The organism is Blautia sp. AM47-4 (assembly GCF_003479865.1).
GTDB classification, from domain to species: domain Bacteria; phylum Bacillota; class Clostridia; order Lachnospirales; family Lachnospiraceae; genus Fusicatenibacter; species Fusicatenibacter saccharivorans.
Map to the genome: position 1 here is coordinate 1 of NZ_QUHY01000005.1, position 115,343 is coordinate 115,343.

The following is a 115,343-nucleotide window of genomic DNA, read 5'->3' on the forward strand; positions in this document are numbered from 1 at the left end:
AGGAAAAGGGATGGTTTTCCTTAATTTTTGAAAGTAAGGACAAAGTTTATGCATAAAATTTGCGCCAGGGAGGTGAAAACAACAGGGATGGAAACGGCGGGAAATCAGTGGGGCGGAACAAATTTTAGAAAAAGATTCATAAATTTCAAAAAAATGCTTGCAATTTCAAAAAAATACGGTATAATAATGATTGTGTCATTCAGGAAATGAATGTCACAGGCCGAAATAGCTCAGCCGGTAGAGCACTTCACTCGTAATGAAGGGGTCGTCAGTTCGAATCTGATTTTCGGCTTATTCTTTAGAAACCCGCAGGACGTAAGGTTCTGCGGGTTTTCTGGTATCATGAGAAATGTGACAGAAATACGAACGCCTTTGCAGGAAAAAGATCTGCTGCAAAGGGCGTTTACTGTTACAAGTTTCAGGAAAATCAGTTCGTACAGCATATCCTGACGGAGCTTTTGGCCGGACACTTCAAAGAGCACATCAGCTGTTGCCATTTTCCTGTGCTGCCACCCGTGCGTCGCGTTCCCGGCGGGAAAAGACGCAGCCGCAGTAGTCCTGGCGGTAAAGGCCGTATTCATGGGAAAGTTCGATGGAACGCTGGTAGCCGCCCCGTTTCTTGAAATCTGAATTGAGATATGGGATCCCGTATTCGGCGGCAAGCCGTTCTCCGATTTCATTCAGCTTTTCCGCGTTTTTCAGCGGGCTGATGGAGAGGGTTGTTGTAAAATAGTCGAGTTTGAGCTGCTTTGCCATTTCGGCCGCTTCGCGGAGCCGCATTTCATAGCAGACAAAACAGCGCTCGCCGCCCTCCGGCACATTTTCCATCCCACGTGTCAGTTTATAGAACCGGTCAGAATCGTACGGGCCGGGGCAGAAGGAAATCGGATGCACCGCGGGAAGAGAGTGGATCAGACGCTGCTGTTCCTCCACGCGGTGCTCGTACTCCGTCGGCGGATAGATGTTGGGATTATAGTAAAAGAGCGTAATGGAAAAATACTGCGACAGATATTCCAGCACGTAACTGCTGCACGGCGCACAGCAGCTGTGCAGCAGCAAGGTCGGAACTTCACCGTGAAGTCCTGCAATCTTCGCATCCAGCTCCTTCTGGTAATTTCTTTTATTGGCCATAATGTATCTTCAAACCTCCTGGTATCTTTCAATCCTTTCTATTATAGCCTCAGCGCGGCTGGGATGCAAGCTGCATATGATATCTTATAGATAGAGGAGGATGCAAAAAAATGGATGATCAAATCCTGTCATTAGAGCATATATCACTGTCCTATCACACCATGAAAGGAGAAACACCGGCGCTGTGCGATCTGACCTTTTCGGTAAAACCGGGGGAATTTGTTGCTCTTGTCGGACCGAGCGGCTGCGGAAAGAGCACGATCCTGAACTTGATTTCCGGTCTTTTAAAGCCGGAGGCGGGAACTCTGCTGAGCCGCGGACGGCCGATCACGGAGGCGGATCTCCATATCGGCTACATGCTGCAGAGAGACCACCTGTTTGAATGGCGGACCATCTACAGCAACGTTCTGCTGGGCCTTGAGATTTCGCGCACGCTGACACCCGAGCGGAAAGAAAAAGTTGGGGAGATGATGGAGACATACGGCCTGAAATCCTTTTCCAATGCCCGTCCGTCCGAACTTTCCGGCGGTATGCGGCAGAGGGCGGCACTGATCCGTACACTGGCGATGGAGCCGGATCTTCTGCTGCTTGACGAGCCGTTCTCCGCTCTCGACTACCAGACGAGGCTGAACGTCTGTGATGATATCGGAAAGATCATCAAAAAAGAGGGAAAGACAGCAATTCTCGTGACACACGATATTTCGGAGGCCATCAGCATGGCGGACCGTGTGATTGTTCTGGCGGCACGGCCGGCATATGTGAAAAAAAAGATTCCGATCCGGTTTGCGATGGAGGAGCGCACGCCGATGAAAGCGCGCAGTGCGCCGGAATTTAAAACGTATTTCAATGCCATCTGGAAGGAGCTGAATGAAAATGCGTGAGCAGGCAAAAACGCCGGAGAGCAGCTTTCAGAGGGCGTATCTCCGGCAGAAAAAAAGAGAACGGGAGCAGGTGCGGGTGTTTCGGGCTTTGCTTCTCGTCAGTTTTCTGGTATTATGGGAGGTGGCGGCGGATCTGAGATGGATCGATCCGTTTATCTTTTCCAGCCCTGTGCGGGTGGGAAAAACGTTCGTGACCCTGCTGACGGAGCAGAACCTTCTGCGCCATATCGGGATCACGGTGTATGAGACGGGAATCAGCTTTCTGCTCGTCTCGGCACTTGGCATGGCGTTCGCTGTGCTTTTGTGGCTCTTTCCGCGCTTTTCTGCGGTGATGGAGCCGTACCTGGTAGTCCTGAACAGCCTGCCGAAATCGGCGCTCGCCCCGCTTCTCATTGTGTGGATGGGGGCAAACGTGAAAACGATCATCACGGCCGGCATTTCCGTTGCGATATTCGGCTCGGTGATCAGCATTTACAGCAGCTTTCAGGGTGTGGAGCCGGATATGCTCCGCCTGATTGCAACACTCGGCGGAACGAAGAAGGATATGCTGTTCCGCGTCGTGCTGCCGTGGTCGCTTCCGGGGCTGCTCGCCGTGTGGAAGGTCAACATCGGCCTGTGCCTCGTCGGTGTTGTAATCGGAGAGTTTATCGGGGCAAGAGAGGGGCTTGGCTATCTGATTATCTACGGCAGTCAGGTGTTCAGATATGCACACGCAAGAGAAGGGAGGATGACAGATGATTGGAATCGTATGTCTGGAAGAACGAAGAGGAATGCAGTTTGGCGGACGACGCGTTTCGCGGGACCGCGTGGTAACGGAAAAAATCTGCGAACTGTGTGAGGGGAAAACGCTCTGGATGAATCCGGCTTCGGAAAAGCTGTTCGCGGAGCAGAAGGAGAGTGGGAAGGTAACACTTCAGGCGGCGGCAGATTTTCTGGAGCAGGCAGGCGAAGGAGAATACTGCTTTGTGGAGAATACGGGACTGCAGGCTGTGGAAGCGAAGATAGAGAAAATCATCGTTTTCTGGTGGAACCGGCATTATCCGTCTGACCGGAAATTCGACCTGGATCTTTCCAAATGGAATAAAGTGTCCGAGGAGGAGTTTGCAGGCTATTCCCATGAGAAAATAACGAAAGAGGTATATGAGAAATGAAAAAACTAAGAAAACAGCTTCTGCTGCTGGCGGCGCTTCTTGCTCTGACACTGACCGGCTGTGAGGCGCAGGATCTTCTCTCGACGGAGAGAGCAGATTCCGGTTCGGAGGTTACGGCCGCTTATACGATGACGGAATCCCAGATTACCGATCAGGCACCGACGGCCGTTTCAGTTCTTGATGTTCCGGAGTTTTCCGGTGAACCGTATGTCGTTTTAAACGGAAATGAGCCGGATTTTACCGATGAGGAAAAGACGACCGAGTCGTACGAGCATTACAGCGATCTGGACAGCCTGGGACGGTGCGGCGTGGCAGAGGCGAATATTGGCCAGGATCTGATGCCGACGGAGAAGCGCGGCGCGATCGGCCAGGTAAAGCCGACGGGCTGGCATACGGTAAAATACGATCAGGTGGAAGGTAAATATCTGTACAACCGCTGCCATCTGATCGGATACCAGCTGACCGGTGAGAATGCAAACGAGAAGAATCTGATCACTGGAACACGTTATCTGAACGTCGAGGGCATGCTGCCGTTTGAAAACATGGTTGCCGACTACGTCAAAGAGACCGGAAACCATGTGCTGTACCGCGTTACACCAATTTTTACCGGGGACGACCTTGTAGCGGACGGTGTGGAGATGGAGGCACTTTCCATGGAAGATGACGGCGAGGGCATTTCCTTCCATATCTTCGCATACAACAATCAGCCGGGCATCTCGATTAATTATGCAACGGGAGACAGCACGTTAAGCGAAAGCAGCGGAACGATGACGGATCAGCAGGAATATGTCATGAACACATCCAGCATGAAATTCCACCTGCCGTCATGCTCCAGCGTCAGCTCGATTAAGGATGAAAACAAGGCGACATATCAGGGACCGCGCGAGGACCTGATCGCCGAAGGCTATGAGCCGTGCGGACGGTGCAATCCGTAAAAGAAATTACAAAAAGAGGGTCGGAACTTTCCGGTCCTTTTTTCTATATAGTAAAGAGAAGCATCTGGAAAGTGAGACAGGAGATGGAAGAGGAGAAGCTGCGTGCGGTTTATTATGCAAGGTGCAGCACCGAGGAGGAAAATCAGAAGGATGCGCTGGTAAGACAGGCGGCGGAGGCGGAAGAGGCAATCCGGGCAAGAGGATGGAGGCTTGTGGATGCCTACGTGGAGAGCCGCTCCGGTACGAGCCGGAAGGGCAGACGGGAATATAACCGCCTGTACGAGGATCTCGAGCAGAACCGGTTTGATGTCGTCGTAATCAAGTCGCAGGACCGCCTGATGCGGAACACGCGGGACTGGTATCTGTTCGCAGACCGCTTAAACTGCGCCGGAAAGCGGCTGTATTTTTATCTGGAAAACACATTCTATTCGCCGGAAGACGCGCTTCTGACCGGCATTAAGGCGATTCTGGCGGAGGAGTACAGCCGGGAGCTGAGCAAGAAGATGAATCTGGCGCACCAGAAACGGCAGCAGAATAATGGAAAGCCGGTGCTGACCTCAAAAAGTTATGGTTACCGGCGGACGGCAGGCGGAGCGATTGAGATCATCCCGGAGGAGGCCGCAGTGAAGCACCGTATGTACGAACTCTGTGCAGACGGTCTCGGCGGACGGAAAATTGCGGCGGTTCTGGCAGCGGAGGGCGTCCGCAGCCGCGCCGGAAAACCATTCTCTGGAACAGACATTATCCGCATGGTGCGGAATCCCATGAATAAAGGCACCGTAGTCATGAACAAGAAGCATTACGATTTTAACACCGGAAAAACGCTCCCTACACCGCCGGGCGGGCAGTACGTCTATGCGGGGAAAATTCCTGCTATCGTCTCTGAAGAGCTCTGGATAGCGGCAAATCGGGCGGCTGACGAGCGTCTCTGCCGCAAAAAGGTGGGCAAATCTGTTCAGACTTGACTGGGTAATCCTGTCCATCCTGATCCTCTGCCTCGTTGCGGCAGGATTGTACGGCATCTTGGGCTGGCTGGAAAAAAACTACACAAAACGCCGAAATTCGGGAAAGTAGGTGATTTGACTTGCAAAGGAAGGTTGGATGCTTGTATAATAATGCATGATAATTTAAAAAACTTACAGGAAAAGAGGAATGAAAATGGCACAGTTATGGGGCGGACGGTTCACAAAAGAGACCGACAAGTTAGTGTATAATTTTAATGCATCCATCAGCTTTGATCAGAAATTCTATAAACAGGACATCAAAGGCAGCATGGCACATGTAAAGATGCTGGCAAAACAGGGCATCCTGACAGAAGAGGAGAGAGACCAGATTCTTGCAGGACTGGAGGGGATTCTTGCCGATGTAGAGAGCGGAAAACTGGAAATCACCAGCGAATATGAGGATATCCACAGCTTCGTGGAGGCAAACCTGATCGACCGCATCGGAGACGCCGGAAAGAAGCTGCACACCGGAAGAAGCCGCAATGACCAGGTAGCCCTCGATATGAAACTTTATGTCCGCGATGAGATCACCGAGATTGATGCACTCGTCAAAGAGGTGCTGGTAACACTCGAAAAAATCATGGAAGAGAACATTCACACCTATATGCCGGGATTCACCCATCTGCAGAAAGCACAGCCGATCACACTGGCACATCACATGGGCGCATATTTTGAAATGTTCCGCCGCGACAGAGGCCGCCTTGCAGACATCTACAAGAGAATGAATTACTGTCCGCTCGGTTCCGGTGCGCTGGCTGGAACGACGTATCCGTTGGACCGCGCTTACACAGCAGAGCTGCTCGGCTTTGACGGCCCGACCTTAAACAGCATGGATTCCGTATCCGACCGTGACTATGTCATTGAGCTCCTCAGTGCTCTTTCTACGATTATGATGCATCTTTCCCGCTTCTCCGAGGAGATCATCATCTGGAATACCAATGAGTATCAGTTTGTGGACATCGACGACGCATACAGCACCGGAAGCAGTATCATGCCGCAGAAAAAGAATCCGGATATCGCAGAGCTTGTTCGAGGAAAAACAGGCCGCGTTTACGCAGCTCTGATGTCAATGCTCACCACTATGAAGGGAATCCCGCTGGCGTACAACAAAGATATGCAGGAGGATAAAGAGCTGACCTTCGATGCCATCGACACCGTAAAAGGATGCCTGGCTCTGTTCAATGGCATGCTTTCTACCATGCACTTCAAAAAAGACCGCATGGAGAACAGTGCAAAGAACGGTTTCACGAATGCAACGGACGCAGCTGATTACCTTGTTGGAAAAGGCGTTCCGTTCCGCGATGCACATGGCATTGTCGGCCGTCTCGTTCTGTACTGCATTGACAAAGGAATCTCCCTTGATGATATGAAACTCGAAGAGTACAAAGCGATCAGCCCGGTCTTCGAGGATGATATTTATGATGCCATCAGTATGAAGAACTGCGTAGAACGACGCAACACGATCGGCGCGCCGGGAGCAGATGCGATGCAGGCTGTCATCGAGCAGAATAAAAAATATTTACAGGAAAATTGAAAAAACAGTTGCAATTTTGAAAAAATTGGTATAGTATGACATGAGACGCACAAATGTACGCCACAGAAGAACAAGGAGATGAAACCAATGGAGCAGAAATTGAGAGTAGGAATTTTAGGAGCAACCGGTATGGTAGGACAGAGATTTATTTCTCTGCTGGAGAACCATCCGTGGTTTGAAGTTGTGACCCTGGCAGCAAGTCCGAGAAGTGCCGGAAAAACATATGAGGAAGCAGTCGGCGGACGCTGGAAAATGGATACTCCAATGCCGGAAGCAGTGAAAAAGCTCGTTGTGATGAATGTAAATGATGTAGAGCATGTGGCATCTACCGTAGATTTTGTATTTTCCGCTGTTGATATGTCGAAAGATGAGATCAAAGCGATTGAAGAAGCATATGCAAAGACCGAGACACCGGTTGTTTCCAACAACAGCGCACACCGCTGGACACCGGATGTTCCGATGGTAGTTCCGGAAATCAACCCGGAGCACTTCGATGTTATCGAGTTTCAGAAAAAACGTCTGGGAACCAAGAGAGGCTTTATCGCTGTAAAACCGAACTGCTCAATCCAGAGCTATGCACCGGTATTAACGGCATGGAAAGAGTTCGAGCCATATGAAGTGGTTGCAACCACATACCAGGCAATTTCCGGAGCAGGAAAAACCTTCAAAGACTGGCCGGAGATGGAAGGAAACATCATCCCGTTCATCGGCGGAGAAGAAGAGAAGAGCGAGCAGGAGCCGCTTCGTATCTGGGGTAAAATTGAAAACGGCGTGATCGTAAAAGCAACTGAGCCGAAGATCACCTGTCAGTGTATCCGTGTTCCGGTATTAAACGGACACACCGCAGCTGTTTTCGTAAAATTCCGCAAGAAACCGACGAAAGAGCAGCTGATCGAAAAACTGGAGAACTTCAAAGGCCTTCCGCAGGAACTGAACCTCCCAAGCGCACCGAAACAGTTCATCCGTTACATGACAGAAGATAACCGTCCGCAGGTAACACTGGATGTCAACTACGAGAACGGTATGGGAATCAACGTAGGCCGTTTAAGAGAGGATTCCATCTACGACTGGAAATTCGTAGGTCTGTCCCACAACACGGTCCGCGGCGCAGCAGGCGGAGCAGTACTTTGTGCAGAGACACTGGTTGCAAAGAAGTTTATCGCTGCAAAATAATGCTTAGAATGATATAAAAAACGCCTCTGAAACGTTTTGGGTTCAGAGGCGTTTTTTGTGCATGGATCAAAAGAATATAGCATGTGTTTGAAACATCGTTCCTGCAATCTGCACGCCCAACTTTGCAGGATATCGAAAGCAGCAAAAAAGAAGCGCCATACGGGAAAATTCCCGCGGCGCTTCTTTTTTGCTCAAATAATTTTATTTACGCAAAGTTTGGCTAATCTTAGAATTTGCCAGCTTTTGCTGCCTCTTCAACAGCAACAGCTACAGCAACAGTCATACCAACCATTGGGTTGTTTCCTGCGCCGATCAGACCCATCATTTCTACGTGAGCCGGTACAGAAGAAGAACCTGCAAACTGAGCGTCAGAATGCATACGTCCCATAGTATCGGTCATACCGTAGGAAGCAGGACCTGCTGCCATGTTGTCCGGGTGAAGAGTACGTCCTGTACCACCGCCGGAAGCAACGGAGAAGTATTTTTTACCAGCTTCGATACGCTCTTTTTTGTAGGTACCTGCAACTGGATGCTGGAAACGAGTCGGGTTGGTGGAGTTTCCGGTGATGGAAACGTCAACGTTCTCTTTCCACATGATAGCAACGCCTTCGCGAACGTCGTTAGCGCCGTAGCAGTTAACTTTCGCACGCGGTCCATCGGAGTATGCTTTTCTGAATACTTCTTTCAGTTCTCCGGTGTAGTAGTCATACTCAGTCTCTACATAAGTAAAGCCGTTGATACGAGCGATGATCTGAGCAGCGTCTTTTCCAAGACCGTTCAGGATAACACGCAGAGGTTTCTGACGTACTTTGTTTGCTTTTTCAGCGATACCGATAGCACCCTCAGCAGCTGCGAAGGACTCATGTCCAGCCAGGAATGCGAAGCACTCGGTGTCCTCTTCCAGAAGCATTTTACCAAGGTTACCATGGCCAAGACCAACTTTACGCTGATCTGCTACAGAACCCGGGATACAGAAGGACTGAAGTCCCTCACCGATTGCTGCAGCAGCTTCAGAAGCTTTGCGGCATCCTTTTTTGATTGCGATTGCTGCGCCTACAGTGTAAGCCCATTTTGCATTCTCGAAGCAGATTGGCTGAATGCCTTCGATCATTTTGTATACATCAAGGCCAGCAGCTTTTGTAACTTCTGCAGCTTCTTCGATGGAGTTGATTCCGTACTCAGCAAGCTTAGCCAGAATCTGTTTCTCTCTTCTTTCATATGATTCAAATAAAGCCATTTTCCTATCCTCCTAAATTATCTGATTACTCTTTTCTCGGGTCAACGATCTTAACAGCATCAGCAACACGTCCGTACTGTCCGCTTGCTTTTTCGAAAGCTGTGTTTGCATCATCGCCGGCTTTGATGAAGTCCATCATCTTTCCGAAGTTGATGAATTTGTAACCGATAATCTCATCATCTGCATCCAGAGCGATACCTGTTACATAACCGTCGGTCATCTCCAGATAACGAGGTCCTTTTGCAAGAGTTCCGTACATGGTACCAACCTGGGAACGAAGTCCTTTACCAAGGTCTTCCAGGCCTGCGCCTACAACCAGTCCGTCCTCGGAGAATGCACTCTGGCTTCTTCCGTAAACGATCTGCAGGAAGAGCTCTCTCATAGCAGTATTGATAGCATCACACACAAGGTCAGTATTCAGTGCCTCAAGGATGGTAAGTCCTGGCAGAATCTCAGATGCCATAGCTGCAGAATGAGTCATTCCTGAACATCCGATGGTCTCAACGAGAGCTTCCTGGATAACGCCCTCTTTTACGTTCAGAGTCAGTTTGCAGGTACCCTGCTGCGGTGCGCACCAGCCAATACCGTGAGTGAATCCGGAAATGTCTTTGATTTCTTTTGCTTTTACCCATTTTGCTTCCTCCGGAATCGGAGCTGCACCGTGATGCACGCCCTGGGCAACCGGACACATCATTCTACTTCGTGTGAATAAGTCATTGTTAAACTCCTTTCAAATATGTACTTATTTGAGCTTTTGTCTTTCGAACGGACTGTTTCCAGCCTGTTCACAGACCTATGGTTATTGTCTCACAAAATTGGTCATTCGTCCAGCATATTTTGATAAAAAATTGCAAAGACCACCGGAAAACGATAAAATTTCCGGCGGTCTTTTAAATCAATCGGTTTGGTTTTCTCTCGATAAAAGAGAATTTTTTTAATTATCAGATTTTTTTGACAATTTCTTTCGCATTCTTAAAAATATGACCTGACGGGATCACACCGCGAATACAGGAGAGTGGATAAATGTTGGAATTTCTTCCGACAACCGTTCCCGGGTTCAATACGCTGTTACAGCCGACCTCGACTTCATCGCCGAGCATCGCACCGAATTTTTTCAGTCCGGTTTCGATCTGTTCATCTGCGCCTTTGACAACAACGAGCTTCTTATCGGATTTTACATTGGAAGTAATGGAACCGGCACCCATATGGGCTTTGTATCCAAGAACAGAGTCGCCGACATAGTTGTAATGCGGAACCTGTACTTTATTAAAGAGAATGACATTTTTCAGTTCGGTGGAGTTTCCAACGACAGCGCCTTCGCCGACGATGGCGTTTCCGCGGATAAAGGCACACTGACGGATCTCAGCGCCTTTTCCAATGATGCATGGGCCGTTAATGGAAGCGGTCGGTGCGATCACGGCATCTTTTGCGATCCAGACATTTTCACCGCGTTTTTCGTATTCTGCCGGATCGAGTGTTTCGCCGAGTTCAAGAATAAAATCTTTAATGAGCGGAAGCACTTCCCATGGATACGTTTTGCCTTCAAAGATTTTTGCGGCAATGGTCTGGGTTAAATCATAAAGTTCAGAAATGGTTGCATCTTTCATGCGTGATTCATCCTTTCTTGTTTTAGTTCCTGTTTATCTTACCACATTTCAGGAGTTCTGTGCGCCCTTTTTTCCGGCGGTGGAATAGGACTTTGCAGAGGAGTCTTCTGCAGCGGTACGTTTCCCGGTACGGGAGCGCGTGGAGGAGGCTTTTTTGTAATACGGCGCGGACGCATCAAAGCTGCTCTTTAGCTGGAACTGATTCCGCAGCTGCTTCACATTTACCGTGTGGCGTGTCACAAAGTTTTCCAGTTTTCCCATATATTCCTCGGAGGTAATGGAGCCTTCCGCTACATAGGTAAGTCCCTTTTCCCAGCTTGCTGTCAGCTCCGGATTCAGAAGCGGGCGGATCGACTGGTGTACGACGTCGTAGATCATTTCGCCAAGCTGTGTCGGGGTGATAACCTGCGTCTTTTTGTTCAGAGCAAGATATTTGATAAAGACAAGCTTTTTCAGAATCTCAGCACGCGTCGCACTCGTTCCGATGCCGCTTCCCTTAATCTGTTCGCGCAGCTCCTCGTCTTCAATGAGCTGTCCGGCATTTTCCATTGCAAGGATCATCGAACCGGAGGTGTAGCGTTTTGGCGGAGAGGTTTCTCCTTCCTTGATAGAAAGGCCGAGAAGATTCAGCTCGCTGCCTTTCTGCAGCTGGGACAGCGCTGCAAGAAAAGAGGGATCGCAAGTCGTCTCGTCCTCCTTTCTGCCCTCGTCGTCCTCCTCTTTCTTACGGAAGAAAGAATACTGCATGGCTTTTAAATAGCCCTCCTGCACGAGAACGCGGAAGTTGGAGAAAAACTGCTCGCCGCCGATTTCGGTGACAAGAGCAACTTTCTGATAGACCGCCGGCGGATAGAAGATACCGAGAAAACGGCGGACAATTGTCTCATAAACTTTTGCGGAGAGTTCCGAGAGGTTCCGCAGATTGTTAAGGCCCTGTCCGGTCGGAATGATCGCATAGTGATCGGTAATCTGTTTATCGTTTGTATAGCGGGTGGAACCAATCTTTTTCCAGCTTTCACCCTGCGAAATTTCATTTGCAAGGCCGCTGCAGATACCGTACTGCTGCAGGCCGCGCAGGTTTTTGCTGATTTCCCTGGCAACGGCAGAAGAAAGCACACGGGCATCGGTTCGCGGATAGGTAACCAGCTTTTTCTCGTAAAGCTCCTGAACAACTTTCAGCGTTTCATCCGGACTGATTTTGAAAAAGCGGGCACAGTCGTTTTGCAGCTCCGCAAGGTTGTAAAGCAGTGGCGCATTTTTATTTTCCTTTTTTCGCTCCATTTTCAGGACATGCGGGATCAGAGGATTCTGCATGCTTAATTCCTCAATCAGTTTCTGTGCGTCCTCTTTTTTCTGGAAGCCGTTCTCCTTATAGAGAAGCGGAGAGTTGAAGTAGCGGCTGCCTTTTACGGCGCGCCATTCCCCCTCAAAATTGCGTCCATTTAAGGAAAGACCGGCGATGACACGGTAGAATGGTGTTTTCACAAAGCTACGGATTTCGCGCTCCCGGCGTACGACCATGCCGAGCACACATGTCATAACACGGCCGACGGAAATAGACTGATATTTAGTGCCGAGATACGATGCGACAGCGCTTCCGTATTTGAGCGAGAGAAGACGGGAAAAGTTAATGCCCATCAGGTAATCTTCTTTGGCGCGGAGATAAGCGGATGCCGAAAGATTGTCGTATTCACTTTCGTCCTTCGCTTCGCGGATACCGCGCAGGATTTCTTCTTCTGTCTGCGAGTCGATCCAGACACGCTTCTGTTTCTTGTCTTTGATACCGGCCATCTGCGCGACGAGACGATAGATGTATTCTCCCTCACGCCCGGAGTCGGTACAGACATAAATGGTTTCAATATCCTCCCGGTGGAGCAGGTTACTCACAATGGTGAACTGCTTTTTTACTTCCGGGATAATTTCATATTTGAAGTTTTCAGGCAAAAAAGGCAGGGTCTCGAGACTCCACCTTTTTAACGCAGGATCATATTTTTCCGGATAGCTCATCGTAACCAGGTGACCGACGCACCAGGTTACGACGGACTGATCCGACTCTAAGTATCCATCCCTGCGCTGCATATTCTGTTTTAACGCTTTTGCGAACTCCTGAGCAACGCTCGGTTTTTCCGCAATGTATAAAGATTTTGTCATTTATCTGCACTCATCATTCGAAGCGGCCAGGCAAGGAGCACACCGCCTCCTATTGCGTTTCCTATAGTTACAATGACCATACTTTTCAATGCGGCAGTCAGAGAAATGCCGCCTGGGACCAGAAGTGCAGCGGTAACAAAGGTGGCCATATTGGCAACGCAGTGTTCAAAACCGGCAACAACGAATCCGGTGATGCAAAGTATAATCATGAAAAATTTGGCAACTTCATTTTTGCATTTCATGCCGCAGGCAACGGCAAGGCAGACGAAGAAGTTGCAGAGAATGGCACGGAAAAACATTTCTCCGGCAGGAATGGAAAGTTTATTTCCAATAAATCCTGCGTAATAATCGGCAGTACCGGAAGCACCTGCCAGTACGAAAATTACGGAGAGAATCAGGCATCCGACAAAGTTTCCGATGTAGCTTACCAGCCATACTTTTCCAACCTGTGCCCAGGAGACTTTTTTGTCATAGGCCCCAAAAGCCATAACAAGATTGTTTCCGGTGAAAAGCTCTGCACCGATAAAAACGATCAGCAGAACCGCAATGGCAAACACAATACCGCCAAGCAGTTTTCCCCAGGCAGGATCTGTACTCTGGAACGTATTGCCTACCACGTTGGAGAAAATCATGGCAACCACGATAAAGAAACCGGCCATGACTGCACGGAGAAAGTATTTCCCCGGGTGTTCTTTCAGCAGCTTTGCTTTGTTTACGGCTGCCTCTGAAAATTTTTGTACGTCATCATAAGGCATAGAATAACTCCTTTCTTATGTCCCGTAGGATGGACATATCCCCTCTCTTTTTGTCCGGGGGATGGTCTTTTTTTCCGGAGCAGCTTGCAAATGCTTCGGATTTCGCGCTTTCAACTTTGGCTATTATAGCATTTCCCGGAAAGATTCGCAATGAAGGAGGAAGAAAAAAGTATATTTCCACAGAAATGTCAGAAAATAAGGGGTAAAACGACAGATTGTATGATGAACTCAGAGGGGTTGAAACAAGGATTGAAAGCTTTTTTTATGTTCTGTTTTACAAAGATCTCGGACACAGTGAAATTGTAAACCATGATGATCCGGCGTTTGTGAAACTGGTTTATCATCTGCACTGATGTTCATTCTTAGCAAAAACCTCATCTGCTGTTTTCATACAAAAGATAAAACGGCAGGTGAGTTTTTTGTAATGGGCCTCTGGAAAGGATAAACTAAAGCCGTATAGTATCCATTACACCGGATTTTTTCCGATATTCTAAAGGAGTCATATGATACTGTTTTTTGAATAAACTCTGAAAATGAGGCTGGCTGGAAAAGCAGAGATAACTGCTGATTTCAGCCAGACTTTTTGTACTGTAGGTTAAAAGCATTTTAGCTTCTTCTAATTTACATCTTGTAATGAAAGCACCTATGGTAAAGCCGAGCTCAGTTTTGAATTTTTTCATCGTGTAGGAAGTACTTTTCTGAATGGAATCCGAGACATCATTCACAGAGATGGATTCATTTGTATGTGTACGGATAAAATTCATACAGGTATAAACTTCTCTTGAGATTCCAGCAGGGATTTTGGTTTCACCTGCCTGCTGACAAAAATCCAGAATCATGGAGTATTGCAGTGCCTGGATTTTTTCCAGTGACTGCAGTGCCTCGCATTCCTGAATATAAAGATCCAGAAGCTGATATGTTTTTTCAATATCTACTCCTCCCGGAATGGCACCAAGAACAGCGGTTTTGATTGCTGTCACGATAAAAAGATTTTTGGCATGGCGAATCGGGGTTTTTGCAAGTCTGCCTTCTTCTAATTGTAATGTATTATTCTTCAAAAAATTCTGCAAAGCATTTACATTTCCGTTTTGAACAAACTGAAAAAGTTCGCATTCAAACTGGTAAGTGTTATGCATCTTTTTATTTTCCATATTTTCTGTAATGGATTTCAAATGCTGCTGGCTCTGCCGCAATTGCTTGGGTGCACGCTGTCCCAATAATTTCAACACACTGATTTCCTTGTGGTTCACACATTGATGCAGGAAAACAAGATGCTGACAAAATTGGATATGTGATAACCGGGGAATGGAGGCGAGAGCCTCAGCGATTACTTCCTTGTACTTCAGGGGCGTGGCAGAGTCATGCATATAACTGCGGACGAGCTCATCTGTCACAGGAACGGAAAAAACCGGGCCTAAGATGATATATTCACCAGTAGTTTCAATTTGGACAGAGCCATATACAATGTCGGGAGATGCAAAACGAAATTCGGGATTATAATCGGATGGATAAAGCGGATAAGGGCTCTCGGTTGAGATGTGGAGCTGTTCTGATAAAGCAGAGTAAATAGCTCCTGCTTCAGTAATTAGATTCGTAGGAATTCCTGTAACGGCATAGTAATTTTTACAAAAAGTAACATAATTCATATGATATTCTCCTGGTATCTGTGGGATGCAGTGGATCAAATTTTCGTTTGAAAGTTTCTGCAAAGCAATTCACGATTCCTTCACTTCCAAATTTAAAGTATAAAATGGAAAAAGAAAAATAACAATACGAAAACATATAATTTTGTATGTTTTTATGTAATATCTTTCCTTTCATTTTTGATAAAGTGCGATTAGAAAAAAGGAAAGGCGGATCATACGTATGAGACAACCGATTAAAATTAATAAAACGAATCCAAATAAAGGTGTTCTCGATTATTCTTATCTTTTGGATGCACCAGCTGGAAAACATGGATTTGTAACGACAAGGAATGGCCATTTTTATTTTGAAGATGGTGTAAGGGCAAAATTTCTTGGGTTTAATGTGGCTGCAAGATCAAATACCCCGGATCATGAAACCGCAGAGAAACTGGCGGAACGTTTTGCGAGCCTGGGCGTGAATGTGATTCGGCTCCATGCAGCAGATGCCCCAATCAGCGAAGAACCACGCAGCTGGTCCAGCTGTAAAGAAGCTCCACTTTTAGATTATGAAAAAGGAAACGGGAGAGAATTTCATCCGGAAGGTCTGGATCGATTTGACTATTTTGTCGCAAAATTGAAAGAGCGGGGTATTTACCTTCACATTGATCTTATCGTTGCAAGAGATTTTGTAGAAGGAGATGGACTGGACTACCCAGGAAATGCGGGAAGCTGCATCAAACGTTTTCCCATGTACAATAAACGGATGATAGAGCTGCAAAAAGAATATGCCAGAAAGATTCTCTGTCATGTGAATCCTTATACAGGTCTTGCGCTGATTGACGATCCGGCGGTGATCACGGTTCAGATCAATAATGAAGATTCTGCGATTAAAGGAACGATGGAAACGGATCAGCGGGAAGAGATGCAGCCATATCGGGATGAGGTACAAAATCGTTTTAACAGCTTCCTCTTGATGAAATATGGAACAAGAGAGCGTCTGAAAGAAGCATGGACATTTGAAGGAAAATGTGCGCTTGGCGAGGAAGAAGATCCTGAGAAAGGAACTGTGCAGGGAACCGCAGGTAATTTCTATCAGCCGGAATGCGACCCTTTGGGAAAATGGGAAGAAAATGAAAGTCCGGCCCGCTATGCTGATTTTATGGAATTTGGCATTACGATGAATCGTAATTTTTATCAGGATATGAAAGATTATCTTCATTCCCTTGGAGTAAAAGTTCCGATCGTGACAAGCAATCTGGTTGCCGGTGCAGCGGATGTATATGGCCATACCGACGGGGATTTTATGGAAAATAACAGCTATTTTAATCACCCGCTGCTTCCGATCCAGGAGGCAAATACCTATCTGGTTGCAGGGCCGGCCGAATATGTGTCAACGAACCCGCTGACCATGCAGACAGGAGTTGGTTCTATGGCAACAACACTTTTAAATCTTGCTTCCGTTGCCATTGTAAAAGGAAAGCCTTTCATGCTCAGTGAGTGGAACGAATATGGGGAACATCCTTTCCATTCGACAGCATATGTGCACACGGTTGCCTATGCATGCTTGAACGACTGGGACGGACTGATTTTATACAATTATCATACGTCGGAAAAGGCGGACGATCAGCCGGACGATGAAATCTGGAGTGTTTTTGATGTATATAATGATCCGGCGGTTATCTGTCAGTGGGGATTTATGGCATCTGTATTTCTCAAAGGGCTGGTATCGGCGGCTAAAAGCCGTGTAGATGTCGTATATACACAGAACGATTTGAAAACACTGCCGAAAATGCACGCAATGCCAACTACTTTTTTACCTTACATCACATGTATGCGAAATGTATTCCTGGACGGAGGGGATACCTATCAGGGAGACGCGGCTGTTGCAGTGAACGCAGGATTTTTGAATGGGGCAGATCTCTCGGGGGCAGAACACGGTGTGTATTATGCATGGTCACCGTATCGTGACGCATGGCGGAAATATAAAGACCACAACAGGCTGAAACAGGCAGCAAAGAATGCAGAAGAGATACGAGAAGGCGTGTATCTGGGAGCACAGGCACTTGTCTTTGATGAAATTCAGAAAATCGCAGGCACAGGAGATTATCGTGAATTTGCTGCAATTCTTGACCGGGCAATGAAAGAATGGAAGATACTTTCGGAGGAATGTGGTCTGGTAGATGGAAAACTGATTTCTGATACAAAAGAGCTGGTGTTTGATCCGGCACATGCCCGGTTCGCAATTCATACACCGTATTGCGGATATTTCAGTGGAAGCCCAGCAGAAAGTCTGCGGCTGTCTGAAAAAATTGAGATCCAGTCAGAAAATGAGCGGATTACGCTGGCACTTCTTCCAGTGGGAAAGGAAAAACTGGAGCAGGCAGAGGAATTTGTGATCACTGCGATGGGAACAACGGGAATGGACAAGACAACGTATCAGGAAGGTGCACAGATGATGGGCTTTCCGTTTACAGCAGTACACTTTCAGGGAAAATTATATGCCGAAACGCTGGAAGGAAGAATCTACGTAAAAGCTAAGGAGGCCGTTCTTACAGCATTAGATCCGACGGGAAATGAAATTGGAAGAATAGAAGGAAAAGAGACAGAAAAAGGAGTATGTTTTCTTTTGTCAGGCAATCTTCCAAGTGTTCAATATAATTTAAAAATAAAAAAAGAATGCCCAAATATATAATATTAAATTGCTATATGTAATAAAAGAAACAAAATACTTGATAGAATACAAGTATAAAACAGCGGCTGTAAAAAACGATGGGAGAAAAAGATATGGGAAAAAAGAAACAAAAAGTCCTCTATGATGCAGACGGGGCAAGAAGAGTTATGAGAAAAACAGATTATATGGCTGATATGGGAGGTCAGTTAGCATTAGGCGTGATGGCCAATCTGGTTGGCCAGCTTACTTACTTTTATACAGATAAAGTCGGCATGGCGGTAGGCGGAGTCGGAATTGCGATGATGATCGCTAAGATTATAGATGCACTGACGGACGTTCTGGTGGGAAATATGATTGACCACTCCAAAGGTGGGAATAAGAAATATTACTCCTGGATGCTGAAAATGGCGATTCCTGCAGCAGTCATCATCATTATGATGTTTACGGTCCCGATTCAGGCAGGACAGACAGCGGCATTGATTTATGTACTGGTTACCAATCTTCTTTTAACAGCAGTTATTTATACTATGATTGCCACACCGTTTTCAGCGGTTATGATTGTGCGTACCCACAGCCAGAGTGAGCGAAGCAATATGGGGCTGTTCCGTGCAGTCGGAAACTACGGTGCCGGAACAATCATTGCTATTATCACAATTCCGGTAACCAATATGCTGGGTGGCACACAGAGTGCATGGATCAAATATGGTGTTGCGCTTGCACTTGGCGTTTTATTACTTTTCCTGATCTGCTACAACAATGGAAGAAAAGCAAAATTTGCTTCGGATTATGAAAGCGAATCGGAAAACGCATCAGAAACAGCACCGGCAGAAACAGAAGAAGAGGAAGCAGTTCCATTTAAAGATGCTATAAAAATGTTATTGCAGAATAAATACTGGGTGATCGTCCTTCTGTTCAATTTGATTACCAATATTACCGCTGCAGTGGCAGCAGCCTCGGGTACATACTATGCAAAATGGATTTTTGGCAACGATAATCTTGTTGCAGTCATAGGAGCGGCAGGTATGCTGGCAACGGTAATCGGATTTGTGGTTTCCAAGCCGATCATTTCGAAGCTGGGTGTTACAAAAACAATTCAGCTTGGGTTAATGGGAGCTGCCATTCCATCCCTGATCCGCTGCTTTATTCCGGAAAACTTTATGGTTTATGCAGCAACCAGCCTTGTGGCGAGCTTTATCCAGATTCCACTGATGTGTCTGTACGGCGTATTAACAGCAATGACGGTAGATTATAACGAATGGAAATATGGAAAGAAATTAGTTGCAATGTCGGGCGGAGCCATAGGATTTGGAAGTAAAGTGGGAAGCGGCCTTGGATCTGTTATCTTATCCGCATTTCTTGCCATTGGCGGATATCAGGCATCGCTGGAAAGTGCAACTGCTTCCATGCGATATTCGATTTATGGATTTTCCAACTATCTTCCGCTGGTTGTAAACCTGGCTATGTTCCTGATTTTTACCAGATTTGATCTGGAAGAAAAATTACCAAAGATGCGGGAAGAAGTACTTGCGAGAAAAGAGAAAAAATAAACGGAGAAACTACAAGGTCGGTACAGGAAAGACTGTACCGACTTTGCAGTTGTCATTCAATTTACAGAAACTGCCAGTGGCAGGCTCTGTAGGTTAAAAGTAAGGAGAATTGAAAATGAGCGATACATTATGCAATGAAAAAAAGAAACCTTATACATTTTCAGAAGATGGAAATTCCTGCATTATAACAGAAACCAGAACACCAAGATACTGGTATAATTATCTGTGGAATGAAAATCATTACTGTGCGCAGATTTCCCAGACAGGACATGGGCGCAGCTATTACCTCAGTGAAAAAGCAGATATGTGTATGATGAATCAGGACGATGCAAGATATATCTATCTAAGAGACGAGAAAAGCAAAGAATGCTGGAATATTGGCGAAGGTCCATTAAATACGGAAGTAGAAAATTATCAGTGCGTACACAGCATTGGATCTTCCAGAATCCAGTCTTCTTATCAGAATATTGCAAGTTCCTGGCAGCTGTTTGTACCGGAAGAAGGATACCAGGAAGTGTGGACTTTGAAAATAAAAAATACAGGGGAAAGACAGCGCCATCTCAGCATATTTTCAGCAGTCAGCTTTTATCTGGAGGGCTTTTCTTATCCGCGATATTATGAAATGTATCGTTGTATAGAAACAGATTATGATGAAAAGTTAAAGGGTGTATATTGCAGATCCGCACATCCTTTCGCACCGCACAAAAGATACAACGCATTTCTGGCAGCATCAGAGCCGGCATACGCATATGATGGAAATCTGGAAGCATTTTGCGGGACAACCAGTACCATAACAAGGCTGGATGCATCAGCAAGCGCGCTCTTCCAGAGACCGGACATTGTCGTAAAGGGAAAAGACTGTACAAATTCCAAAGCGGCCCTTTTTATTCTGGGCGGTGTGCTGCAGCATAAAATTGTGCTACAGCCAGGAGAAGAAAAAGAATTACAGTTTGTATTTGGAATCAGTGAATCACTTGAAGAGGCAAGGGCGGTATCGGAAAAGTTTTCCAATTCTGCAGTTGTGGAAAAGGAACTTGAAAAAGCAGAAACGCATTATCTGGAAAAATATCGTTCGCTGACCGTGGAAACGCCGGATGAAAAAATCAATCACATGATGAATAACTGGGTGAAAAAACAGGTAGATTTTTGCATTGTCGGGAAAAAAGGAGTCCGCGATAATCTTCAGATTGCAGTTGGCCTGTTAAACTATCGGCAGGAAACAGCAAAAAAAGAGATTCTGGAATGTCTTCGCCATCAGTTTCGGGATGGTCATGGAGTTCTTACGTGGTATCCTTATGATGATACCCGGTATTCCGATCAGCCGTTCTGGATCATATGGGCTGTCTGCCAGCTGATAAAAGAAACGGGAGACTTTTCTATCCTGGATCTGGAGATTGAATGGCAGGATGGAGGGAAGGCGGCTGTTCTGGATCATGTGAAAGCGGCTGTGAATCGATTGCTGCAGGATAAAGGAAAGCATGGACTGGTGCGGATTTATTTTGCAGACTGGAATGATGCACTCAATGTTACAACGGATGAATATGCGGAATCCGTAATGCTTTCCCATCAGTCTGCCTAGCACTGAAGGAATTAGAAGCATTACTGAAGAAAAAAGGCGATCAGGTATATGCCGGAAAAATAGCAGAGGAATATCGTATCTTACGAAACAGCATTAATGCATATGCATGGGATGGAGCGTGGTACATGCGGGCGTTAAGTGATGTGGAGAATATTGGTTCCAAAAACAGCGAAGGAAGCAAAATTTATCTGAACGCGCAGACATGGGCTGTTTTAGGAGATGTTGCAGATGCAGAGAAATTACCAAAGATATTAAAAGCAGTGGATTCCATGGAGCATGATTTTGGATTTCCGTTAAATCTTCCGCCGTATCAGAAGTATTCGCCCAATGTAGGGAGAATGTCCGGCATGCTGCCAGGATTGTTTGAAAATGGTGGCGTATACTGTCATGCTACAGGGTTTAAAATTCTGATGGACTGCAAGGTGGGGAGAGGAAGCAAAGCATTCGAAACACTGAAAAAATTATGCCGGACAGTGATAAAAATCCATCCATGCAATCCGGAGCAGAACCATATGTTTTTACAAACTGTTATTCTACTAATCCCGGATATTATGGAAGATCCTACCAGTCCTGGACAACGGGAACTTCTGCGTGGTGCATGATGGGATTGTACGAAGGAATCCTCGGAATCAAACGGGATTACGATGGACTGCGGATCGATCCGTGTCTGCCGAAAGAATGGGAAAAGGCAGAAGTGACCAGACATTTTCGAGGTGCTGATTATCATGTAATCATCGAAAATCCAGATCATCTGGAAAAAGGAGTGCTTGAAATTAAGACAGATGGAGCAGTTTGCGATATGTCCGACAAAGCAGATGGGTTTGTGCTGCCTGATTTCAAGGATGGAAAAATGCATGAAGTCCATGTTATATTGCGTAAATAGACAAAAGAGGCTTGTTTAGGAAGACATCAGCAGAAAGAAAGGAAAAGAGATGAAAAAAAGTATTTTTCAGGAACTTGTGGAAGAATCAATTGTTCTTTTGAAAAATGAAGAGCAGATCTTGCCATTAAAAGAAAAAAAGGTGGCTTTTTTGGGACGGGCACAGATAGAAACCATTTTTTCGGGAAACGGTTCGGGAGCATCCAAATCCCTTGCAAACAAGAATCTCTTATGTGAATGTGAAAAAAGAGGAATCTGTGCAGAAGCAGGGTTAAAACAATTTTACACCAGCCATCAAAAAAACGAATCGGAAAAGTTTGTGATTGACGGTATTGATATCACAAATGTAGAAAATATGAACTGTGGTTTTATGTATGAGATCTTTGGAAAATATCAGCCGATGTGGACAGAGTATCACATTCCGGAGCAGCTGATGCAGAAAGCCAGGGAGTTTACCGATACCGCTGTTTTTGTGCTGGGAAGGAATTCCGGTGGGGAAGAATGTGACAGACACATCGAAGGTGATTATGAACTTACCGAATCCGAAAAAGAACTGCTGGAACAGGTGTGCTGTGTTTTTCCACATGTGATCGTTGTACTGAATATTAATGGAATGATCGATATGCAGTGGGTGAACGCCTATTCCGCAATCAAGGCCGTGGTGTTTCTGGGAATTCCGGGCGAAGAAGGCTGCGGAGCATTAGCTGATATTCTGACGGGGGCTGTGAATCCATCTGGCAAATTAAGTTTTTCCATGGCAGAGTCTTTCAAAGACTACCCGACAGCAGAAAATTTCACTTGGAATAAAGAACAGGAAGATGAAATTTTAACTTACGAAAATTATGGACTGGATGCAAAGGCAAATGGAAGTACAGGATATACGAAAAGCCCGGTAACAGTGTATCAGGAAGACATTTATCTGGGGTATCGCTATTTTGATACCTTTCGGAAACAGGTATTGTACCCCTTTGGATATGGAATGTCTTACACATCGTTTACGATTCTTCCGAAAGAGATGAAACAGGAAAAAGAAGAGCTGGAATTTATTACGGAGGTAACAAATTCCGGAAATTATGCAGGAAAAGAAACGATACAGCTTTATTTGTCCTGTTCTGGTACAGAGTCGGAAAAACCGGAAAAAGAATTAAAAGGCTTTGCAAAAACGAGACTTCTTGCTCCGGGGGAGAAGCAGAATATTTCGATTCGAATATCCATGCAGGATCTGGCAGGATATGTTGAGACATCTGCATCATATATCCTGGAAAAGGGAAAATATCAGTTTTTTATCGGAAATTCATCCCGTGAGACAATTTTTGCAGGAGAAATCCAGATAAGAGAAGATTACGTAATTAAAAAATGTGTGAATCGTCTTTGCGTACAAAACTGCAATGTAGAGCATTTGCAGGTACTATCTGCAAGAGAAGGACGAAAAAAGGTCCGAATGCATGAAAAGAAAAAAGAAGAGACCGATGGTTTAAAAGAGCAGGAAAGATATGATCTTTTACGGGATGAAATGGAACAAGTAAAAAATTTCAGTATCGAACAGCTGGCTGCATTGTGTGTGGGGTATGGACCTGGAATTCCATTTGCAGCGTTCAGCAAACAGGAACAGCCGGAAACCATATTGGATGGTCAGGGAAATCCACTGACCAAAAACGATCATCCAGTCGGAGCAAAAGGATATGTCTCCCCGCTATGCCAGAAAAAGGTATTCATTCCATTTTTTATAAAGATGGACCGGCAGGTGTGGGAACGGGGGCCTGGCCAACGGCTATGCTGATTTCCTGCGCATTCAATAAAGAACTGTGGGAAGCGTTTGGAAATGCGGTTGGCGCAGAGTGCGAAAAGAAAGCGGTTGACGTATGGCTGGCACCAGCAGTCAATCTGCACCGGAATCCGCTTTGCGGGCGAAATTTTGAATATTTTTCGGAGGATCCTTATCTGACCGGAATCTGTGCGGTCCAGATTACAAAGGGCGTTCAGGAAAATCATCCTGTCCGCGTCTGCCCCAAACATTTTGCCGTGAATGAACAGGAAACGTATCGAAGAGGAAGTGCGAAGAAGCGGTACGATGCGGTAGATTCCATCCTTACGGAACGTGCATTGCGGGAACTTTATCTGAAACCTTTTGAAATGTTGGTTCGAGATGCCGGAGTATCTTTTATTATGACATCGTTTAATAAAATTAATGGGGTTCTTGCAGCTGGAAATCGAGATTTGTGTACGCATATTTTACGGGAAGAATGGAACTTTGATGGTGTTGTCGTTACTGACTGGGGCGATATGGATATTGTCGCAGATGGCGGCGATGCTGTGGCAGCGGGAAATGATATCGTGATGCCGGGTGGCCCGCCGGTGATCCGGCAGATTTTGCAGGCCTATCAGGAGAGACGGATTACCAGAAAAGATCTGGAAAGGAGTGTTGCAAGATTGTTACATGTTCTGAAGTTATTTGAGAAAGGGGAGCGTATTTAAATGAAATCATATAGGGATCATACACTGGGTGCCAAAGAAAGAGCCTCTCTTCTGCTCAAAGAAATGAGCCTTGACGAAAAGATGGCACAGATTAACTGTGTTTTTCCTTTTGATCAGGATGCCTATAACTTTGAAAAAATTCAGCAGGAGACAAAATACGGAATGGGAGAAGTAAGCACGCTGGAAATGCGCAGGATGGAGACACTTGATGAAGTGGCTGCATGGCAGAGAAAAGTGCAGAAGATTGTGATGGAAAACAGTGCCCATCAAATACCGGCAATCTTTCATATGGAAGGATTGTGCGGGGCCTTCATTCAGGACTCCACCAGTTTTCCGTCTGGGATTGGCAGGGGAGCAAGCTTTGATCCCAAGCTGGAAGAACAGATTGCAGAAATTGTGAGCAGACAGGAAACGGCCTGTGGTATTACCCATATACTGGCACCGGTTCTGGATGTGGCAAGAGATCCGCGTATGGGCCGTTTTGGAGAAAGTTATGGAGAAGATGCTTCCCTTGTAAGTGCGATGGGGGCAGCGTATACGAAAGGAATACAAAAGAATACAGTTGCTTCAAGAAAAGCAGAAAGTGTGGCAAAACATTTTGTGGCTTTTCATAATTCGCAGGGTGGAATTCATGGAACACACAGCGAAACGCCGACGCGACTTTTAGAAGAAGTGTTTGCAAAACCTTTCCAGGCAGCAATCACAGAGTCAGATCTGAAAGGTATTATGCCTTGTTATTGCTCTGTGAATGGAGAAGATGTATCTGCTTCTCATAACATGCTTACGAAACTGCTTCGGGAAAAAATGGGATTTGACGGCATGTGCATCAGCGATTACGGTGCAGTGGGAAATGCGCATAGTGTACATCATATTGGAGAAACATTTGAAGAAGCCGGTGCGATGTGTCTTCATGCGGGAATGGATATCGAGATGCCGTCCTGTACTGGCTATAATGAGAAATTAAAAGAGATGTTTTCAAGTGGAAAACTGGATATCCATATTTTGGATACAGCGGTTTTGCGGGTTCTGGAGGGAAAATTCAGAATGGGCTTATTTGAAAATCCCTATGCGCTGGAAGGAAAAGAGCTTCATGCTCTTGTAATGCAGAAAGCAGACAGGACACTTCCCTGCGGTCGGCCAGAGAATCCATGGTACTGCTGAAAAATGACGGCGTATTGCCGATTGCGGCAAAAGGGAAAAAAATCGCGGTGATCGGACCGCATGCCGGGTATGCCAGAAAAATGTTTGGTGGATACACACATATGTGTATGATGGAGTCTACCTATGCGATTGCCAATTCTATTGCAGGTGTAAGCGGAGTTGTACAGGCAGATGCAGATGAGATTATTACGGTTCCGGGAACCAATATTCAGTCTGATGAGACAGAGCAGTTTGATCAGATCCTGAAAAGACAGAAACCGCAATGCAGAAATCTGTATGAAGAATTCCAAATCCGCTTTCCGGAAAGTGAGATTTATATGCATATGGCTATCCGATTGCAGGAAACGACGAAAGTCATTTTGAAGAAGCGCTGCAGGCAGCAAAGCAGGCAGACATTGTGATACTGACGCTTGGCGGTAAGCACGGAACGTGTTCCATGGCATCAATGGGAGAAGGAATTGACAGTACTGATATTAACCTTCCAAAATGTCAGGATGCATTTATTCGCAAGGCTGCGCAGCTTGGAAAACCATTGGTTGGCGTTCACTTTGATGGAAGACCGATTTCCAGTGATGCTGCAGAGGAATATTTAGATGCTATTCTGGAAGCATGGAGTCCATCAGAAACAGGAGCAGAAGCAGTAGTTGATATTTTAACCGGAATATATAATCCGGGAGGAAAACTTCCGGTTACCGTTGCTTATGGAGTGGGACAGCTTCCGGTTTATTACAATCATCCATATGGTTCCTCCTGGGATCAGAGCGGCAGTATCGGTTTTGCCAATTATGTGAATATGCCGCACAGACCGAGATATTATTTTGGATACGGACTGTCGTATACAACATTTACATATTCGGATTTACATATCTCGATGGGAAATGAAAAGGCAGCAGATACGGTTCAGATCTCCTGCGCTGTTGAGAACACGGGAAGCTGTGAAGGAGATGAGGTTGTCCAGCTTTATTTACGAGATGAATATGCCAGCCTGACAAGACCAGTAAAAGAACTGGCAGGTTTTAAGCGCATTCACCTGCGAAAGGGCGAAAAGAAAACGGTATGCTTTGAGGTGAAAACGGATCAAATGGCTTTTCTGGACATTGATATGCACTGGAAAGTGGAAAAAGGACGATATGCAGTAGAGGTCGGAAGTTCTTCAGAAGATATTCGTTTAAGAGGAAGCTACTGTGTGAAAGAAAATAAATGGGTTGCGGGAAGAAACAGAGCGTTTTGGGCAAGTGCCGCAGCGAAATAAAAAGAACAGAACCGGATGCCATTTTATACAAAGCGGCATTCGGTTCTGTTCTTGCGGTATTCCCGTGGGGAGCAGTTCATTTTTTCACGGAAACATTTTCCAAAATAGGACTGCTGGCTGAAGCCGGTCTGCAGGGCGATCTGTCTGATGGGAAGTGCGGTTTCTGTTATCTCCGTGATTTGTTTTCTATGTTTTGGCAATATTTTAATAATTTTTGCAGATATTTTCATATTATTTTTTCGATATAATAAGTATACTTGTTGTAAAAAGGATTGTAAAGGTAGTCCAAATGGACAATAATAGTTTATCACATACAACGTGGAATTGTAAGTACCATATGAACCAGAGCAGGAAAACCTGCCGTCGCTGATCACACTTGAAAAAATATGTGCAGCTTTGGGCGTGACATTATCGCAGTTTTTTCAAGAAGATAATTCAGAGAATCTGACAGAAAAACAGAAAGAAGTTCTAGGGATATGGAATGATCTGAGTACAAATGAGCAGGAAACAGTAATGTCAATGCTGCGTGGACTTCGGAAGTAAGAGAACAGTTCGAGTATATGTATCGGCTGTTCTTTTTTTGTTTTTGAACGTTAAAATGTTAATTTTTTTCTTGTGTATAGTAGAACACTAAAGTATAATAAAATCAGTTTTTTACATAAGATTAAAGCTATAATAAGGAAATTGGCAAACCAGATGAAAGTCTGGGACGCAAAGCTACAGGGCCTTTAAAATGGCAGCCAGTTGCATAAAATGAGGTGCACTGTCTGTCTGACGGTGCTTTTTTACGGTGTTATTTCATAGACGTAACAATAATGATTTTATCAGGAAAGAATGAGGAAAATAAAAGTATGAAAAAGGCAAAACGTTGTCTGATAGCAGTGGTGTCAGGTGTACTTGTAGCATCTGCTGTCTTGTCTGGATGTGGACAGTCAAAGAAAGAAGTATCTATAAATGATGATCATCTTACCGTTTATCTGTGGGAAAATCGTTTGATGAAAAATATTGCACCCTATATCCATGAACAGTTTCCAGATCAGGATATTGAATTTATTATAGGTAACAATGATACCGATTTATACAGTTATTTTAAAGAACATGATGAATTACCGGATATTATAACAGTACGTCGATTTTCTGGAACAGATGCACAGGACTTACAGCCTTATCTTATGGATTTTGCTTCTTATGATGTTGTTTCCAAGTATTATTCTTATGCGGTGCAATATTATAAGAATGAGGAGGATGAAATCCAGTGGCTGCCAATCTGTGGTATTCCGCAGACGATCATTGCCAACAAAACACTGTTTGATCAGTATGGCGTAAAGATTCCAGAAAATTATGAGGAATATGTACAGGCATGTCAGCAGTTTTATGATAATGGCATAAAACCGTATTCCATGGATCTTGGTGAAGACTGGTCTAATAATGAAATCATCCAGGCTGCAGCAATCGGTGAGTTTACAAGCCTGGATGGTATTGAATGGCGAAACGGTGCAGAGACTGCAGCGGATGAAGTAAAGTTTGATGATGTATTATGGAAACGTATTTTTTCAGAAACCAGTCAGTTTCTTAAGGACTCGCATTTTGGTAAAGAAGATATCAATATTGATATCAATACAGGAACCCAGATGTTTGTCGAAGGAAAATCAGCAATGTTTCATGGACATCCGACGGTTATGCAGCAGCTGCAGAAACAGATGGATGCGGAGCTGATCCGTATTCCTTACTTTTCACAGACATCGGATGAATCCTATGTGTACATGACTCCGTCCTTAAACATTGCATTTAACAAAAACCTGGAAAAAGACCGGGAGAAACTGGATACTGCGCTGGATGTGCTGGATTGTATGATTTCAGAAGAGGGGCAAAAGCTGATTGCGGATGGAAGCGGTGTTATTTCATTGAATACAGATGTTCCAACCATGATGCAGGATGTGCCTGGACTGGAAGAGGAAATTAATCATAATGCTGTTTATATCCGATATTCCGCCCAAAAATCATTTGATGCAAGTCTTGAGGCTGTTCACGGATTACTGTCAGGGGAAATGGATGAAATACAGGCTTATGATACTTTTCGCAGTGTAATGAATCGTAAAGATCCAGAAGAAAAAGCAACGGTGAATTTTGAAAATGAATATTCCATTTCACTGAACGATAGAAATGGCCGTGATGCAGCATCTTCCATTTTAACTACGATCAGAGAAGAAAATGATGCACAGCTGGCTCTGGCACCATATTATTATTTCACTTCTTCTATGTACAAAGGAGAATGCACCAGCAGCCGGGTTGGCATGATGACAGCGAAGAGTTCAGATACACCATTATATGTTGCAAAAATCAATGGTAAACAGGTTTGTGAACTCGTGGAAAATTATCTTACTGATGCTGATGAGAATTTTTACGTAACCAATAAATACGAATTACCAATTGCATCCGGTATGAAAATGATCGTCAATCAAGAGGAAAGTGGATTTTCGTTAAAGGACTTAACAGTTAATGATAAGAAAATAGACAAAGAAAAGGAATACTCGATTCTTCTTACAGACACCACAATGTCTGTTTTGAAAAAAACAAATCTGAAATGTGAGATTGAGCAGCTTAAAGATACAACATTATCAAGTGCATGGACCGAAGCAATGTCAAATGGACAGCAGCCGTCAGCACCGGAAGACTATATAGAGGTTGAACAGTAAAAGTGGAGATAGAACAAAAGGTAAACAAAAGAAAAAAAATAACAAGGCTGTTGCTTATACTACTTATGATTCTTTTAAGCTTAGTTTGTATCAAGTATCTTATAAGTAAGTCTAATAAGTATATCAGCGAAAATGGAAAAAGCAGTATGGGAGCTGTTGTTGAACAGATACAGCAGACCTATGATCTTCAGGTGAGTGGATACTACAGCCAGCTGCAGTTGGTTGAGGAATTCTTACTTCATGAGAGGGAACTGTCTCTTGAAACGGATACGAACAAAAATTTCTTTGAAGCATGGGAAAAAGAATCGGAAAGTACTCTTATATTCCTTCAGGAAAATGGTCAGGCAATATCAGCAGGTGGAACAAAAATGCGGATTGATATGCCAAGTAAACTTCTGCTGGACTTAAAGAACGGATACAATATTGGAAAACTGGTGCGTCTTGATTATGATCAGAAGAAAAAAGACGGTTATCTGGTTGCGATTCCATGTCAGAAATACACGATCAATGGAGAAACTTATACGGCAATTGGAACTGTGTATGATCATTCGAAACTGGATTCCATGTTAAAATTGAAAGGTTATCATGGAAAAGCATATTTGTTCATGCTGGATCATGACGGAAATATTACGTATACGAACCAGAGTGGAGATAAATACCTGCGTAATTATTCTTTGTTAAAACATTTAAAAGGGGAACAGGCTATTACAGAAGAAGAGGCTGATTTGTTCAAAAAGAAGTTTGATAACAGAGAATCCGGAGTTGCACTTTTGGGAAAACAGAACCCCTATTATCTGGGGTATTGCCCGATAGAAAGCAACAACACCATTTTGGTGTGCATTGTGGCTAAGGGAGTTGTGGACAATGTGCTGATGGATTACCAGAAAACGGTGTTGTTTACAACAATACTCATGGCAGGTTTTATACTTTTACTTTTTGCCGGATTATTCTACAGTATTTCCAGACTTAGTCTTGCAGATCAAAAAGCAGAATATGAAAAAAGAAATAATGAACTTCATTTACAAACAATGAAGGAAATGGAAGTAGTCAATCAAAAAACTGAAAAAGGCAAAGAACGTTGCAACAGAGGCTTTACAGACAGCTGAAAATGCAAATAAGGCGAAAACGGATTTCCTGTCTAATATGTCACATGATATTCGCACACCTATGAATGCAATCATTGGTATCACATCTTTGATTAGACATGATGCAGGTAATAAAGCAAAAGTTATAGAGTATGCAGATAAAATACATATTTCATCACAGCATCTGTTGGGAATTATCAATGACGTTCTGGATATGAGCAAGATTGAGGCAGGAAAAACAGTCTTCAAATATTCTGACTTTTCTATTCTGGATCTTGTACAGGAACTTAACACTATATTTCATACTCAAATATATGAAAAGCAGCAGACCCTTACAATCATAAAAGAAAATATTCAGCATGAGTGGGTGAATGGGGATCAGGTTCACCTGATGCAGATTTTCAGCAACCTGCTTTCCAATGCAGTGAAGTATACCCAGGAAGGTGGGAAAATTCAGTTCTTTGTAGAAGAATGTGAGACAAAGTCATCTGTCTATGCAAAGTACCGTTTCTTAGTTAGCGATAATGGTATGGGAATGTCGGCAGATTTCAAGGATACAATTTTTGATGCGTTTACCCGTGCGGAAAGTTCCCTTACAAATAAAATACAGGGAACCGGACTTGGAATGGCGATTACTAAGAATCTGGTTGAGGCAATGGGAGGTACCATTGATGTGGAGAGTGAATTGGGACAGGGAAGCTGTTTTGAGGTTCTCTTGGATCTGAAAATTGCAGAGGATAGAACAGCTGCTCTGGCGGCACAAGAAGAAACAGATGAGCAGGATGGTAATATCCTGCAGGGAATGAAATTCCTGTGTGCAGAGGATAATGAGTTGAACGCAGAGATCCTGACGGAACTGTTAAAGATTGAAGGTGCGGAATGTACCATCTGTGAAAATGGTGAAGAGATTTTGAAGGCATTTGAGCAGTCTGCTCCAGGTGATTATGACATGATCCTGATGGATGTGCAGATGCCTGTTATGAATGGCTATGAGGCGACGAGGGCAATCCGCAGAAGTTCCCATGAACTGGCAAAGACGATACCGATCATTGCCATGACTGCCAATGCATTCTCAGAGGACATTCAGCATTCTCTGGCAGCCGGTATGAATGCACATGTTTCAAAACCGGTTGAGATGAAGGTGCTGGAAAAGACGATAAGAAGTATAAAATCAGGCGGGGGGGGGTACCGAACCGCAGGTCACTGTACAGTGACGAATGGAAAGTAACCGGACATAGAAGAATCAAAAAGGAGAGTTAGGGATAGACAGAAAATGAAAGGAAAAAGAGTGATTGCAGGCATTCTGCTTGCAGGGATTTTAGCAGTCACCCTGGCGGGGTGTAAAAACACAGATAACACGAAAGAAAAAACCGAAAAGCCTGTTATTACCCTCGGCAGCGACAGCTATCCACCATACAATTATCTGAATGAGGATGGTGTACCGACGGGAATCGATGTAGAACTGGCTGCGGAAGCTTTCAAAAGAATGGGATATCAGGTGGAGGTTGTCCAGATCAACTGGGAGAAGAAAAAAGAACTGGTGGAGAGCGGAGCGATTGACTGTATCATGGGCTGCTTTTCCATGGAAGGACGCCTTGACGATTACCGCTGGGCGGGACCATATATAGCAAGCCGGCAGGTGGTCGCTGTAAATGAGAACAGTGATCTCTATAAACTGAGTGACCTGGCGGGAAAGAACCTGGCTGTTCAGTCCACAACCAAACCGGAAGGCATCTTTCTGAACCGGACGGATCAGAGAATCCCAAAGCTGGGCAATCTGATCAGTCTGGGACACAGGGAGCTGATCTATACATTTCTTGGGAAAGGATATGTAGATGCAGTCGCCGCACATGAGGAATCTATTGTCCAGTATATGAAGGATTATGATACAAGCTTCCGCATCCTTGAAGAACCTTTGATGGTTGTGGGGATAGGAGTTGCTTTTGCAAAAGAGGATGACAGGGGAATCTGTGAGCAGATGGATCAGACACTGGAAGAAATGCGCCAGGATGGCACATCCCTGAAAATTATTGAAAAATATCTGGATGATCCCCAGAAGTATCTGGAGGTGGATGATCTTGGATATTAAGAGAAAGAAAAAAGAAAAACGAATCCAGCTGCTCGGTGGTCTGATTGGAATCTGTGTGGCTGTAATTTCTCTGTTTTATTTCTTTCATGCGGAGAAAGCGGAAGCAGAGAAAAGAATGGTGGAGATTGTAAATTATGTCAAAGTGCAGTGTTCCACCTATACCCATTATAATGAATCTTCGGAATCCAAAAGTCTTCTCCGTGCGATTGAAAGTGCCAGACAGATGAGTACGAATATCGATATGGAAATAGAAAACGGCGGTCAGCTAAGCCGGGATTTCCTGAAGGAAAACCTGCAGACTCTATGGGTGGATGGTATCATTGTACTGGATGCAGAAGGAAAGACGGACTGTGAATACAGCACGGATGAGTCTCTGGCTAATGAGATTACGGAGTATCTGCAAAAAGAAATTATCATGAATTTTGCCGGATATGAAGAAAGAAGCTATTCGGAACGGTTTACCAGGGAAGATGGATCCTTTATTGACATTGCAGCCTGCGCCAGAAAAGATGCACCGGGTATCGTTGCAATCTATTATTACACATCTCCTGAATTTGCCAGAAACTATACGCTGACGATACAGGGGCTTTTAAATGGTTATAGTATCCAGAAAGATGGAACGATTATCGTTGCAGACGACGGAATCGTTGTTGCCAGCAATAATGAGAGCCTGTTGGGACAGAATACAGCCGACAACGAAGTTGTTCAGGCAATGAAAAAGCATACAGACAGTCAGCATATCTATCATTTTAGGAAGGAAGGAATTGGATGTTATGGAATCATGCTGAAACAGCGTGATTATTATATCTACGCATATCTTCCGGATACGGAAGTGTTTTGTAATCTTCCATTAAGTGTTATAGGTGTTATTTTTCTTTATTTTCTGATGTCCGGCATATTCTGGTTCTGGACATACAGAACCAATCTGGCGCACCGGAAACAAGAATTTGAAAAAGATGAAAAATATAAAGCAGAACTTCTGATAGCAGCAAAAAAGGCAGAAGCCGCCAATGAGGCAAAAACAGAATTCCTTCATCGTATGAGCCACGATATCAGGACTCCGATTAATGGAATCTACGGTTTGATCAACATGGCAGACCATTATGCAGATGATATGGAGAAGCAGAAGGAATACAGAACAAAGGTTAAAGCGGCATCCAATCTGTTGCTGGAACTGGTAAATGATGTTCTGGACATGAGTAAGCTGGAGTCGGGTGAAGTTGTTCTGGAAGAGAGTCCATTTAATCTGAGCAAAATCTCTGAGGAAGTGCTTGTTGTAATTGAACAGATTGCTGCAGAACAGAATATCCGGATTGTATGGGAGAAAAAAGAAATCATACACCGTGATCTTATTGGAAGTCCGGGGTATGTAAAACGTGTGATGATGAATATCCTGTCCAATGCAGTGAAATATAACAGAGAAAATGGACATATTTATCTTAGCTGCATGGAAGTCCCATCCGAACAGCCAGGAATGACGACAATGGAATTTATCTGCCGGGATACAGGAATCGGAATGACTGAGGAGTTCCAGAAACATATTTTTGAACCATTTGCACAGGAACATACAGGAAGCCGCACAAAGTTTGTCGGAACCGGACTGGGAATGGCCATTGCAAGGAAGCTGGTCGAGAAAATGGGTGGAACCATTACTTTTGAAAGTGAAAAAGGCGTAGGGACGACATTTGTGATCCGGGTTCCATTTAAAATAGATCCGGATGCGGATAAACGTGAAGAACAGAAGGAGGTATCCGAAAAATCTATAAAGGGATTGCATATTCTTCTGGCGGAAGATAATGAGCTGAATATGGAAATCGCTGAATTTATGCTTCAGAATGAGGGCGCGGACGTGATTAAAGCGTGGAATGGGCAGGAAGCGGTTGAGCTGTTCAGAAAAAGTGAACCTGGTGAATTTGATGTCATTCTTATGGACATTATGATGCCTGTAATGAATGGTTATGAAGCCACAAAGATAATCAGGTCTCTGGACAGAGAGGATGCAAAGGAGGTACCGATCATTGCAATGACAGCAAATGCGTTCACGGAGGACAGAATAAAAGCAAAAGCAGCAGGGATGGATGAACATGTTGCTAAGCCAGTTGATGTGGAATTACTAATAAAAGTAATTCATAAATTGATGAAATAAAAGATGTTATAAGAATGTTAGGGGCAGTTACTGCAAACAGTAACTGCCCCCTAACTAGGATATTTATGTAATTATTTCTGGTCCAGTACGGACTGAATCTGCTTCATCAGCTGATCGTAGTTTGACTGATCGTCAATGCCACCCATGAAAGGTTCCCCAACGATATTTCCGTCTTTATCTACAAGAACGGTTGTAGGAAATGCCATGATGTTTCCTTTTCCAGCATAGTTTCCAACTGTTGAATTAGAATCGAAAGTCAGGTTCTTGTAGGAAGCGCCCTGAGCTTTCATGATTTCTTTTGCCTCTTTGATTCCGGCTTCATTGTTGTCTAAAGTATCCATGTTGATACCAACAACTTCGCCACCCATTTCTTTGAGTTTCTCATTTAATTCATTCAGCTTAGAGAGCTCTCCGACACATGGCTTGCATCCACTGAACCAGAAATTTACAACTGTAACTTTATTTTTAGCGAAAAGACTGTCATCTACATCGTTTCCATCCAGATCTTTTCCTTTGAAACCTTTGAATACAGCTGTGGATTCGTCTGATTTGGAGGAAGAGCTGTCAGAGGAATCGGATGCAGCAATCTCTTTCTCAAGCTTGGCAATTTCTTCTTCAATTCCGCGGATTGTCTCGATGTCTTTGCACAGAGTTTCATATTCTTCTTCAGAGAAAGAGTCTTTGTTAGATTCCACTGTGCTTGCGAGGGAATCAGCATAGTTTCCGCTCTTGTCATCACCGGCAGCGTTCTTGTTCATAAGACCAAAGGCTTTGTCCCATGCATCTTTGTGATCAACAAAAAGCTGGTTTTCCTGCTGGTAAAGGTCATTCCGTTTTTCGTTCAGCTCGTCTGCGCTGCCCGTTTCTGTTGTGGAAGAAGATTCCTGTTTTATGTTTGTATTGTCTGTTGAGGAGGAATTTCCGCAGCCTGTAAACGCAAAAAGTACAGAAATGGCAAGGGATGCAGCAATTACCGTTTTTAATTTCATTGAGTTTGTTCTAAGTGTTTTGTTTTTCATGATTTTAAATCTCCTTTAAATTACGTTTTATTAGTTTTTATTTTCAGCCTGTTTCTTAGTTGAAAATCCGTAATGATAGCAGATTGCATCAGTCGGACAGGCTTTCATACATTCTCCGCATCGGATACACTCCGGATGGTTTGGTGTGTCTACTACATTGACATCCATCTTACAGACACGACTACATTTCTGGCAGCCAACACATTTCTCATGATCAACCTGAATCTTAAGAAAAGATACCTTGTTAAACAGTGAGTAAATAGCACCCAGAGGGCAGATCCATTTACAAAATGGACGGTAAAACAAGATGCTCAGGATGATGAAAAGCGCAAGGATTGTGAACTTAAATGTAAATAAATGTCCGAGTGCGGCACGGATTCCTGAGTTGGCAAGTGCCAGCGGAATTGCGCCTTCAAGTACGCCCTGTGGGCAAATGTATTTGCAGAAGAAAGGATCTCCCATACCAAGTGAATTGGTTACAAATGCCGGAAGTAGTATAACAAAGACGACCAGAATCACATATTTCAGATACCGCAGAGGCTTCAGTTTTGCGGTGGAAAGTTTCTTGCCCGGAATCTTATGCAGCAGATCCTGGAACCATCCAAACGGACAGAGGAATCCACAGATAAACCGCCCTAACAGAACACCTAACAGGATGAAAAATCCGGTGATGTAGTAGGTAAATTTGAATTTTGAAGAACCGACCACGGCTTGAAAAGCTCCAATCGGACAGGCACCTGTGGCGGCAGGACAAGAGTAACAGTTTAGTCCCGGGACGCACATCGTTTTTACATTTCCCTGATAAATTTTCCCTTTCAACAGATTCGGGATGTGAATGTTGGTCAGCAGTGTAGCAGCTGCCTGAATCCATCCGCGGAAGCGGGCCAGAAAGTTTTTGTTTGATTTCATTTTCTTATCCAATTCCTACACACTCCATACATAATTTTATTGCCTTGCTAAGAACAACCGCTGCTTCTCCGCGGAAGATCCCGACAAGGAAAAACACCAGACCGGCTGCAAGTAAAAGAATCTGTGTTGCTTTTTCAGATTTCATTAAAATACTCCTTTCAATGTTCAAAGTCCGTTTATTGACCTTTCGATGTTTGCATTGTACAATAGAGGGTGTAAAATTCCTGTTAAGAAAATGGAGAAAAATAAATTGAGATTATTAGTTGTTGAAGATGAGAAGAAATTATGTGATATGATTGCGAAAAGTCTGCACCAGGCAGGTTATGAGGTAGACACGTGTAATGACGGAGAGGAAGCACTGGATTAAAAAATTTATGAAAATGAATAAGTGGAAAGTTGCATGTCCATTGACATGGCTTTCCACTTATTTTTATGAATTCCTATGCGCCAGACGAGCAGACAACAGAAATTGGCATCTTACCCGCGAATTTCTGCATTTCACATCATGCAGACTGGACGAATGCTGTAAAATCATATATAAAAGAAATAGGAATAACTGGGGGTGAGATGGATGAAATGTGAGGTGGAACAGATTGATCCAAAGCAGGAAGAACATGTTATGGTATATTGCCACAACAGGGAAGCATCCTGGGTGCAGAATGTTCGGGAAGCTGTATTTGGACAAACATCGGTATGTGGATATAAAAATCACGTTTTGTATCAATTGAAATTGTCTGATATTTTTTATGTGGAACAGCAAAGAAATCAAAGGAGAGGGCAGGCGTAATGGAAACAGATATGATTAAAATCACTCATTTAAAGAAAAGCTTTGGTGATGTAAAAGCAGTCAATGATCTGAGTTTTCAGGTGAAAAAAGGAGAGCTCTTTGCATTCCTTGGTGTAAACGGGGCAGGGAAGAGCACAACGATTTCGATCATCTGCGGGCAGCTTCACAAAGACAGCGGAACGGTTCAGATCCAGGGCACAGATCTGGATAAGATCGGAAGGAAAGTTGGAACAATGCTTGGCGTGGTATTTCAGGACAGTGTGCTGGACAAGCCACTTACCGTCAGGGAAAATCTGAAAAACAGAGCAGCGCTTTATGGAATAACAGGAAAAGCGTTTGAAAAAAGATTGCGGGAACTGGTGGAGATTTTTGATTTCGGAGATTATCTGAACCGGCCGGTCGGAAAACTGTCCGGCGGACAGAGAAGAAGAATTGATATTGCAAGAGCCTTGCTGCATCGGCCCGAACTTCTGATTTTAGATGAACCAACGACAGGACTTGACCCACAGACGCGGCTTTTGATCTGGGATATCATTGAAAAACTTCGAGTGGAAGAAAAGCTGACAGTTTTTCTGACTACGCACTACATGGAAGAAGCTGCAAATGCCGGTTATGTGGTGATTCTGGATAAAGGAAGCATCGTGGCAGAAGGAACTCCTTTTGAGCTGAAAAATGAGTATGTGCAGGACACTATGTCTGTTTATGGTGTGACAGAAGAAGAAATCAAAACACTGGGCAGAGAGTATAAAAAGATCCGGGATGGCTATCAGTTAAAAGTAAAAAATACCGCAGAGGCTACCCGGCTGATCGTGGAACATCAGGAAATATTCCGTGATTATGAAGTGGTAAAGGGCAGAATGGATGATGTATTTCTTGCTGTAACCGGAAAAACATTGGGAGGTGAGCACAGATGAAGGCAGTATTTGCACTTATAAGTCGAAACAGAAAATTGTTTTTTAAAGACAGAGGAATGTTTTTTTCGGCTTTAATTACTCCGGGAATTCTGATTTTGCTGTATGCTACATTTCTGGCAAACGTATACAGAGATTCCTTTGTGTCCGCGATCCCGGACATGATTACAATCTCAGACAAACTGATCGATGGAACGGTGGCCGCACAGCTTGCCGCGGCTCTTCTGGCAGTCAGCTGTGTGACTGTGACATTCTGCGTGAATCTTACGATGGTACAGGACCGGGCAAACGGAACAAGGAAAGATTTTAATGTATCGCCAATCAGCAAAGCACAGCTTTATCTTGGGTATTTTTTATCTACTGTAGTCAATTCCCTGCTGGTAAATGGGCTTGCGCTTGTATTATGCTTGGCTATATGTACAAAATGGGCTGGTATATGAGCGCTGTAGATGTATTCTGGGTTCTTCTCGATGAAATTTTACTGGTACTCTTTGGAAGCACGTTGTCAAGCATCGTCAGTTTTCCACTGACAACCCAGGGTCAGTTATCCGCAGTGGGAACGATCGTAAGTGCCGGGTATGGATTTTTATGCGGAGCTTACATGCCGATTTCAAATTTCGGCAGCGGCCTGCAGAAAGTACTGTCGTATCTGCCAAGTACCTACGGAACTTCTCTGTTGAAAAATCATATGCTCCGTGGAATCTTCGAAGAGATGGAGAACAATCAGCTGCCAGAAGAAATGATTACTGCGATTCGTGATACACTGGATTGTAACCCGAAGTTCCAGGGGTCTGTAGTAAGTGTAAATCAGATGGTGATGCTTATGGTTGGATGTGTTGTGGTATTTGGAATTATTTTTTTGTGCATGACAGCTCTTCCGGAGAAAGATGGGAAGTAAATATATCCTTCGACTATAGAATGAATAAAAAATGAGAAAAGAGACAGTTATGAATATTACAGAAAGAGAGATCGATGACCCGGAAAAAGAGGGCGTTATACTCGAATATGTAAATTTTACGAAAGAATTTGCAGAAATAAAAGAGTATGTAAGAAGCAAAGGGGAATCTATCCGGGGATACACAGAAAAGAAAGAATGTGTTTCCATAAGAACAGAAGATATTTTATATTTCGAGGCAGTGCAAAACAAGGTGTTTGCTTATACGTCAAATAAGTTTTATGAAATTAAAAGCAGACTGTATCAGCTGGAAGAGAAAATAACAAGAAAATGTATGAAGCGTGCATCAAAGACAACGATTGTAAATGCGGATCGTATTGTTTCGGTTCATACCGCATTAAATGGGCGTTTGTATGTGCTGATGGAGGTTTTGATTATTGGAGTTTATGTTACGGTGAATCTGATCGTATATGTAAATGACCATATGGTGGCGGAAAGCATGAACCAGAAACTGGAAGAGATGAGAAAACGGAAAGATGCATAGAAAAAATAACTTTGGATAGTTAAAGACAGCGTATGCCGGAAGGACATGAAATCGCTGGTATTGTAGAAACAAAAGAAAAAATTTGAAAAATTTCAAAAAATATCGTTGACAAACAGAACAAAGCGTGCTAATATACATATTGTCAGCAGGACGTAAGAACTGCTAGAAAACAGATATGGGGTCTTAGCTCAGCTGGGAGAGCATCTGCCTTACAAGCAGAGGGTCACAGGTTCGAGCCCTGTAGGCCCCATACTTCTAAAAATATAGTATGGCGAGATAGCTCAGTTGGCTAGAGCACGCGGTTCATACCCGCGGTGTCGAGGGTTCGAATCCCCCTCTCGCTACGAAAGAGAGAGCTCCTGCGAAAGCAGGGGCTTTTGTTGTTTTACGTTCGGAGGGGGCTGCCAGTGGCGGGCCCTGCAGATTACAATACCATGGAAAATGACAGGGAGGCGCTTATGAAATTATTCCACTTATCCGATCTCCACATCGGAAAGCGAGTCAATGAATTTTCGATGATCGAGGATCAGAAGTACATTTTGTCGCAGATTCTGCATACTGCAAAAAGAGAGAGACCAGATGGTGTACTGCTTTCCGGAGATATTTACGACAGTACGATTCCAAGTGCAGAAGCGGTTCAGGTTTTTGACGCGTTTCTGACAGAGCTTTCCACCAATCGGATTCCCACTTTTATTATCAGTGGAAACCATGATTCCGCCGAGCGTCTGGCATTTGGATCCAGCCTGATGGGAAAAAGCGGGATCTATTTTTCAAAGGTATACAATGGAACGATAGAGAAAATTCCGCTGCAGGATGCGTATGGCACGGTGTGGATTCATCTGCTTCCGTTTTTACGGCCTGCGGTGGTGCGTCATGCCCTGCCGGAGCGTGCGGAAGAAGTAATGTGTACAGCGGATGCAGTTCGGATTGCACTGGAACAGGATTTGGTTGATGAACAGGATCGAAATGTGATTCTGGCCCACCAGTTCGTAACCGGGGCAAAACGATGTGATGCAGAAGAACTGCAGGTTGGCGACTTGGATCAGATTCCGGCAGAATTGTTTGAAAAGTTTGATTATGCTGCACTGGGGCACATCCACAGCCCACAGAAGGTGGAAAGAGACACGGTTCGCTATTGCGGTTCGCCGCTGAAATATTCTTTTTCGGAAGCAGGACAGGAAAAAACGATTACGGTGATCAAATTAAAAGAAAAAGGAACGGTGGAGCTTAGAACAATTCCATTAAAGCCCTTGCACGATCTCAGGAAAATCCAGGGGACGTATCTGGAAGTCACGGCAAAAAGATTTTATGAGAACAGCGACTGCGAGGATTACCTTCTGGTGACGTTGACGGATGAAGAAGATGTGCCGGATGGAATGGCAAAACTCCGAACGATCTATCCGAACCTGATGCGCCTGGAGTACGATAACAAAAGAACCCGGTCTGCTGCAGACATTGGCACGGCGGAACGAGTGGAGGAAAAATCAGAACTGGAACTGTTCCGGGAATTTTATGAATTACAGAATAATCAGAGCATGACCGCACAGCAGGAAGCGCTGGTGGAAGAATTGTTACGGGGGATGAAGGGATGAAACCAAAGAAATTAGTCATCAGTGCATTCGGACCGTATGCGGACCGGATGGAACTTGATTTTGATCGGCTGGGCGGCGGTCTGTATCTGATTACGGGGGACACCGGCGCTGGAAAAACAACGATTTTTGATGCCATCACGTTTGCGCTTTACGGGGAAGCGAGCGGTGAAATCCGGAAAGGCGAAATGTTCCGCAGTAAGTATGCAAAACCGGAGGTGCGTACCTTCGTAGAGCTTACGTTTACGTATCAGGGAAAGGACTATACGGTAAAGAGAAACCCGGAATATCTGCGCCCGAAGGACCGCGGACAGGGCATGACGATGGAGAAAGCGAATGCAGAACTGATTTTCCGGATGAGCGGCAGCCGGTTACGAAAACTTCGGAAGTGACAAAGAAAGTGACAGAACTTCTCGGGCTGGATCAGCGTCAGTTCCGACAGATTGCGATGATTGCGCAGGGAGATTTCCAGAAGCTTCTGCTGACAGGAACAGCGGATCGGAGTGAAATTTTCCGGAAAATGTTTCACACAGAGATTTATCAGGAGCTGCAGAAGCGCCTGCGGGAAGCAGCAAAGGAGCGCTGGAAAATATACGATGAAAAGAAACGCAGCATCAGCCAGTATCTGGACAATGTTGTCTGCCCGGAAGAGGCAGAATGGAAAAAAGAGTTTGACCGGCTGAAGAAAAATAAATTCGACGGCCAGGTTATGCGCGGTATGGAACTGCTTGCACGCTGCATCGAATGGGACGATGAGAAATTAAAGGCGCTGCAAGACGAGCAGAGTACGCTAAATGAAGAGATCGAAAAGAAAAACCAGCTTTTGGGAAAAATAAAAGAGCGACAGACGAGACAAAAAGAGAAAGAGCAGAAAGAAAAAGAATGGGAGACTCTGCTTCCGAAGGAAGAAGAAAAGAAAAAGAGAAGTGAGCAGGCAGAGAAAGAGGCGGAGATTTGTAAGCAGTTGGAAGAGCAGATTCGGGAAGAAAAAGTGTGTCTGGAACTGCTGCGAAAAGTGCAGCAGGAGCAAAGTGCAATGACACAGCTGCAAAAGGAACTGCAGGCAGCAACAGAAGCAAAAGAACAGCTTCAGACAGAGCAGGAGCGTGCAAAAAAAGTCCTGGAACAGAAGAAAGCACGGGAAGAACGTCTCTCTGATGCGGAGGTGAAACTTGCACGGACGGAACAAAAAGAAGCGTATGCCGCAGAGCAGATACAGCAGATGGAAGCATACTGCGAGACAATTGCAGGCGCAGTCAAAGAGGAAACGGCAAACAAAGAAGAGGAAAGCGTTCTTTGTAAAAAAATAAAAGAAACAGAGGAGACAGCGGCCAGGGCAGCCGAAGAGGCAGAAAGGCTGGCCGGGCAGGATCAGGTCTGCGAAAAACTGCTGGATGAAAAGAAAAATCTGGAACAGAAAATCCACACTTTAGAAGAAACGAAAAAACAGCTGGAGAGAACGACGGCTGAAAGGACGCAGATTGCCGCGCAGGTGACACAACTGCGAAAGGAAGAAGAGAACTTACAGGCGGATATCGCGACAACGGCAGAATATCTGGCCGAAAGAGACGGAGCCGCGCTGCTGCAGGAAAAATACCACCAGAAGCTGGAAACGCTGGAAAATCTGCTGGAAAGCTGGGAGCAGGGACGCAAAGAACTGGAAGAAAAGCAAGGTGCATACCAGCGTGAAATCAAAAAGAGAGATGCTTTACGGGAAACATATCAGGCGATGGAATCTTTATTTCTGGATGCACAGGCGGGAATTCTGGCAGAAAAACTGACAGAGGGAGAACCATGCCCGGTCTGCGGCGCTATTCATCATCCGCAGCCTGCCAGACGAGCAGAACATACGCCAGATAAAGAAACGCTGGATCACAAGAAAGAAGAACTTCGGATGCAGGAGGAAGCGGCTGCGGGACAAAGCGAGGCTGCGGGCAGCTGCCGCAGACAGGTAAAGGAAAAACGTGCACAGCTAACGGAATGGCTGTTAAGAGAACTGCCCGAGAGTCAGAAAGAACACGAACAGAAGCGACTTTCACAGATGCCGGATGTTTTATTTCAACAGGAAGCGGTCGAGAAGGCAGAGCAGCTTCGGAAGGAAGAAGAAACACAGAAAGTACGTCAGATGGAATATGCGGAACTGGAAAAAAGACAGACAGAACGGCAGAAAAGACTGGAAAGCATAAAAAAGACCATTGCAGCGGAACAGACACAGCTTGGCCGGGCAGAAGGAACCAAAAGAGCACTGGAAGAACAGTTGGAAAAAGAAATTGCGGAGGCGCAAAAAACGACTGCTTTTATGGAGAAAAAGAATCCTGCGCAAAGAAAGGGTCCGGGGGAGAGCGAGGACAGAAACTCCCTGGCTGATCAGATTGCCCAGGTGATTTCCTTCCGGAAAAACAGACAGAAACAGTGTGAGGGAGAGATTGCTGCCACGCGGGCAAAGGTGAGCCGCCGTGCAGAATGTATCGCACGGCAGAAAAAAGCGGAAGCTGAGCGGAAAGAGGATCATGAGCGGCTGCAGAAGGTGCGGAGCCGTCTTGAAGTACTGCAAAGCGATCGGAAGAGATGGAAGGAACAAGAAGAGAAACTGCTGGAAAATCTGGAAGAGCAGAGAGCGATCTGGGCAGAACAGGATCAGCAGAAAACAGGAGCGAAATCCGAAGGCAGGCCTGGAGATGGGAAGGAGCAGCTGAAGGATCTGGTAAGTGCAGAAACGGTGAAAAAACAGATAAATGAATTTACGGGATCGGAAATCGCAGAAAAACTTGCAGATGCGGAAAGAGAACTGTGGATTCGGTCTGTATGGGAACAGCACTGGCTGAAACAAAAGCGAAAAGAACTGACAGAACAGAAACAATGTATTCTTGCAGAACAGGAGGAACTGAAAAAGATCCGACAGGAAATCCAGGAAGAAACACAGAAAACGGAGCAAAGAGAACAGGAAATTCGCAAAAAAGAGCTGCGGGAAACGGAACAAAAGGCTGAAAGAAAAGCACTGCTGGAAAAGATCCGGGAAAAAGAGGCGCAGCTTGCGGGAAAAGAAGAAACAGAACTTCTGGAACATATTGCAGCCTGGGAAGCACAGAAAGAACGGCTGGAAGAAGCACAGAAAACAGCAAAAGAGGAACTGGATGCCATACAGAAAAAACTGACGGAAGTACAGGCGGCGCTTACGGCGATTCAGGCGTTAGAAACAGCGGATTCACAGGAACAGCCGCTCCCGTCAGAAATAGAATTACAGGAAGATTTAAGGGGACTTTCCGAACAGAAACAGGTTCTGGATCAGCGTTATAACGAGCAGTATCACGCGGCAAATACGAATCAGAACACATATGATGCCATTCGGAATCAGCAAAGTCAGATGCAGACCGTGGAAGAAGAGTACAAATGGGTCAATGCGCTTGCGGATACCGCATGTGGAAATGTGAGCGGAAAGCAAAAGATTGAACTGGAAACGTATGTGCAGATGGCGTATTTTGACCGGATTCTGCGAAAAGCCAATGTGCGTTTCCTGACGATGAGCCAGGGACAGTATGAGCTGAAACGGCAGGAAGACGGCACGAATAAGAAAGAAAAAGCCGGATTGGAACTGAATGTGATTGACCATTATAACGGAACGGAGCGGAGTGTCCGCACGCTCTCCGGCGGCGAATCGTTTCAGGCATCGCTTTCGCTGGCACTTGGCCTGTCAGATGAAATTCAGTCGTATGCAGGAGGAATCCGGTTAGATTCCATGTTTGTGGACGAAGGTTTTGGTTCTCTCGATGAAGAGTCCCTGAATCAGGCGGTGAAAGCACTGGAAGGTCTGGCGGATGGAAACTGTCTGGTCGGAATTATTTCTCATGTGCCCAAGTTAAAAGAGCGGATTGAGAAAAAAATCATTGTGACGAAAAATCGAAGCCGGGATGGTGTAGGAAGCCGGGCAGTGATCGAGTAGACCACACAGGAGATGATTGGGATTCGAGAGAATTCCTTGTCAGAAAGTACGGAAAATGCTATAATGGATCCGTTGGGCAAAAAAAGTTGAATGAACAGAGCAAATCCGGCGAATCATGCCGGCTGCCATAGAATGGAGGAAACAAATGAAAACATCAGATTTTTATTATGATCTGCCAAAAGAACTGATTGCACAGGATCCATTGGAAGACCGCAGCGCTTCCCGCCTGATGCATCTGGATAAAACGACAGGTGAATATAAGCATGGTCATTTCCGTGATATTCTGCAGTATCTGAAACCAGGCGACTGTCTGGTTATCAATGATACGAAGGTAATTCCGGCGCGTCTTTATGGTTCCAAGGTCGGAACGGATGCGGCAATTGAGATTCTTCTTTTAAAGAGAAAAGAAAATGACATCTGGGAAACGCTGGTAAAACCGGGCAAAAAATGCAAGGTCGGAACCGTAATATCCTTTGGAGACGGAATTCTGACAGGCGAAGTAGTCGATATCGTGGATGAAGGAAACCGCCTGATCCAGTTCCACTATGAAGGCATTTTTGAAGAAATTCTGGATCAGCTTGGTGAAATGCCGCTGCCGCCGTATATCACACACAAACTGCAGGACAAGAACCGCTACCAGACGGTATACGCGAAACACGAGGGAAGCGCAGCCGCTCCGACCGCAGGACTGCACTTTACAAAAGAGCTTCTGCAGCAGGTACAGGATGCCGGTGTAAAGATCGCCCATGTAACCCTGCATGTCGGCCTTGGCACCTTCCGTCCGGTGAAAGTGGAGGATGTCACCCAGCATCACATGCACTCTGAGTTCTATGTGGTAGAAGAAGATCAGGCAAAACTGATCAACGATACGAAAGCAGCAGGCGGCCGTGTGATCGCAGTCGGAACAACGAGCTGCCGTACTCTGGAGTCGGCAACCGGCGAGGACGGCATTTTAAAAGCCGGAAGCGGCTGGACCGAGATCTTTATCTATCCGGGTTACCGCTTCAAGATGATCGACGGACTGATCACCAATTTCCATCTGCCGGAGTCCACACTGGTGATGCTGGTATCGGCACTGGCTGGAAAAGAGCATATTATGGCAGCTTATGAAGAGGCTGTAAGAGAAAAATACCGCTTTTTCTCCTTCGGCGATGCCATGATGATTGAATAAAAAATTCGTTTATGACAAAAATACGATGCTGAAAGAAAACGACCATATAGGAACACCCGTGAAGCCCTATATGGTCGTTTTTTTCTCTGCGAATCTTCTAAATCTTTCTTTTTCCCTGCCGAAAAACAGAAGATTTTATTAAGGTTTCTGAAAACGAGCGGAACTGGGTTGTGTCAGGGAATGTTTTTGCGTATACTGATACGTGTTTGAGACAAGGGAGGACGGATTTTGAAGAGAGACGAGAGAAGAAAGTTTCCATACTATGGTATCCTGCCGCTAATTCTGACGCTGACAGCGAATTTTATCGCTTATTTTGGAACGCGGCCGTTTACCAGTTCGTGGAAACATTACAATATAGAAACGGTGCTGGACCAGCAGATCCCGGTGATCCCGTGGACGATCGTGATTTATTTTGGCTGTTATCTGGTCTGGATTGTAAATTATCTGATTGCCGCAAGCAGAGAGAAAGAATTTGTCTGGCGGTTCTTTGCAGCAGATGTTCTGGCGCGGCTTGTCTGTATGGCATTTTATCTGCTGCTGCCGACAACGAACGTAAGGCCGTCGATCCCGGAACAGGGATTCTGGAATCAGATGCTTGCCTTGCTCTACCAGATGGATGCGGCGGACAATTTGTTCCCATCGATTCACTGCCTGAACAGCTGGTTCTGCTATATCGCAGTCCGTGGAAGACGGGAGATTCCGCGCTGGTATCAGCGGTTCTCTTTCTGGGCGGCACTTGCCGTGTTTGTCTCTACGCTGACAACAAAGCAGCATGTGATTGCAGATGTGATTGGCGGAGCGCTTCTGGCAGAAGTGACGTGGCAGATCGCGGGACGCACGCATCTTGGTGCATGGTATGGCATGATATTGGAACGAAGGAGGTGGAAACGCCGTGCAGAGTAAGAAAAAAATGATCGTGAATACCGTTTTTCTCGTTGTGATTTTTGCGTTGACGATATACGGTGTTTTCCACGGCGAAGACCTTGGCGCAATGATGGAAGCAATGCGGCGGGCAGATGTGCGGTGGCTGTTGCCGGGACTGTTCTGTGTCGTGTTTTTTATCTGGGGAGAATCGATCATCATCTGGTACATGATGCATTCCTTCCAGATTCCGGTGAAGAAGCGGACATGTTTTCTGTTTTCTTCCGTCGGATTCTTTTTCAGCTGTATCACACCGTCCGCAAGCGGCGGCCAGCCGATGCAGCTCTACTATATGAAAAAGGAGAAAATATCTCTTCCGGTATCAACGGTGATTCTGATGATCGTCACGATCACCTACAAAGCGGTGCTGGTCGTGGTGGGACTTGGGCTTGTTCTGTTCGGACAGGGCTTCCTGCACCGGTATCTGACGGAAATCCTTCCGGTTTTCTATCTGGGAATCGGTCTGAATGTCTTCTGTGTCACAGCCATGCTTATTCTGGTTTTTCATCCGGCGCTTGCGCGGACAATTCTGGTTTTGGGACTGAAAATCGTGGAAAAACTGCATTTGATGAAACGAAAAGAAAGCCGCCTGAAAAAACTGGAAGCTTCCATGGAAGTCTACCAGAATACGGCAGCGTATCTTGGCACCCACAAAATGGTGCTGGTCAATGTCCTTGCGATTACCTTTGCACAGAGGTTTGCTTTGTTTGCAGCAACATGGTTTGTATACCGCGCCTTCCATTTATCAGGCATTTCCTTTATCACCATTGTGCTGCTGCAGGCGGTCATTTCCGTATCGGTTGACATGCTGCCGCTTCCGGGAGGAATGGGAATCAGCGAGACACTGTTTCTAAAAATTTTCCCGCCGGTCTTTGGAAGCACGCTGCTTCTTCCGGCAATGGTGCTTTCCAGAGGGCTCGGCTACTACGGGGAGCTGCTGGTGAGTGCAGTCTTTACCATCGTCGCACAGCTTACGATCGGGAATACGAAAAGAGAAAAAAGAGGGGGAACTACATATGATAGGGTTCTATGATTATACCGTAATATTAACATATATCAGCTTTGCATCGTCCATCAGCGGCATTTTTCTTGCAACGCGGGGACACTTTAACTGGGCGATTTTTTGTCTTGCTTTTTCCGGACTGTGCGATATGTTCGATGGAAAAATTGCGCGGACGAAGAAAAACAGGACCGAAGATGAAAAGCGGTTCGGCATTCAGATCGATTCGCTCTGCGATGTGGTCTGTTTCGGCGTCTTTCCGATCGTGCTCTGCTATGAGCTTGGCATGACACATTTTTACAGCATTCCGATTCTTATTTTCTACGGTCTTGCGGGCGTGATCCGTCTGGGATATTTTAACGTGATGGAAGAGAAGCGTCAGAATGAAACTTCGGAGAACCGGAAATATTACCAGGGACTGCCGATTACCTCGATGTCAGTAGCCCTGCCGCTGCTGTTCGTCTTTGCACCGCTCTGCCGCGGATACTTTCTGATCTGGCTGCATCTGCTGGTGCTGGCGGTCGGCGTTCTGTTTATCACGGATTTCCGCTTCCGCAAGCCGACGAATAAAGAGCTTGCTGTGCTGGTAGCGGTCGTTGGAGTGGCTGTGCTCCGCGGACTTCTGATCTGGAAGGGAGGAAGAACGGTTTGAGACTCTGCGCTTATCCTTACCGAAAACAGGGGAAAAATTATCCAAAGCTTGATCTGATCCGCGAGGAAAATGATCTGCAGGACCGTTTTCTACACATGATGTACAGCCATGCCGCCGGAAGAGCCGCGATGCAGCCGCTGGTTCAGTCATTTGTATCTCGTGCGGCAGGCTGCTTTCTGGACAGCCGCTTATCGGTGCCGCTGGTTGCACCGTTTGTAAAGAAAAATCATATTTCACTGAAGGAATGTACCGCAAAGCAGTTTATCTCGTTCAATGATTTCTTTGTGCGGAAGCTGAAAATGGATGCACGTCCGTTTTCCAATGCGCCGCAGGATTTTATCAGCCGTGTGATGCGCGGCTTACGGTTTATCCGATTCATGAGAACGGGAAGTTTGAGATCAAGAACACAGAATATACGCTGGAACAGCTTCTGCGCGACCAGAAGCTGGCAAAACGGTATGAGGGCGGAACGTTATTTCTGTTTCGGCTTTCCGTGGACGATTATCACCGGTATCTCTTTGTGGATGACGGCGTCTGTTCGACGGAACGGCGGATTGAGGGTGTGCTCCACACGGTCAATCCGGCGGCGAATGATTTTTGCCCGATCTATAAAGAAAATACGAGAACCTACACGCTGCTGCAGTCCGCAAATTTCGGCACACTGCTGCAGATGGAGGTCGGCGCGATGATGGTCGGAAAGATTGTCAATGAAAATGCCGGAGCGGCGAGACGTGTACAGCGCGGCGAAGAGAAAGGCTATTTTGCCTTCGGTGGTTCGACAGTGATCGTTCTGGCACAGAAGGGAAGCGCAGTGCCGGAAAAACGGATCTGGAATTATTCGCGGCTTGGAATCGAAACACGGGTACGGCAGGGAGAAACGGTTGGGACGGCCGGAAGAACAGGGTAAAAGCAAAAAAAATGGATTGTGAGGAAATGATCTTCACAATCCATTTTTTGTTTAAACGTTTTTTATGCCTGCAGCCGTGCCAGATCCTGGTAGAATGTCGGATACGAGATATCCACACAGCCGGCGCGCAGGATTTCCGTCGGTGTCTCTGCGGCAAGCGAAGCGATTGCAAACGACATCGCAATGCGGTGGTCGAGGCGGCTGTCGATTTGGGCGCCGTGGAACGGTTTTCCGCCCTCAATGATCATGCCGTCGTCCGTGCCTTCCAGGGAAACACCCATCGCGGTGAGTTCGTTTACCATGATATCAAGACGGTTCGATTCTTTGACTTTCAGCTCCTCCGCATTCCGGATCACGGTTGTACCGTTCGCTGTGGCGGCAAGAACCGCGATGATCGGGATTTCATCGATCAGGGTCGGGATCAGTTCGCCCTCGATGACGGTGCCGGAAAGAGACGGCGTATAGCGCACGAGAAGGTCTGCAACCGGTTCTCCGCCGGAGTTCTGCTCATTCAGAAGTGTGATGTCAGCACCCATGGCGCGGCAGACGCGGAGTATACCGTCGCGGGTCGGGTTGATGCCGACATTTTTCAGGAGCACCTCAGAGCCTGGAACTATCAGCGCGGCGGCGATGAAGTAGGCGGCGGAGGAAATATCTCCCGGCACACGGACGAGATTTCCATGGAGATCCGGGTCCGGCAGAACCGATGCGGTCAGCCCTTCGGAGGCAACGTCGGCGCCGAAGAATTTCAGCATCAGCTCCGTATGGTTTCTGGAAAGAGCCGGTTCGGTAACGCTTGTTTTTCCGTCAGCATACAGTCCGGCAAGCAGGACACACGATTTGACCTGTGCGGATGCGACCGGCGAAAGATAGGAGATGGCGTGGAGCGGATGGCCGTTGATCGCAAGCGGCGCACAGCCGTTTTCCGGAATACTGCGGATGGAAGCGCCCATCTGGGTCAGCGGATTGATGATGCGTCCCATCGGCCGTTTCTGAATGGAGGTGTCACCGGTCAGTGTACTGGAAAAGTTCTGGCCGGAAAGAATGCCGGAGATCAGGCGTGTCGTTGTTCCGCTGTTTCCGCAGTCGAGAACGGCGGACGGAGCCGAAAGCCCGTGCAGGCCTTTTCCATGAACGAGGATGCGCTCCGGCGTGTTCTCGATCTCAATGCCCATACTGCGGAAGCAGGAGATGGTGGAGAGACAGTCGGCACCCTGTAAAAAGTTTGTGACTTCTGTGGTTCCCTCTGAAATGGCACCGAACATGACGGCGCGGTGGGAAATGGATTTATCGCCCGGCACGGAGATTTCTCCGCGCAGAGGACGTACTGCTTTCTGGAACTGCATAACGTAACTTCCTCCTGTCAAGATATACGCGCTTTTAATTGCGGATATGAATGGTATAGCCATGGTCTTTTAAGACCTTCCGGGCAAGAATGCCTGCCTGCTCTTCATAAAATTCAATGCGGAGAGCACCCTCTTCGAACTCGCGGTTATGCGTAATGCCGATATTTTTAATACTGATCTGGTTGATGGCAAGAATTGTTGTAACGGCTGCGATTCCGCCGGCTTCATCGAGCAGGTCGCAGTAAACGACGTATTCTTTCTTTGTCGGTCCATAGGAAGAATCTTCCATGGAATTCCGGTATTCGCGGGAACTTTCAAACATATTGTAGAGCTCGTGGCCTTTTTTGTTGTCAACCAGGTATTTTGCCTGGACGAGAAGGCGGATATAGGAATCCAGCACATTCGAGAGCTGCTTCTGGTTTGAGAGACAGATCTGCTGCCATACCTCCGGGGAGGAGGAAGCGATGCGGGTGATGTCCTTGAAGCCGCCTGCAGCAACGGTTTTCATCTGCTCTTCCGGTGTGTCCAGGGATGCGAGTGCATTGACCAGGGTAGCGGCAACGATATGCGGCAGATGACTGACACCTGCGGTGATGTAGTCGTGCTCTTCGTATGTTAAAACCATCGGGATCGCCTTTAAGGACTGGACAAGATCAACGAAAGCGGAAACTGTCGCGATCTCAACATCTGGTCCGGGTGTAATCATATAGTAAGCATTTTCCAGCAGGTAATCGGTGGCGCTGGAATATCCCGTCTTTTCGGAGCCTGCCATCGGATGGCCGCCGATAAACTGGTGCGTCATGCCGAGGGTCTCAACCGCCTGATGGATTTCTCCTTTTACACTTCCGACGTCTGTGATGATACAGCCCGGTTTTGCGATGCCTTTTACGAACGGAAGATAGGAGATGTTGGTGCTGACAGGAGCACATAAGAAGATATAGTCACAGTCGGCAAAGCGGTCGTCCCGTTCTTCCAGCGCGATATCAATCACGCCTTCCTGAATTGCCTCTTCGATCGTCGCTTTGGTGCGGCAGTATGCCATCAGTTTATACTCCGGGTGAACCTTTCTGAGGGTTTTTGCAATGGAGCCGCCGATGAGGCCAAGGCCGATAAAGCCGATACAGATTTTTTCGGATGTATCACACATAATTCAAGTAGTCCTTTCTGACAATTTTCGTAGGTAAATCGTATAAAAGACATTGTAAAGCATCTGAAATCAAATGTCAAAGATTTCTTGCTTTAAAGCGACAAAGCATTTTTGAAAGGCAGCAATTTTGCTTGTTTTGCAAAATCCGGCAGATTCCACAGAAAAGCCAGATAGAAAAGCGGAAGAAGGGCAGAATAACCAGCTAAAATACATATAAAATTTAAAAATTCAGAAATATATTGTGAAATATGAATAATATACTTGCAAAAAAGCAAAAACTTTAGTAGAATAGTGACTATGATAAGAGGAACGGAAGACGTGAATCTTGATAAAAAGCAGAAAGGCGAATAAGAGCGGCCTTGCAATCTGCAAATTTACTTACATGGGAGGTATTACATATGGACGTTTTTAGAACTGACCGAATCAGAAATGTGGTGCTGCTGGGGCACAGCGGCTCCGGAAAGACAAGTCTGACCGAAGCTATGGCTTATCTTTCCGGTATGACAAACCGTCTCGGAAAAGTGACAGACGGAAATACCGTCAGCGATTTTGACAAAGAAGAAATCAAGCGCAAATGCTCTATTTCCACAACGCTTGTCCCGGTCGTATGGGGAAAAAATAAGATCAATGTTCTGGATACTCCTGGAATGTTTGATTTCGTAGGAGAAGCACAGGAAGCCGCTTCCGCAGCAGATGCCGCTGTAATCGTGGTATCCGGAAAGGCCGGCGTGCAGGTCGGAACCCAGAAAGCATGGGAACTCTGCGAGAAATACAATCTTCCGCGTATGATCTTCGTAACGGAAATGGATCAGGACGATGTCAGCTACCGAGAAGTCGTTGAGCAGCTCACCGAACTGTACGGAAAACGAATCGCACCGCTTCATATGCCTCTGCGTGAAAACGGTAAATTTGTAGGATATATCAATATTGTAAAGAACAAAGGCCGCAGATATATCGAAAAAGATAAAAAAGAAGAATGCCCGATTCCGGATTACTCCGTAGAATATCTGGAGAAGTACCGTGAAACCCTGATGGAATCCGTGGCAGAAACAAGTGAAGAGTTTATGGACCGCTACTTTGGCGGAGAAGAGTTCTCGGTAGCAGAGATTTCCGCAGCGCTTGCCATGAACGTAGGAGACGGCACCATCGTTCCGGTATGCATGGGCTCCCCGGTCAATCTGCAGGGCGTATCGAACCTTCTTGATGATATCTGCGGATACTTCCCGGATCCGTCCACCCGTCCGTGTGCCGGCATCAATCTCAATACGAACGAAATTTTCGAGGCAAATTACGACTTTGCGAAACCGAAGAGCGCGACCATTTTCAAGACGATCGTGGATCCGTTCCTTGGAAAATATTCAATGATTAAGGTTTGCTCCGGCGTTATTAAAAGCGATGATGTGCTCTATAATGTAGATCAGGAATCCGAAGAAAAACTGAGCAAGCTGTACGTGCTCGAAGGCTCCAAGCCGATCGAAGTACCGGAGCTTCATGCAGGAGATATCGGTGCCATCGCAAAACTCGGCGATGCAAGAACCGGCGATTCCCTTGCGACAAAGAACAATCAGGTCCGCTACGGAAAACCGGATGTTTCGACTCCGTACACCGCAAAACGATATAAACCGAAGAACAAAGCCGATGTAGATAAGATCTCCCAGGCCTTTGCCAAGATGATGCAGGAAGACCTGACTATGAAGGCAGTCAATGATTCTGCAAACCATCAGACATTGCTGTACGGCATGGGCGACCAGCACATCGATATTATCGTCAGCAAGCTGCTGGAGCGCTACAAAGTAGAAGTAGAGCTGTCCCGTCCGAAGGTAGCCTTCCGCGAGACGATCCGCAAAAATTCGGATGTAGAAGCAAAATACAAAAAACAGTCCGGCGGCCACGGCCAGTACGGTCATGTAAAAATGCGCTTCTCCGCTTCCGGAGATCTCGAGAAACCATACGTTTTCGAGCAGGAAGTTGTCGGCGGCGCCGTTCCGAAGAACTACTTCCCGGCTGTTGAAAAAGGTATCCAGGAAGCCGTACAGAAAGGCCCTCTGGCTGCTTATCCGGTAGTCGGCGTCAAAGCCGTTCTGTATGATGGTTCTTATCATCCGGTAGACTCCTCCGAGATGGCATTCAAGACCGCAGCGATCCAGGCGTTCAAGAAAGGCTTTATGGAAGCATCCCCGGTTCTCCTTGAGCCGATCGTTTCGATGAAGATCACGGTAGACGATAAATACACCGGCGATATCATGGGCGATCTCAACAAACGCCGTGGCCGTGTGCTCGGCATGAACCCGGATCACAAGGGCCATACGATTATCGAGGCTGATGTTCCGGAACTTGAGATCTACGGATACGGCACAACACTCCGCTCCATGACAGGCGGAAGCGGTGATTTCTCCTATGAGTTTGCGAGATATGAGCAGGCTCCGTCCGATATCCAGGCAAAAGAGATTGAGGCAAGAGCTTCGAAGGTTGAAAAAGCAGAAGAATAAAGCTTTATAAAATAGTGTGATAAAACAGAGAAAATCCGGTTTCGGGAGCAGAATTCGCCCGGAAACCGGATTTTTCTGCGGTTTTTGAAGAAAAACGGAGGATATAGGAAAAAATAAATTGTAAAAACAGGGAAAGAGTGATAGAATACAGCTATATGTTCAAATGTGCATGCTGTCCTAGGCGGCGGTGTGAGAAAAAAGAACTTTGAACTTGAACATGCAGGAGGTTACCTATGAGTAAAAGATATGAGCCACAGGACATTGAAAAAAAGTGGCAGAAGATCTGGCAGGATGAAAAAGCCTTTGCCGCCACAGATGATTATACAAAACCGAAATACTACGCACTCGTTGAATTTCCGTATCCGTCAGGACAGGGACTTCACGTAGGCCATCCGCGTCCGTACACTGCACTGGACATTGTAGCCAGAAAGCGCAGAATGCAGGGTTACAACGTTCTGTATCCGATGGGCTGGGATGCATTTGGTCTTCCAACGGAGAACTATGCGATCAAAAACCACATTCATCCGAAGATCGTTACCAAAAACAACGTACATCACTTCAAAGACCAGCTTCAGTCTCTTGGATATTCCTTCGACTGGGACAGAGAGATCAACACGACGGATCCGGAATACTATCACTGGACCCAGTGGATTTTCCTGAAACTTTTCAAAGCCGGACTGGCATATAAAAAAGAGATGCCGATCAACTGGTGTACTTCCTGTAAGGTAGGCCTTGCAAATGAGGAAGTTGTAAACGGCGTGTGCGAGCGCTGCGGAAGCCCGGTTGTCCGCAAAGTAAAAAGCGAGTGGATGCTGAAGATCACCGAGTATGCAGACAAGCTGATTGACGGTCTGGACGGCGTTGACTATATTGAGCGTGTCAAAACTTCCCAGAAAAACTGGATCGGACGTTCCCACGGAGCAGAGGTTGATTTCTCCCTGAAAGATAAACCGGAGAAGCTGACTATCTACACCACACGCCCGGATACCCTGTTCGGTGTTACGTACATGGTACTCTCCCCGGAGCATCCGTACATCGACCAGTACAAAGATGAGATCAAGAACTGGGATGAGGTCTGCGCATACCGTGAGATGGCAGCCAGAAAATCCGATTTCGAGCGTTCCGAGCTTGCAAAAGACAAGACCGGTGTCATGATCGACGGACTTTCCGCAGTCAACCCGGTTAATGGAAAAGAGATCCCGATCTGGATTTCCGATTATGTACTGATGAGCTACGGCACCGGCGCCATCATGGCAGTACCGGCACACGATGAGCGTGACTGGGAGTTCGCAAAGAAATTCAACATGCCGATCATCGAGGTTGTTGCAGGCGGCGACGTACAGAACGAAGTTTACACCGACGTTGCAGAGGGAACTCTTGTCAACTCCGGTTTCCTGAACGGACTTTCCGTTGCGGAAGCAAAAAAGAAAATTCTTGAGTGGCTCGAAGAGAACCACGTTGGAAAAGCAAAAACAAACTATAAGCTGCGTGACTGGGTATTCTCCCGTCAGCGTTACTGGGGTGAGCCGATTCCGATCGTACACTGCGACAAATGCGGTTACGTTCCGGTTCCGGAAGAATCCCTTCCGCTGGAGCTGCCGGATGTAGAGAGCTACATGCCGACCGATAACGGCGAGTCTCCGCTGGCTGCCATGACAGACTGGGTCAACACCACCTGCCCGTGCTGCGGAGGACCTGCAAAACGTGAGACCGATACCATGCCGCAGTGGGCTGGTTCTTCCTGGTATTACATCCGCTATACCGATCCGAAGAACAAAGAGGCTCTGGCAAGCAAAGAAGCTATGAAATACTGGCTGCCGGTTGACTGGTACAACGGAGGAATGGAGCACACCACCCTTCACCTTCTGTATTCCCGTTTCTGGCATAAATTCCTGTACGATCAGGGCGTAGTTACCTGCCCGGAACCGTATCAGAAACGTACTTCCCACGGAATGATCCTCGGCGAGAACGGCGAGAAGATGAGTAAATCCCGTGGAAACGTTATCAACCCGGATGATATCGTAGCTGAGTTCGGTGCAGATACCCTGCGTACGTACGAGATGTTCATCGGTGCCTTCGACTTAAGTGCATCCTGGTCTCAGGAAGGCGTAAAAGGATGCCGTCGTTTCCTCGAGCGTGTATGGAAACTGCAGGACAGCCTGGTAGACGGAGATTCCTACTCCAAAGAGCTGGAGTCCAAAATGCACCAGACCATCAAGAAAGTATCCAGCGACTATGAGTCCCTGAAATACAACACAGCGATCGCAGCCATGATGACCCTGGTCAACGAGATCTACAAAGCCGGAAAAGTAACGAGAAAAGAGTTCGAAACCCTTCTGATCCTGCTGAATCCGGTTGCACCGCATATGACCGAGGAACTGTGGGCAGACCTTGGATACGAAGGCCGTCTGTATCAGACCGCATGGCCGGAGTTTGACGAGGAGAAGACCGTAGAGGCAGTAGCCGAGATCGCTGTTCAGATCAACGGCAAAATGCGCGGAACGATCAAAATCGCCAAAGATGCAGATAAAGAGACCGCAATCGCCGCTGCAAAAGAGGCAGTTGCAGACAAACTGACCGGAAACATCGTAAAAGAAATTTACGTACCGGGAAGAATTGTGAATATCGTTCAGAAATAATAATTATGTAAGCTGAAGAAAGGAGGCTGATTCTTGGAAAAAGAGTCAGTCTCCTTTTGCACAAATATTGCTGTTTAGCAAGGAGGGATACAAAATGAATCTTGAAACAATCAGACAGGAAGCGCGTGCCGTCGCAGAGGAGCTGATTACGACAGCGCAGATGAAACCGGGACAGATTCTGGTAGTGGGATGTTCTTCGAGTGAAATTCACAACAGTAAGCTCGGAACGGATTCCAGCCAGGAGATCGGGCAGGCGGTGTTTGAGGCGCTGTGTGCGTGTACGAAGGAGCACGGGCTGTATCTGGCGGCGCAGTGCTGTGAGCATCTGAACCGTGCGGTTGTTCTGGAGCGTGCGGCGGCAGAAAAATATGGTTACGAGCCGGTCTGCGCGGTACCGTGGCTGCATGGCGGCGGATCGTTTGCGATGGCGGCATACTATGGATTGGAGGACGCTGTCACCGTAGAGCGTGTGCAGGCGCATGCAGGTATTGATATCGGTGATGTGCTGATCGGCATGCAGCTGAAGGCAGTAGCCGTTCCGGTCCGGGTATCGCAGAAAACGATCGGAGATGCGCACGTTGTCTGCGCGCGGACAAGACCGAAATACATCGGCGGCGAGCGGACGCATTACGCGGAAGATCCGGAGATGAGAAAGTAAGAAACTGTGATTGGTAAATCAAAAAATGCCGTACAGGCGGAGAAAAATTTCCAACGCTGTACGGCATTTTTGATGTTTGGTTTTACGTTTTATTTCGCTTTTCTCGCTTCCCGTTTTCGCAGGAAGAAAATTTTCTGCTTCCGGTAAAAAGAGGAAATGGAATCCACGAGGATGCTCAAATATCGCAGAACCGGCTCTGTTGCGACAGAGAATACGACCAGCAGCATGATACATTTTCTGGACATATCAGAAATGGCGAACAGCTGGTTCAGATAGGTACTGCAGAAAATGAAGGCAATAATCGAGCCGATCAGGATCGTCCAGCGCATCCAGTTGAGCGGCTTGCTGATCCGGTAGAGAATCATAAAACCGACAATGGCGAGCAGTACGGTGGCAGCGGTCGAAATATCTTCCGAGCCGACCGCAAATTCCTGGCCGAAGACGACGAGTGTTGCGACCATCAAAAAGTCGGTCAGCGCCGCAGGCAGGGCCCGTGTCAGAATGTTCGTGATAAAGTGGCCCGCTATCCGGTTTTTGTTCGGCATTAGCGAGAGCAGGAAGCCTGGAATACCGATCGTAAACATACTGATCAGCGAGATCTGGGACGGCTCCAGCGGATACGTCACCATCGAGATCAGTGAGAAGATGGACAGCAGGAACGAGAAAATGTTCTTTACCAGGAACAGCGTTCCCGAGCGCTGCAGGTTGTTGACAACGCGGCGGCCTTCCAGTACGACAGAAGGCATCTTCGAAAAGTCGTTGTCCAGCAGAACGAGCTGTGCAGCCTGTGCGGCAGCGTCACTTCCGGATGCCATCGCAACGGAGCAGTCGGCATCCTTTAATGCGAGCACATCGTTGACACCATCGCCGGTCATCGCAACGGTCTTGCCGTTTTTCTTTAAAGCCTGGACAAACTGGCGTTTTTGGTCTGGTGTGACACGGCCGAACACGGTGTATTTCAGGATTGCTTCTTCGAGCTCTTCCGGTGTCTTTAGAGTGGAAGCATCAATATAATCCTCTGCGTGTGCAATCCCTGCCTGGCGGGCAACCTCAGATACCGTTACCGGAGTATCACCGGAGATGACCTTGACATGGACACCCTGATCTTCGAAGTAGCGGAACGTTTCCGGTGCTTCTTTTCGGATCGGATTGGAGAGAAGCACGTAGCCAAGCGGCGTGACACGGCCGGAGAGTGCTTTTCCATTCGGTACAGTTTCGGATGTGCCGAAGACGAGAAGACGGAATCCCTTTGAGGTATACGCTTCAATTTCACTCTGATAGCGTGCAAAATCATCGCGGAGAACGAACTCCGGGGCACCGAGCACGTAGGAGACATCCGAAAATGTCACACTGGAATACTTGAATTCCGAGGAGAACGAAGTCATCGAAACGGCAGTTTTGCCGTTGTTGTCTTTAAAATATTCTTTCAGTGCCGCCATAGTAATGTTGTCGTTTGACATGGCAGATGCGAAATCACCGACCGCAAGGGAAAGCTCTTCTTTCTGCAGTGCGGGAGCATTTTCGCCGGATTCTGTATCAGGGACTGAACTGGAGCCGACCAGAATCAGATCATGTACTTTCATATTTGTCTCAGTGATGGTTCCCGTCTTATCGACACAGAGCACGTTGACGCGAGCCAGCGTCTCGATACATTTCATATCATGCACGAGAACCTTCTGCGAAGCCAGCCGCATAACGCTGACGGCAAGGGCAACGCTTGCAAGCAGGTAAAGACCTTCTGGGATCATGCCGAGCACGGCGGCCACCATCGAGGTAATGCTCTCACGGAATGTTTCGTGGGAGACGAAAAACTGCTGGCCGAAGAGCAGAAGACCGATCGGAATGATCAGAATGCCGACAACCTTTACCAGCTTGTTGAGGGAGCGGATCATCTCGGACTGTTCGCCCTCTTTCATGGCCTTTGCCTCGAGGGTCAGACGGGAAATGTAGGAATCTTCACCGACCTGGGTCAGACGGCTCTTGCAGCTTCCGGAGACGATAAAACTTCCGGACATCAGCTCGTCGCCCGGGCGCTTGGTAATCTCATCGGATTCACCGGTAAGCAGCGATTCGTTGACCTGTACCTCACCTTCAAGCACGACAGCATCAGCGCAGATCTGTTTTCCTGCGGTAAATACAACAATATCATCGAGTACGAGATCCTCCGCGGCGAGTGTTACCTCAGCACCGTCACGGATCGCAGTAGCCTTCGGCGCGTTTAAAACAGACAGCTTTTCCAGCGTCTTTTTCGCCTTGATTTCCTGTACAATGCCGATCAGCGTGTTCGCGATGATGACCGGCAGAAACGTAAGATCCCGGAACGAACCGGCAAGGATCAGAAAGATGGCAATAATCAGAAAAATCAGGTTGAAATACGTACAGACATTGCTCTTTACGATCTCGGCCGTTGTCTTGGACGGAGGTTCCACCGCGCAGTTGGTCCAGCCGTTCTCGCGGTACTCGGCAACCTGCTCGGCGGAAAGGCCTTTGGAAGGGTCTGCCTCATAGCGCGTCGTTGGAACACGGCGGTGAATGATTTCGGGAATTGTTTTGTTCATAACAGTTATATTCCTCTCCGGCTGTCCTGATAAAGAAGAGACAGCCTCACTGTGGTTTGGTTGAAAAAGATCACGTCTGGAATCTTTTTCCATACTAAGAAGTATACCATAGAGCATCGAAAAAGAAATGAAGGAAGTATTAAATTTTACGAAAAAAAGACTTTTCGCAAAGAGGAACAGATAGGAATGTGCGAAAAGTCTTTTGTATTCTGAATTCAGTCCTGTATTTCCTGAAGATTGCGGATGTTCGGCTCCGCCATCATGGAGTAATTGGTGTAATAAACAACGAAACCCGGTTTGCTTCCGTTTGGTTTACGCAGGTTTTTCTTTAAGGTGTAGTCGATTTCCACCTTCGGTGCCTGTCTGCCTTTCGAGTAATAGGCGGCGAGAGCAGCGGCCTCTTCGTAGACGGAATCCGGCAGCTCTTTACCGTTCGTCTTTACGATGACATGGCTGCCCGGCTGGCCTTTCGCGTGGAACCACCAGTCGTTGCCGGAGGCGAATTTAAACGAAAGTTCCTCGTTCTGGAAGTTGTTCTTGCCGACATAAATGTCAAAGCCCTCGGAAGAGCGGTAGTGGAACGGATGGGAGGTGATTTTCTGCTTTTTCCCTGTCGGTCCCTTGCGGCGGATGTAGCCGTACTCAATCAGCTCTTCTTTTAACTGTACCAGATCCGCCTCATCGAGCGCAATATCAAGCGCCGTGCTGATGGATTCGAGATGGTCGATTTCCTCTTTCGTCTCGACAAGAAGTTCTTCGAGTGCCTCACGGGTCCGCTTCAGCTTTCCGTAGCGGTCGAAGTATTTTTCGCATTTTCGCCGGCAGAGAGCGTTCCGTCGAGCGGAATCGTGATTTCCTCGCCGTTATAGTAATTGACGGCTTTCAGCGAAGTATCGCCCGGCTGGCAGCTGTAGCCGTACGTATTTAAAAGCTCACCGTAAATCCGGTATTTTTCCCGCTTGTCGGTGTCTTTTAACTGTTTCTGCTGCAGGTCGTATTTTTTGACATTCCGTTCGAGTGCGGTATTGACGACACGGCGCAGATCGGAAGATTTCTGACGGATGCGGGTGATGCGGTTTTTCATGGCATAGTATGTTTCCAGTACACCGGAGATCGAGTCGTATGTTTCCTCCCGCAAATCCTGATACTGCGTCAGTTTCAGTGCGGAAAATTCTTTCGGCTCATCGCCTGGTATACGATGTTCGGCGTAAATGCGCCGTTTTTGATATCCTCAATCAGATAAGAGAAGGTGCGGAACAGATGAAGCTTTGCATTTTCTTCGAGTGCATTGACCGCAAATCCGCCGTCGATGCCGGCGCGGCAGCAGACTTCCTCCGCCATCAGCGGGCTGAAGCCGGTAAGGGAAGTGTAGATTGCCTTTGCGGCAGCCATCGGTTTCGTGCAGACGAAATCGAAAAATTCTTCTTCTGTGATCGTGAGCGGATCTTTCTTATCCTGCGTGTGCGGAATGAACCAGGTGCGGCCCGGAAGAACCTCACGGACAGAACTCATGTTGGCGGAAATATGTTTGATACTGTCAAGGATCGTATTGTCCTCCTGACAGAAGATCAGGTTGCTGTGTTTTCCCATGATCTCCACAATCAGCTTCTTGCGGCAGATATCGCCGAGTTCGTTCAAATGCTCGAGCTCAAAAATAAGAATACGCTCGAGTCCCGGCTGGGTAACGGAGAGAATGCGGCGCTGCCGATGTGTTTGCGGAGCAGCATACAGAAATTCGGTGCGGTCATCGGGCCGGGCTTATTGTTGTCCGTCAGGTAGATCAGCGGAAGCGAAGCACTTGCCGAGAGGAGAAGACGGTAAACGGTACGGTTGTTTTTTATTGTAATCATCAGCTCGTCGTTTTCCGGCTGTGCGATCTTGTTGATCTTTCCGCCGACGATGGTCTGATTCAGTTCCTGTGCAATATTTGCAATGGTAATTCCATCAAAAGCCATAGAAAATATCTCCTTTGTTTGAAATTCTGGTATTTTCATTATAATACAGAAAAAAAGATTTGACTAGGCTTTCTGAATGAATTATAATAAATCTGTATGGGTAGATGTATTTTCTGAAAAAGACTTCAGAAGGTACAGGAAAGGACGGATTGTGGCAAAACTGATCAACATCGGATTCGGCAATGTCGTAAATTCGGATAAAATAATAGCAGTGGTGAGTCCCGAGGCGGCACCCGTCAAGCGTATGGTGCAGCGTGCAAAGGAAAGCAACCGCATCATCGATGCGACGCAGGGAAGACGCACGAAAGCAGTGCTCATCACCGGAGAAGAATTTATCATCCTTTCGGCTTTGCAGCCGGAAACGATCAGCCGCAGATTCAACGGCGGCTGGGAAACAGAAAAAGAGCGAGGGGAATCTGAAAATGAGTAGAGGAATACTTACTGTAGTATCCGGTTTTTCCGGAGCAGGAAAAGGAACACTGATGAAACGCCTGATGGAGGAGTACGACAACTATGCGCTGTCCATCTCCGTCACCACAAGAGACCCGCGTCCGGGCGAGGAAGACGGCGTATCGTACTTTTTCCGTACAGAAGAAGAGTTTGACCGCATGGTAGAAGAGGATGCCTTCCTCGAGTATGCGCGTTACGTAAAACATTCCTACGGAACGCCGAAGGCATACGTAGAGGAGCAGCTGGATGCCGGAAAAGATGTTCTGCTTGAGATTGAAATCCAGGGAGCACTTCAGGTCAAGGAAAAACGTCCGGACACCCTTCTTGTGTTCATCACACCGCCGACCGCCGAGGAGCTGGAACGACGCCTCCGGGGACGCGGAACGGAAACAGAAGAAGTCATCAAAGGCAGAATGGAGCGTGCAAAAGAGGAAGCACAGGGCATGGACCAGTACGATTATGTCCTGATCAACGACGACCTCGAAACCTGCGTAAAACAGATGCATGAGACCATTCAGAGCCAGCATTTCATGAGCAGCAACCAGAAAGACTTTATCGAACAGATGAAAAAAAGTCTGGAAAAATAGAAAGGAGCATTTATTATGATTCATCCATCTTATCAGGAACTGATTGCAACTATTAACGAGGGCCAGGATCTGGACGAGGCACCGGTTGTCAGCAGCCGTTACTCTCTGGTACTTGCAACAAGCAAACGTGCAAGACAGATCATCGGCGGAGCTGAACCGCTTGTAAAAGTGAAAAAAGGCATGAAACCGCTTTCCATCGCCGTAGAGGAGATGTACAAAGGAGAGGTTACAATCCTTCCGGAATCTGAAGTTGAAGCGGAAGAGGAAACAAAAGAGGAGCCAGTAATTGAATAATATGAAAATTCTGTTTATTTCCCTTGGATGCGATAAAAACCTGGTAGATTCCGAGCATATGCTGGGTCTTCTGGTAGAGCATGGCTTCGAGATCACCGATTCCGAGGAAGATGCAGAGGTTATCGTGATAAACACATGCTGCTTTATCCACGACGCCAAAGAAGAAAGCATTCAAAATATTCTTGAAATGGCGAAGTACCGTACAGCGGGAAGCTGTAAGGTTCTTCTGGTAACGGGCTGTATGGCAGAGCGCTACCGCGATGAAATCATTGAGGAGATTCCGGAGGTTGACGCCGTACTTGGAACGAACAGCTATGACAAAATCCTGGATGCCATTCAGGATGTCCTCGGCGGCGACCGCTTCCAGGAGTATGCCGATCTGAAAGGACTGCCGAAAATTGACGCACAGCGCGTTGTAACGACAGGCGGCCATTACGAATATCTGAAAATTGCAGAGGGCTGTGACAAGCACTGTACCTACTGCATCATTCCGAAGCTGCGCGGACCGTACCGCTCCGTTCCGATGGAGGAACTGATAGCAGAAGCGAAGACGATGGCAGAACAGGGTGTCAAAGAGCTCGTTCTCGTTGCGCAGGAGACAACCATTTATGGTATCGATCTGTACGGAAAGCCGTCTCTCCACCTTCTGTTAAAAGAGCTCTGCAAAATTCAGGAGCTCTACTGGATCCGGATTCTGTACTGCTATCCGGAGGACATCTATCCGGAACTCGTTCAGACGATGAAGGAAGAGCCGAAAGTCTGTCACTACCTGGATCTGCCGATTCAGCATGCCAACGATGAGATCCTGCGCCGCATGGGTCGCAGAACATCCAAACAGGAGCTGATCGACAAAATTGATTTCCTGAGAAGCGAGATGCCGGATATCACACTGCGCACCACGCTGATCACAGGATTCCCGGGAGAGACAAAAGAGCAGCACAAAGAACTCCTCGAGTTTATCAACGACATGGAGTTCGACCGTCTCGGCGTATTCACCTACTCTCCGGAGGAGGGAACACCGGCTGCTGCGATGGAGCATCAGATCGACGAGGAGGTAAAACTGGACCGTCAGGCAGAACTGATGGAGCTGCAGCAGGATATCTCTGCAGAACTCGGCGAGCGCAGGATCGGCCAGGAGCTTCTTGTTATGATCGAGGGCAAAGTGGCGGATGAGGATGCCTATGTGGCAGAAGCCAGGCGGACGCACCGGGTGTAGACGGCTATGTATTTGTCAATACACCGGAAACACTCGTATCCGGCGACTTCGTAAGAGTGAAAATTACCGGCGCTCTGGAATATGATCTGATAGGAGAGATAAGCCAATGAATTTACCAAACAAATTAACGATTCTGCGGGTAATTATGATTCCGTTTTTCGTGTTCTTCCTGCTGTCTGGCGTGGGCGGAAGCGCGTCCAAATGGATTGCACTGGTAATCTTTGCCGCTGCCAGCATCACGGATACGCTGGACGGCTACATTGCAAGACGTGACAATCTGATTACCGATTTCGGAAAGTTTATGGATCCGCTGGCAGATAAGCTGCTGGTATGCTCTGCACTGATTTGCTTTGTAGAGCTGGACAAGCTTCCGGCGTGGATGGTTATTATTATCATCGCAAGAGAATTTATCATCAGCGGTTTCCGCCTGGTTGCTTCGGACAATGGAATTGTCATCGCAGCAAGCTGGTGGGGAAAATCGAAAACAATCAGCCAGATGATTATGATCATTCTTCTGATCGCCGACATTCCGGCACTTTCCGTGCTGAATACCGTGCTGATCTGGGTTGCACTGATTCTGACCGTTGTTTCTCTGATTGATTACCTGGTAAAAAATAAAAACGTGCTTTCTATGCAGAACTAGGCAGGAAAAAGCACAGAATAAAAACGCTGACCGGTTTGGGATTCCAGACCGGCAGCGTTTTTTTGTTTGTAGTTTTTCAGCGTTTTTTCCCGGAAGCAGCGGAGCGGAAGAGGCGTACCATCTGGTCAATTTTTGCCGCTTCTTGTTTGGATTTTCCGGCTTTGATGGCAGAGATGATCAGGTCCGCCTCGGAGGCGGAAAACTGTGCGCCGCCCTGATTTCCCTGCATCAGGGAGAGAAGAAACGGCATCATTTCCGCCTGGGATTTTCCACGGCTCTGAGAGGCCATCTGCTGCAGTGCCTGAAGCCGGGCAAAGTCAATTCCGGAAAGAGAGGGGTCATGCGACCAGTCGTTTTGCCTATCATCCGAACTCATAGCAGATCCTCCTCATTTCCGGGATTTATATTCTGAAGCATCTGGACCATCTGCATGGTCTGAAACATCTGGGAGAGAAGATCCCGCTGCGGACCGGCGGCAAAACGGGAAATATCCTGCAGCATCTCAAGCGGAGAGACGTGCGGGGCATCAACAGACATCATGGAAAGGTCGGCCGGACGGGAAAAAAGCTGAATGGTCCGCTGGAGCTCGAGCCATTTGCTCAAAATCGCAAGGGAGGGCTGCAGGCCGAAGGAGGCGTAGGGAATGGCAGCCTTCAGCATCTGAAGCTGATCCTGTGCGATCATCTGGTCCAGCGGTGTCATCTGTTCCACATTTTGTTCCTGTTCCTGATTCAAATTAAGATCCTTCCTGGCAGCATTCCTGCATTTGTCTTTTTATTTCTCTTTATCTTATGTTCCAGGCCGGAAAAAATGACAGAAGGCGGGAAAAAACATATGATAAGAGGAAGAAAGAAAAAGGAGACCGCCGGAAAATGGATGGAAAAGAAACAGCAAAAAGAAAACAGGTACTCGAAGGGAATGCCTTTTATGAAATAGATCTGGAATGTATGAGAAAAAAAGAAAAAAGAGAAGAGATGGAAAAGCGGGAAAGAGAAGCACGGAAACCGAAACGGTTTCGCTGAAAGAGAATTCTGGTGAAAAAAAGCCCCGGGGCGGTTGATCCGCACCCGGGGCTTTTTCTGCCCGAACATCTGGGAAGACTGAAAAAAGGTCAGCAGCCGCATCCACAGTTATTGCTGTTGCCGCATCCACAGCCGTTGTTGTTCCATCCGCCGCAGCAGAACAGAAGAATCAGAACGAGCCAGCAGTCGGAATTGCAGCCATTGTTGTTGTTTCCACATCCACATCCGCCGCAGCAGGAGAGGAGAAGCAGAATCCAGATAATACTGCAGCCATTGTTTCCGAACAGGTTGTTGTTGGAAACACCGCATCCATTATCGCAGCCACAGCCGTTGTCACATCCGCATCCACAGTTTGTAGCAGCTAAATCACTCATGTTTGTTCCTCCAAAGGAATCATTTTGCTTACAATTCATGATATGAAAAACTGCCGGGCGGGGTTACTCTTAAAGAGAAAAATTCAAAGACCCTACAGACTGCGTCCCTGAAAATCAAAAAGCTCTTTCACCGGAATGTCAAGTGCCTCAGCGATATCGAACAGAAGATTCAACGAAATAGAGGTTTTTGTATTTGGCGCTTCGATGTTGCTCATATGGGTACGACTGATATGTACCGCCTCGGCAAGTTCGGCCTGCGTCATTCCTTTTGCTCTTCGGTAGTAGGCAATCGTAAGTCCAAGAAGGCGAAGATCGTTCAAGCGTTCGTAATTCATAGTCAGGAATCCCCCTTTTAGTTTTATAAATATAATGATAATACGTAATGATACAACGGAAAACAATCAAAAACAAGGCACTTGCACATTAAAAGTTTGCATCAACAAACGGATATACCATAGAAGCAAACCTGTGAGCGGGAAAATCAGTTTGTCATAAGGCTTGTGAAGCTTTGATATAACTGTAATCGGCCATATCCCCATTCTCTGCTCGGATACGTAATAGTATCAGTTCGGTCTGCACCGCGGATCAGGTAGTTTTTTACCTCCTGTGCCGTGAAATAGCGGGCGGGAGTGCGCTGGATGCCCCATTGCAGAAAAAGAGCAGCGGCGCCGGATGTAATGGCGGCGGACGCACTCGAACCGCTGAAGCTTACATAGGAGCCGGCCGGTCCCGGTCCGGTAACGGAGACGCCGGGAGCGGCAAAGTCGGGCTTGATTTCACCAAGCCGGGTAAAGCCGCGGCCGGATTCCGGGGAAAAACTGTTGTTTGCTGCCTGATACGTGGAGGGAGAAAGAACAGGAACCGTGGCAGAAGGTGTCGTCAGTGTCGTGTACGGATCCGGTTCCAGAAATGTCACATCGGAGGTGGAAAATCCGGTGATCGGGAGCCAGATGTGGAAATCCGGCGGCGATGGAAAAGCGCGGTAAACCTGAAGCGTCCAGATACCGGGGGTCGGATCCAGCATGCGGATCAGAATGAGCTGGCTGCCGGTCGTGGCCTGGACCACTTCGTAGTTGACGTAGATCACGGTGCGCTCCAGAACGAAGGTGATCCGCTGTTCCTGATTCAAAGAGACGGGAATCCGCGGAATCGTCTCGCCGCCGGGAGAGCGGAAACCGACAGAAAAAAGCTGTGGAGCCTGTCCCCAGAGTTCCAGGGTGAAACCGCGGTTTCCTTCAGAAACGAGAAACTCTACATTTTTCGGGGTGTAAGTTTCGGATACAGAGCCATAATAATGGTGTGCTGCATTTCCTTCGTTGCCGGTCGCGCAGACGGGGATCACACCAGGCGTGTTGCCGTAGCGCGCCAAGGTCAGAGAAACGGGGAGCGTGCCGGAGTGGCTGCCCTGATTCGTCCCGAGTGCCAGACAGAGGACGAGCGGTTTTCCTTCCGCAGCTGCGGTTTCATTCAGAAAGTGCATGGCGGAGAGCAGGTCATCTTCCTCGAAGACGGGAGCATTGGAGGACACAAGATAAAAATCTTTCAGATTCTGTTTGGCGGGTTTTAATTTAACAACGGCAAAATCTGCCTCCGGTGCGGCGCCGAGAAATCCGGCGGAGGCATCCGGAGTACCGCCGGCCACGCCTGCGACATACGTGCCGTGCCCGTCGGGATCGGTGACGGGAACAAGGGAGAGTGGATTGCCGCTTTCAAGTGCCGCGTCGAGATTGGACTTGGTATAGAGACTGCCGTAAGGAACTGCGCCGGCGGCGTTCCCGTCCGGTCCGTCTGATCCCAGACGGCGAGAATCCGGCTCTGTCCGTTGGCATGCAGAAATGCGGGGTGGCGGTAATCAATGCCGGTGTCCAGAAAACCGAAGATTACATTTTTGCCTGTATATCCGCCACCGTAGAGATTCTGCGTCTGGACAATCCCGGAGACTTCCAGTGAGAGCGTGGAGAGCGGCGTAAAAAGTTTTGGAAGCCCGGTAAAGGGAACTGCGCCGAAGAGATTTTCCGGCAGCAGACTCCGCTCGAGAAAGAGAACGGAATACTGTGGGTTCAGCGTAAGAAGAGCACTTGACTCCGGAAACAGCATCTGGTACCGCTCGGACTGTGCCACGTAATTCTGGATCAGAATGTTGATGTAATCGTTGGAATAAATGATGTCTGTAAGATCCATAAAGAGATCCTTTGTTTTTGATGCTATTGTATGCAAACATTACGTCAAAGTATGCATGAAACAAAAAAGCCCCCCTTACCTGACGCAGTGTCTGCGCGGTAAAGGGGACGAAATAGAATCAGCTTTCGAGAAGAGCGCTGATATCCTGTTTCGGTACTTCCATTGGGTAATGGCTGTCGAAGCATGCACGGCAGATCGGCAGATCGCCGACCATGTTCTGGAGTTCATCGATCGGCATGTAGCCAAGAGAGTCGGCTCCGATCTGCTGACGGATCTCCTCCGTGGAGTGAGAGCTTGCGATCAGCTGTTTGTTCGAAGGAACATCGGTGCCGAAATAGCACGGATACAGGAACGGCGGAGAGCTGATACGGACATGGACTTCGGTCGCGCCGGCTTTGCGAAGCATCGTGATCAGGTTGGAAATCGTTGTTCCACGGACAATGGAGTCGTCGACGAGCACGATCCGTTTTCCTTTTACAACAGATTCGAGAACGCTCAGCTTGATTTTGACGCTGGATTCCCGTTCCTTCTGGGTCGGCTTGATGAAGGTACGGCCGACATAGCTGTTTTTGTGGAACGCAAGACCGAACGGGATGCCGGATTCTTCGGAATAGCCCTTTGCGGAGGCAAGTCCGGAGTCCGGGACACCACAGACGAGGTCTGCATCAACCGGGTAGGTCTTTGCGAGAGTTGCACCGCCGCGGATTCTGGCTTCGTAGACACTGATATTGTCTATTTTGCTGTCGAGGCGGGCAAAATAAATATATTCAAAAATACAATGCGCTTTTTTTTCGTCAACCGGCATAAATTCGGATTTCAGATTTCCGGTTTTGTCAAACGTTACAATTTCTCCCGGAGCGACATCGCGGACGAATTCGGCGCCGATCGAAGTGAGGGCGCAGCTTTCCGAGGCGAGAACCCAGGCGTTGTCCCGCTTTCCGATGCAGAGCGGTTTTAAGCCATATGGGTCGCGCACGCCGATGAGTTTTCTCGGGCTCATGATGACAAGGGCATAGGCGCCGCGGATTTCTTTTACCGTGCGCAGAATCGCTTCTTCTACCGTTTTGGAATGAACGCGTTCCCGCGCAATGCCGTAGGCGATGATTTCAGAGTCAATCGAAGTGTGAAAAATTGCGCCGGTGTTTTCCATCTGCTCGCGCAGTTCCATAGCGTTGACCAGATTTCCGTTGTGCGAAAGGGAAAGGGAGCCTTTCAGATAATTCAGAACGAGCGGCTGTGCATTCTCTACGGTAGTGGAACCGGTGGTAGAGTACCGGACATGGCCGATGCCGATATTGCCGGACAGCTCTTCTAATTCGGATTCTTTGAAAACTTCGTTGACAAGGCCAAGGCCTTTGTAGGATTTCACATGGCCCTTTGGACCGCTGGTGTCAGAGACGGCAATTCCGCAGGACTCCTGTCCTCTGTGCTGCAGGGCGGAAAGGCCATAGTAGATCGAAGGACTGACGTCGGCACCATCCAGATCGTAAATGCCGAAAACACCACATTCCTCCCGGAGACCGGTATCATAACAATTGTTTGACGATGGCTGCATAGGTATTCTCCTTTTTTCAGTTGTAGACCTGCATGTTTTAAAAACATTGATTATCATACTCATTTTTGCGGATGATGTCAAGAAAATCGTGATATGTATAAAATATGGTGCAGAAATTTAGGATTTCGTGGAAAATGTCGAAAATAATAAAAAATAGTAAAAAAAAGTTGCAGGAAATTCGAGATGTGTTATAATCGTTTTTGATTTTGAATGAAAGCCCCGGATAGCAGCTATGGATGAGCCATGCTTGCATGAGCGAATTCATAGATATTGGCCGGGCAAGACGACATGAGTAAGTAGGCGATAGCCCGGATTACGAATGTTGTCAGCAGTTACGGGAGCGACGCAGGCGCGGAGTAACTGGCTTTCATCATAGAGATGTCGCCGGCAGGCGACATTTCCTTTTAGAGAAACTTGTGACGGAAAAGAAAATATCAGAAGAGAAAACAGGAGGAAATCAATATGGCAGTAAAATATGTCTTTGTGACAGGCGGAGTAGTCTCCGGCCTTGGAAAGGGAATCACGGCGGCGTCCCTTGGACGGCTTTTAAAAGCCCGAGGATACAAAGTGACGATGCAGAAATTTGACCCGTACATCAACGTCGACCCGGGTACGATGAACCCGATTCAGCACGGCGAGGTTTTCGTTACCGATGACGGCACAGAGACAGACCTCGATCTCGGCCACTACGAGCGTTTCATCGACGAGAGCCTGGATAAAAATTCCAACGTGACGACCGGAAAAGTATACTGGTCTGTTCTGCAGAAAGAACGCCACGGTGATTTCGGCGGAGGCACCGTACAGGTCATTCCGCACATTACAAACGAAATCAAGAGCCGTTTCTACCGCGGAAAAGAAGTAGACGAGGAGCGTATTGCCATCATTGAGGTCGGCGGAACCGTCGGCGATATCGAGAGCCAGCCGTTTTTGGAGGCAATCCGCCAGTTCCAGCATGACGTCGGACACGAGAACGCCATTCTGATCCACGTTACCCTGATTCCATATCTGAAAGCTTCCGGTGAAATGAAAACAAAACCGACGCAGGCGAGCGTAAAAGAGCTGCAGGGAATCGGTATTCAGCCGGATGTCATCGTATGTCGGTCCGAGCATCCGCTGACCACCGAGATCAAAGATAAAATTGCTCTGTTCTGCAACGTTCCGTCAAGCCATGTTCTGCAGAACCTGGACGTGGAGTATCTGTATGAAGCTCCGCTTGCCATGGAGAAAGAGAACCTGGCGCAGGTTGTCTGCGAGAGCCTTCACCTTCCATGCCCGGAACCGGATCTGTCCGACTGGACCCATATGGTAGAAGCACTCCGCCATCCGAACAAAGAGGTGACGATTGCGCTCGTCGGAAAGTATACGCAGCTGCATGACGCATACCTGAGTGTTGTCGAGGCATTAAAACACGGCGGTATCGCAAGTCATGCAAACGTGCATCTGAAATGGGTGGATTCGGAACTGGTAACAAAAGAGAACGTGGCAGAGTATCTGTGTGATGTTGACGGTGTGCTGGTACCGGGCGGATTTGGAAACCGCGGTATCGAAGGCATGATTACAGCGATCCAGTACACGAGAGAAAACAGAATTCCGTTCCTTGGCCTTTGCCTTGGCATGCAGCTGACTATTGTCGAGTATGCGAGAAACGTGCTCGGATACCACGACGCACACAGCATTGAGATGAATCCGAATACCATGCACCCGGTGATTGCACTGATGCCGGACCAGAACGGCATCGAGGACATCGGCGGTACCTTACGGCTCGGCGCTTATCCATGTGTACTGGCAGACGGATCGAAGGCACAGGAGCTGTACGGCAAGAAAGAGATCTCTGAGCGGCATCGTCACCGCTATGAGGTCAACAACGATTTCCGGAAAGCACTGACCGAAAACGGCATGGTTCTCTCCGGTGTATCACCAGATGGAAGAATTGTCGAGATGGTCGAGCTTTCGGATCATCCGTTCTACATTGCAACCCAGGCGCATCCGGAATTCAAATCCCGTCCGAACCGTCCGCATCCGCTGTTCCGCGGCCTGATTGCAGCAGCAGCCGAGTACCATGCAGCGAAATAATGGATCGAAAGTGTAGAAAATTAGGTAAAATGCAGCAATAACCTAAGAAAGTAAAGAAAAATTGTAAAAAATTATATAAAAATTAAATTTGCTCTTTACAGGATGAAAAAAATAGAGTATAGTAAGAGCAATCCAAAAAGAACGGCGGGGAATGAAATGTTCCCTCCATTCTTTTCTGGAAAACAAAAGAGAACCGAAAATAAGAAAAGGTAAAGGAAGGGAAGCCGTATGACACAGAGTAAAGAGCGTGTCATGGGAGAAGAAGGGCTGTACCGTTCTTCCTTTGAACACGACAACTGCGGTATCGGAGCCGTCGTGAATATCAAAGGTGAAAAATCCCATGCGACCGTAGAAAACGCATTAAAAATCGTAGAAAATCTTGAACATAGAGCCGGCAAAGACGCCGAGGGTAAAACAGGAGACGGAGTAGGAATCTTGTTGCAGATATCGCACAAATTCTTTTCCAAAGCCTGTTCGACCCTCGGTTTTTCATTAGGCGGAGAACGGGAATACGGCGTCGGCGTATTCTTCTTCCCACAAAATGAGCTGAAACGGAACCAGGCAAAAAAGATGTTTGAGATCATCGTGGAAAAAGAGGGACTGGAACTCCTTGGATGGAGAACCGTGCCGACCATTCCGGAAGTTCTCGGCCATAAGGCAAGAGAGTGTATGCCTTACATCATGCAGGCATTCATCAAAAAACCGGAGGATGTGGAAAAGGGAATCGCTTTCGACCGTCGTCTGTACGTCGTACGCCGTGTTTTCGAACAGAGCAACGACAACACCTACGTGCCATCTCTTTCCAGCCGTACCATCGTATACAAAGGTATGTTCCTCGTAGGACAGCTCCGCACCTTCTTCCGCGATCTGCAGGATGTCGATTATGAATCTGCAATCGCCATGGTGCATTCCCGGTTCAGCACGAACACGAACCCAAGCTGGGAGAGAGCCCATCCGAACCGTTTCATCGTACACAACGGCGAGATCAACACCATCCGCGGAAACGCCGACAAGATGCTGGCCCGTGAGGAGACGATGTCCTCCCCGATGCTGCAGGATGAACTGCACAAGGTTCTGCCGGTTGTCAACACCCAGGGTTCTGACTCTGCAATGCTCGACAACACACTCGAGTTCCTGACCATGAGCGGTATGGATCTTCCGCTGGCTGTCATGATCACGATCCCGGAGCCGTGGGCAAACAACGATACGATTTCCCAGGAGAAACGTGATTTCTATCAGTATTATGCAACGATGATGGAGCCGTGGGACGGACCGGCATCGATCCTGTTCTCCGACGGAGATGTGATGGGAGCAGTGCTCGACCGCAACGGTCTTCGTCCTTCCCGTTACTACATCACTAACGATGGATTTCTGATCCTCTCCTCTGAGGTCGGTGTTCTGGAAGTTCCGGAAGAAAAAATCGTCTTAAAAGAGCGTCTCCATCCGGGCAAGATGCTTCTCGTCAACACCGTACAGGGAAAAGTCTTAAACGATGAGGAAGTCAAAGAATATTACGCAAAGAAACAGCCGTACGGCGAATGGCTCGACAGTTATCTGGTACAGTTAAAGGATATCAAAATCCCGAATCTGCCGGTCGAAGAGTACACGAAAGAAGAGCGGATGCGCCTGCAGAAAGCGTTCGGCTACACCTACGAGGAGTACCGTTCCTCCATCGGAAAGATGGCATTAAACGGTGTCGAGGCAACCGCTTCGATGGGTATCGATACCCCGCTTGCCGTTCTCTCCCATGAGCATCAGCCGCTGTTCAACTATTTCAAACAGCTCTTTGCACAGGTAACGAACCCGCCGATCGACTGCATCCGTGAGGAGATCGTAACTTCCACAAGCGTTTACGTCGGACGTGACGGAAACCTGCTTGAGGAGGAGCCGAAGAACTGCCAGGTATTAAAGATCAACAATCCGATCCTGACCAATACCGATATGCTGAAGATCAAGAACATGAAAGTCGAAGGCTTCAAGGCAGTGACCGTTCCGATCACCTACTACAAGAGCGCACCGCTTGACCGTGCGATGGACCGCCTTTTCGTCGAGGTTGACCGTGCACACCGGGCAGGAGCCAACATCCTGATTCTCTCTGACCGCGGTGTCGATGAGAACCATGTGGCGATTCCATCCCTCCTGGCTGTATCTGCGGTTCATCAGCATCTGGTAAAAACGAAAAAGAGAACTTCTCTTGCGATTATTCTGGAGTCCGGCGAGCCGCGCGAGGTGCACCATTTCGCAACACTGCTCGGCTACGGTGCCTGCGCAATCAACCCGTATCTGGCACTCGACACGATCCATGAGCTGATCGAAGAGGGCATGATTAAGAAAGATTACTATGCAGCCGTTGAAGATTACAACCATGCTGTCATTTCCGGCATCGTAAAAATCGCGGCGAAGATGGGTATCTCGACGATTCAGTCGTATCAGGGTTCCCAGATCTTCGAAGCTATCGGTATCTCTGAGGATGTAATCGACAAATACTTCACTGGTACGGTCAGCCGTGTCGGCGGTATTACACTGGAAGACATTGCAAAAGACGTTGATGAGCGTCATTCTCAGGCATTTGATCCGCTGGAACTGACGACGGATCTGACGCTGGACAGTCTCGGACGTCATAAAGCAAGAAGTCAGGGTGAGGAGCACCGCTACAATCCCCGTACCATCCATACCCTGCAGGAGTCTACAAGACGCGGTGACTACAGGATGTTCAAAGAGTACACTGCCATGGTTGACAGCGAGGAGAGCGGTTATCTGCGAAGTCTGATGGACTTCGATTACCCGGAACAGGGCGTTCCGCTCGAAGAGGTTGAGAGTGTAGATTCCATTGTAAAGCGGTTCAAAACCGGTGCGATGTCCTACGGTTCCATTTCCCAGGAGGCACATGAGACACTGGCGGTTGCCATGAACCGTCTGCACGGAAAATCCAACACCGGTGAGGGCGGCGAGAGTGATGACCGCCTGGAGTCTCCGGAGAGATGTTCCGCAATCAAACAGGTAGCATCTGGCCGGTTCGGTGTTACCAGCAAATATCTGGTCAGCGCAAAAGAGATTCAGATCAAGATGGCGCAGGGTGCAAAACCGGGCGAGGGCGGCCACTTACCGGCCGGAAAGGTTTACCCGTGGATTGCGAAAACACGTCACTCCACACCGGGTGTATCCCTGATTTCCCCGCCGCCGCATCACGACATCTATTCCATCGAGGACCTTGCACAGCTGATTTATGATCTGAAAAACTCGAATGTGAATGCAAGAATCTCTGTCAAACTCGTATCGGAGGCCGGCGTTGGTACCGTTGCAGCTGGTGTTGCAAAAGCCGGAGCACAGGTCATCCTAATTTCCGGGTACGATGGAGGAACCGGAGCAGCACCGAGAAGCTCGATCCATAATGCCGGACTTCCGTGGGAATTAGGCCTTGCCGAGACCCATCAGACGCTGATTAAGAACGGCCTCCGCAACCGTGTCATGATTGAGACGGACGGAAAGCTGATGAGCGGCCGCGACGTTGTGATCGCAGCACTTCTTGGCGCCGAGGAATTTGGTTTTGCGACGGCGCCGCTTGTAACCATGGGATGTGTCATGATGCGTGTCTGCAACCTGGATACCTGCCCGATGGGTATCGCAACGCAGAACCCGGAGCTGCGCAAACGTTTCCGCGGCAAACCGGAGTACGTCATCAACTTCATGCGCTTCATCGCAGAGAGATGCGGGAATACATGGCAAAACTTGGCTTCCGCACCGTTGACGAGATGGTCGGCCGTTCCGACCTCTTAAAGAGAAATGATAAAGTGACGAACGAGCACGCAGACCGCGTAGACTTAAGCCAGATCCTGAACAATCCGTTTGCAAAAGCAGGCGAGAAGGTAACGTTCGATCCGAAAGATGTTTACGACTTCAAACTTGGCGCAACCCTGGATGAGAAGGTACTCTTAAAGAAATTCGGTCCGGCAATGGATAAGAAAGAGAAGAAGAACGTCAAAGTCGAGATCACCAACACCGATCGTACCGTGGGAACGATTCTTGGTGCCGAGATCACCAGAAAATTCGGCACCTCTCTGGAGCCGGATACGTACACCGTACAGTGCAAGGGTGCCGGCGGACAGAGCTTCGGAGCATTTATTCCAAAAGGACTGACCCTGGAACTTGAGGGCGATTCGAACGATTACTTCGGAAAAGGCCTCTCCGGCGGAAAACTGGTTGTCTACCCGCCGAAAGCAAGAAAGTATAAACCGGAAGAAAACATCATCGTCGGAAACGTTGCCCTCTACGGCGCAACGAGCGGTGAGGCGTACATCAACGGTATCGCAGGAGAGCGTTTCTGTGTCAGAAACTCCGGTGCTTACGCCGTTGTCGAGGGTGTCGGTGAGCATGGATGCGAGTATATGACCGGCGGCCGTGTCGTTGTCCTCGGCGCAACCGGAAAGAACTTTGCAGCCGGCATGAGCGGCGGTATCGCTTATGTCCTGGATGAAAAGAGCAACCTGTACCGCAATTTGAACAAGGAAATGATTTCGATTGAACTGGTAGAAAGCAAATACGATATTGCAGAGCTGAAAAACATGATTGAAAAACACGTTGCACACACCGGCTCTGAAAAAGGTAAAGAAATTCTCACACACTTTGACGAATATCTGCCGAAATTCAAGAAGATCATTCCGAATGACTATAAGCGCATGATGATGCTGAGTGCCAGATGGAAGACAAGGGCCTTAGCAGCGAACAGGCACAGATTGAAGCATTTTACGAAAGCATGCGTAAGTAGGAGGAAGAAGAATTATGGGTAAGCCAACTGGATTTATGGAATATCAGCGCAAGACGGGAAACACCGTTGCCCCGCTTGAGCGTATCAAAAACTTTAAGGAATTTCATCTGCAGCTCCCGAAAAAGGAGCAGCAGATGCAGGCTGCCCGCTGTATGGCATGCGGTGTACCGTTCTGCCAGGCGGGAACCATGATTGCGGGAATGGCCTCCGGCTGTCCGCTGCAGAACCTCGTTCCGGAGTGGAATGACCTTGTGTATCTTGGAAACTATGAGCAGGCATACCGCCGCCTCACCAAGACAAACTGTTTTCCGGAATTTACCTCCCGTGTCTGCCCGGCACTCTGCGAAGCAGCCTGTACATGCAACGTAAACGGAGACCCGGTCTGCACGAAGGAAAATGAACGCGCGATCATCGAAAACGCATGGGCAACCGGCCTGATTACGCCGCAGCCGCCGAAAGTGCGCACCGGAAAACGCGTTGCCGTTGTAGGAAGCGGTCCTTCCGGCCTTGCAGCAGCGATGCAGCTCAACCGCCGCGGCCATTCTGTTACGGTCTTTGAACGCCGCGACCGCGTGGGCGGACTTTTACGCTACGGTATTCCGAACATGAAACTTGATAAGAGCGTCATCGACCGCCGTGTGGATCTGATGAAGGCCGAGGGCATCGAGTTTGTGACGAATGCTGATATCGGAAAAGATGTAAAAGCTGACAAACTCTTAAAAGAATTTGACCGTGTCCTGCTCTGCTGCGGTGCGGCAAATCCAAGAGATATCAAGGCAGAGGGAAGAGATGCAAAGGGCATCTACTTTGCTGTCGATTTCCTGACTTCCGTAACGAAGAGTCTTCTGGATTCCAATTTTGAGGATCATGCCTACATCGATGCCAAGGGCAAACACGTTGTTGTCATCGGAGGCGGCGACACCGGTAATGACTGTGTCGGAACTTCCATCCGTCTCGGTGCCAAATCTGTGACACAGCTTGAGATGATGCCGAAAGCACCGGATCAGCGTGCCGAGAACAATCCGTGGCCGGAGTGGCCGAAGATCTGCAAGACGGATTACGGCCAGGAAGAGGCAATCGCCGTATTCGGCCATGATCCGCGGATTTACCAGACAACCGTAACGGAATTTATCAAAAACAAAAAGGGTGAAGTCTGCCAGATCAAGACCGTAAAACTGACACCGAAAAAAGATGAGAAATCCGGCCGCATGATGATGGTTCCGGTTGAGGGAACAGAAGAGATTCTCCCGGCAGATCTCGTTCTTATTGCAGCAGGCTTTTTAGGATCCCAGAAATATGTGACCGATGCATTTAAAGTGGAAGTCAACCAGCGCACCAACGTGAAGACAGATGACGGAAAATACCAGACAACAAAAGAAAATGTCTTCACCGCAGGCGATATGCACCGCGGCCAGTCCCTGGTCGTATGGGCGATCCGCGAGGGACGCGAGGCAGCAAAGGCAGTCGATGAATCCCTGATGGGATACACGAATCTCTAAGTTTTTCTTGACAAAACACGCGAAAAACTGCTATAATATGCCCAAAACAAGGGTGTTTTTACGCAAGGTGTCTTTCTGCCCTGCCGCGTGAAAGCACCCTTTTCGTTTAGAATCGTCTTTGATAAAGGAGAGAATCGATATGGCAAAGTATACGAAGGAAGCGATCCTTCAGATGGCGGAGGAAGAAGATGTTGAATTTATCCGCCTGCAGTTTACCGATATGTTTGGAATGATGAAAAATATGGCCATCACCGCCGGACAGCTGGAAAAAGCCCTGAATAATCAGTGCGTTTTCGATGGCTCTTCGTTCGAAGGATTTGTCACCATCGAGGAAGCAGACATGTTTCTGCACCCGGATCTCGACACCTTTGCAATACTTCCGTGGCGTCCGCAGCAAGGAAAGGTTGCAAGATTGATCTGTGATGTGTATGATAGAGAGGGGAATCTTTATGCAAAGAGTTCCCGAACCATCCTTCAGAAGGTAATTTCCGAAGCGAAAGCGATGGGCTATGAGTTTGAAATCTCACCGGAGTGTGAATTTTTCCTGTTCCACACCGATGAGGACGGCGGAGCAACGAGTGTAACGCACGACAAAGGCGGTTATCTGGATCTTGGACCGCTGGACCTGGGAGAAAACGCGCGGCGCGATATGGTGCTGACTCTCGAAGAAATGGGAATCGACGTTGAGTCTTCCTTCCACGAGGTAGCGGCAGGCCAGCACGAACTGGATTTCTGTCCGGCTGCAGCACTTCGGACGGCAGATCAGCTGATGACTGCCAAATTTGCTATCCGTACGATTGCAAAACGTCATGGTCTTCACGCAACCTTTATGCCAAAACCAAAAACCGGAGTTCACGGATCGGGTCTTCATCTTTCCTTCTCTCTGTTTCAGGAGGGAAAAGATGTGTTTGCCGACAAATCCGATGAATACGGGCTCAGCAAAGAGGCATATTACTTTATGGGCGGACTGATGAAACACATCAGCGGAATCGCAGCGATTACCAATCCGCTTGTAAACTCCTACAAACGTCTGACACCGGGATACGGTGCACCGATCTACGTGGCATGGTCTGCAAAGAACAGAAGCCCGCTGATCCGCATTCCGCTGACGGGAGACGGTATCATGGCCATTGAGCTTCGATGCCCGGATTCGGCAGCCAATCCGTACCTGGCACTTGCTGTCTGCATGGCAGCAGGACTTGACGGTATCAAACAGAAAATCGTTCCGCCGTCCCCGGTGGACCGCAATATTTCCGATCTGACAGAAGAAGAACGAAACGCGATGCAGATCACCCTTCTCCCGGGAAGCCTTGGAGAAGCGGTCGCAGAGTTAAAGAAAGACGATTTTCTGTGTCAGGTACTCGGCCAGGAATTTGTGGATGGATATATCAATGCCAAAGAAGAAGAGTGGCATGAGTATCTCCGCCAGGTATCCGACTGGGAGACCGAGAAATATCTGTACCGTATTTAGACGACGAAGGGGCCTGAAAATGCATGAGCAGCATAGTGATAGTACTTCCCAAAATAGAAGATGGAAAGCGCATCCGGGATATTCTGGCAAAAAGAGGATATGAAATCGATGCTGTCTGTTCGACAGCGGCAGCGGCGCTCGGAGAGATGAACAACTTAAACGGCGGTATCGTCATCTGCGGCTACAAGCTTCCGGATATGTTTTTTACGGATCTGAATGAGTGTATGCCGTCCGGCTTCCAGATGCTTCTGATTGCATCGAGCCGCGCATTAAGTGCGGTGGAGGGAACCGGAATCATGGCGGTTACGATGCCGCTTTCCGTGTACGAGCTGGTCAATACACTGGAGATGATGCTGCAGAGTGCGGCACGGCGCAGAAAGAAAGAGCGGGCAAAGCCAAAGGTGCGCAGCGCCGAGGAACAGCACATCATCGATCGTGCAAAAAGCCTTCTGATCGAACGAAATCACATGACCGAGTCGGAGGCCCATCGCTACATGCAGAAATGCAGCATGGACAGCGGCACCAATCTGGTTGAAACGGCACAGATGGTGCTGACGCTTTTGACAGAGTAAGAAAAAGTGAAAAGGAGCGACATAATAATGTTCAAAATCAATGACAATTATCTGAAATTGCCGGGAAGCTATCTGTTTTCCACCATTGCAAAAAAAGTTGCAGCTTACACCGAGGCAAATCCGGACGCGAAAATCATCCGTCTTGGAATCGGCGACGTAACCCAGCCGATCGCACCGGCGATCATTGAAAAGCTGCACGGAGCAGTGGATGAGATGGGACACGCAGAGACCTTCCACGGATATGCACCAGATCTTGGATATGCTTTCCTTCGCGATACCATCGCAAAAAATGATTATCGGGACAGAGGATGCGATATCTCATCTGATGAAATTTTTGTATCGGACGGCGCAAAATGCGACTGCAGCAACATTCAGGAGATCTTCAGCCTGGACAACAAGATCGCTGTATGCGACCCGGTTTATCCGGTTTATGTAGACTCCAACGTAATGGCAGGCCGTGCCGGTGACTACGACGCAGCAACCGAGCGTTTCACGAATGTGATTTACATGCCGTGTACTGCAGAAAACAACTTCACCCCGGATCTCCCGAAAGAAACCCCGGATCTGATTTATCTGTGCTTCCCGAACAACCCGACCGGCGCTATGGTTTCCAAAGCCGAGCTGCAGAAATGGGTTGATTATGCAAATAAAGTAGGAGCCATCATCCTGTATGATGCTGCATACGAGGCATATATCTCAGAAAAAGACATTCCGCATTCCATCTATGAGTGCGAGGGTGCAAGAACATGTGCCATCGAAATGCGCAGCTTCTCCAAGAACGCAGGCTTTACCGGTATGCGTCTTGGATTCACCGTTATCCCGAAAGACATCAAATCCGGCGATGTGACTCTGCACAGCCTGTGGGCACGCCGTCACGGAACGAAATACAACGGAGCTCCGTACATCATCCAGAGAGCCGGCGAGGCTGTTTACTCTCCGGAAGGAAAAGCACAGTTAAAAGAGCAGGTTGCTTACTACATGAAGAACGCAAAAGTCATCTACGACGGATTAAAGGGCGCAGGCTACACCGTATCCGGCGGCGTCAACGCTCCGTATATTTGGCTGAAAACACCGGAAAATATGACTTCCTGGGAGTTCTTTGATCACCTGCTTGCAGACGCAAACGTAGTCGGAACACCAGGATCAGGCTTCGGCCCGAGCGGAGAAGGCTACTTCCGTCTGACTGCATTCGGTACGTATGAGAATACAGTAGAGGCAGTGGAGAGAATCAAAAAACTGTAAATTGTGTGCGAAATACCAATAAAACGGAATTTCTGCGCAATTTTATAAACACGCGAAAAAATAATTTTGTATAGATAAAATTCATGAAAAATGCATTAGAATTTATATAAAATCCGTAAAAAATAGGTGTTTACAAATGCAAAACTGCTGTGCTATAATGCACAGTATGAAAAAGGCAGTGAAGGAAACTCCGTATGCGGAATCTGACAGGAAGCCGATGTCACCGACTGAGAGCATCAGCATGGAGGAAACATACAATGGGGAACATTCCGGAGCCGGTCTGCTGAACATGAGATCCGAACAGGAAATCAAGTAGGCAGATCCGTGATACGCGTTAAGTATAAATGAGTGGGCGTTTTCCCCCGGAAAACCGGAGAGAAAAACGCAATGCGGGTGGTACCGCGGGAACATAAAATATCCCGTCCCGGAACAGTAGTTAAAAAACTGTTCCGGGACTTTTTTATTTGAAAAAGCAATCCGGGACAGGCGAGAAAGAGAGGAGAACAAGACATGGAATTTATGACAGGCGTAAAGAAAAAAGAAGACATCTCCGTAAAAACTCTGCTGGAGATACCGGAAGGCACAGAAGTAAAACTCGAAGGAGCCGTACACATCATCCGTGACATGGGCGAGGTTGCCTTTGTCATCTTAAGAAAGAGCGAGGGACTCGTTCAGTGTGTGTACGAAGAAGGAAGTGTTGACTTCCCGCTGAAAGATCTGAAAGAGGAATCGGCAGTTGCCGTAACCGGAACGGTCAAAAAAGAGGACCGCGCACCGGGCGGCGTCGAAGTCAGGCTGCAGACCATCACCGTTCTTTCCGAGCCGACCGAGCCAATGCCGCTCGCAGTCAACAAATGGAAAATGAACACCTCCCTTGAAGCAATGCTGAACATGCGGCCGATCGCTCTTCGAAACGTCAGAGAGCGTGCAAAATTCCGCATCCAGGAAGGCGTGGTACGGGCGTTCCGTGATTTCCTTCATTCCCAGGGATTCACCGAAATTCATACACCGAAGATCGGCGCGAAAGGCGCTGAAGGCGGCGCAAACATCTTCAAGCTGGAATATTTCCACCGCCCGGCTGTCCTGGCACAGAGCCCGCAGTTCTACAAACAGATGCTTGTCGGCGTGTTTGACCGTGTCTTTGAAGTCGGACCGGTTTTCCGTGCAGAGAAACACAACACGAAACGTCATCTGAACGAATATACCAGCCTTGACTTTGAGATGGGCTACATCGAGGATTACGCCGACATCATGGCAATGGAAACCGGATTTTTACAGTACATGGTGGAGCTTCTTAAAAAGGATTACGCAAAAGAGCTGGAGATCCTGAAAGTTATGCTTCCAAAGACAGAAGAAATCCCAACTGTACCGTTCACGAAAGCGAAAGAGCTGGTAGCCGAGAAATACAACCGAAAGATCCGCAACCCGTTCGACCTTGAGCCAGAGGAGGAGCTTCTGATCGGCCAGTATTTCAAAGAGGAGTACGATGCAGACTTCGTATTCGTCACCGAATATCCGTCGAAAAAGAGACCGTTCTATGCGATGGACGACCCGGAGGATAAGAGATACACAAAGAGCTTCGACCTGCTGTTCCACGGTCTGGAGATTACAACCGGAGGCCAGCGTATCCACGATTACAAGATGCTCTCTGAAAAGATCGCAGCCCGCGGCATGACAGAAGAGGGCATGGAGCAGTATTTAAGTGCTTTCAAACACGGTATGCCGCCGCACGGAGGTCTTGGCATCGGTCTGGAGCGTCTGACCATGAAGCTGATCGGTGAGGACAACGTCCGCGAGACAACGCTGTTCCCGCGTGATCTTACAAGACTGGAGCCGTAAGCGGATCCTGCTGGAAAATGAAAAAGGAGAATGAGTGAAATGGCAAATGTGATTTCAGATGAAACGATGGAATATGTCGGCATCCTGGCAAAGCTGGAATTAAAGGATGAGGAAAAAGAATCCGCACGGCAGGATATGCAGAAGATGCTGGATTATGTAGATAAATTAAACGAGCTCGACACCAGCAAGGTCGAGCCGATGACCCACATTTTCGAGATGGGAAATGTATTCCGCGAGGATGAAGTAACCAATGGCGACGACCGCGATGCAATGCTTACCAATGCACCGGAAGTCAAAGAGGGCCAGTACAAGGTTCCGAAAACGGTAGAATAGCAGGAGGAGATTGATATGGAAATCAAAGATATGACAGCAGTACAGCTTTCTGCCGCAATCAAAGAAGGAAAGATCACTGTGGCGGACGCTGTAGAAGCGTCTCTTGCGGCAGTCAAAGCATCGGAAGAATCAATTCACGCATTCCTTCTTGTGGATGAAAAGGGTGCAAGAGCACGCGCGGCAGAAGTGCAGAAGAAAATTGACGCAGGAGAGCTCACCGGTCCGCTGGCCGGCGTTCCGATTGCGGTCAAGGACAACATCTGTACGAAAGGTCTTGCGACGACGTGTGCGTCAAAGATCCTGCAGAACTTTGTTCCGACGTACGATGCAGAGGTTATCACACGGCTCGAAGAGGCGGGAGCCGTTATCATCGGAAAGACAAACATGGATGAGTTTGCGATGGGAAGTACGACAGAGACTTCCGCGTACGGCGTGACGAAAAATCCATGGAACACCGAACACGTTCCAGGCGGTTCCTCCGGCGGTTCCTGCGCAGCCGTTGCAGCAGGAGAAGTACCGATGGCACTTGGCTCCGATACCGGCGGATCGATCCGTCAGCCGAGTTCCTTCTGCGGCGTAACCGGCATGAAACCGACGTACGGCACCGTTTCCCGTTACGGACTGATCGCTTATGGTTCCTCCCTTGACCAGATCGGACCGGTCGCAAAGGATGTGACAGACTGTGCAGCACTGCTGCAGACGGTCGCTTCGTATGATGCAAAAGATGCGACATCGATGAAACGCGACGATTACGATTTCATGAGCGCTTTAAAAGAAGATGTCTCCGATCTGAAAATCGGTATTCCGAACAGCTGCTTCGGCGAAGGCCTGGATCCGCAGGTGAAGGAATCCATTTTAAAAGCTGCCGATGTCCTGAAGGCACGCGGAGCAGAAGTAGAGTATTTCGATCTCGACCTCATTGATTATGCCATTCCGGCTTACTACGTTATTGCATCCGCTGAGGCAAGCTCCAACCTGGAACGCTTCGACGGCGTGAAATACGGCTTCCGTGCCAAAGAGTACGAAGGACTCCACGATATGTATAAGAAGAGCCGTTCCGAGGGCTTCGGTTCGGAGGTGAAACGACGGATTATGCTGGGAAGCTTCGTCTTAAGCTCCGGTTACTACGATGCGTATTATCTGAAAGCACTGCGCACGAAAGCCCTGATTAAACAGGAATTTGACCGCGCATTTGAAAAATACGATATGATTTTAAGCCCGGCAGCACCATCGACCGCACCGCGTCTCGGGGAATCGCTTTCCGATCCGCTGCAGATGTATCTGGGCGATATTTACACAGTATCCGTCAACCTCGCCGGCCTTCCGGGCATCACCGTTCCGTGCGGTATGGATGATAAGGGGCTTCCGATCGGCATGCAGCTTATCGGAGACTGTTTCTCAGAGAAAAAACTGTTCCGTGCAGCGTACACCTATGAGCAGGCACGCGGTGCATTCGGGCAGCCGAAAGAATGGTAAGGAGGAAGCAAAACAATGTCAAAACAGTATGAAACCGTCATCGGACTTGAAGTACATGTGGAGCTTGCGACGCGAACAAAAATTTTCTGCGGCTGCTCTACCGCATTCGGCGGTGCGCCGAACACCCACACCTGCCCGGTCTGCACCGGTATGCCGGGATCCCTTCCGGTATTAAATAAGAAGGTTGTCGATTACGCCCTGCGCGTCGGACTGGCTGCAAACTGCAAAATCAACCAGCTCTGCAAATTCGACCGGAAGAACTATTTCTACCCGGACAACCCGCAGAACTATCAGATTTCCCAGCTGTATCTGCCGATCTGCCACGATGGATATGTCGAGATTGACACCGCAGCGGGAAAGAAGAAAATCGGCATTCATGAGATCCACATGGAGGAGGATGCCGGAAAGCTGATCCACGATGAGTGGGAGGACTGCTCGCTAGTCGACTACAACCGAAGCGGCGTTCCGCTGATCGAGATTGTATCCGAGCCGGATATGCGCTCTGCGGAAGAGGTTATCGCTTATCTGGAAAAACTGCGTATGATGATTCAGTATCTCGGCGCATCCGACTGCAAACTGCAGGAGGGCTCGATGCGTGCCGATGTCAACCTTTCGGTCCGTGAGGTTGGAAGTGAGAAATTCGGAACACGTACCGAGATGAAGAACCTGAACTCCTTTAAGGCCATCGGAAGAGCGATCGAGGGAGAGCGTGCAAGACAGATCGAGCTGATCGAGGAAGGAAAAGCCGTTGTCCAGGAGACCCGCCGCTGGGACGACAACAAAGAGTATTCCTACGCGATGCGTTCGAAAGAGGATGCGAAGGATTACCGCTACTTCCCGGACCCGGATCTGCCGCCGGTGCACATTTCCGACGAGTGGATCGACCGCATTGTGAAATCCATGCCGGAATTCCAGCCGGAAAAACAGGCACGCTACGTGGAGCAGTACGGACTGCCGCAGTACGATGCGGGCATTCTGACCGGTTCCAAGAAGCTGTCCGATCTCTTTGAGGAGACGACGGCGCTCTGCGGCAAACCGAAAAAAGTGGCAAACTGGCTGATGGGCGAGACCTTACGTCTCTTAAAGGAGAACGGCCAGGAGCCGGAGGATCTGCAGTTTTCACCGAAGCATCTGGCATCCCTGATCGAACTGGCAGAAGCCGGATCGGTCAACAACCAGGTGGCAAAAGAGGTATTTGAGCAGATCTTTGCAGAGGATGTCGATCCGGAAGCATACGTCGAGAAGCACGGACTGAAAACCGTAAACGACACCGGCCTTCTGGAAGAAACCACGAGAAAAGTTCTGGAAAACAACCCTGGCCCGGTAGAGCAGTACAAATCCGGAAAGACAAAAGTCCTCGGATTTCTGGTCGGCCAGGTCATGAAAGAAATGAAAGGCAAAGCCAACCCGGCAGCAGCAGGAGAGCTGCTGCAGAAGCTGCTGTCTGAATAAAGAAAACAAAATTGCACGAATGGAGGCCTGGAAATGGTCTCCATTTTTCTGCCCGAAAAATCAAAGAAAATGCATAATCTGTCTCCTTTTGGGAAATTCTTTATAAAGAAACCGGAAGAGATAAAAAGACGATACAAAATCCGGAAAAAGGAGGTTTCTTTACATGAAAGGACTGGATTACACCGCACTCACCGTTGCAATCATCGGAGCCGTCAACTGGGGCTTGATCGGATTCTTCCGTCTCGACCTCGTCGCCCTGATCTTCGGAAACATGACGTGGCTGAGCCGCATCATCTACGCGGTTGTCGGCATCTGCGGCCTCTACCTGATCTCCGTCTACGGAAGAATTTCCGACCACGTACTGGGACAGGCGTAAGAACAGGAACCCTCTCATATACGCAGAGAAAGGCGGTATGAGAGGGTTTTCTTTTGCTGTTTTAGGAAGGACAAAACAAATATTGCGGCCCTCTGTATGGTTTTGAGCAGGGATATGGATCAGAAAAAGAAAAAATACCGGATACTTCTGATGCAGCTTTCCTGTGCCGTTCTTCTGGCGAGTGATGCCGCAGCGTGGGCATTCCGCGGAAGTCCGGGGAGTCTGGAAAGAGGTATTGTGTATGTGAGTAACTATCTGGTTTGAATGTGATAGATCTTGCTGAATGGATTGCCCTTGCAGCAATTTTTATCCAATGCGTCGTAAAACCCCTTGCTTCAGCTATGGGGATATAAGACGCGTCCATCGAATTTACGCAAGTAATTGAAGATGGACAAAATAACAATTGTGTTAATTGATAAAATATTGTATCATACAAACATGAACACAACCTATAAATCAAACAATAATGTCGTCTATTCCTGTAAATACCATGTAGTATGGTGTCCCAAATATAGACGAAAAGTATTAACGAACGGTGTAGATGTCCGGCTGAAGGAGCTGCTCACAGAGTATGCTGCAAATCTTTCTGTAGACATTCTGGAAATGGAGATCATGCCAGACCATGTTCATATGCTGCTGGAAGTAGATCCTCAGTTTGGTATTCACAAAGCCGTAAAATCTTTCAAAGGCTATACGTCCAGAATTTTAAGACAGGAATTTCCCTATCTCAGAACGAAAATGCCGACGCTCTGGACAAACAGCTATTTTGTATCTACCGTTGGCGGTGCCCCGCTGGAAGCAGTAAAACAGTATATCGAAAACCAGAAAACATCGCAGAGACAAAAGGATAAGATGGGCTAATGCAAAAAGGGATCAAATTCAGGATCTACCCGAACAGAGAACAGAAAAACTTCATCCACCAGACGCTGGGATGCTGCCGGCTGATCTACAACCGGGGACTTGCCATGCGCAAGGAAAGCTATGAAGAAGGGAAGAAGATTGGATATACCCAGACTTCCGCCATGCTGACCGAACTGAAAAGACAGGAGGAGTTTGCTTTTTTGAAAGCAGCAGATTCCATTGCCTTACAGCAGTCTCTGCGGGATCTCGACCGGAGCTTTGTGAATTTCTTTCAAAAACGTGCTTCCTATCCAACCTTCAAGAGCAAACATAACCGGTTCCAGTCATACAGAACGGTCAATCAAAAAGATAATATCCGTATTGTGGGAAGATATATCAAACTTCCGAAACTTGGATTTGTCAAAATACGCCAGTCGATGGAAGTGGGAAAAATTAATCACGTAACCGTTGAGTACACACCGGCCGGAAAATATTTTGCAGTCTTAAATGTTGATTTCGAACCGGAACCACGCCCAAATGCTGGAGGAACGATTGGAATTGATGTCGGAATCAAAGCATTCTATTCTGACAGCAATGGAAATACGGTATCAAATCCCAGATATCTGGAACGCTCCATGCGAAAACTCATAAGAGAACAGCGCAGACTTTCCCGGAAGCAGAAAGATTCCCATAACCGCGGGAAGCAGCGGCTCAGGGTAGCCAGAGTGCATGAGAAAATAGCCAATCAGCGGAATGATTTCCTGCAGAAACAGTCAACGATGCTGGTGCGCGAAAACCAAACCATCTGTATCGAGGATCTGAACGTGAAGGGAATGATCCGGAATCATAAACTGGCAAAATCCATAGCAAGTGTTTCCTGGGCAAAGTTTTTCGAAATGCTGGAATATAAAGCCAGCTGGTATGGAAATGAACTTCACAGAGTACCAACGATGTATCCGAGCAGTCAGACCTGCAGCTCTTGCGGCTACAGAAATCCACGGATAAAAAATCTGAGCATTCGTATCTGGGAGTGCCCGAAATGCCATGCAGTTCATGACCGGGATACGAATGCAGGCATTAATATTCTGAAAAAAGCACTGCAGATGCAGTCTGCATAAAGATGAAAAGCTGTACCGCAGGGCATACGGGAACAGGATAAACATAGCTTGTGGACACTGTGTAAGACATTGCAGTACCGTAAGGTATTCGTCAATGCAGTAGTGGAAGAAACAAGAATCCCCCTGCTTTAGCTGTGGGGAGTGTCAAAGCAAACCTCTTAAATAATGCAGTCTCTTTACAAATGAAGCTAGAAAACTGGTATTGGAGGCCTGGGATAAAACTCATAATGCCAGGGAAATTGCAAAATATTTTTCAGTAAATGAAAGCACCGTATACCGCCTTATAGAAGAGCGTGCACGCACTGGCAGTTATGAGACCAGAACGCAGCTGAGAGGCCGGAAAACAATTCTTACAGAAAAACAGCACCACGATATTCTGGAACTTGTACAAGAACAACCAGATATCACAATGAAGGAATTTGCGAGAAACATCAAAACGGAAGCAGAGTTTCCGAACTCGCAGAGGAATATGCTTTATCGGAAAAGAGCATTCAGCGGATCCTGCGCTGCACAGCAGCAGACGGAAAAAATACGGACTGAATACAAAAACGGAAAGACAGCCATGGAAGAACCCCCGGGCTGTCTTTTGCATTTCTGTTGCTTTTTTTTCGTTTTTCCTTGCATTTCAGAAAGATGCTGTTATAATAAGGGAAAGTGAATAAATATACATCACATGAGGAGAGAAGGAGATTATTATGAAAATGAATTTTGCAAAAAAAGCAACAGCACTTGCAATGTCCGTTTTGTTTGCTGTTTCGATGGCAGGCTGCGGAAGTTCTGCATCTACCGCAAAGAAAGTAGAAGTAACATCCGTAGAGGATCTGGCAGATCTGAAGATTGGTGTACAGACCGGAACAACAGGTGATTCTCAGGCGAGCGATGCGTTAATGCAGATTCTCAGATGCAGCGTTACAACAAAGGCGCCGATGCTATTCAGGCACTGAAAAACGGAAAGATTGACTGTGTGGTCATCGATTCCCTGCCGGCAGAAAAATTCGTTGCAGCAAACGATGATCTGAAAATTGTAGAAGGCATTTTTGATACCGAAGAGTACGCGATGTGCTTCAAAAAAGGAAATGAGTTAAGAGACGAGTTCAACACTGCATTGGCAGAGCTAAAAGAGGACGGAACTCTTGATGAGATCATGAGCAACTACATTGGTGATGAAGTCGGACAGCATCCGTATGAATCCCCGGCAGACGCAGACCACTCCAAGGGAACGCTTACCATGGCAACCAACGCAGAGTTCGAGCCGTGGGAGTACAAAGAGGGAAATGATATCGTTGGTATCGATGCCGACATTTCCAAGGCAATCTGCGACAAGCTTGGTTATGAGCTGAAAATCGAGGATATGTCATTTGAAACCATCCTTGCATCTGTCAACAGTGGAAAAGCAGACTTCGGCGCAGCCGGAATGACCGTTACTCCGGAGCGTGAGGAGAGTGTTGATTTCACCGATACTTACGCAAATGCAACGCAGGTTGTTATTGTAAGAAAGTAATCTAATAAGAGGAAAAAGAGCGGCTGTCCGCCAGGCAAAATGGTGCAGCCGCTCTTTTTGCAGGAAATGAAACCACAAAGGAGAGATGTATTCTATGGAAAATTTACAGCATCAGTTTAACCGCTACTTTGTAGACAACGGTGCTACAGAGTGGTGGCTGACCGGTCTGAAGACGACGCTGCTTGTCACGGTAATTGCACTGTGCATCGGTGTTGTGCTCGGACTTCTTATCGCACTGATCCGTTCGACACACGAGCAGACCGGTAAATTAAAACTTCTGAACATTGTGGCACGCGTCTATCTGACGATTATCCGCGGAACGCCGTCCATGATTCAGATTCTGTTTTTCTATTCCGTTATTTTTGCAACCGTAAACCTGAACAATATCGTGATCGGCGGAATTGCATTCGGTATTAACTCCGGTGCGTACGTTGCCGAGATCTTCCGTTCCGGAATCATGTCTGTGGATAAAGGACAGACGGAAGCGGGACGAAGCCTTGGTTTAAATTCGGCACAGACCATGCGTCTGATTATCATTCCGCAGGCGTTTAAAAATGTTCTTCCGGCGCTGATCAACGAGATGATCGTGCTGTTGAAAGAGACCGCCATCATCGGCTATATTGGAACCATCGATATTACAAAAGCAGCAACCCTGGTACAGAGCCGTACGTACGATGCGCTGGTTCCGCTTCTCTCCGCAGCGATCTTTTATCTGATTCTTGTTATGATTCTGACCTATTTCATGGGCAAACTGGAAAGGAGACTGCGTAAGAGTGACCACTAACGAAAAAGTATTAATTAAAGTTGAAAATCTGCAGAAGAGCTTCGAGGATAATAAAGTTTTAGACGGAATCAGCACAGAGATCCGTCAGGGAGAAGTTGTCGCCGTTATCGGTCCTTCCGGTTCCGGAAAATCGACGTTTCTGCGCTCCTTAAACCGTCTGGAAATTCCAACCGGCGGAAAAATTTACTTCGAGGGCGTTGACATCACGGCGCCGGAAACTGACATTGACCATGTGCGTCAGAAGATCGGAATGGTATTCCAGCAGTTCAATCTGTTTCCGCACAAAACCGTTAAGGAAAATATCTTGCTCGCTCCGGTGACATTAAAACTAATGACACCGGAAGAAGCAGAGAAAAAAGCGATGGAGCTTCTGACCCGTGTCGGACTGCCGGACAAAGCAGATGCCTATCCGGGAAGCCTTTCCGGCGGACAGAAGCAGCGAATCGCCATCGCGCGCGCCCTTGCGATGAATCCGGATGTCATGCTGTTTGACGAACCGACTTCTGCACTCGATCCGGAGATGGTAGGAGAGGTTCTGGAAATTATGAAAGAGCTTGCCGAATCGGGCATGACCATGGTCGTTGTTACACACGAGATGGGTTTTGCCAGAGAGGTGGCAACCCGCGTCGTCTTTATCAACGAGGGAAATATTCAGGAGGAGAATACGCCGCAGGAATTCTTCGCAAATCCGCAGCACCCGCGCCTGAGAGAATTTTTATCGAAAGTATTATAAGGAAAAGAAATGAGAAAAACCGATGTTCTGTGAAAATAACACGCACAGAACATCGGTTTTTTGATGTTATAGAAAGAACTTATTTGGAAATCGGGCGGGTAGCTTCTTTCAGCCACTCTTTTTCGTCCCCTTCCAGATAAGGAGAAATCTTCTCATACACTTCTTTGTGGTAATTATTCAGCAGCTCGACATCTTTCTCCGTCATATACTGCGTATCGATACCGTCGAGGTCGATCGGAACCATGGTAACGAACTCAAAGCGCATGAACTGGCCATACATGTTCTTTTCTGCTTTGCGGCAGAGCATCAGGTTCTCGGTACGGATACCGTGGCTTCCTTCAATATAGATACCTGGTTCGTCGGAGGTCAGCATACCTTCCTCGAGAACGGCATTTTCCATGCGCTCCGGAACCATTTTCCAGCGGAAACCGTTTGGACGCTCATGGACATTTAAGAGATAGCCGACGCCGTGGCCGGTTCCGTGATTGAAGTCAAGACCTCTCTCCCAGAATGCCTGTCTTGCAAGGTAATCAAGGTTGATACCGATGCAGCCGTGGAGGAATTTTGCATTTCCAAGACGAAGGGTTCCCATCGCAGTGATGGTGAAATGTTCTTTTTCTTCCTCGGTCAGCGGTCCAACTACGATTGTTCTGGTAATATCGGTCGTTCCCTCATAATACTGTCCGCCGGAGTCCACCAGGTACATGCCTTTTGGCTGCAGAATAGAGAAATCGTCTTTCGTTGCCTGATAATGGCACATAGCAGCATTCGGGCCGTAAGCGGAAATCGTTCCGAAGCTTGGCTCAATAAAGCCTTCCTGCTCCTTCCGGAAGGATTCCAGTTTTTCAGCAACGGAAACCTCATTCATTGGGATCTTACCGATATTCTTCTTTAACCAGTATACGAAACGGGTAACGGCAACGCCGTCTTTGATGTGGGCTTTTCGGATGTTTTCCATCTCAATCGGTGTTTTGACTGCTTTTAAAGAAGAAGCCGGGTTCATGACATTGACAATCGTATTGCTGCCCATGACACTCTGGCAGATCGTGTAGTTGACTTTGGCTTTCTCCAGAAGAATGGTTTTTCCTGTGATGCCGGAAACAAAATCATAAACAGCATCGTATGGATGAAGGGAAATGTCAAGATCAGCAAGATACTGTTTTACTTTCTCATTTAAGGTTTCTTCCTGAATGAACAGATGACTCTCGGTTTCTGTCAGTACGAGATAGGAGAGGACAACCGGGTTGCATGGAATATCGTTTCCACGGATATTCAGCATCCAGGCGATATCATCCAGTGCAGTCAGAATATGCACTTCGGCACCGTTCTCTTTCATCTTTTCGCGTACTTTTGCAAGACGCTCCGCAGCGGATTCACCGGTATATTTTGCATCAAGGATCCACACGGGTTCTGCGGAAAGTGCCGGGCGGTCCGACCAGATCTCACCGATCAGGTCGCTTCGATAGGAAAGAAAACGCTCCGGAAGTGTTTTCTCCAGTGCTTCGCCGAGCATTTCATTGACAACGCGGCCGTCAAAACCAATGGTCATGCCCTCTTTTGTATTTGCCGCCAGGTATTCCTCTACCGTCGGAACGCCTTCCTGGCCCATTTTCATTAAGGTAACGCCGGTTCCGGCAAGTTCTTTGGCTGCTTGTACGAAGTAGCGGCCGTCGGTCCAGAGGCACGCTTCATCCTGGGTAATAACGGCGGTTCCGGCAGAACCGGTAAAGCCTGTGATATACGTTCTTGCTTTAAAGTAAGTTCCTACATATTCAGATTCATGGTAATCGGCGGTCGGAACCAGATAAGCGTCCACGCCGTAGGCTCTCATTTTTTCGCGGAGAGCAGCTAATCTTTCTGGTATCATAATTTTTTCCTCATCTTTCTTTTCGAAAAATAATGTCGACATTTTTAAATGGGATGCCAACATTTTTATTCTATCACATTTTCCAAATCTGTCAAAGTGATGATTGAGAATTTGTCTCACTGTTTTCCTGTTTTTGCGAAAATTTTTGTGCATTTGGAGATTTTTCCTATTTTTCAAGAGCTTTTTTGTACCATTTTCTGCACAAAAGAAGTAAGATAGGAAGAAAGAAAAAGCGTGGTGAAACTACGCGAAGAAGCAGAAACTATGTAAGAAAGGGGGACATACTGTAATGCATACAATATGTCTGAAAGACAACTGGACCTTAACGGTCCTTGGAAAAAATGTTTACGATATTCCGGAGACTCCAATTGAGACAAAGGTTCCGTCTACCGTTTACGGCACACTTCTGGAAAAAGGTCTGATCCCGGATCCGTTTTATCGTGACAATGAACTCGACGCACTGAAACTGATGGAGAACGATTTCGCATACGAGACAGAAATTGTAATCGGAGAGGAAGACAGAAAAGCGGACCGCCTGTTTTTACATTTTGACGGAATTGATACGATCGCGGATGTTTATCTGAACGGAGAGAAAATCGGCTCCGCAGACAACATGAACCGTGTCTGGGAGTACGATATTACCGATCTTGTTGCGGGTGATGCAGCCGATACCGTATATCAGGTAAAAGTGATTCTGCATTCCCCGACCAAATTCATTGCGGAAGAAGATACAAAATGCCCGGTTGGCGGATCCTCCGATGCAATGCCGGGATTCCCGCATATCCGTAAAGCAGCGTGCATGTACGGCTGGGACTGGGGCCCGCGTCTTCCAGATGCAGGACTGTTCCGTGAAGCTTCCGTTCTCGCAGTAAAAACAGCCCGTCTGGCGCAGGTATTTGTAGGCCAGGAGCATCACGTAACCGGAAAAACGGTTCACGGAACGTTGTTGATTCTGTTCGCCTGACGGCAGATGCTGAGATCGAGTGGATGCCGGGAGTTACCGACGGAAATGTAAAAATTGTCATGACGGTTACTTCTCCGGATGGAAAAACCGTTCTGACCGCAGAAAGCGGCAGCATCGATCCGCTGACCCATTCAGCACCGGCAAAGAATCTGACTGGTCTTACGTGTGAGCTTCGCAGCAACCATGTACAGGCTTCTCTTACCGTAGAAAATCCGGAGCTGTGGTGGCCGAACGGTTACGGCGCACAGGCACTGTATCAGGTAAAGGTAGCGCTTGTTGCAGAGGATACCCTGGATACCTGGGAGAAAAAAATGGGTCTTCGCACCATCACGGTCAATACCGATCCGATGGAAGATGAAGTTTATGATGAGCACATGACCGGACAGGCACCAGATTACGACGACGGCGACAACATGGTTATGACAAACGGTGAGAAGAAAGTAATTATCACCGATAAAGCAGCAAAGACGGTAAAAGGCCGCAACTTTGCATATGAAATCAACGGACTGCAGATTTTCGCGATGGGCGCGGATTACATTCCGGAGGATAATATTTTAACCCGCCAGACGAGAGAACGTACCGATCTGCTGTTAAAATCCGCACAGGAAGCAAACTTCAATTCCCTGCGTATATGGGGCGGCGGATACTTCCTCGATGACTTCTTCTATGATGTCTGCGATGAGAGAGGACTTCTGATCTGGCATGACTTCATGTTTGCCTGCGCTTCCTACGAGCTGTCAGATCACTTTGAGGAGAATATCTCTACAGAAATCCGTCAGAATGTACGCAGACTTCGTTCTCATGCAAGTATCGCTCTGTGGTGCGGAAACAATGAGATGGAGACACAGTATGAAATGCTGGCATGGCCGAAATCCAAGAAACAGTATTACGATTATATCCATCTGTATGAGTACATCATTCCGAAAATCGTCAAAGAAGAGGATCCGGAGAAATTCTACTGGCCGTCATCCCCGTCTTCAGGTGGAAATTACGAAAACAGCAATGCGGAAAATGTCGGCGATACCCATTACTGGGGCGTATGGCACGGAAGCGAGCCGTTTACCGCTTATCGTTCCCACCATTACCGTTTCCTGTCCGAGTTCGGATTCCAGTCCTTCCCGTCCCTGCAGACTGTAAAACGGTTTACGGAAGACGGCGACCGCAACATCTTCTCACGCGTCATGGAAATGCACCAGAGAAATACGGCTGCCAACGGAAAGATCCTGAACTATATCTCACAGACCTATCTGTATCCGAAGAATTTTGATGAGCTTCTTTACTGCTCACAGCTTCTTCAGGCAGATGCCATCCGTTACGGCGTAGAGCATTTCCGCCGCTTCCGCGGTACCTGCATGGGTGCTGTTGTATGGCAGCTGAACGATATCTGGCCGGTAGCATCCTGGGCAAGCGTAGATTACTACGGAAACTGGAAAGCACTGCAGTACGCAGAGAAGAAGATGTTTGCACCGGTTCTGCTTTCCTGCGAGGAGCATGGAGAGATTGACCAGAAACCGTTTGTCAACACCCTGCCGCATCCGATCGATGTCAGTGCAGATCTTCACGTTGCGAATGAGACGGGTGAGCCGATTGTTGGAACCGTAAAATGGTCTCTGCGCCGTCCGGATTCTTCCGTAGTCAAAGAGGGAACCTTCGAGGTCAACGCACCGGCCTACGGCGGACAGTGGATGCCGCATCTTGATTTCAACGGTCAGGATCCGCTGGAAGTTCATCTGACGTATGAGCTGGTTGTCGATGGAAACGTCGTATCTTCCGGATCGACGCTGTTCTGTGCACCGAAGCATTACCATTTCGCAGATCCGAAACTTTCTGTATCGGTAGACGGCGATACCGTAACTGTAACGGCAGAGAACTTCGCAAAATCTGTCAGCGTAGAGACCGAAAACGGTGTGCTTCGCCTGGACGATAACTTCGTTGATATGGAAGCAGGAACAAAGACCTTCCGTATTCTGCCGACCGCAGACTTTACCGCCAAGGGAACCGGCGTATCGGGCGCATACCGCGTACGAAGCGTATACGAGACAGCAGAACGATAAGGCATGGAAAAAGGGCACGCAAAATGAATGCGTGCCCTTTTCTGCAAAATAACGTTATTTATTTTTTTCTGCCTGGATTTTTCTGGCCTGTTTCGGTGTGATTCCTTTTATTTTTTTATAACACCGGATGAAATAGCTGCAGTCCGGATAGCCGACTTCTCTGGCAATAAAAGAAACATCGTGACTGGAAAAAAGCAGCATGTTTTCTGCCGCATTGATTCTGGTTGCCGTAATATATTCTTTGCAGGTCATATTGTAGCGGCGGTAAAAATTCATGGAAAATGTGGAGTGCGACATGTTGCACATGGCGGCAAGTTTCTCTACGGTCAGTTCTTCAAAATAATGGGAATCAATGTATTCGGAAATCAGGTCAAAACTGATTTCGTAGGAAGGATGCACGCCGGGAGACGGAAAAGAAGTCCCGCTTTTCTGCCAATTCCGTACAAAACGGCTGATGATTTTCCGAAGATCCGCTGTAAGAATCATGGAATAGCCAAGCTCTTTATCCCGGTATTCCTTAAGAATATCCGAAAAAAGAGGAAAAAGGTTCATTTTCCGTACCTGCTCCGGAGAAAAAATACAGGGGCAGCGGAACGTGTGGATGCCGTGCAGAATCGAACGCAGATCCAGCTCATCCGTCTTGCAGGTGGGCAGAAGATTGGGGTCAAATTTAATCACATCATACTGCACCGGAACAGACCCCTTTGCAAGCGCGATAGAATGAACGCATTTGGGCGGAAAAAGGATCACAGATCCTTCCGTTCCGATGGATGTCACATTATCAAGGGAAACCTCAATTTCTCCTTTCAGAACGTAGAGAAGTTCTACATAATAGTGCCAGTGAGCAGGAATCGGAAGGGAGTCCCGCGTGCTGTCAAAAAGAAAAGCCTCATAAGGAGAGGCGATGGGGTCGATATATTCATATAAGTTATTCATAGATGTCTCACTTTTCGTTCGTAGTGGATGTTCCATACTGACTGTGGATGGAAACAAATTTCTTTTAGTATATAGTGATTTTATATGATTTGCAAGAAGGAATGAAGAAAGGAAAGGTTACAAGATTATCATCATGCAAAAAACAACAAATGATATGACGCAGGGCAACAGCATGAAGCTGATTTTTCAGTTTTTCCTGCCGATTCTGATCGGAAATCTTTTTCAGCAGCTTTACAGCTTTGTGGATTCCATGGTCGTTGGAAAGGGGATCGGAGATGTGGCCCTGGCAGCGGTTGGAAATACCAGTTCGGTACATTTTTTGATTCTCGCTTGCCATGGGGCTTACCGGAGGACTTGGGATCTGTATTTCCCACTCCTTTGGAGCGAATGATATCGAAAAACTGCGGAAAGAAATTGCGATGTCGGTTTATATCTGCCTTGCCATTGGAATTGTAATTACGGTGGGCAGTCTGTTTTGGATGCGCCGTCTGTTTGTCTTTCTCCAGACACCGGAGGATATGATGACAGACACTCTGGTTTATTTTGGAACCATTCTGGCGGGCAGTACCGTTACCATTTTTAATAACTTTGCCATGACGCTTCTCCGGTCCGTCGGAAACAGTAAAGTGCCGCTGGCTTCTATGATCGTTTCGTCGGTGGTCAATATTGTGCTGGATCTTCTATTTGTATTTCCGTTTGGCATGGGCGTGTTTGGAGCGGCGCTTGCAACGGTTCTGGCGCAGGTGGTTTCTGCCCTTTACTGTCTGGTATATATCCGGCGCGCCGCAGAACTGCTTCCGCGGAAAACAGACTGGAGGGCAGATGGTGTACTTCTTGGCGCACTCGTTGGAAAAGGCCTGCCGGTAGCTGTGATGAATTCTGTAACTGCGGTGGGCGGTATGGTCCTTCAGGTTTTTGTCAATCAGATGGGAACGGCTTATGTCGCAGCTTATGCTGCATGTATGAAGGTGTGCGGTCTGTTCGAGCAGCCGGGTATAACACTTGGACTTGCACTTCTGACTTTTACAGGACAAAATTATGGAGCCGGAAAATACGACCGGATCAAACAGGGAGTCAGGGCAGGTGTCGTGCTTTCTGTCCTTGTCAATCTTCCTTTTGCAGCACTGGAAATTTTCTGCCCGAAGCTTCTGGCATCCCTGATGCTGAATGATGCGACAGTCATTTCCTATACCTGTATCTTTCTGCCGGTTACCGGAGTTGCCCTGTTCGCCCTTGGCTGGCTGTTTGTCTTCCGAAACGCCTGCCAGGGAATGGGAAAAACAGTTCTGCCGATGGTGTCCGGGATTGTGGAGGTTGCCATGCGCGTCATGGTTGTGCTGCTTTTAGCACCGCGCCTTGCGTTCCGCGGAGTGGCATTCGCAGAAATTTCCGCATGGGTCGGAGCTGGAGTTATGCTTATGATTACCTACTTCTTTTATCAGAGGCGGCTCTCCGGGAAAACTCCAGATGTGAGAGGATAAAAGGAGAAGTTATATATAAAAACCTTGCCTGCACAGCTTTGTAACATAGTCTTTTCAAAGACTGAAAAACTGTGCGGGCAGGGTCTTTTGGTTAAACAAGCGTTCCCATATAGTAGAAGCCGCGGCATTCGTCCAGGGAAACGTTCCGCAGCGTTCCGATCATCGAAGCATCTCCCGGGAAATGAACCAGCGTATTGTTGCTCATACGGCCGGTGACAAGAGAAGCGTCCTGCTCATTGATACTTTCCACCAGAACTTCCTGTACGGTATGAAGATGTCTTGCGGTTACCTCGCGGGAAATTTCCTGGACCTCGGCAAGAAGACGGTCAAAACGGTCTTTTACAACATCCGCCGGGATCTGGTCTTCCATGGCAGCTGCCGGTGTTCCGGTTCTTCTGGAATACTGGAAGGTAAACGCGCTGTCGTAACGAACGCGGCGGACCACATCCAGTGTTTCCAGAAAATCTTCTTCGGTCTCACCAGGGAAACCAACGATAATATCTGTTGTCAGAGAAATATCCGGCACTTTTGCGCGGATTCGGTCTACCAGGTCAAGATACTGCTCTTTGGTATAACGGCGGTTCATCAGTTTTAAGATACGGCTGCTTCCGGACTGGAGCGGAAGATGAAGATGGAGGCAGACCTTCTCGCAGTCGCGCATTGCATCGATCAGTTCTTCCGAGAGATCCTTCGGATGTGAGGTCATGAAACGGATGCGTTTCAGCCCTTCAATCTGATTTGCCTTGCGCAGAAGCTGTGCAAACGTCATCGGCTCCTCGAGATTCTTTCCGTAGGAATTGACATTCTGACCAAGCAGCATGATTTCAACAACGCCGTCTGCAACGAGGCGTTTGATCTCTGCGATGATTTCCTCCGGCTTCCGGCTGCGTTCGCGGCCGCGCACATACGGTACGATACAGTAGCTGCAGAAGTTATTGCAGCCGAACATAATATTAACACCCGACTTGAACGGATATTTGCGGTCAACCGGGAGATTTTCCACGATTTTGTCGGTATCTTTCCAGATATCGATCACCATGCGGTCCTCTGTCATGCAGCGGACAAGATACTCGGCAAAGCGGTAGATATTATGCGTTCCGAAAATCAGGTTGACGAAATGGTAGCTTTTTTTGAGTTTTTCGACAACAAGCGGCTCCTGCATCATGCATCCGCAGAGGGAAATAATCATGCCCGGATTTTTCTTTTTGTACTTGCCAAGCTGTCCAAGGCGACCGTAGACACGCAGATTTGCGTTTTCACGGACGGTACAGGTGTTGTAAACAACAAAATCGGCATCTTCGGTCTCCACAATGTGGTAGCCGACGGTTTCCAGAATTCCCTCCAGCTTTTCGGAATCGCGGGCGTTCATCTGGCAGCCGAAGGTTGTGATGCAGGCAGTCAGATACTCTTTTCCGTTTTGTTTTGCACGCTCTGGTACGAGCTGCTGTTTTAAAAGTGCCATAAAGTAATACTGACGCTGCGGTTCTGTCTCCGGCGCCGGAACAGTAATGTCAACATTTGCAAGATCAATACCGGAAACCTCGGCATCCGGAACGTTTCTGAGATCTATCTTCATAAATGAAACCCTTTCTTTTTCAATATAAAATGCTAAGTACAGTAATAATGAGACGGTATAAAATGCCGTGAAAAAAGACCCGTACAGCCGGATCTTCTTTTTATTTTAGCGTATCTGATACAAAATAGCAAGAAAAACAAGATTGAAAACAGTAAAAACCAGGATATATTTTTTGCGGCAGGAAGCGTCTGCGGCCGTAATCTGGCGATAGGAGATCAGGCTTGCCATAGATGCAATTAAAGTCCCGAGGCCGCCGAGGTTGGTTCCTACAATCAGTTCCGGGATTTCTTTTGTATATCCGGAAAGCAGCATGGCGGCAGGAACATTGCTGATGATCTGGCTTGTGAGGACGGAAAGAAGCCGTTCGTGTCCGGTAATCATCTGTTCCAGATAAATACGAAGCGCTGCCATTTGTTTCATGTTTCCAATAAAAAGAAAGAAAAACACAAAAGTGAACAAAAGAGAGTAGTCTGCTCTGCGGTAAAGGCTGCGGTTCACCAGGCAGATCCCGGCAATCGTGATCAGAAGCAGAATACTATGCGGGAGAAGTTTGGCAACCGTAAGAATACAGCAGAAAAAAAGAGCTGCAAAAACTGCGATTTGCCGCGGATGAGTAATCGCTTTTTTCTCCAGGGAAACGGAAATTTTCTTTCCGGAGAAAAACAGAAAAATGCAGATCAGAAAAAGAACTGCAGCACCCAGAGTATAAGGCAGCATCATAAGCAGAAACTGCAAAAGGGAAAGTCCGGAAAGCGAATACAGATAAAGATTCTGCGGATTGCCGATAGGAGTAAACATACTGCCAAGGTTTGCAGCCATGGTCATAAAGGTGACAAGAAGTATTTTTTTCTGCTCCATATGGCACATTCGCAGAAGCAGAATGCCAAACGGAACAAAGGTAATCAGAGCGACATCATTGGTAATCAGCATGCTGCAGAAAAAGCACAGGGAAATCAGAAGCAGAGCAACCATCCGTTCTGAGTTTACATGCCGGAGAAGACTGGTGCCAAGCCAGTCAAATACGCCACATTCCCGCAGGCCCACGACAATCAGCATCAGACAGAACAGCAGGATCAGAGTATGAAAATCCAGATAGCCAAGATACTGTGGACCGGGAGGACAGAAAAAGCAGGAAAGCACTGCAAGAAAAAAAGAGACGGTAAGCACTGCATCTTTTTGAAAAAAGGAAATCAGTTTTTTTATCATAAAAATCATCCTTTCATGAATAAGCAGGACTGATGTTGGAAGATCGAGATGAAAAATCAGGCTGCATATTTCGGATACCGCAGATTATTATATAAAAGATATGGAAAAGATGCAAGAAAAAGGTCAGAAACCGAAAAAAATGCGGTTTTTCAAAAAATCGACAAATTTTTCCAGCCAATTCTTGACAATCAACAAAAATCGCGTTAAAATTGCTTCTGTCGTGTAAAAGCAAATTCTGAGAAAAGAAAAAGTAAATGCAGACAAATCGTTTTCAGAGAGCTGCCGGAAAGATGCGAGACAGCAACGAATCTGGATTGAAAATCATCTTGGAGAAGGAAAGCCCAACGAATCGGCCGTGTATCGTACTATGTGCCGGAATTCCAGTAGGTTTTCACGGGAGTTTCCCGTTACAGAAACCGCGTATGCTTGTGCGTTGTATTCGTGCTTGTTTCAAAGAAGAGACAAGGGTGGTTGCGGGAAAAGAACAGTTCCGTCCCTCGTTGAGGGGCGGATTTTTTTGTTTGTCAGCTGCAAATTCACCCCGGTAATACAGCCTGGCAAAGAATAGATCCTGCTGGAACATTGTACCCGACAGCGGGAAAAGGGAGGAAACATATGAAAGTGTACAAAAAAATCATGAATGGACTGGCATTTGTTGAGAAACTGGTTCTCGTGCTGTCCACGATCCTGATTGTTGTGCTTACGGTGGGAAACGTTCTTTCCCGTAAGGTACTGCATCAGTCCTGGTCATTTACCGAAGAGCTTGTCGTTGCGGTATTTGTCCTGATTACACTTCTCGCAGCAGCGCTTGCTGCCCGTGACGGAGAACTGGTCAATCTTTCTTTGCTGCCGGACCGTCTTTCTGCGAAGGCGAGAAGAATCCTGTTGGTTGTCAACACAGCATTTAGTATTGCCTTTACCGTAGTTCTGTTTAAATACGGCATGGACAAGGTACTGACCCAGCTTGCCAACGGAAAGAGAACGTTCGTTTTAAACTGGCCGGAATGGATTTTCTGGTCTTTCGTACCGATCGGCGCAGCCTGCATGACGCTGCACATGATTGAATATCTGATTGATACATTCGTAAAAGCAAAAGAGGAGGGACAGAAAAAATGATCAGTGCAATTCTTTTTCTTTCATTCTTTGTTTTTCTGATCCTTGGTATCCCGATTGGCATCTGCCTTGGTCTGTCTTCAATCTGCGCGATCCTGTACTCCGGTACATCCCTGACCATCGTAGCAACCAATATGTATTCCGGTATCAGTAAATTTTTGCTCCTTGCCATTCCGTTCTTTGTATTGTCCGGAAACATTATGGCAAAAGCGGGCATTTCCAAACGACTGATTCGTTTCGTCGACACCTGCGTCGGCCATAAAAAAGGCGGTATCGCCATCGTATGCGTTATTGTAGCCTGCTTCTTTGGTGCGATTTCCGGTTCCGGTCCGGCAACCGTAGCAGCACTTGGTATGGTTCTGATCCCTGCCATGATTGAGCGAGGCGGATTTTCTGCTCCGTTTTCCACGGCCCTGATGGCGACGTCAAGTTCGATTGCGATCGTCATACCGCCGAGTATTGCATTCGTTGTTTATGCATCCATCACAGGCGTATCCATTGCCGATATGTTCACAGCAGGTATCGTTCCTGGTATTCTGATGGGTGTGGCCCTTGTCATCGTTGTTCTTCTGGAGGCAAAGAAACACAACATTCAGCCGACCCAGAAAAAAGCAACAGCCAAAGAAAGATGGGATGCCTTTAAAGATGCTTTCTGGGGATTCTTAATGCCGGTCATCATCCTTGGCGGTATCTATGGAAGTATTTTCACCCCGACTGAGGCAGCAGCCGTTTCCGTTGTATACGGTCTGTTTGTCGGAATCTTTATCTATAAAGAAATTAAGTTGAAAGATCTGTGGGGTCTGATGGTAGATTCTGCCAAAACAACCGGTGGAATTATGCTGATCGTCGCAAGTGCTTCTCTGTTCTCCTTTGTCTGCACAAAGTTTGGTATTGCGCAGGCAGCATCGGATCTTCTTGGAAGCGTTGCTCATAACCAGTTTGTATTCCTCCTGATTGTCAATATCATTTTCCTGATTGCAGGATGCTTTATCGATGCAAACTCTGCCATGTACATTTTCATCCCGATTATGCTTCCGGTCTGCAAAGCCCTTGGCTATGACCTGGTAGCATTCGGTATCGTGGCAACGGTCAACCTGGCCATCGGACAGGTAACTCCGCCGGTCGGTGTCAACCTGTTTGTTGCCATTTCCGTAAAACTGAAAAAAGGAATGGAAGTTACCATTCAGCAGATTTCCAAAGCCGTTATGCCAATGATCGCAGCATCGGTAGCAGTTCTGCTTCTGATTACGTATGTTCCGCAGATTTCCACGTTTCTTCCAAAAGCACTGGCAAAAGACGGAGCTTATACCGGAACGGTAGCAGCAGCAACGAATTCCGATACTTCCGGCAGCGATGGTGCGGATAGCAGTACAAATGGAACTTCCTCCGGCAATGAGGATTACAACGATATCGCTGATTACAGTGACCTTGGATGGGAAGAGCAGACCTGGAATTTTACCTGCTCCACCACCGAGAACAGTACCTGGGCAGAAGGCGGACGCAAGTTCGGCGAGCTCATGGAAAAAGCAACCGGCGGCAAGATCAAAGTCAATGTATACGCCGCAGACCAGCTGACCAACGGAAACCAGTCCGAGGGAATCCAGGCACTGATGAACGGAGATCCGGTACAGATTTCGATGCACAGCAACCTGATTTACTCTGCGTTTGACCCGAGATTTAACGTCGTATCTCTTCCGTTCCTGTTTGATTCCGTAGAAGATGCGGATGCAAAACTGGACGGCGAGGCAGGCGAAAAATTAAAAGCAATCCTCGATGAGTACGGCCTGCACTGCATGGGAATCGCTGAGAACGGTTTCCGCCAGCTGACCAACAGCAAGCAGGAAGTAAAAACCGTCGATGATATGAAAAACCTGAAAATCCGTGTCGCAGGAAGCAACCTGCTGATGGAGTGCTACAAACGCTGGGGTGCCGATGCGACCAACATGAACTGGTCCGAGACCTACACCGCCCTGCAGCAGAAAACCGTAGAAGGCCAGGAGAATCCGCTGCCGGCTATCGACGCAGCCAGTGTACAGGAAGTACAGCCGTACTGCTCGATGTGGAATGCGATTTATGACTGCCTGTTCTTCTGCATTAACGGAGATATCTATAACAATCTGACTCCGGAACAGCAGAAAGTTGTCGATGAGGCCGGACAGAAAGCCGTCGATTACGAACGTGCGATCAACCGTGCCGGTGACGATGAGATCATGAACCGCTGGCAGAACGAGAACGGTGTCAAGATCACAAAATACGAAGATATGGACATCGACTCCTTCAAACAGGCGGTAGACGGTGTAGATGCCTGGTATCAGAACGAACTGGAAAGCCAGGGCTATGACGATGCCAAAGATCTGATCGAAACCTTCACAAAGAAAGATACTTCGTCCGCAGGAACCTATGATGTAGAAGAAAGAAGCGATCTCGACTGGCCGGAGCAGACCTGGAACTTCACCTGCTCCACGACAGAAACCAGTACCTGGGCAGAAGGCGGCCGGAAGTTCGGAGAACTGATCGAAAAAGCAACCGGCGGCAAGATCAAAGTCAACGTATATGCCGCAGACCAGCTGACCAACGGAAACCAGTCCGAAGGTATCCAGGCACTGATCGATGGAGATCCGGTACAGATTTCAATGCACAGCAACCTGATTTACTCTGCATTTGATCCGAGATTTAACGTCGTATCCCTTCCGTTCCTGTTTGATTCCGTAGAAGATGCGGATGTAAAACTGGACGGCGAGGCAGGCGAAAAATTGAAAGAGATCCTTGATGAGTACGGCCTGCACTGCATGGGAATCGCTGAGAACGGTTTCCGTCAGCTGACCAACAGCAAGCAGGAAGTAAAAACCGTCGATGATATGAAAAACCTGAAAATCCGTGTGGCAGGAAGCAACCTGCTGATGGAATGCTACAAACGCTGGGGCGCCGATGCCACCAACATGAACTGGTCCGAGACCTACACGGCCCTGCAGCAGAAAACCGTAGAAGGCCAGGAAAATCCACTTCCTGCTATCGATGCAGCCAGCGTACAGGAAGTACAGCCGTACTGCTCGATGTGGAATGCAATTTATGATTGTCTGTTCTTCTGTATTAACGGAGACATTTATGACAGTATGACACCGGAGCAGCAGGAAGTGATCGATGAGTGCGGTCGTCTGGCAACACAGTATGAGCGTGAAATCAACCGCGCCGGTGATGATGAAATCATGAACCGCTGGCAGAATGAAAATGGTGTTACCATTACCAATTATGAGGATATGGACATCGATTCGTTCAAACAGGCGGTAGACGGCGTAGATGAGTGGTATCAGAAAGAACTGGAAGGACAGGGATATGATGATGCCAAAGAGTTGATTGAGACGTTTACAAAAGAGGCAGCTTCGTGAACATCTTTATAAGATTTGCTGAGTTTGCCTGAAAAAATAATGTAACAAACTACATATTTGGTAGAAAATAAAAATTCATCCATGACTTGGAGGTCTCTGGTGAGACTGCTTCCGGGCGTGGGTGGATTTTTTTATTTGAGTTTTCCAGGAAAACAGGTATACTGGATGGTATCAGAAAACGGGAGAGTTGGAGCAATGAAACAGAAAAAAGAACGGGAAAAAGAAATCAGCCAATGGCCATGGATTTCCATGCTGCCGTTCGGAATCCTGGCGGGATACTGGGGAGATAAGGAAGTGCGGATCACGGCAATTTCGGAATATGGCTTTCAGACCCGCCTTGCGGCACCGGCCACAGTTGAGCAGAAAAACGCACCGTGGGAACTGGCATTTTATGATCAGAAAACGGCATCCTACCAGCGGATTCTTCTTCGTGATGCGACTTTTCTGCAGGAAAAAGAGGAAGATTTTGATGTTGTTTATACCTTCACTACGGAACAGGAAGATTATCGAAATGCGGTACAGCACCTTGCCCTGCAATACAGCCAGTATATCCGGTGGAAAATGGAGGACGATGATGCCGCCCTGGCAGAGCATATGACAGGATATCCTGCGGAGCAGGACGCGTTTCATCTGGAAAGCCTGGAAGAGCAGAAGAAGGTATGGTTCTCCGGAATCGGAAAGGAAACATTTGTGACATTGCAAAATGGCTTTGTGGGATCCGGGCAGCCCGGGCAGCCGGTCGAGCTGGCACTCGAACTGGACCGGCCGGAATGGTATACGGCGTATCTTTCGATGGAAAGTGCGGTGTTTTTTGATGCTTATTTTCGGAAAAACCAGATTCCAGATCCGCCGATTTTTCACCCAGACCGGCTCTATATAGGAAATGCTTTCTGCCCGCATCTGGCACCAAAAGAAGAGGAACTGTTCGCACTGATGGATAAAGCCTGCCGGGAGTCGTTTGCAGTTACACTGGTCTTTCCTTTCCTGCTGGAAGAAAATCTGTCGGAAACGCAAGCACGTCTGCAGCATCTTGCCAGATGGTGTGAACAAGAGAACAAAACCATCGAGATTGTCGTAAATGACTGGGGAACGGCCCATCTGGCAGCTCAGTTTCCGGTGTTTTCCCTCTGCCTCGGCGTGCTGCTCAACAAGCGGAAAAAAGATCCGAGGATGGCCTATAAGCTGGGAGAACGTATACTGTTTGAACAAAACAGCGTTCATGCGGCGTTTTACCAGGAATATTTAAAAGAAGAATTTCGGATGGAACGGTATGAATGGGAGAGCTGCGGCGATACCAGTACCGGGAAGTTCCCGGAAGGGAAAAACAGTCTTCATCTTCCCTTTTATCAGACCAATACCTCGCAGTATTGTCCAATGTATGCAACGTGTGTCGAAGGAAGCCGAGGAGCCCAAGTGCCGGTGCGGAAGTGTCCCAGATTCTGTGAAGAACAGGCGTTTTTGTATCCGGAGCATTTGCGGATTGTGGGGAGGTATAATTCGTTGTTTGGGGTGGATTTGGATGTGTGGAAAAGAATGGAGGAAATGTTGAAGCTGCGTGGAGTGGATCGGGTGGTGGTGAATTTGTTATAGAAGAAAATAAAAACAAACGAGACGACTTATTTATATGGATTTACATAGACATGCGCTCGGATAATATGATTTATCGGTTTTGAAATAATCTTCCTTGAGTGTCTGATGAAATCATGATAGTATGAAATCATAAATAAATGATTTCGCTGAGAAAGGAAATTTTTGATGATAAATAAGAATAATATGGTGGAGCAGGCTACACCACAACAGAAGAAAGTACCAATACAGTTTTACTTAACAGAGGATATGAAAAAACGTTTGAAAATGTATTGTGTTGCAAACGATACAAATATGAAAGATGTGTTGGTCGATATATTAGATAAATTTTTAAAGTCTGAGGGATTTTAGAGGAAAGTGGAAAAGGAGAAAACACAATGGCGAATAGTGATGAGTTAATTACAAGCGTTGGTAAAAATTCTAATGATACAGCAGCTCTTGTATGGTCTGTTGCAGATGACCTTGTAGGTGCATACAAACCACATGAATATGGTCTTGTTATCCTGCCTATGACAGTAATCAAGCGTTTTCATGATTGCTTACTGCCAACACATCAGGCGGTTCTTGATACATACAAAAAAGTAGAAAAGCTGGCTGTAAAAGATGGTTTTCTGCGTAAAGCATCAGGCTATCAGTTTTACAATACAAGTCCATTTACGTTCAAGACATTGATTGCTGACCCTGAAAACATTGTAGATAATTTCAAGGCGTATCTGAATGGATTTTCCGACAATGTATAGGATATTCTTGCACGTATGGATTTTGATTCTCAGATTAAGCACATGGAAGAAGCAGGTCTTCTGTATCAGGTAATCTCTGATTTTTGTACAGATAAGGGTGATTTTTCTCCTGAGAAAATTAGTGCGGTTGATATGGGATATGTGTTTGAAAATCTTGTTCGTAGATTTTCTGAATCTTATAACGAAGAAGCCGGAGCACATTTCACAAGCCGTGACATCATCTATCTTATGAGTGACCTTCTTGTAGCTGGCGATGAATCAGCATTTACAGGTGATGGCATTTCAAAGACAGTCTATGATATGACGATGGGAACATCTCAGATGCTTACCTGTATGGAAGAAAGATTGAAACAGATGGATGCGGATGCGGACGTTACTGTATTCGGTCAGGAGTTCAATCCGTTTACATTCGGTATTGCAAAGGCTGATATGCTTATTCGTGGTGGAGACCCTAACAATATGCAGTTCGGTGATACCTTATCTGATGACAAGTTCAGCGGATATAAGTTTGACTATATTATCAGCAATCCGCCGTTTGGTATTCCTTGGAAACGTGAGGAAAAGGAAGTAACGGCTGAATATAAGAAAGGTACAGCCGGAAGATTCGCACCGGGACTGCCAGCAAAAGGTGACGGACAGCTTTTATTTATGCTGAATGGTCTTGCAAAGTTAAAAGATGATGGTCAGATGGCAATAATCCAGAATGGTTCATCTTTGTTTAATGGTGATGCTGGTTCTGGTCCTTCTGAGATTCGTAGATATCTTATTGAAAATGATTGGTTGGATGCCATCGTGCAGTTGCCTAATAATGCATTTTATAATACAGGCATTGCGACATACATTTGGATTGTGATGAAGAATAAGCCAGCGATACATCAGGGTAAAGTACAGCTGATTGATGCATCAGGGTGTGCATCTAGCAGACGTAAAAATATCGGTTCAAAGAATGTCGATATCTCAAAAGCTTGTAGAGATTTGATTATTGAAGCGTATGGTGCGTATGTAGATGGTACATATAATGGTGTAGATGAAAATGACAATACAATCATTGTAAAGAGTAAGGTCATGGATGCTATAGACCTTGGCTATAACAAGATTGTAGTGGAAACACCGCAGTTCGATGATGATGGAAATATTATCATGAAGAAAAAGAAACCTGTAGCAGATACATCGAAACGTGATACAGAAAATGTACCATTAGCAGAGGATATTGATGCATACTTTGAGCGAGAAGTAATTCCGTATAATCCACATGCTTGGATTGATAAAGCCAAAACAAAGGTCGGATATGAGATTCCGTTTACCAGAACATTTTACGAATACAAGCAGATTGAACCATCAGACGTGATTGCAGCGCGTATTGAGAAACATGAAAAGAGCCTGATGGCAAAACTGCATGATTTGTTCGGGGGTGAATGATTATGGGAACTGTAATTAGACTTGAAAATGAAATGAAAGATAGTGGGATTGATTGGTATGGTTTAATGCCAGCAAATTGGGAAATTAAACCAATTTATGCAAGCTTAGATGAAATCAATCAAAAAAATAATCCGATTATTACTACAAATATTCTTTCGTTGACCAATACAGATGGTGTTATTCCTTATTCAGAAAGAGGAAATCAAGGTAATAAGTCGAAAGAAAATTATGAAGAATATAAAGTTGTATATCAAAATACAATTGTTGCTAACAGTATGAATATTTTGATTGGTTCAGTCGGTTTATCAATGTATGAAGGGTGTGTGAGTCCAGTATATTATGTATATTGTGCTAAATCTAATGTAGATATTCGTTATATGAATTATCTTTTTCAGATGGAGCAATTTCAAAAAAAATTGAGACAGTTTGCAAATGGTATTTTGGAGATTCGTTTGCGTGTGTCTTCTCATGATATTCTTCATCAGAAAGTAGCTATGCCACGTTTATCTGAACAGCAAACTATTGCTGATTATTTGGATGAAAAATGTTCTAAAATTGATAATATTATTGCAGAAGCGAACGCAAGTATTGAAGAATATAAGGAACTGAAACAGACTGTAATTTTTGAAGCTGTTACAAAAGGTCTTGATAAAAATGTTGAGATGAAGGATAGTGAAAACTTAATTATTGGAAAAATTCCAAAACATTGGAATATGGCGAAGGTTAAAAATGTTGCGACTAGAATAACGGTTGGTGTTGTAGTTACACCTGCTAGTTATTTTGATGATAAAGGAACTGTTGCTTTTTTACGAGGGATTAATGTTAAGGAGTATGTTATTAATTCTGAACCAATGGTGTATATTACCGAAGAAACAAATGAAGAACTTTCTAAGACAATTGTTCACACAAATGATTTAGTGATTGTCCGAGATGGTGCAATAGGCGTTACGGCTGTTGTACCTAAAGAATATGATGGTTCAAATGTGGTTTCAATGATTATCGTTTCCACAATAGATGAATATAATTCTGATTTTTTGTGTTATGTTTTAAACTCGTATGTAGGGAAGATACAGTTTGATTTAACAAGAATTGGGTCAGCATTATCACATACGAGTGTTTTTTCAGTTTCTAATATCGAAATTCCAAAACCTTGTATTGACGAGCAAAATGAAATTGTAAAACAATTAAAAAAGCAACATGAAAAATTAGATTCCCTCATTGCTGAAAAAGAATCTCTTATCAAAGACCTTGAATCATATAAAAAATCATTGATTTATGAAGTAGTTACAGGAAAAAGAAGGGTGGTATAACCTATGGCTGAAAACGAAAAACAGTTTGAATCCAATATCGAAGCCTTTTTAATCTCGCCTGATGGTGGATATGAAAAGGCAACAGATGCTGGATATACTGCATCTTCCGATATGGCGTTGGATATTCATACATTGGTTGGGTTTGTAAAAGCAACCCAGCCAATCATGTGGCAGCGTTTTGAGAAACAGTGTAATTCTGACCCATACAGGAAGTTTTATAAATGTTTTGAAGATGCCGTACAGATGGATGGTCTGCTGTCCGTCATGCGACATGGTTTTAAACATCGTGGAATGGATTTTAAGGTTTGTTATTTCAAGCCGGAATCCACTCTTAATGATGTTGCTGTAAAAAGATATGAGCAGAATGTGTGTCAGTGTATCAGACAATGGCACTATTCGCAGCAGAACAACAATTCAGTTGATATGATGCTTGCAATCAATGGTATTCCAGTGGTTGCGATTGAATTAAAAAATCAGCTGACAGGTCAGACTGTGGACAATGCAAAATTACAGTGGCAGTATGACAGAGACCAGAGGGAACCTGCTTTCTGGTTGAATCATCGTATTCTTGCTTATTTTGCAGTAGACCTTTACGAAGCATGGATGACCACGGAATTAAAAGGTACTGATACATATTTCTTGCCATTCAATCAGGGTTCTAACGGTGCAGGAAACGACGGTGGTGCAGGAAATCCGCAGGCAGAAGATGATAATTATGTGACATCTTATATCTGGGAAAATGTATTACAGAAAGACAGCTTGCTTGATATTATTCAGAAGTTCATCAGTTTCGAGGTGAAGACCGAAAAGAAAGATGGAAAGAATGTTACAAAGAAACGTCTGATTTTCCCTAGATTTCATCAGTTGGATGTAGTGCGTAAACTGATTGCGGATGTGCGTGAGAACGGTTCAGGGAACAATTATCTGATTCAGCACTCAGCAGGTTCGGGAAAGTCAAATTCTATTGCATGGACAGCGTATCGTCTTGCATCTTTGCATAATGATGATAATGAGCCTGTATTTACATCGGTTGTTATCGTCACCGATAGACGTAATCTGGATGCACAGTTACAGGAAACAATTACGGGATTTGACCATACGCTCGGCAGTGTATGCGCGATTGATGAAAAGAAATCTTCTAAGGATTTAAGGGATGCTTTGAATGCCGGAAAGAGAATCATTGTAACAACATTGCAGAAATTCCCGGTCATTTATGAAGAAGTGGATGATACAACAGATAAGCGATTTGCGATTATCGTGGATGAAGCACATTCTTCACAGACTGGTTCCTCTGCAATGAAATTGAAAGCTGCACTTGCAGATGTGTCGGATGCTCTGAAAGAGTATGCGGAACTGGAAGGTAAAGCCGAAGATGAATTGTTGGATGATAATGAACGTTTGGTGCGTGAAATGATTGCTCATGGAAGACATAAGAATCTTTCATTTTTTGCATTTACAGCAACACCAAAAGGTGCAACATTAGAGATGTTCGGTACAGAATGGAATGACGGTTCATATCATCCATTCCATGTATATTCGATGCGTCAGGCGATTGAAGAAGGATTTATTTTGGATGTTCTTCAGAACTATACAACGTACAGAACGTGCTATCAGATTGCGAAGAACACAAAGGATAATCCTGATGTTCCGCAGTCAAAGGCATTGAAGACAATCAAGAAATACGAAGAACTGCATCCGTATAACATTCAGCAGAAATCAGCAATCATTGTTGAAACATTCCGTAATGTGACGAAGCAGAAAATCAAAGGTAAAGGAAAGATGATGGTTGTAACATCGTCAAGACTTGCCGCTGTTCGATATTATCATGAGATTAAGAACTATTTGGAATCAAATGGTTATAACGATGTGGAAATTTTGGCTGCATTTTCTGGTTCTATCAAAGACCCGGATGATAAAAGAGATATTGAATGGACAGAAAGTAAGCTGAATGGTGTGAATGAGTCACAGACGAAACAGGTATTTCATGACGAAGGAAATATTCTGATTGTAGCTGAGAAATATCAGACTGGATTTGATGAACCATTGCTTCATACAATGATTGTTGATAAGAAACTGCGTGGTGTAAAAGCAGTTCAGACATTGAGCAGATTGAACCGTACACATCCAGATAAACAGGATACGTTCATCATTGATTTTGTAAATTCAAAAGAAGATATTTTGAAAGCATTTCAGCCGTTTTATCAGGAGACATCACTTGCTCAGGAAATCAACACTGACTTGATTTACAAAACACAGAAGATGTTGCGTGAATTTAAAATTTACGATGATTCTGATATTGAAAATGTAAACAAAATTTATTTTGATGAAGATAAGCGTAAAGCCAATAAAATTCAGGCAGCAATTACGAATGCTCTTTTACCGATACAGCGGAAATATAATGATTTGAATCAGGAACAGAGATACCAGTTCCGTAAACTTTGCAGAACATTTGTAAAATGGTATGAATATATTACGCAAATTATCCGTATGTTTGATAAGCAAATGC

At 46.8% G+C, this 115,343-nt stretch carries 95 protein-coding genes, 3 tRNA genes, 8 pseudogenes and 1 riboswitch (1 of these 107 running past the window's edge); of the genes and pseudogenes, 78 read left to right on the forward strand and 28 right to left on the reverse strand.

Annotation, left to right across the window (positions count from 1 at the left end; genetic code table 11):
* Window positions 1-219: 219 nt before the first annotated feature.
* A tRNA-Thr gene (locus tag DW965_RS04495) sits at window positions 220-292 on the forward strand.
* Between the two features lie 191 nt (window positions 293-483).
* On the opposite strand, the gene DW965_RS04500 is transcribed toward DW965_RS04495, so the two are convergent.
* Window positions 484-1,131 (reverse strand): epoxyqueuosine reductase QueH, encoded by a 648-nt coding sequence (locus tag DW965_RS04500; protein WP_117761585.1) that lies wholly within the window; start codon window positions 1,129-1,131, stop codon window positions 484-486.
* 110 nt (window positions 1,132-1,241) lie between these two features.
* On the opposite strand from DW965_RS04500, the gene DW965_RS04505 reads away from it, so the two are divergent.
* From DW965_RS04505 to asd, 7 genes are all read left to right on the forward strand, one after another.
* Window positions 1,242-2,012, forward strand: a complete 771-nt coding sequence (locus tag DW965_RS04505) for an ABC transporter ATP-binding protein (protein ID WP_118594538.1) — start codon at window positions 1,242-1,244, stop codon at window positions 2,010-2,012.
* Window positions 1,999-2,850, forward strand: coding sequence for an ABC transporter permease (locus DW965_RS04510; RefSeq protein ID WP_242998327.1), 852 nt, complete (start codon window positions 1,999-2,001; stop codon window positions 2,848-2,850). The genes DW965_RS04505 and DW965_RS04510 overlap by 14 nt, the downstream gene beginning before the upstream one ends.
* 16 nt (window positions 2,851-2,866) lie before the next feature.
* On the forward strand, window positions 2,867-3,163 hold the full coding sequence (locus DW965_RS04515; RefSeq protein ID WP_022463012.1) for a hypothetical protein: 297 nt from the start codon (window positions 2,867-2,869) through the stop codon (window positions 3,161-3,163).
* Entirely contained in the window at window positions 3,160-4,098 is a 939-nt protein-coding gene (locus tag DW965_RS04520; RefSeq protein WP_118601623.1) for a DNA/RNA non-specific endonuclease, read from the forward strand. Before DW965_RS04515 ends, DW965_RS04520 begins: the two co-directional genes overlap by 4 nt.
* Window positions 4,099-4,169: 71 nt before the next feature.
* A complete protein-coding gene (locus DW965_RS04525) occupies window positions 4,170-5,063 on the forward strand; it encodes a recombinase family protein (protein WP_147398130.1) in 894 nt (297 codons plus the stop codon).
* A gap of 193 nt (window positions 5,064-5,256) precedes the next feature.
* Window positions 5,257-6,636 carry an argininosuccinate lyase gene (gene argH / locus DW965_RS04530; protein WP_055228597.1) on the forward strand — a complete coding sequence of 460 codons (1,380 nt, stop codon included), beginning with the start codon at window positions 5,257-5,259 and terminating at the stop codon, window positions 6,634-6,636.
* A gap of 87 nt (window positions 6,637-6,723) precedes the next feature.
* Window positions 6,724-7,809, forward strand: coding sequence for an aspartate-semialdehyde dehydrogenase (gene asd / locus DW965_RS04535; RefSeq protein WP_022463016.1), 1,086 nt, complete (start codon window positions 6,724-6,726; stop codon window positions 7,807-7,809).
* Between the two features lie 66 nt (window positions 7,810-7,875).
* Here asd and DW965_RS22460 read toward each other — a convergent pair whose 3' ends face one another.
* The 7 genes and pseudogenes from DW965_RS22460 to DW965_RS04570 form a co-directional block, all read right to left on the reverse strand.
* Window positions 7,876-7,968 (reverse strand): DUF6783 domain-containing protein, encoded by a 93-nt coding sequence (locus tag DW965_RS22460; protein ID WP_369123061.1) that lies wholly within the window; start codon window positions 7,966-7,968, stop codon window positions 7,876-7,878.
* Window positions 7,969-8,035: 67 nt separating this feature from the next.
* Window positions 8,036-9,046: a GGGtGRT protein gene (locus DW965_RS04540; protein ID WP_022463017.1), complete on the reverse strand. Its 1,011-nt coding sequence runs from the start codon at window positions 9,044-9,046 to the stop codon at window positions 8,036-8,038.
* A 25-nt stretch (window positions 9,047-9,071) separates the two neighbouring features.
* Window positions 9,072-9,763: pseudogene (locus DW965_RS04545) on the reverse strand (iron-sulfur cluster assembly scaffold protein).
* Between the two features lie 224 nt (window positions 9,764-9,987).
* Window positions 9,988-10,653 (reverse strand): acyltransferase, encoded by a 666-nt coding sequence (locus DW965_RS04550; RefSeq protein ID WP_118697694.1) that lies wholly within the window; start codon window positions 10,651-10,653, stop codon window positions 9,988-9,990.
* A gap of 48 nt (window positions 10,654-10,701) precedes the next feature.
* Window positions 10,702-12,804 carry a DNA topoisomerase gene (locus DW965_RS04555; protein WP_118660493.1) on the reverse strand — a complete coding sequence of 701 codons (2,103 nt, stop codon included), beginning with the start codon at window positions 12,802-12,804 and terminating at the stop codon, window positions 10,702-10,704.
* The gene (locus DW965_RS04560) at window positions 12,801-13,559 is read right to left on the reverse strand and encodes a formate/nitrite transporter family protein (RefSeq protein ID WP_119198087.1); all 759 of its coding nucleotides are present in this window, start codon (window positions 13,557-13,559) and stop codon (window positions 12,801-12,803) included. Before DW965_RS04560 ends, DW965_RS04555 begins: the two co-directional genes overlap by 4 nt.
* A gap of 446 nt (window positions 13,560-14,005) precedes the next feature.
* Window positions 14,006-15,205, reverse strand: a complete 1,200-nt coding sequence (locus tag DW965_RS04570; RefSeq protein ID WP_119198088.1) for a helix-turn-helix domain-containing protein — start codon at window positions 15,203-15,205, stop codon at window positions 14,006-14,008.
* Window positions 15,206-15,425: 220 nt separating this feature from the next.
* Here DW965_RS04570 and DW965_RS04575 point away from each other — a divergent pair, with 220 nt between their 5' ends.
* The 10 genes and pseudogenes from DW965_RS04575 (at window position 15,426) to DW965_RS19725 (ending at window position 26,749) form a co-directional block, all read left to right on the forward strand.
* Window positions 15,426-17,876, forward strand: coding sequence for a beta-galactosidase (locus DW965_RS04575; RefSeq protein ID WP_119198089.1), 2,451 nt, complete (start codon window positions 15,426-15,428; stop codon window positions 17,874-17,876).
* A 92-nt stretch (window positions 17,877-17,968) separates the two neighbouring features.
* Window positions 17,969-19,402 carry an MFS transporter gene (locus DW965_RS04580; protein WP_243036392.1) on the forward strand — a complete coding sequence of 478 codons (1,434 nt, stop codon included), beginning with the start codon at window positions 17,969-17,971 and terminating at the stop codon, window positions 19,400-19,402.
* Between the two features lie 115 nt (window positions 19,403-19,517).
* Window positions 19,518-20,981, forward strand: coding sequence for a GH36-type glycosyl hydrolase domain-containing protein (locus tag DW965_RS19695; RefSeq protein ID WP_243036394.1), 1,464 nt, complete (start codon window positions 19,518-19,520; stop codon window positions 20,979-20,981).
* 23 nt (window positions 20,982-21,004) lie between these two features.
* Window positions 21,005-21,549, forward strand: a pseudogene (locus tag DW965_RS19700) (GH36-type glycosyl hydrolase domain-containing protein); the annotation flags it as partial.
* A 30-nt stretch (window positions 21,550-21,579) separates the two neighbouring features.
* Window positions 21,580-21,864: a glycosyl hydrolase family 65 protein gene (locus tag DW965_RS19705; protein ID WP_243036396.1), complete on the forward strand. Its 285-nt coding sequence runs from the start codon at window positions 21,580-21,582 to the stop codon at window positions 21,862-21,864.
* A gap of 49 nt (window positions 21,865-21,913) precedes the next feature.
* Window positions 21,914-23,641, forward strand: a complete 1,728-nt coding sequence (locus tag DW965_RS04590; protein WP_243036398.1) for a glycoside hydrolase family 3 C-terminal domain-containing protein — start codon at window positions 21,914-21,916, stop codon at window positions 23,639-23,641.
* Window positions 23,635-24,336 (forward strand): glycoside hydrolase family 3 protein, encoded by a 702-nt coding sequence (locus DW965_RS19710; RefSeq protein WP_243036400.1) that lies wholly within the window; start codon window positions 23,635-23,637, stop codon window positions 24,334-24,336. Before DW965_RS04590 ends, DW965_RS19710 begins: the two co-directional genes overlap by 7 nt.
* The gene (locus DW965_RS19715) at window positions 24,337-25,497 is read left to right on the forward strand and encodes a glycoside hydrolase family 3 protein (protein ID WP_243036408.1); all 1,161 of its coding nucleotides are present in this window, start codon (window positions 24,337-24,339) and stop codon (window positions 25,495-25,497) included.
* Window positions 25,485-25,898, forward strand: a complete 414-nt coding sequence (locus DW965_RS19720) for a glycoside hydrolase family 3 C-terminal domain-containing protein (protein WP_243036410.1) — start codon at window positions 25,485-25,487, stop codon at window positions 25,896-25,898. The genes DW965_RS19715 and DW965_RS19720 overlap by 13 nt, the downstream gene beginning before the upstream one ends.
* On the forward strand, window positions 25,895-26,749 hold the full coding sequence (locus tag DW965_RS19725) for a glycoside hydrolase family 3 C-terminal domain-containing protein (protein ID WP_243036412.1): 855 nt from the start codon (window positions 25,895-25,897) through the stop codon (window positions 26,747-26,749). Before DW965_RS19720 ends, DW965_RS19725 begins: the two co-directional genes overlap by 4 nt.
* Before the next feature lie 23 nt (window positions 26,750-26,772).
* Here DW965_RS19725 and DW965_RS22465 read toward each other — a convergent pair whose 3' ends face one another.
* Complete coding sequence (locus tag DW965_RS22465; protein ID WP_119198090.1) at window positions 26,773-26,979, reverse strand: helix-turn-helix domain-containing protein; 207 nt, start codon at window positions 26,977-26,979, stop codon at window positions 26,773-26,775.
* Window positions 26,980-27,425: 446 nt separating this feature from the next.
* Window positions 27,426-27,501: riboswitch (cyclic di-GMP riboswitch) on the forward strand.
* A 99-nt stretch (window positions 27,502-27,600) separates the two neighbouring features.
* Here DW965_RS22465 and DW965_RS04610 point away from each other — a divergent pair.
* From DW965_RS04610 to DW965_RS04625, 5 genes are all read left to right on the forward strand, one after another.
* A complete protein-coding gene (locus DW965_RS04610) occupies window positions 27,601-29,445 on the forward strand; it encodes an ABC transporter substrate-binding protein (RefSeq protein WP_119198091.1) in 1,845 nt (614 codons plus the stop codon).
* A gap of 2 nt (window positions 29,446-29,447) precedes the next feature.
* A complete protein-coding gene (locus DW965_RS19730; RefSeq protein ID WP_243036414.1) occupies window positions 29,448-30,551 on the forward strand; it encodes a hypothetical protein in 1,104 nt (367 codons plus the stop codon).
* A gap of 61 nt (window positions 30,552-30,612) precedes the next feature.
* The gene (locus tag DW965_RS19735) at window positions 30,613-31,758 is read left to right on the forward strand and encodes an ATP-binding response regulator (protein WP_243036415.1); all 1,146 of its coding nucleotides are present in this window, start codon (window positions 30,613-30,615) and stop codon (window positions 31,756-31,758) included.
* A gap of 45 nt (window positions 31,759-31,803) precedes the next feature.
* Window positions 31,804-32,619 carry a substrate-binding periplasmic protein gene (locus DW965_RS04620; RefSeq protein ID WP_119198092.1) on the forward strand — a complete coding sequence of 272 codons (816 nt, stop codon included), beginning with the start codon at window positions 31,804-31,806 and terminating at the stop codon, window positions 32,617-32,619.
* On the forward strand, window positions 32,603-34,765 hold the full coding sequence (locus tag DW965_RS04625; RefSeq protein ID WP_119198093.1) for an ATP-binding protein: 2,163 nt from the start codon (window positions 32,603-32,605) through the stop codon (window positions 34,763-34,765). The genes DW965_RS04620 and DW965_RS04625 overlap by 17 nt, the downstream gene beginning before the upstream one ends.
* Before the next feature lie 71 nt (window positions 34,766-34,836).
* Here the strand turns inward: DW965_RS04625 and DW965_RS04630 are convergent, their stop codons facing one another.
* Genes DW965_RS04630 through DW965_RS04640 form a run of 3 tightly spaced genes read right to left on the reverse strand, consistent with a single transcriptional unit; the run spans window position 34,837 to window position 36,838 of the window.
* Window positions 34,837-35,784, reverse strand: coding sequence for a TlpA disulfide reductase family protein (locus tag DW965_RS04630; RefSeq protein WP_119198094.1), 948 nt, complete (start codon window positions 35,782-35,784; stop codon window positions 34,837-34,839).
* Window positions 35,785-35,814: 30 nt separating this feature from the next.
* Window positions 35,815-36,705, reverse strand: a complete 891-nt coding sequence (locus DW965_RS04635) for a 4Fe-4S binding protein (protein WP_118697681.1) — start codon at window positions 36,703-36,705, stop codon at window positions 35,815-35,817.
* Window positions 36,698-36,838 (reverse strand): CD1871A family CXXC motif-containing protein, encoded by a 141-nt coding sequence (locus DW965_RS04640; protein WP_020435933.1) that lies wholly within the window; start codon window positions 36,836-36,838, stop codon window positions 36,698-36,700. Before DW965_RS04640 ends, DW965_RS04635 begins: the two co-directional genes overlap by 8 nt.
* A gap of 45 nt (window positions 36,839-36,883) precedes the next feature.
* Here DW965_RS04640 and DW965_RS22005 point away from each other — a divergent pair.
* From DW965_RS22005 to DW965_RS04710, 16 genes and pseudogenes are all read left to right on the forward strand, one after another.
* Window positions 36,884-37,057 (forward strand): annotated as a pseudogene (locus tag DW965_RS22005) (response regulator transcription factor); the annotation flags it as partial.
* Between the two features lie 219 nt (window positions 37,058-37,276).
* Window positions 37,277-37,480: a hypothetical protein gene (locus tag DW965_RS04650; RefSeq protein WP_147326118.1), complete on the forward strand. Its 204-nt coding sequence runs from the start codon at window positions 37,277-37,279 to the stop codon at window positions 37,478-37,480.
* On the forward strand, window positions 37,480-38,394 hold the full coding sequence (locus DW965_RS04655) for an ABC transporter ATP-binding protein (protein ID WP_117761571.1): 915 nt from the start codon (window positions 37,480-37,482) through the stop codon (window positions 38,392-38,394). The genes DW965_RS04650 and DW965_RS04655 overlap by 1 nt, the downstream gene beginning before the upstream one ends.
* A 95-nt stretch (window positions 38,395-38,489) precedes the next feature.
* Window positions 38,490-38,831 carry a hypothetical protein gene (locus DW965_RS20830; protein WP_330420897.1) on the forward strand — a complete coding sequence of 114 codons (342 nt, stop codon included), beginning with the start codon at window positions 38,490-38,492 and terminating at the stop codon, window positions 38,829-38,831.
* Window positions 38,828-39,289 carry an ABC transporter permease gene (locus tag DW965_RS20835; protein ID WP_330420898.1) on the forward strand — a complete coding sequence of 154 codons (462 nt, stop codon included), beginning with the start codon at window positions 38,828-38,830 and terminating at the stop codon, window positions 39,287-39,289. The genes DW965_RS20830 and DW965_RS20835 overlap by 4 nt, the downstream gene beginning before the upstream one ends.
* 49 nt (window positions 39,290-39,338) lie before the next feature.
* Window positions 39,339-39,830, forward strand: a complete 492-nt coding sequence (locus DW965_RS04665) for a LytTR family DNA-binding domain-containing protein (RefSeq protein ID WP_158568564.1) — start codon at window positions 39,339-39,341, stop codon at window positions 39,828-39,830.
* A gap of 177 nt (window positions 39,831-40,007) precedes the next feature.
* Window positions 40,008-40,080: transfer RNA gene (locus DW965_RS04670), tRNA-Val, on the forward strand.
* Between the two features lie 20 nt (window positions 40,081-40,100).
* Window positions 40,101-40,174, forward strand: a tRNA-Met gene (locus DW965_RS04675).
* A gap of 114 nt (window positions 40,175-40,288) precedes the next feature.
* Window positions 40,289-41,422, forward strand: coding sequence for an exonuclease SbcCD subunit D (locus tag DW965_RS04680; protein WP_117761598.1), 1,134 nt, complete (start codon window positions 40,289-40,291; stop codon window positions 41,420-41,422).
* On the forward strand, window positions 41,419-41,811 hold the full coding sequence (locus DW965_RS04685) for an AAA family ATPase (RefSeq protein ID WP_243036417.1): 393 nt from the start codon (window positions 41,419-41,421) through the stop codon (window positions 41,809-41,811). Before DW965_RS04680 ends, DW965_RS04685 begins: the two co-directional genes overlap by 4 nt.
* On the forward strand, window positions 41,808-45,359 hold the full coding sequence (locus DW965_RS19740) for an SbcC/MukB-like Walker B domain-containing protein (protein WP_243036418.1): 3,552 nt from the start codon (window positions 41,808-41,810) through the stop codon (window positions 45,357-45,359). The genes DW965_RS04685 and DW965_RS19740 overlap by 4 nt, the downstream gene beginning before the upstream one ends.
* A gap of 145 nt (window positions 45,360-45,504) precedes the next feature.
* A complete protein-coding gene (queA, locus tag DW965_RS04690) occupies window positions 45,505-46,530 on the forward strand; it encodes a tRNA preQ1(34) S-adenosylmethionine ribosyltransferase-isomerase QueA (protein WP_022461410.1) in 1,026 nt (341 codons plus the stop codon).
* 228 nt (window positions 46,531-46,758) lie between these two features.
* On the forward strand, window positions 46,759-47,433 hold the full coding sequence (locus DW965_RS04695) for a phosphatase PAP2 family protein (RefSeq protein ID WP_022461411.1): 675 nt from the start codon (window positions 46,759-46,761) through the stop codon (window positions 47,431-47,433).
* Window positions 47,423-48,484, forward strand: coding sequence for a lysylphosphatidylglycerol synthase transmembrane domain-containing protein (locus DW965_RS04700; RefSeq protein WP_117761566.1), 1,062 nt, complete (start codon window positions 47,423-47,425; stop codon window positions 48,482-48,484). The genes DW965_RS04695 and DW965_RS04700 overlap by 11 nt, the downstream gene beginning before the upstream one ends.
* Window positions 48,468-49,103, forward strand: a complete 636-nt coding sequence (locus DW965_RS04705) for a CDP-alcohol phosphatidyltransferase family protein (protein WP_117510194.1) — start codon at window positions 48,468-48,470, stop codon at window positions 49,101-49,103. Before DW965_RS04700 ends, DW965_RS04705 begins: the two co-directional genes overlap by 17 nt.
* Window positions 49,104-49,470: 367 nt before the next feature.
* Window positions 49,471-50,010: pseudogene (locus DW965_RS04710) on the forward strand (phosphatidylserine decarboxylase); the annotation flags it as partial.
* A gap of 62 nt (window positions 50,011-50,072) precedes the next feature.
* Here the strand turns inward: DW965_RS04710 and aroA are convergent.
* Entirely contained in the window at window positions 50,073-51,356 is a 1,284-nt protein-coding gene (gene aroA, locus DW965_RS04715; RefSeq protein ID WP_117805347.1) for a 3-phosphoshikimate 1-carboxyvinyltransferase, read from the reverse strand.
* Window positions 51,357-51,390: 34 nt separating this feature from the next.
* Complete coding sequence (locus DW965_RS04720; RefSeq protein WP_055265977.1) at window positions 51,391-52,503, reverse strand: prephenate dehydrogenase; 1,113 nt, start codon at window positions 52,501-52,503, stop codon at window positions 51,391-51,393.
* Between the two features lie 398 nt (window positions 52,504-52,901).
* On the opposite strand from DW965_RS04720, the gene DW965_RS04725 reads away from it, so the two are divergent.
* The 3 genes from DW965_RS04725 to DW965_RS04735 all read left to right on the forward strand — a co-directional run bounded on the left by DW965_RS04725 (window position 52,902) and on the right by DW965_RS04735 (window position 58,289).
* Window positions 52,902-54,992, forward strand: coding sequence for an elongation factor G (locus tag DW965_RS04725; RefSeq protein ID WP_022461417.1), 2,091 nt, complete (start codon window positions 52,902-52,904; stop codon window positions 54,990-54,992).
* Between the two features lie 233 nt (window positions 54,993-55,225).
* On the forward strand, window positions 55,226-57,631 hold the full coding sequence (leuS, locus tag DW965_RS04730) for a leucine--tRNA ligase (protein WP_119198095.1): 2,406 nt from the start codon (window positions 55,226-55,228) through the stop codon (window positions 57,629-57,631).
* Between the two features lie 94 nt (window positions 57,632-57,725).
* Window positions 57,726-58,289 (forward strand): TIGR01440 family protein, encoded by a 564-nt coding sequence (locus DW965_RS04735; RefSeq protein WP_118666782.1) that lies wholly within the window; start codon window positions 57,726-57,728, stop codon window positions 58,287-58,289.
* 89 nt (window positions 58,290-58,378) lie between these two features.
* Here DW965_RS04735 and DW965_RS04740 read toward each other — a convergent pair whose 3' ends face one another.
* On the reverse strand, window positions 58,379-60,847 hold the full coding sequence (locus DW965_RS04740) for a cation-translocating P-type ATPase (RefSeq protein ID WP_119198096.1): 2,469 nt from the start codon (window positions 60,845-60,847) through the stop codon (window positions 58,379-58,381).
* Window positions 60,848-61,062: 215 nt separating this feature from the next.
* Window positions 61,063-62,802, reverse strand: a pseudogene (locus DW965_RS22010) (Rqc2 family fibronectin-binding protein).
* 151 nt (window positions 62,803-62,953) lie between these two features.
* Between DW965_RS22010 and DW965_RS04750 the strand changes: the two are divergent.
* The 5 genes and pseudogenes from DW965_RS04750 (at window position 62,954) to pgsA (ending at window position 65,992) form a co-directional block, all read left to right on the forward strand.
* A complete protein-coding gene (locus DW965_RS04750; protein WP_055218332.1) occupies window positions 62,954-63,232 on the forward strand; it encodes a DUF370 domain-containing protein in 279 nt (92 codons plus the stop codon).
* On the forward strand, window positions 63,225-63,839 hold the full coding sequence (gene gmk, locus DW965_RS04755; protein ID WP_022461423.1) for a guanylate kinase: 615 nt from the start codon (window positions 63,225-63,227) through the stop codon (window positions 63,837-63,839). The genes DW965_RS04750 and gmk overlap by 8 nt, the downstream gene beginning before the upstream one ends.
* Before the next feature lie 15 nt (window positions 63,840-63,854).
* Window positions 63,855-64,133 (forward strand): DNA-directed RNA polymerase subunit omega, encoded by a 279-nt coding sequence (rpoZ, locus tag DW965_RS04760; protein WP_022461424.1) that lies wholly within the window; start codon window positions 63,855-63,857, stop codon window positions 64,131-64,133.
* Window position 64,134: 1 nt separating this feature from the next.
* Window positions 64,135-65,459, forward strand: a pseudogene (rimO, locus tag DW965_RS04765) (30S ribosomal protein S12 methylthiotransferase RimO).
* Window positions 65,456-65,992, forward strand: coding sequence for a CDP-diacylglycerol--glycerol-3-phosphate 3-phosphatidyltransferase (gene pgsA / locus DW965_RS04770; RefSeq protein WP_055228244.1), 537 nt, complete (start codon window positions 65,456-65,458; stop codon window positions 65,990-65,992). The pseudogene rimO and the gene pgsA overlap by 4 nt, the downstream one beginning before the upstream one ends.
* Before the next feature lie 76 nt (window positions 65,993-66,068).
* On the opposite strand, the gene DW965_RS04775 is transcribed toward pgsA, so the two are convergent.
* The 8 genes from DW965_RS04775 to purF form a co-directional block, all read right to left on the reverse strand.
* A complete protein-coding gene (locus DW965_RS04775) occupies window positions 66,069-66,368 on the reverse strand; it encodes a hypothetical protein (RefSeq protein WP_118594497.1) in 300 nt (99 codons plus the stop codon).
* The gene (locus DW965_RS04780) at window positions 66,365-66,727 is read right to left on the reverse strand and encodes a hypothetical protein (protein WP_055217741.1); all 363 of its coding nucleotides are present in this window, start codon (window positions 66,725-66,727) and stop codon (window positions 66,365-66,367) included. The genes DW965_RS04775 and DW965_RS04780 overlap by 4 nt, the downstream gene beginning before the upstream one ends.
* Before the next feature lie 54 nt (window positions 66,728-66,781).
* Window positions 66,782-67,144 (reverse strand): hypothetical protein, encoded by a 363-nt coding sequence (locus tag DW965_RS19065; RefSeq protein ID WP_158576382.1) that lies wholly within the window; start codon window positions 67,142-67,144, stop codon window positions 66,782-66,784.
* Window positions 67,104-67,388 (reverse strand): hypothetical protein, encoded by a 285-nt coding sequence (locus tag DW965_RS04790; RefSeq protein WP_055228247.1) that lies wholly within the window; start codon window positions 67,386-67,388, stop codon window positions 67,104-67,106. The genes DW965_RS19065 and DW965_RS04790 overlap by 41 nt, the downstream gene beginning before the upstream one ends.
* 92 nt (window positions 67,389-67,480) lie before the next feature.
* The gene (locus DW965_RS04795) at window positions 67,481-67,723 is read right to left on the reverse strand and encodes a helix-turn-helix transcriptional regulator (RefSeq protein WP_022462361.1); all 243 of its coding nucleotides are present in this window, start codon (window positions 67,721-67,723) and stop codon (window positions 67,481-67,483) included.
* Between the two features lie 146 nt (window positions 67,724-67,869).
* Window positions 67,870-69,030, reverse strand: a complete 1,161-nt coding sequence (locus DW965_RS04800) for a S8 family peptidase (protein WP_243036421.1) — start codon at window positions 69,028-69,030, stop codon at window positions 67,870-67,872.
* Entirely contained in the window at window positions 68,952-69,569 is a 618-nt protein-coding gene (locus tag DW965_RS19745; RefSeq protein WP_243036423.1) for a hypothetical protein, read from the reverse strand. Before DW965_RS19745 ends, DW965_RS04800 begins: the two co-directional genes overlap by 79 nt.
* A gap of 118 nt (window positions 69,570-69,687) precedes the next feature.
* Window positions 69,688-71,124: an amidophosphoribosyltransferase gene (gene purF, locus DW965_RS04805; RefSeq protein ID WP_119198097.1), complete on the reverse strand. Its 1,437-nt coding sequence runs from the start codon at window positions 71,122-71,124 to the stop codon at window positions 69,688-69,690.
* A 462-nt stretch (window positions 71,125-71,586) separates the two neighbouring features.
* Here purF and DW965_RS04810 point away from each other — a divergent pair, with 462 nt between their 5' ends.
* The 19 genes and pseudogenes from DW965_RS04810 (at window position 71,587) to DW965_RS04890 (ending at window position 93,198) form a co-directional block, all read left to right on the forward strand.
* Window positions 71,587-73,197, forward strand: coding sequence for a CTP synthase (locus DW965_RS04810; protein WP_118700406.1), 1,611 nt, complete (start codon window positions 71,587-71,589; stop codon window positions 73,195-73,197).
* Window positions 73,198-73,449: 252 nt separating this feature from the next.
* Window positions 73,450-77,962 (forward strand): annotated as a pseudogene (gene gltB, locus DW965_RS04815) (glutamate synthase large subunit).
* Window positions 77,963-77,976: 14 nt separating this feature from the next.
* A complete protein-coding gene (locus DW965_RS04820; RefSeq protein ID WP_022462356.1) occupies window positions 77,977-79,461 on the forward strand; it encodes a glutamate synthase subunit beta in 1,485 nt (494 codons plus the stop codon).
* A gap of 139 nt (window positions 79,462-79,600) precedes the next feature.
* Entirely contained in the window at window positions 79,601-80,932 is a 1,332-nt protein-coding gene (gene glnA / locus DW965_RS04825) for a type I glutamate--ammonia ligase (RefSeq protein WP_117761554.1), read from the forward strand.
* A 23-nt stretch (window positions 80,933-80,955) separates the two neighbouring features.
* Window positions 80,956-81,504, forward strand: coding sequence for an ANTAR domain-containing response regulator (locus DW965_RS04830; RefSeq protein WP_022462354.1), 549 nt, complete (start codon window positions 80,956-80,958; stop codon window positions 81,502-81,504).
* Window positions 81,505-81,531: 27 nt separating this feature from the next.
* Window positions 81,532-82,746 carry an LL-diaminopimelate aminotransferase gene (locus DW965_RS04835; RefSeq protein WP_118700408.1) on the forward strand — a complete coding sequence of 405 codons (1,215 nt, stop codon included), beginning with the start codon at window positions 81,532-81,534 and terminating at the stop codon, window positions 82,744-82,746.
* Window positions 82,747-82,912: 166 nt separating this feature from the next.
* The gene (locus DW965_RS19070) at window positions 82,913-83,062 is read left to right on the forward strand and encodes a hypothetical protein (RefSeq protein WP_158555021.1); all 150 of its coding nucleotides are present in this window, start codon (window positions 82,913-82,915) and stop codon (window positions 83,060-83,062) included.
* 194 nt (window positions 83,063-83,256) lie between these two features.
* A complete protein-coding gene (gene aspS / locus DW965_RS04840; protein ID WP_119198098.1) occupies window positions 83,257-84,585 on the forward strand; it encodes an aspartate--tRNA(Asn) ligase in 1,329 nt (442 codons plus the stop codon).
* Window positions 84,586-84,624: 39 nt separating this feature from the next.
* A complete protein-coding gene (gene gatC, locus DW965_RS04845; protein WP_055228254.1) occupies window positions 84,625-84,918 on the forward strand; it encodes an Asp-tRNA(Asn)/Glu-tRNA(Gln) amidotransferase subunit GatC in 294 nt (97 codons plus the stop codon).
* Window positions 84,919-84,933: 15 nt separating this feature from the next.
* Complete coding sequence (gatA, locus tag DW965_RS04850; RefSeq protein ID WP_119198099.1) at window positions 84,934-86,394, forward strand: Asp-tRNA(Asn)/Glu-tRNA(Gln) amidotransferase subunit GatA; 1,461 nt, start codon at window positions 84,934-84,936, stop codon at window positions 86,392-86,394.
* Between the two features lie 15 nt (window positions 86,395-86,409).
* Window positions 86,410-87,846 carry an Asp-tRNA(Asn)/Glu-tRNA(Gln) amidotransferase subunit GatB gene (gatB, locus tag DW965_RS04855; protein ID WP_119198100.1) on the forward strand — a complete coding sequence of 479 codons (1,437 nt, stop codon included), beginning with the start codon at window positions 86,410-86,412 and terminating at the stop codon, window positions 87,844-87,846.
* Between the two features lie 163 nt (window positions 87,847-88,009).
* Window positions 88,010-88,222 (forward strand): DUF378 domain-containing protein, encoded by a 213-nt coding sequence (locus DW965_RS04860; RefSeq protein WP_055228257.1) that lies wholly within the window; start codon window positions 88,010-88,012, stop codon window positions 88,220-88,222.
* A 114-nt stretch (window positions 88,223-88,336) separates the two neighbouring features.
* Complete coding sequence (locus DW965_RS19075) at window positions 88,337-88,486, forward strand: hypothetical protein (RefSeq protein WP_158565004.1); 150 nt, start codon at window positions 88,337-88,339, stop codon at window positions 88,484-88,486.
* A 174-nt stretch (window positions 88,487-88,660) separates the two neighbouring features.
* Window positions 88,661-89,083 carry an IS200/IS605 family transposase gene (gene tnpA, locus DW965_RS04865; protein ID WP_119198129.1) on the forward strand — a complete coding sequence of 141 codons (423 nt, stop codon included), beginning with the start codon at window positions 88,661-88,663 and terminating at the stop codon, window positions 89,081-89,083.
* A complete protein-coding gene (gene tnpB, locus DW965_RS04870; protein ID WP_119198101.1) occupies window positions 89,083-90,180 on the forward strand; it encodes an IS200/IS605 family element RNA-guided endonuclease TnpB in 1,098 nt (365 codons plus the stop codon). The genes tnpA and tnpB overlap by 1 nt, the downstream gene beginning before the upstream one ends.
* 695 nt (window positions 90,181-90,875) lie before the next feature.
* Window positions 90,876-91,124 (forward strand): hypothetical protein, encoded by a 249-nt coding sequence (locus tag DW965_RS19750; protein ID WP_243036425.1) that lies wholly within the window; start codon window positions 90,876-90,878, stop codon window positions 91,122-91,124.
* A complete protein-coding gene (locus tag DW965_RS04880) occupies window positions 91,082-91,681 on the forward strand; it encodes a transporter substrate-binding domain-containing protein (protein WP_243036426.1) in 600 nt (199 codons plus the stop codon). Before DW965_RS19750 ends, DW965_RS04880 begins: the two co-directional genes overlap by 43 nt.
* A gap of 94 nt (window positions 91,682-91,775) precedes the next feature.
* Window positions 91,776-92,465 carry an amino acid ABC transporter permease gene (locus DW965_RS04885; protein WP_055217777.1) on the forward strand — a complete coding sequence of 230 codons (690 nt, stop codon included), beginning with the start codon at window positions 91,776-91,778 and terminating at the stop codon, window positions 92,463-92,465.
* Window positions 92,455-93,198, forward strand: a complete 744-nt coding sequence (locus tag DW965_RS04890) for an amino acid ABC transporter ATP-binding protein (RefSeq protein ID WP_055217779.1) — start codon at window positions 92,455-92,457, stop codon at window positions 93,196-93,198. Before DW965_RS04885 ends, DW965_RS04890 begins: the two co-directional genes overlap by 11 nt.
* A gap of 79 nt (window positions 93,199-93,277) precedes the next feature.
* On the opposite strand, the gene DW965_RS04895 is transcribed toward DW965_RS04890, so the two are convergent.
* Window positions 93,278-95,065, reverse strand: coding sequence for an aminopeptidase P family protein (locus DW965_RS04895; RefSeq protein WP_117812853.1), 1,788 nt, complete (start codon window positions 95,063-95,065; stop codon window positions 93,278-93,280).
* A gap of 289 nt (window positions 95,066-95,354) precedes the next feature.
* Here DW965_RS04895 and DW965_RS04900 point away from each other — a divergent pair, with 289 nt between their 5' ends.
* Together DW965_RS04900 and DW965_RS04905 are read left to right on the forward strand one after the other, a co-directional pair.
* A complete protein-coding gene (locus DW965_RS04900; RefSeq protein WP_119198102.1) occupies window positions 95,355-96,029 on the forward strand; it encodes a glycosyl hydrolase 2 galactose-binding domain-containing protein in 675 nt (224 codons plus the stop codon).
* A 23-nt stretch (window positions 96,030-96,052) separates the two neighbouring features.
* On the forward strand, window positions 96,053-98,083 hold the full coding sequence (locus tag DW965_RS04905) for a beta-mannosidase (protein WP_119198103.1): 2,031 nt from the start codon (window positions 96,053-96,055) through the stop codon (window positions 98,081-98,083).
* A 54-nt stretch (window positions 98,084-98,137) separates the two neighbouring features.
* Here DW965_RS04905 and DW965_RS04910 read toward each other — a convergent pair whose 3' ends face one another.
* On the reverse strand, window positions 98,138-99,019 hold the full coding sequence (locus tag DW965_RS04910; protein WP_055266011.1) for an AraC family transcriptional regulator: 882 nt from the start codon (window positions 99,017-99,019) through the stop codon (window positions 98,138-98,140).
* A 250-nt stretch (window positions 99,020-99,269) separates the two neighbouring features.
* Between DW965_RS04910 and DW965_RS04920 the strand changes: the two are divergent.
* Window positions 99,270-100,500: pseudogene (locus DW965_RS04920) on the forward strand (MATE family efflux transporter).
* A gap of 91 nt (window positions 100,501-100,591) precedes the next feature.
* Here the strand turns inward: DW965_RS04920 and miaB are convergent.
* Window positions 100,592-102,076 (reverse strand): tRNA (N6-isopentenyl adenosine(37)-C2)-methylthiotransferase MiaB, encoded by a 1,485-nt coding sequence (gene miaB / locus DW965_RS04925; protein ID WP_117761538.1) that lies wholly within the window; start codon window positions 102,074-102,076, stop codon window positions 100,592-100,594.
* 105 nt (window positions 102,077-102,181) lie between these two features.
* The gene (locus tag DW965_RS04930; protein ID WP_119198106.1) at window positions 102,182-103,282 is read right to left on the reverse strand and encodes an SLC13 family permease; all 1,101 of its coding nucleotides are present in this window, start codon (window positions 103,280-103,282) and stop codon (window positions 102,182-102,184) included.
* Between the two features lie 48 nt (window positions 103,283-103,330).
* On the opposite strand from DW965_RS04930, the gene DW965_RS19080 reads away from it, so the two are divergent.
* The 9 genes from DW965_RS19080 to DW965_RS04965 all read left to right on the forward strand — a co-directional run.
* A complete protein-coding gene (locus DW965_RS19080) occupies window positions 103,331-103,489 on the forward strand; it encodes a hypothetical protein (RefSeq protein WP_156327599.1) in 159 nt (52 codons plus the stop codon).
* Between the two features lie 408 nt (window positions 103,490-103,897).
* Window positions 103,898-104,398 carry a TRAP transporter small permease gene (locus DW965_RS04935; RefSeq protein ID WP_119198107.1) on the forward strand — a complete coding sequence of 167 codons (501 nt, stop codon included), beginning with the start codon at window positions 103,898-103,900 and terminating at the stop codon, window positions 104,396-104,398.
* Window positions 104,395-107,781 carry a TRAP transporter large permease subunit gene (locus DW965_RS04940; protein WP_119198108.1) on the forward strand — a complete coding sequence of 1,129 codons (3,387 nt, stop codon included), beginning with the start codon at window positions 104,395-104,397 and terminating at the stop codon, window positions 107,779-107,781. The genes DW965_RS04935 and DW965_RS04940 overlap by 4 nt, the downstream gene beginning before the upstream one ends.
* Before the next feature lie 195 nt (window positions 107,782-107,976).
* Window positions 107,977-109,371, forward strand: a complete 1,395-nt coding sequence (locus tag DW965_RS04945; protein WP_147345100.1) for a hypothetical protein — start codon at window positions 107,977-107,979, stop codon at window positions 109,369-109,371.
* 165 nt (window positions 109,372-109,536) lie between these two features.
* Complete coding sequence (locus DW965_RS04950) at window positions 109,537-109,719, forward strand: plasmid partition protein ParG (protein ID WP_055266023.1); 183 nt, start codon at window positions 109,537-109,539, stop codon at window positions 109,717-109,719.
* A 26-nt stretch (window positions 109,720-109,745) separates the two neighbouring features.
* A complete protein-coding gene (locus DW965_RS20870) occupies window positions 109,746-110,108 on the forward strand; it encodes a type I restriction-modification system subunit M N-terminal domain-containing protein (RefSeq protein ID WP_330420906.1) in 363 nt (120 codons plus the stop codon).
* 15 nt (window positions 110,109-110,123) lie between these two features.
* Window positions 110,124-111,527, forward strand: coding sequence for an HsdM family class I SAM-dependent methyltransferase (locus tag DW965_RS04955; RefSeq protein ID WP_330420907.1), 1,404 nt, complete (start codon window positions 110,124-110,126; stop codon window positions 111,525-111,527).
* Window positions 111,528-111,529: 2 nt separating this feature from the next.
* Entirely contained in the window at window positions 111,530-112,837 is a 1,308-nt protein-coding gene (locus DW965_RS04960) for a restriction endonuclease subunit S (RefSeq protein ID WP_158568561.1), read from the forward strand.
* 3 nt (window positions 112,838-112,840) lie between these two features.
* Window positions 112,841-115,343 carry the 5' portion of a type I restriction endonuclease subunit R gene (locus DW965_RS04965; protein WP_117761532.1) on the forward strand. The gene runs 515 nt beyond the window's last position, so the window shows 2,503 of its 3,018 coding nt (coding positions 1-2,503); the start codon lies at window positions 112,841-112,843; its stop codon lies beyond the right edge, outside the window.

What these genes read in the sequence shown, in the direction of transcription:
- DW965_RS04500 (WP_117761585.1), bottom strand. Translation starts at nt 1,131, where the DNA reads ATGGCCAATAAAAGAAATTACCAGAAGGAGCTGGATGCGAAGATTGCA.
- DW965_RS04505 (WP_118594538.1), top strand. Translation starts at nt 1,242, where the DNA reads ATGGATGATCAAATCCTGTCATTAGAGCATATATCACTGTCCTATCAC.
- DW965_RS04510 (WP_242998327.1), top strand. Translation starts at nt 1,999, where the DNA reads ATGAAAATGCGTGAGCAGGCAAAAACGCCGGAGAGCAGCTTTCAGAGG.
- DW965_RS04515 (WP_022463012.1), top strand. Translation starts at nt 2,867, where the DNA reads ATGAATCCGGCTTCGGAAAAGCTGTTCGCGGAGCAGAAGGAGAGTGGG.
- DW965_RS04520 (WP_118601623.1), top strand. Translation starts at nt 3,160, where the DNA reads ATGAAAAAACTAAGAAAACAGCTTCTGCTGCTGGCGGCGCTTCTTGCT.
- argH (WP_055228597.1), top strand. Translation starts at nt 5,257, where the DNA reads ATGGCACAGTTATGGGGCGGACGGTTCACAAAAGAGACCGACAAGTTA.
- asd (WP_022463016.1), top strand. Translation starts at nt 6,724, where the DNA reads ATGGAGCAGAAATTGAGAGTAGGAATTTTAGGAGCAACCGGTATGGTA.
- DW965_RS22460 (WP_369123061.1), bottom strand. Translation starts at nt 7,968, where the DNA reads ATGGCGCTTCTTTTTTGCTGCTTTCGATATCCTGCAAAGTTGGGCGTG.
- DW965_RS04540 (WP_022463017.1), bottom strand. Translation starts at nt 9,046, where the DNA reads ATGGCTTTATTTGAATCATATGAAAGAAGAGAGAAACAGATTCTGGCT.
- DW965_RS04550 (WP_118697694.1), bottom strand. Translation starts at nt 10,653, where the DNA reads ATGAAAGATGCAACCATTTCTGAACTTTATGATTTAACCCAGACCATT.
- DW965_RS04555 (WP_118660493.1), bottom strand. Translation starts at nt 12,804, where the DNA reads ATGACAAAATCTTTATACATTGCGGAAAAACCGAGCGTTGCTCAGGAG.
- DW965_RS04560 (WP_119198087.1), bottom strand. Translation starts at nt 13,559, where the DNA reads ATGCCTTATGATGACGTACAAAAATTTTCAGAGGCAGCCGTAAACAAA.
- DW965_RS04570 (WP_119198088.1), bottom strand. Translation starts at nt 15,205, where the DNA reads ATGAATTATGTTACTTTTTGTAAAAATTACTATGCCGTTACAGGAATT.
- DW965_RS04575 (WP_119198089.1), top strand. Translation starts at nt 15,426, where the DNA reads ATGAGACAACCGATTAAAATTAATAAAACGAATCCAAATAAAGGTGTT.
- DW965_RS04580 (WP_243036392.1), top strand. Translation starts at nt 17,969, where the DNA reads ATGGGAAAAAAGAAACAAAAAGTCCTCTATGATGCAGACGGGGCAAGA.
- DW965_RS19695 (WP_243036394.1), top strand. Translation starts at nt 19,518, where the DNA reads ATGAGCGATACATTATGCAATGAAAAAAAGAAACCTTATACATTTTCA.
- DW965_RS19705 (WP_243036396.1), top strand. Translation starts at nt 21,580, where the DNA reads ATGATGGGATTGTACGAAGGAATCCTCGGAATCAAACGGGATTACGAT.
- DW965_RS04590 (WP_243036398.1), top strand. Translation starts at nt 21,914, where the DNA reads ATGAAAAAAAGTATTTTTCAGGAACTTGTGGAAGAATCAATTGTTCTT.
- DW965_RS19710 (WP_243036400.1), top strand. Translation starts at nt 23,635, where the DNA reads ATGCTGATTTCCTGCGCATTCAATAAAGAACTGTGGGAAGCGTTTGGA.
- DW965_RS19715 (WP_243036408.1), top strand. Translation starts at nt 24,337, where the DNA reads ATGAAATCATATAGGGATCATACACTGGGTGCCAAAGAAAGAGCCTCT.
- DW965_RS19720 (WP_243036410.1), top strand. Translation starts at nt 25,485, where the DNA reads ATGGTACTGCTGAAAAATGACGGCGTATTGCCGATTGCGGCAAAAGGG.
- DW965_RS22465 (WP_119198090.1), bottom strand. Translation starts at nt 26,979, where the DNA reads ATGAAAATATCTGCAAAAATTATTAAAATATTGCCAAAACATAGAAAA.
- DW965_RS04610 (WP_119198091.1), top strand. Translation starts at nt 27,601, where the DNA reads ATGAAAAAGGCAAAACGTTGTCTGATAGCAGTGGTGTCAGGTGTACTT.
- DW965_RS19735 (WP_243036415.1), top strand. Translation starts at nt 30,613, where the DNA reads ATGAATGCAATCATTGGTATCACATCTTTGATTAGACATGATGCAGGT.
- DW965_RS04620 (WP_119198092.1), top strand. Translation starts at nt 31,804, where the DNA reads ATGAAAGGAAAAAGAGTGATTGCAGGCATTCTGCTTGCAGGGATTTTA.
- DW965_RS04625 (WP_119198093.1), top strand. Translation starts at nt 32,603, where the DNA reads ATGATCTTGGATATTAAGAGAAAGAAAAAAGAAAAACGAATCCAGCTG.
- DW965_RS04630 (WP_119198094.1), bottom strand. Translation starts at nt 35,784, where the DNA reads ATGAAAAACAAAACACTTAGAACAAACTCAATGAAATTAAAAACGGTA.
- DW965_RS04640 (WP_020435933.1), bottom strand. Translation starts at nt 36,838, where the DNA reads ATGAAATCTGAAAAAGCAACACAGATTCTTTTACTTGCAGCCGGTCTG.
- DW965_RS04655 (WP_117761571.1), top strand. Translation starts at nt 37,480, where the DNA reads ATGGAAACAGATATGATTAAAATCACTCATTTAAAGAAAAGCTTTGGT.
- DW965_RS20835 (WP_330420898.1), top strand. Translation starts at nt 38,828, where the DNA reads ATGAGCGCTGTAGATGTATTCTGGGTTCTTCTCGATGAAATTTTACTG.
- DW965_RS04665 (WP_158568564.1), top strand. Translation starts at nt 39,339, where the DNA reads ATGAATATTACAGAAAGAGAGATCGATGACCCGGAAAAAGAGGGCGTT.
- DW965_RS04680 (WP_117761598.1), top strand. Translation starts at nt 40,289, where the DNA reads ATGAAATTATTCCACTTATCCGATCTCCACATCGGAAAGCGAGTCAAT.
- DW965_RS04685 (WP_243036417.1), top strand. Translation starts at nt 41,419, where the DNA reads ATGAAACCAAAGAAATTAGTCATCAGTGCATTCGGACCGTATGCGGAC.
- queA (WP_022461410.1), top strand. Translation starts at nt 45,505, where the DNA reads ATGAAAACATCAGATTTTTATTATGATCTGCCAAAAGAACTGATTGCA.
- DW965_RS04705 (WP_117510194.1), top strand. Translation starts at nt 48,468, where the DNA reads ATGATAGGGTTCTATGATTATACCGTAATATTAACATATATCAGCTTT.
- aroA (WP_117805347.1), bottom strand. Translation starts at nt 51,356, where the DNA reads ATGCAGTTCCAGAAAGCAGTACGTCCTCTGCGCGGAGAAATCTCCGTG.
- DW965_RS04720 (WP_055265977.1), bottom strand. Translation starts at nt 52,503, where the DNA reads ATGTGTGATACATCCGAAAAAATCTGTATCGGCTTTATCGGCCTTGGC.
- DW965_RS04725 (WP_022461417.1), top strand. Translation starts at nt 52,902, where the DNA reads ATGGACGTTTTTAGAACTGACCGAATCAGAAATGTGGTGCTGCTGGGG.
- leuS (WP_119198095.1), top strand. Translation starts at nt 55,226, where the DNA reads ATGAGTAAAAGATATGAGCCACAGGACATTGAAAAAAAGTGGCAGAAG.
- DW965_RS04735 (WP_118666782.1), top strand. Translation starts at nt 57,726, where the DNA reads ATGAATCTTGAAACAATCAGACAGGAAGCGCGTGCCGTCGCAGAGGAG.
- DW965_RS04740 (WP_119198096.1), bottom strand. Translation starts at nt 60,847, where the DNA reads ATGAACAAAACAATTCCCGAAATCATTCACCGCCGTGTTCCAACGACG.
- gmk (WP_022461423.1), top strand. Translation starts at nt 63,225, where the DNA reads ATGAGTAGAGGAATACTTACTGTAGTATCCGGTTTTTCCGGAGCAGGA.
- rpoZ (WP_022461424.1), top strand. Translation starts at nt 63,855, where the DNA reads ATGATTCATCCATCTTATCAGGAACTGATTGCAACTATTAACGAGGGC.
- pgsA (WP_055228244.1), top strand. Translation starts at nt 65,456, where the DNA reads ATGAATTTACCAAACAAATTAACGATTCTGCGGGTAATTATGATTCCG.
- DW965_RS04775 (WP_118594497.1), bottom strand. Translation starts at nt 66,368, where the DNA reads ATGAGTTCGGATGATAGGCAAAACGACTGGTCGCATGACCCCTCTCTT.
- DW965_RS04790 (WP_055228247.1), bottom strand. Translation starts at nt 67,388, where the DNA reads ATGAGTGATTTAGCTGCTACAAACTGTGGATGCGGATGTGACAACGGC.
- DW965_RS04795 (WP_022462361.1), bottom strand. Translation starts at nt 67,723, where the DNA reads ATGAATTACGAACGCTTGAACGATCTTCGCCTTCTTGGACTTACGATT.
- DW965_RS19745 (WP_243036423.1), bottom strand. Translation starts at nt 69,569, where the DNA reads ATGGATCTTACAGACATCATTTATTCCAACGATTACATCAACATTCTG.
- purF (WP_119198097.1), bottom strand. Translation starts at nt 71,124, where the DNA reads ATGCAGCCATCGTCAAACAATTGTTATGATACCGGTCTCCGGGAGGAA.
- DW965_RS04810 (WP_118700406.1), top strand. Translation starts at nt 71,587, where the DNA reads ATGGCAGTAAAATATGTCTTTGTGACAGGCGGAGTAGTCTCCGGCCTT.
- DW965_RS04820 (WP_022462356.1), top strand. Translation starts at nt 77,977, where the DNA reads ATGGGTAAGCCAACTGGATTTATGGAATATCAGCGCAAGACGGGAAAC.
- glnA (WP_117761554.1), top strand. Translation starts at nt 79,601, where the DNA reads ATGGCAAAGTATACGAAGGAAGCGATCCTTCAGATGGCGGAGGAAGAA.
- DW965_RS04830 (WP_022462354.1), top strand. Translation starts at nt 80,956, where the DNA reads ATGAGCAGCATAGTGATAGTACTTCCCAAAATAGAAGATGGAAAGCGC.
- DW965_RS04835 (WP_118700408.1), top strand. Translation starts at nt 81,532, where the DNA reads ATGTTCAAAATCAATGACAATTATCTGAAATTGCCGGGAAGCTATCTG.
- DW965_RS19070 (WP_158555021.1), top strand. Translation starts at nt 82,913, where the DNA reads ATGAAAAAGGCAGTGAAGGAAACTCCGTATGCGGAATCTGACAGGAAG.
- aspS (WP_119198098.1), top strand. Translation starts at nt 83,257, where the DNA reads ATGGAATTTATGACAGGCGTAAAGAAAAAAGAAGACATCTCCGTAAAA.
- gatC (WP_055228254.1), top strand. Translation starts at nt 84,625, where the DNA reads ATGGCAAATGTGATTTCAGATGAAACGATGGAATATGTCGGCATCCTG.
- gatA (WP_119198099.1), top strand. Translation starts at nt 84,934, where the DNA reads ATGGAAATCAAAGATATGACAGCAGTACAGCTTTCTGCCGCAATCAAA.
- gatB (WP_119198100.1), top strand. Translation starts at nt 86,410, where the DNA reads ATGTCAAAACAGTATGAAACCGTCATCGGACTTGAAGTACATGTGGAG.
- DW965_RS04860 (WP_055228257.1), top strand. Translation starts at nt 88,010, where the DNA reads ATGAAAGGACTGGATTACACCGCACTCACCGTTGCAATCATCGGAGCC.
- DW965_RS19075 (WP_158565004.1), top strand. Translation starts at nt 88,337, where the DNA reads ATGGATCAGAAAAAGAAAAAATACCGGATACTTCTGATGCAGCTTTCC.
- tnpA (WP_119198129.1), top strand. Translation starts at nt 88,661, where the DNA reads ATGAACACAACCTATAAATCAAACAATAATGTCGTCTATTCCTGTAAA.
- tnpB (WP_119198101.1), top strand. Translation starts at nt 89,083, where the DNA reads ATGCAAAAAGGGATCAAATTCAGGATCTACCCGAACAGAGAACAGAAA.
- DW965_RS19750 (WP_243036425.1), top strand. Translation starts at nt 90,876, where the DNA reads ATGAAAATGAATTTTGCAAAAAAAGCAACAGCACTTGCAATGTCCGTT.
- DW965_RS04880 (WP_243036426.1), top strand. Translation starts at nt 91,082, where the DNA reads ATGCAGCGTTACAACAAAGGCGCCGATGCTATTCAGGCACTGAAAAAC.
- DW965_RS04885 (WP_055217777.1), top strand. Translation starts at nt 91,776, where the DNA reads ATGGAAAATTTACAGCATCAGTTTAACCGCTACTTTGTAGACAACGGT.
- DW965_RS04895 (WP_117812853.1), bottom strand. Translation starts at nt 95,065, where the DNA reads ATGATACCAGAAAGATTAGCTGCTCTCCGCGAAAAAATGAGAGCCTAC.
- DW965_RS04900 (WP_119198102.1), top strand. Translation starts at nt 95,355, where the DNA reads ATGCATACAATATGTCTGAAAGACAACTGGACCTTAACGGTCCTTGGA.
- DW965_RS04905 (WP_119198103.1), top strand. Translation starts at nt 96,053, where the DNA reads ATGCCGGGAGTTACCGACGGAAATGTAAAAATTGTCATGACGGTTACT.
- DW965_RS04910 (WP_055266011.1), bottom strand. Translation starts at nt 99,019, where the DNA reads ATGAATAACTTATATGAATATATCGACCCCATCGCCTCTCCTTATGAG.
- miaB (WP_117761538.1), bottom strand. Translation starts at nt 102,076, where the DNA reads ATGAAGATAGATCTCAGAAACGTTCCGGATGCCGAGGTTTCCGGTATT.
- DW965_RS04930 (WP_119198106.1), bottom strand. Translation starts at nt 103,282, where the DNA reads ATGATAAAAAAACTGATTTCCTTTTTTCAAAAAGATGCAGTGCTTACC.
- DW965_RS19080 (WP_156327599.1), top strand. Translation starts at nt 103,331, where the DNA reads ATGAAAAATCAGGCTGCATATTTCGGATACCGCAGATTATTATATAAA.
- DW965_RS04935 (WP_119198107.1), top strand. Translation starts at nt 103,898, where the DNA reads ATGAAAGTGTACAAAAAAATCATGAATGGACTGGCATTTGTTGAGAAA.
- DW965_RS04940 (WP_119198108.1), top strand. Translation starts at nt 104,395, where the DNA reads ATGATCAGTGCAATTCTTTTTCTTTCATTCTTTGTTTTTCTGATCCTT.
- DW965_RS04945 (WP_147345100.1), top strand. Translation starts at nt 107,977, where the DNA reads ATGAAACAGAAAAAAGAACGGGAAAAAGAAATCAGCCAATGGCCATGG.
- DW965_RS04950 (WP_055266023.1), top strand. Translation starts at nt 109,537, where the DNA reads ATGATAAATAAGAATAATATGGTGGAGCAGGCTACACCACAACAGAAG.
- DW965_RS20870 (WP_330420906.1), top strand. Translation starts at nt 109,746, where the DNA reads ATGGCGAATAGTGATGAGTTAATTACAAGCGTTGGTAAAAATTCTAAT.
- DW965_RS04955 (WP_330420907.1), top strand. Translation starts at nt 110,124, where the DNA reads ATGGATTTTGATTCTCAGATTAAGCACATGGAAGAAGCAGGTCTTCTG.
- DW965_RS04960 (WP_158568561.1), top strand. Translation starts at nt 111,530, where the DNA reads ATGGGAACTGTAATTAGACTTGAAAATGAAATGAAAGATAGTGGGATT.